Below are 115,343 nucleotides of genomic sequence, written 5' to 3'. Positions count from 1 at the left end.
TAAATATGCTAAACCACCCAGAAGTCTTGACGGGATGGGTTTGAATGCTTTTTTAGGCAGGTGTGGAGCTATCCGTGCAGCATACCAGCCGAATGTATGATAATCTTTCATTTTTACCGCTCCTTTTATTTGTTCCCTGTATTATATACTGTGATTTATTTATGCTCCTCTTATCCAGCATTAAATGTAATTTAGTGGAATTTGAATTTTCACAAACTTTCCGAAACTTAAACTTAACGCTAACAGGTTGATAGGGCAAATGTCAATGAAAATTATTACCAAGTCCTAATACGAGATAATATATCAAACAAACCGATCAACAAATAAAGGAACAGATGTCTACTGATTTTGTTCACCATAATGAATTTAGTTTGTCCTTTTTTATGGAATTAAATAATATTTCATAAACAGCGAAACGATGATCAGGAGCTTAAGTTACACCAAGTCCTTTTGAAATGAACAAGATGTACTCTTCTCTTTTTTTGGTCGATTATTCCTTTACATACATGAAAACAGTAAGTTAGGAAAAATTATGTAACAATGAAAAAAATGAGGAGGAATTCCCATGCCTAATAATCCTTTAATCCCTCAATTCCCCGAACCGATATGGAGAGCAGGAGTCGGGCTTCCGACTTTTGAAACAATGACTGAGGATCAAAATGTGGACGTAGCGATAATCGGTGGTGGTATAACAGGAATCACGACTGCCTATCTTCTAACCCAATCAGGTCAAAACGTCGCTTTGATAGATGCGGGAAGTATCATCAATGGAACGACCGGTCATACAACCGCTAAGATCACAGCTCAGCATGACCTCATCTATGATGAACTGATCCAGCATATCGGAGAAGTGAGAGCCAAGCAATACTATCAATCAAACACAGAAGCGATACAATTCATCCAAAAGATCATCAATGAAAACAACATCGATTGTAATTTTAAAAATGAGGATGCTTATCTCTATGCAACCACTAAGGCATCCAAGCAAAAGCTGCAGAAAGAATATGACGCCTATCGGAAATTAGGAATAGACGGGGATATGGTCGACCAAATACCGTTTGATATTCCCGTTGAAGCTGCTCTAGTCATGAAGAACCAAGCTCAATTCCACCCACTTCGCTATTTACTGCCCCTTATTGAAAAAGTCAAGACAAACGGAGCGAAAATGTTCGAGAACACGACTGCGGTCGATGTGGAAACTGGGTCAAAGCCAAAGGTGGTTACTAGAAACGGGTTTAAAATCAACTGTAATCATGTTGTCGTTGCCTCCCACTTCCCGTTTTTTGAAGGGCGAGGTTTTTATTTCGCAAGGATGTATGCTGACAGATCCTATGCGATTGCCATCAAATCCGAAAAGCAATATCCAGGCGGCATGTATTTAAGTGTCGATCAACCGAAACGCTCACTTCGTACAACCACCTTTAATGATGAGGAATATATTTTAGTGGGAGGAGAAAATCATAAGACCGGCCATGGAGTAAACACGATCAAGCATTATGAAGCGTTGGAAGATTGGGCACAGACGACGCTAGGAGTGCGTGAATATCCTTTCCGCTGGTCTACACAGGATCTCACGACCATAGACAAGATACCTTATATCGGGAAAATCAGTTCAAAATACGATAACATTTATGTGGCTACCGGTTTCAAAAAATGGGGTATGACCTCCAGTGCTGTCGCGGCACAACTGATTACCGATCTGATCACTAAAGGACTGAGCCCATACACAGACCTTTATACACCGTCCCGCTTTTACACAGATCCAGGCCTGAAGAACCTGGTGGTCCAAAATGCGGACGTGGCAGGTCATTTCGTTTCTGGAAAAGTGGGTCTTGCCCATAAAAAGCTTAAAGATTTGGCAAAAGACGAGGGTGCTGTCGTTAAGGTGAACGGAAAACGTGCAGGGGCTTATAGAGATGAGAATGACTGTTTACACCTGGTGGATACAACTTGTACACACATGGGCTGTGAAACTGAATGGAACAGCGGTGACCGCACTTGGGATTGTCCTTGCCACGGATCACGCTTTGCAATTGATGGGACTGTCGTTGAAGGACCTGCAGAAAAACCCTTGGGGAACGTTCAACTGGAAGACTGACACAGATACAGAACGTCAACTTAGGCTCCATCCATAGCAAAGAAGATCGGAGGTTTTATGATGAAGCAGGTTTCAAGCGTATTTTGGATATCGATTGTTATTGCGGTCATATTCGTCATTTGGGGAGCGTTTTTACCACAACTTCTTACTGATGTCATGAGTGATACTCAAGCTTTTTTTATGAAGAATTTCGGCTGGTTTTACCAGATGTCCGCTACCTTTTTCTTGGTCTTTGCCCTTTTTCTGATTTTTAGTAAATATGGAAGAATCAAACTTGGCAAAGACGAGGATCAACCTGAATTCAACCGGCCGACCTGGTTTGCGATGCTTTTCAGTGCGGGTATGGGTATCGGCTTATTATTCTTTGGGGTATCCGAACCTATTTCCCACTTTTCAAGTCCCCCATTTGGTGAAGGCGGGACAAGCCAAGCAGCGACAACCGCACTTCAATATACCTATCTTCATTGGGGATTCCATGCGTGGTCGATCTATGCCGTCGTTGCACTGACCCTTGCCTATTACAAGTTCAGGAAAGGGCTCCCTGGTCTGATAAGCGCTACCCTTTATCCGATTTTAGGCGAAAAGACAAATGGACCGATCGGTAAGCTTATCGATATTGTGGCTGTGATTGCAACTTTATTCGGTGTTGCAGCCTCTTTAGGGCTCGGTGCTGCACAAATCAATGGCGGATTGAATTATTTGACCGGCATTCCGAATAACTTTTTAATACAGTTCATCATCGTTGCAGTCGTCACCGTTATGTTTCTCATATCTGCAGCTACAGGAATCAAGCGTGGAATCAAATATTTAAGCAATGCAAACATGGGTCTCGCATTCATTTTGTTTGTCTTCTTTTTGTTCGTAGCTCCTACCGTTTTTGTTCTCGACTTATTCACGACTACTTTCGGTGGGTATATTCAAAATTTAGCAGCATTAGGTTTGAGACTGGCCCCGTTTAATGAAAAAAATGCAGCCTGGCTGCAATCTTGGACGATCTTCTATTGGGCATGGTGGATCGCTTGGGCACCATTTGTCGGAACATTCATCGCCCGTGTATCCAGAGGAAGAACAGTCCGTGAATTCATTACCGCTGTTTTGATCATCCCAACTCTGGTATGTGCCTTCTGGTTTGCAGTGTTCGGAGGGACAGGGATTTATATGGAGTATAATCTCGGACTGAATGTATCCGGTCAAGCGTTAGAAGCAGCGTTATTCTATGTATTCCAGCAACTTCCCTTTACAATTGTGCTTGTCGTAGTGACACTGTTATTGATTTTGACTTTCTTTATAACGTCAGCAGATTCTGCAACCTTTGTTTTAGGTATGCAAACGACATATGGAAGCATCAACCCGCCTAACATTGTAAAGATTGTCTTAGGCCTGTTGCTATCTGCTTCTGCGGTCGTCCTGATGGCTACAGGGGGGCTACAAGGATTCCAATCAGCCATCATCATCAGTGCGTTCCCTTTAGGGATCGTCCTTCTCTTCAGCTGTTATGCGTTATTGAAGGATTTTCGGGCGGAAATGAGGGGACTTAAGCAAACTAAAAGTAAAAAACCACCTGTCATCCTTAGAGGAAAGCTGCAACAAAGAAAGATGCGTAAAAATAAAAGTTGACTATTAGCCTTTCCGAAAGAAGTACTCCTCTTCAAGCTTACGGTAAGGGGGGATAAATTTCGGTTAGGCAGATAAAGTTGTATTTAAAATACTTTTAAAAAAGGATTTCCCAATACAAAAAAGAATATTGAATTAGAGAAATAACCGAAATTTCGACACGCTATTGAGATCACAGTGACCAGGATTCAAACATCAATACTGCAATTTAAGATTCTTGACCAAGATTCGTTAGTAGCAAGAACCTTTCAGTAAGAAAATCTCTAATTACGGAGTCGATCTATGTGGATTACTATTAAGGATATATTAGTAAACGTTTTATTCATCCTATTCCCTATGCTTTTCTATTTCGTTTTTCTTCGCGAAGATAGTCGTGTGCGGGAAAAAGTTATTTCGAAATTCTTTTTCATATTATTACTTTCAATTGTACTGATGATGATCTTACCGGCTGTCTATTCTGAAGAATTTAAATATGATCTTAGAATCATCCCCATCATCCTCGGTTTCATTTACGGGGGACTGATGCCTGGGCTTTGCTTGACTGCTTTGATGCTTGGGTTTACGTACGTCCTATACCCAGCGGAATTTTTCATAGCCCTGGGTAATTACATAATAGCTTCCGTCGTTTTAATCATTTTAAGAAAGTTTTATTATACACAATCCAATAAAGGGAAATTGCTTACTTTAACAGTGTTTTATTTTGTAATTGCTAGCTTACGAGCTGTTTATTTCATTGCTAATGGATACTTCAATCAAATTGAGATTACAATCTATCTGTCCATCATTACGCTGTTTACTTTAATATGTGTAATTGCACTGATCGAAGCCTTGAATAGGCAAATCATGCTTCAAAGGGAATTGGAACACATTGAAAAAATGAACGCAATCAGTCAGTTGGCAGCTTCAGTCGCACACGAAATCCGAAATCCGATGACGACAGTCCGAGGCTTTCTTCAGATTTTAAGCAAAAGTAAAGAAATTCCAGAAACGGACCGTTCTTTTATTACAATTTCCATATCAGAACTGGATCGTGCCCAAACAATCATCAATGAGTATCTCTCTTTATCTAAGCCTCAAAAAAACGCTTTAGAGATCATCGATTTCACCAAGCTGATCAATGACTCGATCAAGATCATTTCCACTTACGCCATCATCAATAATGTGGAAATCTCAAAGTCTGTGAAGGATTCCTTGAAGATTAAGTGTTTCAAGCATGAAATCCAACAAGTTTTGATCAATATCATGAAAAACGGAATCGAGGCAATGGATAATTCTGGTAAAATGCATGTGTCAGCTGTAAAAAAAGACCAATGGGTGGAAATCCTCATTCAAGATAATGGCTCAGGAATATCGAATGAACAAATCAAACGCTTAGGCACCCCTTATTTTTCTACTAAGGAAAAAGGTACCGGTCTTGGCCTCACAGTCAGTTTTGAGATCATCAAACGTATGAATGGGTTGATCGATGTGCAAAGCCAAATCGGTCAAGGAACGACCTTTAAAATTCGTTTGCCAGCTGTGCAAGAGAAAAATTAATCTAATTTATAAAAGTGGAATCGCCCTGTTCAGCCACGAAGGTCACTGGTAGCCTGACGAGGAGGCTCGAACCAAACAAAGCTCGTTCTGCCTGGGAAAACCCTTCGGTCTAAATCAATGTGTCGACCGCCGCAAAGTGATCCAAGTGGTTAGGCGATAGAACTGGACATTACTTCACTCCAAATAAATTTTCATAGTTCTTAGCTAAAAAAGGTTGGCATAATCGCCAACCTTTTTTAGCTCTTTTTTTCAGCTTCCAATTGATAAATCTGTTTTTTCAAGTCTGTTATTTGTTTTTGTAGCGCGAGCGTACCAATCTCATCACCTGGCTCGAGCTCCTGGGCTATCAAATTCGATAATTGTAACTCCAACCGCTCTATTTCATTATTGATACTTTGTTCGTCTTTTGATAAATGGACATGTTTTTTCCATTCCATATAAGTACCTTTGTATTCATAGAACCCATTGTCCAATGAAAAGACACGGTTTGCGACTTTCTCAAGCATATAAGGATCGTGGGAGACAGTAACGACAGATCCAGGATAAACAATCAATGCATCCTCGATTCTTTCTCTTGTCTCTATATCAAGATAGTTGGTGGGCTCGTCAAGCACAAGTAGATTCGCTTCTGAAAAATACAATTTCACAAAGGCTACTCTGCATTTCTCCCCCATACTTAGATCCTTCACTTTTTTAAATACTTGATCACCTTTAAATAAAAAGCATGCCAGGATGGTTCGTGCATCTTCTTGAGTCATTTGCGGCAACTCTAATATTTGTTCAAGAACCGACTGTTGCAGATCAAGCCCTTCCAACTCCTGCATAAAGTATCCTATTTTCAATTGAGGGTGATGGATGACATCGCCTGATACAGGCAGAAGATGTCCGGTGATCAGCTTGAGCAAGGTCGATTTCCCAGTTCCATTTTGACCGATCACGGCGATTCTGTCCCCCCGGTCGATCGTAAAGGATAACGAGCTGAAAAGCTTTTCATCTTGATCATATTGAAAAGCGGCATTTTCAAATCTAAGCAGTATTTTACTGTCGAACCTGCCACCTTCCAATTCAACATTGATTTTCGGCGCCTCCTTCGGTTTCTCTACCTGGTTATTTTCTAGTCTTTCCAATGCTGCTTCCTTTGCCTTGAACCGTGTCATATTCTTGTTTGCTTTTTTCTTTGCAAAAGGATCCCGTTCACTTGCAGCACTGTGTGATTTCTGAAACCACTGCTTGTATTGCGTAACAGCTTCCAAGAGCTTTCTTTTTTCTGCCTGTTGTTTGTGATATTGGGCCTCGAGCGTCTTCCGTTCATGTTCAACCTGCTTAAGGTATTGTGAATAGCCTCCATGATATTTTTTCGTTCCCTCGGGAGTAAGCTCATAGGTGATTGTCGCTACTTGATCAATGAAGGCACGTTCATGGGATATGAATAATATAGCTCCTTTAAACGATTGTAGCCATCCTGCAAGCCACTGCATCGTCACTGCATCCAGATGATTGGTCGGTTCATCCAGAACAAGAGCCTTTGGATTCCGTTGCATGGCCTTTGCAAGTTTTGCACGTGTTTTTTGACCACCACTCAAGCTCGCAATGGGCTGATTCCAGGTATCCTTTTTAAGACCCAGCTTGAGTAAAGACTTTTCGACCGAAACCTCCCACTCATATCCTCCTAATTCCATGAAAGTGTCGAGCGCTTTATTATACTTAGAGAGGACATCCATATCCTCATAATTATCTTGTATCAACCGTTCATACCTTTCCAATCGTCGTTTTACGTTGAACAGATCCAAAGTTTCACTTTCCACAAATTCTCTAGTCGTCAATAGATTATCCTGTAAAGATTCTTGAGTGACGATTCCCCATTCTCCAATTTTCATCGAGTAGTTGATCGTTCCACTGGTCACTTTTTCTTTCCCTAAAAGACAGTTAATGAGAGTCGTTTTCCCTACTCCATTCCGTCCAATTAACGCAATATGGTCACCATCATTGATTTCTATGGCTGCACCTTCGAATATTTGCTTTCCATCACGTTCAACCGCAATATTTTCAGCCTTCAAAACTAACATTCCGATCCCTCCAGCACTTTTTTCCATTGGCTTTGTTATAATACATTGTTGATCTTTGCAAAATTCACTCCCTTTCCGTGGGCTGAAGAAAAGCAGAAGCGACCCGCTGAGTTACGTAGGTCACTGGAAAACAGACGAGGAGGCTCGAACCAAACAAAGTTCGGTTCTGCGTGGGCTCACACATAAGATGTAAATCAATGTGTCGACCGCCTCAGGAAGTTTGAAGTGATCCAAGTGGCTGGTCGCTGAGCTGGACATCACTTCTACATCCAAGCTGCGGGGTCTCGCCTGGCTCGCTTTTCCCACAGAGTGTCGCGAATTTCCTGCAATTTTTTAAAAAGATCAATATTAACCTTTACCAAATAACAAAGTCTTTCCATAAAAAAACACAGGCCGCTGCCTGTGAACCAGATAAATGGGATCATGATGCTGAAAAAAGACCAGCAAAATCCGATCATGAAGAAAACGATATCTAAATGTAGGCACACTTATCCCTATACTCTGTTTACAGGCAGAGCCATTTTTCGTATTAAGCTACGCGAAAAATGTTAAGGGACTTCATGATTTTAGTATCGATACCTCCTCTTATTTGTATATTTATTATAAACCATCCCGCGGTGAAATCCAAAGGATTCCAAAAAATTGTTTCACATGGAACACTGACCTTGTTTCACCCTATGCGATTGAGGCTACAAATAAATTATCATTTCCCAATTTTTTGATGGTATGATAATGATAAAGGGTAGTGGTGAAAGGAGGAAAAGTAGTTTATTATGCAGCAGCCAACACCGATTTCGACTCATCAACGTATTGCAACAATTGATATTATTCGTGGATTTGCACTTCTAGGAATATTTCTTGTGAATATTCCCGCATTATCCGCTCCAGCTCTGATTTATGATCTATATTCGATTCAACCTGCATATGAAGGGATGGACCGATGGGTTCGCCTTATTTATGACTTGTTCGTCCAAGCTAAGTTTTACCCGATGTTCTCCTTTCTTTTTGGATTTGGTTTTTACATATTCCTTTCCAGAGCTGAACTCAAAACCGATCAACCTCGTAAACTTTTTATCCGCCGGTTGGTCATTCTGCTTACCTTTGGTCTATTGCACTTGGTTTTTGTCTGGTACGGGGACATCCTCCACACGTATGCATTGATTGGTTTTCTGTTATTATTCTTTTATCCTCTCAGACCAAAAACGTTATTGATATGGGCAGCGTCCTTACTCTTCCTCTTTTATGCATTATTAGCGTTGCCCCTACTAGCTCCCCCGTCCCATTATGATTCTTTAAACTATATTGGCGAGACGGTGGGTAATAATAAAGTGGAAGAGTCTGTGCGCATGTATCGGGAGGCAGGATACTTTGAGTTGACAGCCTACCGATTCCAAAATGAAGTGCTGCCTGTCCTAGAGTATTTTTTATTCAATATCCCCCAGATCCTAGCACTCTTTTTATTAGGGTTATACGTTGGTAAAAAAGGTATCATAGCAGAGCCAGGGTCTCATCGAATGTTAATCAGGAAGATTTGGGGGATAAGCATCATCATTGCGTTTCCGTTGATGATCTGGTTGACATCGATCGAATTGGGCTGGCTGGATTACGGGGTCCATGAAGAAAGTTTTTCTTACTTGCTTATGAATTTAAGCGGAATGTTCCTAGCTTCGTTTTACATCTTTTCCGCTGTTCTGTTTTTAGAGAAGATTAGAATGAATCGGATCTTGCAATCATTTCAAGCAGCTGGGAAAATGGCGCTGACCAATTACCTCGCCCAAACCTCCCTTTCCGTGATCTTTTTTGTGGGCCTAGGCTTTTACAATAAGGTCAGTTTGACTTTCGGGCTATTGATGGTTCTCGTTTTTTTCTCCATTCAGCTAGTCTACAGTCATTATTGGTTGAAATATTTTCACTTCGGGCCTTTTGAATGGCTATGGCGGTCCCTTACGTATAAACAACGACAGCCGATGAAAAGGAAGGATCCCCCGAACAAAAAAACGACTTTATAAGGTTAGAAAAGCGGAATCGCCCGGGGCAGCCACGAAGGTCACTGGAAGTCCGACGAGGAGGCTCGAACCAAACAAAGTTCGGTTCTGCGTGGGTTAACCCTTCGATCTAATTCAATGTGTCGACCGCCTCCAGGAGGTCTGAAGTGATCCAAGTGGGTGGGCGATGGAGCCTGGCATTCACCTCAAACCATAATATTAATACTTTCATATTTTCTTAAAAAAAGGGGTGACCTAAGCAGTCAGCCCTTCACTCCTTGTAACTCTCAATGGTTGATCCAATCGATGTCTTTTTTCAACATGGCCATCGTTTCAGCTTCTTTACTATTTGGTCTAGGTTGGAAGTTATATGTCCAGCTGACTTCAGGTGGCAAGCTCATGAAAATCGATTCGATACGACCCCCTGAGTCCAAACCGAATTTCGTGCCTCGATCATATACAAGATTAAACTCGACATACCGTCCCCTTCGGACGCGTTGCCATTTCAATTCGGCTTCTCCATAAGGAACGTGTCTATTCTGATTAATCAGTGTAGTATAAATACGGGGAAAAGCCTCACCTATTCCGTTGACAAAGGAAAAGCGATCTTCGAGACTGAATTCCTCTGTTATACCGAGACGGTCAAAAAAAATCCCGCCAACTCCACGTGTTTCATTACGATGTTTGATATAAAAATAGTCGTCGGCCCATTTCTTAAAAGCTGGATAATAAGAGGGATGATGTTGGTCACATAAAGATTTTAGCGTTTGGTGGAACATTTTTGCTTGACGGCCATCAATGTAAATCGGTGTAAGATCAATTCCACCTCCGAACCACTTCTCGCCATTAGATACTTCAAAATAACGGACGTTCATATGTATGATAGGAACCATTGGACTGCCCGGATGCATGATGACTGATACCCCAGTCGCATAGAAGGTTCCACCCCGATTGACTTGGAGGACATCCGCCATCTTATCTGAGAGAGGACCATAAACTTCCGAAAAATTGACGCCTCCCTTTTCAATGATCTTTCCGTTCTGGATGATCCTTGTACTGCCACCCCCGCCCTCGTCACGTGTCCAAATTTCTTCCTTGAAAATTTCCTTTCCATCACAAACTTCAATCTCACTGCAGATGTCATCCTGGAGACATTTGAACGTTCTGCTGATCAATACTTTGTCGATTATTCCTGTATTTGTTTTTTCTTTAATATCCATATCTCTAAGCTGGTACCTGAGTTTATGACTGAACCAGTTACCAGTTATTCCCCCTCACATGATTTACTTTTTTTAAAAGCAAATTTAGTTTGTTCAGGATCGTGGAAGTCTAAGAACTCTTTCATGAATCAAACATACAGCATTATCTGAATTTTGTAAAATATTAACTTATATTGTAGAAGGGTGTAAAAAGAGTGTTTCCATTATGGAAAACACTCTGAAGTTGCCATATATTTTTTTCAACCTTTGATTTTACTGATAAAAAGAACCTTCAAGTAATCTCCCTCCGGAAATTCCTTAATCGTCTTGAAATCATTTGGTAGTGAATGTTCTTCGATGATCTTATATTTTCCGCCCATTTCACTGAATGCCTTGTCTACGAATGATTTGAACTTTTTCATATCGATACCTGCAAAATTCGTCGAGGCTATAATCAGCCCGTTATCTTCGGTAATGGAAATCGCTTCTTTAATCAAGTCTTTATAATCTTTCGCTACGCTGAAGCGATGTTTCTTTGACCTTGCAAAGCTGGGCGGATCAAGGATAACCATGCCGAACTTCAAATTGTTCCGGACAGCGTAGTTGAAATAATTGAAAACATCCATGACACGGATATCGTGCGCTTCATAATCCACCCCGTTCAAGCTGAATTGTTCAACCGTCTTATTAAAGCTACGGTTGGCAAGATCGACACTTGTTGTTTTAGCCGCTCCTCCAAGCGCAGCAAAAACAGAGAATGCTCCTGTATAAGAAAACGTATTTAAGACTGTCTTCCCATCGGCATGATAGTCACGGATCGACTTACGTACATTCCTTTGATCAAGGAAAACACCAACCATTGCGCCATCGTTCAAATATACAGCAAAGTGAACCCCGTTTTCTTTGACGATGATTGGAAATTGAGCCCGTTCTCCAGTAAGGAAATCGTCGTCATCTATGTATTGACCTTTTAGATCAAAGCGTTTCTTTTCATAGATTCCTTTGTAATCCACTAAATTCTGGAACAACTCTACTATCAAGTTCTTGAACTGATAGATGCCTTCGCTGTACCAATTTAGTAAAAGATATCCATCAAAGTAATCGACAGTAAAACCGCCTACACCATCTCCTTCTCCATTTAAAATACGGAAGGCGTTCGTTTCCGAATCCGCGAAGAAAGATTTCCTATGCCTAATCGCCTCTTTAATCTTACGCTCGAAAAACTCGTAATCAATTTCCTCATGTTCTTTTCTCGTCAGAATCCAACCGTACCCTTTATTCTGTTTTCCATAATATCCTTTTCCGATGAAACGCTTTTGTTCATCGATGAGCATGAGAAGAGTACCTTCTTCCTTCAAATCGTTCAAATTGACGATCGCTTCCTTGAATAGAAGTGGATAACCGCTTTTAAACTTATTGAAGTACTTCGATTTTATCGTCAACACAATTTCTTTAGGCATGATTTGTCAATCCTTCATTTCATTATTTTTTCGCTGAAACCTTTTGAATCCATATTATCACTTTTTAAATCATGAACAAAACGGAAAAGCGGAATCGCCCTGAATAGCTACGAAGGTCACTGGAAGCCCAACGAGGAGGCTTACGGATCGCCGGCTGAAAGGGAGTGATTTAATAACTGAGCCTTATAAAAAAGGACCTATTGCCAAAACTACATTGCAATAAGCCCGATTTTCCTTCTTTTAAATCAGATTGAATCCTTAAGGAACATACCCACTTTTTTTATATATGCACTTTAACTAGTCAGATCAGATGGCTTGTCTTTTCCACCTAGCAATAGAACGCTTGTCATGAAGCGTGATGCCGCTCTTTGTAAAAGGATCGACCCTTTTTCCATTGCATCTGACAATGTCATCGGTTCATCGACGATCGGCAGGACTAAGGAAAGGCCTTGTCGTTTAGCAGCTTGTAAATCTCCTTCAATCTTACCGGCAAACGCAATCGCGGGCACGTGATGTTTGGCTGCAATCCGTGCAATACCGATAGGGACTTTCCCGTACAAGGACTGGCCATCGACTTTTCCTTCCCCTGTGATGACAAGGCGGGACTGGCTGATTTGGGATTCCAACCCGCTTAATTTCGAAATCAAGGTAAAACCGTTCTCGAACTTCGGTTGTAAAAAGGCAAGGAGGGAGAAACCAAACCCGCCAGCTGCACCACTACCCTCATCGGATCGATACTCTTTCCCTATATGAGAAGCGACAGTTTCTGCATACCGCCCCATCCCATTTTCAAAGAAAACGAGTTCATCTTCGGTAACCCCTTTTTGAGGCCCAAATACCGCTACAGCACCCTCTCTTCCAAGTAAAGGATTAGTCACATCAGAAGCAATCGTGAATTCAACATCGGCTAAACGGGAATCCAAATGGGTCGCATCAATGGATTTAATTTCTCCGAGTTTACCACCAGAGGCTTGGACCCTATTCCCAGCCTCATCTAAAAACCGGATGCCCAATGCCTCGAAAAAACCTGTTCCGGCATCGACTGTTGCACTCCCCCCAAGACCAAGGATCACTTTATCCGCCCCAAGATCCAGTGCCCGGGAGACTAACTGGCCCGTCCCATAGGTAGAGGCATGATAAGGATCGAGCTCTCCCTCTTTTAAGAGCGGAAGACCAGAAGCCGCTGCTGTTTCGATCACAGCCGTCTTCGTTTTCTCAATCCATCCGAAATCCGCACAAACCTGACGTCCAAGCGGGTCTTCCACTTCTTCTGATTGTTTTTCTCCACCTAAAATGGCTGTAAGAGCTTCGACTGTTCCCTCGCCTCCATCTGCCATCGGGATCAGTACAACGTCAAGATCTTCATCGACTTCCAACAAACCTTTCCGTATCGCTTCAGAAGCTTCCGTGCTCGTCATTGACCCTTTGAAAGAATCCGGGGCGACGATTATTTTCATTACAATCACCTGCTACTTGTATTTTACCGATTGTTTTTTATACAGCAGCCTCCTTTCCCATTAATGGATACTCCTGTATATTTTGACTTTCAATCTTTCTTCACAAAATAAGCTTAACACTTCTTCAGAATATACTGCTCGCTTGTCTGAGTATACTCAAGGTCCGCGATAGCTTCCTTGTTCGATAATGTCTCCCTCGCTAACAACCAGGATCTTATCAGCGCTCCGAATCGAATTCAATCGATGTGAGATGGCGAACCTAGTGATTTTCGCCATCAGCAGAGGCTGGACAAATTCGACGATCCGTTCAAGCACCATCAGAGATAGAGCAATGGAAACCGATAATTTATATAAACGCAAATAGGAAAATCCTTTTTCATTGATAGAAACCCTGGTGTTTCTTGATGTTGTAATAATTATACAGCATATAGAAAAGAGCGTACCGGAATGGCCGCTCCTTTAATTCTATTCGTTATAATTTTGAAGCAATCCTCTTTTTTATTCTGGCATACATTTACAATTGGTCTAAGTTCTTAAAATTATTGATATCGATGACAAAGCCGATTGGCATGTAGGCTCAATGGTCATCGTTTTTGCTTAAAACAACCTTTTTTATATAAGATGACGTTTGCACCCCTCTTGAAAGTTGCAAAATTATATGGCCTTATTGCTTTATAGAATGCTCTGCTGCAGCCAGGCTTCATTCTGTCATGAAGCTCGATGATCAAGATCTTGACCTTGCTCAACCAACTTTCGTACCCTTGTGAAAACAACTCTTTCTCAGCACCTTCAACATTCAGTTTCAAGATATCAATTTCTTCCATTCCGAAATTTGCAGCAATGGAGTCGATTGTAACTGCTTTAAATGACCCTTGTTCAGCCCGTTCGGTTTCCTCTACCATCATCCCCCATTCACCTAAACCAACATCCTTTACTTTTAAAAACGTATTCTTGTTCCATAAACCGGCATGTAGAAGTTTAATCTGATCATAGTTCCTGATGTTTTCTTTCATCACTTCTACATTAGAAGGTTCTGATTCTACCGCCATTATTTTCGCATTTGGAAATTGTTCTGCAAAATAGACACTCGTATACCCGACATTTGCTCCGCCATCGATAATCCATTTAGGTTGAAAAGTCAAAGTTGGTAAACGGTATTCCTTTTTATGAAACACGTATTTGAACGTATCGAAATCTGTAGAATCTTTACGGAAATACAACATCTCTTTAATTCCCGATGCCTTTATGCTATTTAGTTGAGGCTCCTCCAAGCCCATCACTCCCATCCCTATTTTTATATTCATATGAACTTTTTCGATATCTCACCACGGAAAAGACGGATGTTTATTAAAACTAAAAGACCGGACTGAGCCACAAAAAGAAATGACGGGTCTCCCCGTCATTTCTTTTTGTCCCTTATTCAAGATTTTTTACTGTTGTCATTACTGTTTTTCGATTCTGAAATCCTTCCTAGGAAAAATCCATCTATTTGATCTATTTTCCCTCTCCAAAGGATCTTACCTTTAGAGGGTGTTGGTTTATTGTCCCCGCAGTATACGCGGGTGTTTTTCATATGAATGAAGTTTGCTTCTCCACCATCATGTGAATCTGCTGCCTCACTTGCTTCCGAAAGGTCTTCACTTAACTTTTGAGCAATCTCGCTGCCATCTTCAAGTTTACCACTAAGCTCTTCGAAGTATTTTTTTGCTGAAATCATCGTACCGGAGATAACAGAACCGTTCACGTTCAATGTAATATCCAACGTGAAATCACCTGTATTCGCTGCTTTCGCGAAGTATTCAATTATACTATCTTTTGGCACAACTGAACTCATATTGATCGCTCCTTTACAATTCAGTTATGAGGAAGTATCATCCTCACTGGTTAGTGATGTATCTTCATCATCTTCTTTTTCATCTTTTTTTGATGCTGTTTTCTTTTTTCCATTTGTTTTGTTCGATTTCTTAGCATTGTTATTCTTTTTTTCTTCTTCGTCCTCTTCGTCCTCTTGGTCATCACTGTCGTCTTTGTTTTCTTCTGTTTTCGTGCTTTTTGATTGCTTTTTCTTTGTAGAAGCTGAGCTTGATTTTTTTTGCCGGTTCGTCGATTCTTCTTCCTCGTCTTCGGTCTCGTCTTCTTCCTCATCATCTTTGTCATCAAGCAATTTGTTCATTTTCTCTTCTAATGCATTCAATCGATCCTGTAGCTTTTGGTTTTCTTCCTGCAGATTTTCTATTTCTTCCGTATCCTTCTCATCTGCTGTTTCTGTCGTTGCGCTGACTTCTGTTCCAGCACTATCACTTTCTTCAGAATCTTTGTGCTTTCTGTTATTCAAGAAATTCGTAGTGGAGGTTTTAAGACCCTGAGCAGCCTGCTTGGATTTTTCCTTCGCAGATCGACTCAGATCCATGCTTTTGTTCTTTAACGCTTCTTTATCGACCCGTGCCCAAAGCTTCTTGCCATTTTCAGGTGTGGCGAGGTACCCAATTGTCGCACCTAGAATACCGCCTGCCACAGTACGTTTGATCGGTCCACCTGTCACCATGTTTTCAGCCTGCTTTTCCTTGTTTACCATAAATTTCTCCTCCAATCACTTTATATCTTTAATATTCATACGATTTGTTTGATTGGTGTGAGTTGAATTGTTTTCAAGTTGGTCAAGGCGTTCTTTCAATTGCTTATTTTCATCCTCTAATGCTTTGTTTTGCTCTTCTGATGCTTTTGAACTCAAGTAAGGATCATTTTCCCACCAATCCATTCCGATTTCCTTCGCTTTATCAACTGATGCGATGATCAGGCGAATCTTGATTGTCAACAGTTCGACATCCGCAAGTCCAACTCGGATATCCCCTGCAATAACGACACCTTTATCTAGAATCTTTTCTAAGACATCGACGACCGAATGTGATTCTACAGGATGTTGCACAGACATTGTATATCCCTCCTTGGTCCTTTTGGAGGACCGTTTAAAACGAGTTACGAATCAAATTCGCCGTTTAACAATAGATCTTAAATGTTTCATTAGATTCATACCGAGGTGATTTCCCAGGTCCACTTGCTGATGATGATACATAAGCCTTTGATTCTATAGAAATAAACTATCGAAGAAGGTTTCCTAAAGGACCCAAATCTATATTCAAATCCTCAGCTTCAAGGCCGAAGATGTTCTTTAGTTCTTCCATTTTTTCCTCTAAATTCATCAGGGCGACACCGAGATCTTCAATTTGTTCATCGGTAAGGTTCCCACCTTCTACTCGCCTGATTGCATGCCGTTCGACAATTTGCCGTAATAATTCGATCACAGTCATGACTAATTGAGCTAGTCCTTGCTCCGCATTTTCCGGGTCGATGTCTATCCGTACATTATTTGTTTGACTCTGCGATTGCATCAGTCAGTACACCCCTTTGTCTTTCAAAGTTCTCAGACGATACAGTTTTATTGCCGTGTGTTTGTACGAGGGTTTCAACAGAGGAGATCAATATTCGTAAGTCCAGATAGACTAGATCAACACCCGCGATTGAAATAATGATATCTCCCCTTATTGCCACTCCTTTATCGAGAATGACATCTAAAATATCTATAAGTGCAATTTCCTTGTTTTCAATCGATTCTCTTTGTGACATCGATCAGATCCCTCACTTCACGAAAAGCTGGAAAAATGGTAAGCCGGCCATGGTCCTGAAGCTTCAAACCTCCAACCATTTTGTCCTCGTTCCTTTTCTAGCCTTTTTACTTCATCCAAAAAAGAATCAACTTTAGCAACTGGCAAAAGAAACACGCTGTTCCAGGCCATATTTTCCTTCAGCCCTGTTATATCCCTGCTCCAATTTCTTTTGATTTCAGCTTTAACGGAAAACTCTTTCAGCTTTTCATGCAACTTTTCACATACTCGGTTTTTTTCCTTTTCAAGTTCCTCTTCAACCAATTCATCAATCTTTTTCATTTCAAAAAATCGTCGTCCAGGTGTCAGTGCACTGATTTCTTTTTTCTTCGCTTCGATTTCGTAATTATTTTTACTTACATCGTGTTTCAGCTTTTCATCATCGCAATAGATTTTAAGGTTCCATTCTTCATTGCCTTCAAGCGATTCAAAGGTCTGTTCAATTTTTTCTTCACTCGCTTGAATCTTGTCATACATGCTTTGTTCGTTTTTATAAATGGTACAGAACTTTAAAGGTATAACGGGATACTCCTTGTATAACTTCACCATTGTTTCGTGATGATGGAATGCTTTTCCCTGCAGCCATTCCATGTCATTGTCGATTTTCTCCTTGATGGTTTCTTCTGAATACTCATCTGGGTCAAGCCTGCAAACAACAGCCGTGACATTATTGATCGGAATCGTATAAAGCTCTGACTCACCGTCGAACCCTTGAAACGATGGAAATGATTTTTGTGCTGCAGCTGGTGTTGGAATTAAACCATATAAATAGATAAGTTGATCCATCTCCATTACCTCATTCCTTCTTCTTGGTTAATTCTTCCCATTGTTCGATTTCTTTCTGTTTTGCAATTTCATATCGATTTAATAACTCTTCCTCTTTCATCTTATATACATCCTCCGGTATTTCTTCTAGTTCATACATCATTTGCAGCTGGATGAGCTTCTGTTGGATTGTTGGAAGGTCATACAGTTCCTTGTCGACTTCCTCTTTTACCTTTTCGCCTACTTTAATGACCAAATTCATTGGTGCAGTGACGATTTTGTGTAACATCAGCTTTCCTCTACTGTCAAACGGATATTGATGAAATTGTAGGCTGGCCAAGGACCTGTGTATTTGAAATCAACTTTATCCTTCCATTTTTCATGCGCTTCATTTACCTTTTCATCGAACAGTTCCTCTTTATCGCGATCAACTAGGAAAGAGGCGTTCAAGAGCATGGTTTCACTGAGACTCTCATTCGCTTTCGCTGCTTCAGCCGTTTTCTCCAGAGGTGAAAAAATCTCCGTTTTTATATCATCTTGGATTTCTTGGACCATCTTCTGAGCCATTCCACCTAACTGGATACGTTCATAATAGCTTGCAGCCTCTGATTTACCTTTAACCGCCGCCGCTTTCTTGACCGCTTCAGGATTTTCGTTGACTTTGTTTTCTAGCCATGCCTTTTTGCCGATTACCTTTAAACCTACTTCAATTTTTCCTTTTATTTCAGGGAACAGTTTCTCGAATTGGGGATACAAGTTTTCCAATAAGACCTTTACATCATCCCGTGTCTTGAATACATTGCCAAAGCTGATCGGAATGACTGTATTGTTTTGTTCCATCACCTTTGATACGGTGTTCTGGTGAAACATCAAATTATCTCTATTCGGATGATAGATTTTCATCGGCACTTCAGCTACAACCATAGCAGCATCCTTGTATCCGATTGTGAAGATTTCCCGTTCAGTGCCTTCTATTTCGACTGTTCCAAAAGAATCCCCATCCTGTTCGGTCTGTATCCCACAAAATAGATAAATGCCCTTTTCTTCCTGATCGCCCATTCTATTACTCTCCTTTTTCATGGTTACATGTTTAAATATTGTTGCATTCTTTTCGTATCAGTTCTTCTACTGCTGTGCGAGGATCATCGGATTCTAGACAACGGCTCATCGGATAAGAAAGGATATCGAGACAGAGTTGCTGGAATCCTTCATCCTCACCATCGATTGGAATATCTTCTTCTAAAGCTATCGTTGCAATCATGATGGATGTTCGTATGCTTGGAACACTACCCGTCTCCTTCGGGCATCGGCTTCGTAAATTTGATACGAGGGTCGTGATCGCTCTTGCATCACTCTTATCAATTCCAACTTTTTCTGAAATGATTTCTGTTTCCCCATCTATATCTTTATAATCCACATAGATGGTGATCAGTCGATCCATCAAGGCATCCTGGGTTTTATAGACACCAGCATATTCTGCTGGGTTACTTGTGAAGATCAGTGAAAATTCAGGGTGTACCTGGTAGAAGGGTTCTGTAAGTTTTGATCCGTATAACGGGAGGACACCCTCTTCTAATATTGATAAAAAGAGATTGTTCGTCGTTGGTCGGGACCGTGTAAATTCATCATAAACAAGCGTATACCCATTTTTGACTGCTTCGAGCAAACGCCCATCTCTCCAAGTTTCTGTAACACTTTCATCTTTTTTATAGACCGACCGTACATACTGATCGATGACTTTTTTACTTGTATAACCTGTGAAATCACCAATCAAATCTTTATTGTTCAGTTCGTGGTTGCCATGCATCACCATGACAGGTCTCTTCCGTTTCTTTGCAACGGCTAGTGCAAGCGAAGTTTTGCCTGCCCCGGTAGGTCCTATGAAATGCAGCGGGTACCCGGCGTTCAGGTATTGCAAAGATCGGGAAAGCAACTGTTCGGTTTTCGGATCTTTTATGAATGCCCGCTCATCTTTCTTTGTCTGTTCCTTCAATACAGCCATTGAAGCCTCCCTCTGGTTACCTCCTTGACTCCATGTCCACTGCGCTTCTGAAGCGGACGTCCAGCCTCTTGAACGAGGTGACCTCTTTATCTTGATTGATTAAGACTTCATAGGTTCCAATCATTTCGTCTTTTGCGTACTTTTTCATATATTCTTTTTCCTCGATTACTTCGATTGTGACCTTCCAGCCTTCTTTTTCCTCCATTGCCTCCACCGATGTAATTTTATGCGGCGGGGCGATATGCTCCTTGAAAAAGTCAGTCACATTTCGCATGATTTCTTTGATTTCCATAGCCGCCTCCACTAACCATTTGAATTAGGAGAGAAGGGGGTGTCTGACTTTTAGGACACCCCCAGCCCCCTATATGCTGAATTGTGCATTTCCTCTTTCATTTGATTGGGCTGGTAATCCTTCCTCTTCTACTTCATCCCGTAACAAGCCGACTGCTTCGGCATAACGTAACCATGTGTCGACACTAGCGATGACTACCCGTGCTTCAACTGTTAAGATTTCTATGCCTACAACAGATACTCTGACGAATGCATCGATGACAATCCCCTTATCCAGAATCCGATCGATTACTTCTGCAAGACTAGAACTATCTGTACTTTTTTGAACAGCCATTCTATCATTCTCCTCTCAAAATGGTTTAATGATTTAAGATCCAAATGTCTTAATATCCTTTGAGGACTTGATATCCATAGAGCTTTTTATTTCCGTTGAACCTTTTACATCTTTATAGCCCTTGATATTGTTGACGCCTTTCAATTTCTTTTTATTTTTATAATCAGAGGAAGATAGTTTTTCTTGGAATTCTTCCCCAGCTTCTTTGATTTTTGCCAGCTTATCCCTGACAGACAATAGGACATCTTGTACTTTGTCTTGGGCTTCCTCTGCTTTTCCATGGACTTTATCCGCATTCCGCTCCTTAGCATCCTCTAACTTTTCGGAAGCTTTATTTACTTTTGATTGGAGCTCACTCGTCATCTTTTCTTTTACTTTTTCCTTCGCTTCCTCCCTCACCTTCTCTTTTAAAGAGTCCGGTGCCTTTTCAATTGCTTTTATGACTGCTTTACGAACAACCTTTTTCATAGGTTTATCACTCATGGGAACTCCCCCTTTAAGGTTGCCTTAACGTTACTTTTTCTCCTCAAGCAAAGCACTCAATTTATCCTCAATCCGTTGTAGTTGTTCGTTCAAATTTTTATTCTCTTCTTTCAGTTCATTGTACTTTTCATCAGCATCTGAGCCGGAATCTCCACTTTTCTGCCCTTCATTGCGTTGTTTTGGAAATGTTCCGCCTGGATTCAATAAACTTCCTTGGTATTTATTCCAATAACCTTCCGCGGTTTGCCGTAATGCCATCATAGCCTGTTCAGTGATCATCTGTTGAGCAGATCTTCTTAGTTCGGTTCCCGCAGCCCTTGCCACTTCTGATCGGCCAAGACTGTTGATAACCTTTTTTCCGGTACCAGGGCTTGATAGGAGACCTATGCTAGCCCCAACAAGTCCTCCAATTATGGCAAGATTCATAGAGTTTTGTCGGTCATTTGTTGGTTGATTGTCCCTTTGTTTATCTGTCATCCCAATTCGAATCCCTTCTCTAGTAATCTCCAGTATTTAGCGTTTGTCAGCTTCATATATTTTAAAAACTTAATTGTCCTTGTCTGCCTTCCACTAGCCCTTCTTCCTGTACATCGTCCCGAAGCAATCCAACAGCATTGGCATATCTTAACCAAGTATCTACGCTGGCGATGACCACTCTCGCTTCAACCGTTAAAATTTCAATGCCAACAAGTGAAACTCTGACGAATGCGTCAATGACAATTCCCTTATCTAAAATCCGATCAATCACTTCGGCCAGGCTTGAACTATCCGTACTTTTTTGGATGCTCATGGTCCACATTCTCCTTTCAGTCGTTAGTAGAGTGATAAAGGATCTAACCAAACTGAATATTTGAGTTTAGTGGGACTATACCCCCTTTGATTTGGCCTTAAAACCACTGTTGTATAAAGATGGATATTAGGTACCAGTTTTTTTATATAATATTGTCGAATTACATTTTTATGTAATATTAGAATCCTATATTAGTAGGATTTTTTACGGTCATGGTTTCTGAATAAAACAAACGTAACAATTAGGTTACAAAAAATATAAACCCAAAAACAAGATGATCTGGCTATAAGATTGTTCAAAATACGACAATTAGTAAGAATAACCAAGCATTAGTAAGAATATTCGAACTTATCCAACTTCTTATACTCCATTTAGAATAATATTCCAATATATAAGCGAATATGGACTTTGTCCCCTGTCTTAACCCCCCCTATACTAATAAGATAAGGTTATTTCCTGTCACCGATACTAAACCTTCTTTAGTAATAGCTCTGTTAAACTTGAATGTTGATTTTCATGAAATTTATTCCCTTTCGCGGACGATTCGTATGCCTCTTCGCTCATCCCTCACTTCAGGATCTCATCTGGCACGTTATCCGCAGAATGCCCTGAATTTCACTTAAAGCATTTTTATTAGAAATCAACATTAAATCTACCGAAAATCTTATATTTAAAACTTTTAAGGAGGTTCAAAAATTGAAACGACTATCTTTATTTATCGTGGTTACTACAATGATGTTCTTATTAGCAGCTTGTGGAGCTAATTCTGAGGCCGACAGTGATGGTTCAACTCTTCAACGGGCTAAGGAAGAAGGAAAAATCACCGTTGGATTTGCCGGGGAAAATCCTTATGCCTATGAGGATGAAAATGGAAAACTAACTGGGGAAGCTGTCGAAATTGCCAGGACAATTTTCAAAGAGTTGGGTATTGAAGAAATGGATGGTGAATTAGTAAAATTCAGTTCTTTGATTCCAGGATTGAAGGCTGGAAAGTTTGATGTCATCACCGCCGGAATGTACATAACACCAGACAGATGCAAAGAGGTTGCATTCGGTGAGCCGGAATACAGCATCGGAGAAGCACTCGCCGTACAGAAAGGAAACCCGTTGAACCTTCACAGTTATGAAGATATCGCGAATAATCCTGATGTAAAGGTGGCTGTGATGAATGGTGCCATCGAAATTGATTACTTAAAGGCAGCTGGTGTCAAAGACAGCCAAATGGAAATCGTTTCTGATATTCCAGCAAATATTTCCTCCCTTGAATCAGGAAGAGTTGATGCAATTACTATGACCGGCCCAACTCTTGAAGCTGCACTCAAAACGGCAAATGCGAAGAATATCGATCGTGTAGAAGATTTCAAACAACCGACAGTAGATGGAGAGAGTGTACGAGGTTACGGTGCTGCAGCATTCAATCCATCAGATGAAGAACTTATCAAAGCCTATAACGGAGAACTTGAAAAGTTAAAGGAATCCGGGGAACTATTAGAAATTATAAAACCATTCGGATTCACTGAAGAGGACCTGCCAGGAGATATGACAAAAGAATCTTTATGTTCTGAGTAGATCCACTCCTTTTTTATAGCACAACTAATGAATACTTAGGACAGGCGCTCTATAAAGAGGAGGGCCTGTCCTTTTCTTGAAGGCTTCATCCGTTCATTATCTGTGAAAGGTCTTTTCACACATCTTTCCACAGATCTTTTTTATAATCCAAAATTGAAGGGTGTGGGACAACATTAACGTTTATTTCGACATCTTACATAAATTATTGCCGGCAGGATGGATGACGATCAAAATCCTGATAACATCGGCATTATTAACCTATTTGATCGCTTTTATAGCCGGTTTAGGCAGAGTATCACAATTTTCAATCATTCGGACCTTGACCTTGATTTACGTAGAATTATTCCGTGGCACATCATTGCTCGTACAAATGTTCTGGATCTTCTTCGCCCTACCTGCATTTGGTGTAGAATTTTCAGCCTTTTGGGCAGGGGTATTGGCATTAAGTTTAAATTATGGGGCTTATGCCTCTGAAGTTGTAAGAGGATCAATCCTAGCGATTCCCAAAACACAGACTGAAGCTTCGATCGCTTTGAATATGACCCGATGGCAACGATTGAAATTGGTCATCTTGCCTCAAGCATTCCGGATCATGCTTCCGGGCCTGGGGAACAACTCGATTGAACTTCTCAAGGGGACTTCCCTCGTATCACTTATTACTTTAGGGGATTTGACGTACCGTGGATTGATCATCCAAAATACGAATCTTAGTTACACCGTCCCTGTATTTATATTGTTATTGATACTATACTTCATCATCGCCCTACCACTTATTATCCTTGTCCGTCGGTTAGAGGCTAGTGCATCGAAAGGAGTGGCAAAGGTATGAGTTGGAATTGGGAGTTTGCCTTAAAAGTTTTCCCGGAAATATTCAATGTCATTTGGCTTGTGATTGGAATAACATTCGGTGCCTACGCAGTTGCTCTGGTATTTGGCCTGATATTAACCTTCGCCAGACGATCAAGCTTCAAGCCTCTATCTTGGACTGTCTACGGTTTTATTGAATTTATTCGCAGTACACCGCCATTGGTCCAACTATTTTTTGTGTATTTTGCATTACCGTTGATCGGCATATCTCTTAATAAATATGTAGCTGGAATCCTTACCTTAGGGATTCATTACAGCACCTATGTATCAGAAGTGTATCGTTCTGGGATCGACTCAATCGAAAAAGGGCAATGGGAAGCTGCAAAAGCATTGAACTTTACCAAATCACAAACATGGTCTAAAGTCATTCTTCCTCAAGCGATCCCCCCTGTCATCCCAATGCTTGGAAATTATCTGATTGTTTTATTTAAGGAAACACCCCTCTTAATGGCAATTGGCGTAGTTGAATTTCTTCAAAAAGCATTCTTGATTGGAGCGGATCATTTTAAATATCTCGAGCCGTTGACCATCGTAGGCTTACTATTTCTTCTGCTCAGTTATCCATCTGCCCTGCTTATCAACAGACTTGAAAAATGGTCAAACCAAGCTTATGGAAAGGGCAGTCGTTAACTAATCAAAGCCAATAAAGATCATAGGAGAAAGGACGGAACAATGACAAAAAATCCGGTTCAAAACCAACCACTCGTTAAATATGAAAAGGTTTCAAAGAAATTTGATAATTTAGAGGTTTTAAAAGGATTAGATCTTGAGATCAACCAGGGGGAAAGAGTAGCTTTAATCGGTCCAAGCGGTTCAGGGAAAACCACTATTATTAGAATGTTGATGACATTAGAGGAGCCTACTTCCGGTGTCATAAAGGTCGACGGCAATCCATTATGGCATAAAGAAGTAAACGGTAAGTTGGTTCCAGCAGATGAAAACCATTTGCGTAAGATCCGCGGTGATATCGGCATGGTCTTTCAACAATTCAATCTATTCCCCCATATGACGATTCTAAGAAATGTAACTGAAGCTCAGGTTCATGTTAAAGGTACACCTAATGATGAAGCTGAAAAACGGGCAATAACTATGCTTGAAAAGGTCGGGCTGGGGGAAAAAATTGATGCTTATCCTCTTCAACTGTCTGGCGGCCAGCAACAACGGGTTGCCATAGCCAGAGCTGTTGTTATGCAGCCGAAAATCATGCTTTTCGATGAAGTGACCTCTGCATTAGATCCTGAACTCGTTGGGGAAGTCCTTGAAGTTATTAAAGAAATTGCAAAAGAATCTGATATGGCCATGATTCTCGTTACACATGAAATGGATTTTGCACGGGATGTAGCCGATCGCATCGTTTTCCTACATGGTGGGCTGATTGAAGAACAAGGAAGCCCTAAAGAAATATTGGAAAACCCACAAAGTCCCAGGCTTCAATCCTTCCTTAAACGTTTTTTGAGTACTACTTAATAATTAAGACTCTGCGTAAAAGCCCTGGTTAACCACGAGGGCACTGGCAGTCCGACGAGGAGGCTCGAACCAAACAAAGTTCGGTTCTGCGCAGGCAGCACTACGAACTAAATCAATGTGTCGGCCGCCGCAGGAGGACTGAAGTGATCCAAGTGGTTGGGCGGTGGAGCTAGACATTTCTTCACCGCAACCAAAATTTTTATACATTCATATCCTTCAGGAAAAAGAGCTCAGATTCGAGCTCTTTTTTCACTTTAATAGATGGGAAATATGCGAGACTCCGGTGGGAAAGCAGGCTAAGCTAGACCCCCGCAAGCACGAAAATAGCCTTAATAAGTATTTTTAGTCCCTCCCTTATTCAAAATCCCTAGAGCACGTTTACACATATTTCCCTATCAAGGTTTCAGGCAAAACAGTGGTGCCTTACCCCTAACTATCAATGTCCAAATTGTAAACGCTTCACTTTATGTAAGAACTTCTATTTACTAATTCTTCCTCCTTTTATGATGTTAGATAAGCTTACATGGTTAATGAATACAAATGTTGTTCATGTAAAAATAAACATTATCAAAGCATTAGAGGTGGTTAGAATATGGAAACGAACTATTACAAGGGAAACAAAAAGATTCTAATGTTAACAACACTAGCTTTTTTCATTACTTTTGTCGTTTGGTTTAACATGGCTCCATTAATGTCAACCTTGAAAAGCACTTTCGGTCTCACAAATGATGAGGTAGCTATTTTGGCTGTAGCAAACGTTGCTTTGACAATACCGGCTCGTGTATTAATTGGAATGCTTGTTGACAAATTTGGTCCAAGAAAAGTGTATTCAGGATTATTGATGATTTTAAGTATTCCGTGTTTTGCCTTTGCCTTATCAAATTCTTTTATCCAATTGATGATTTCAAGAATGTTTCTAGCTATTATAGGTGCCGGGTTCGTAGTTGGGATTCGTCTTGTATCGGAATGGTTCCCACCTAAACATGTTGGTTTCGCTGAAGGAATTTATGGAGGCTGGGGTAACTTCGGGTCTGCAGCTGCCGCGATGATCTTGCCGACTCTGGCAATCATATTTGGCGGTGAGAATGGCTGGAGATATGCAATTGGTTTAACGGGTCTTATCGCACTTGTATATGGGATTATCTTTAGCCGTATAGTAAGAGACACACCTGAAGGAATTGAATATAAGCGTCCTAAGAAAAGTGGAGCATTAGAGGTTACGAGCTATAAAGATATGATAGGTTTAATCATAATGACATTACCTGTTTACGGTATCCTCGGTTTTTTAACTTATAGATTAGGATGGCAATTGAATTTCATTAGTAATGGAGTTGCTTATACCGTTTTGGCGGCATTGCTCGGACTTTTCGTTCTAAATATTTACAAAATTCTTGATGTTAACAAAGAAACATTAAAAAATGGGATTCCTGAGAAAGAGAAGTATTCGTTTAAGCAGGTCGCCATTTTAGACTTCTCTTATTTTTGTACGTTTGGTTCTGAGCTGGCTGTTGTTTCAATGCTACCATTATTTTTCGAACAAACATTCACATTAAGCATTGCCCAAGCTGGTTTAATTGCAAGCAGTTTCGCATTTATGAACTTAATGTCACGCCCAGGTGGTGGATGGTTAAGTGATAAATTTGGTCGAAAGAAAACGTTAAGCATTTTAATGTTAGGTTTGGCACTAGGATATTTCGCCATGGCACAAATTGGCTCTAGCTGGCCTATATGGCTTGCAGTCCTAATTACAATGTGCTGCTCATTCTTCGTTCAAGCAGGTGAAGGTGCAGTTTATGCAATGGTGCCACTCGTTAAAAAGAGAATAACAGGACAGGTTTCTGGAATGGTAGGAGCATATGGAAATATTGGTGCAACGACATTTTTAACAATTTTTAGTTTTGTTAGTCCAAAGGCCTTCTTTATCACAATTGGATGTTCAGCGATTGTTTGCTTCTTGTGCACTTTATACTTGAAGGAGCCAGATATGGAGGCAATTGTAGAACAAACCTTAGAAAAGGATGAAGAAAAAAATGCAGAGCGAGTGGTATCTTAAAAAAACAATATATTTCATCTTGCAGAGGTAATTTTAAGACCTATAGCGGGTGTACAAAAGCCCTCTCTCCCATGACTACATGGAGAGAGGGCTTTTGTGAAATATGTGAATGAAGAAGTGTATACTACCCCGGGTAGACTGGCTTGCCTTATTTTATCTGTCCAATCTGCCGATCGACTATTGTTATTATTTGCTCAGTTTATAATAATCCATCTTAGAAGTCTCTACAAAACCACAGGATTTATAGAGGTCTAAGGCATTCTTGTTTTTCACAGCAACTTGCAGCATTATTTTATTTACTTGCCTTTCATTCAGGTAATCTATCGCTTTAATTAATATCTCTCTACCATAACCTTTTCTTCGATATTCCGGAAGGACTCCTAACCCGTAAATACCACCTATACCATCATTTACAGCTAAATGTACCTTTCCTATGATTGTATTGTCAATTTCAACAATAAAAATATCTACCCCGCGCTTTGCCTCTTCCTCCGGGAGGATCAGATCCTCTTCCACGGATTCAACTTGAAAATATATGGTATTTTGCCTTGCGATTTCTTTCGCGTCTTTATTGATTGCTTTCCTAAGTATCAAATTATTTAAAGCTGAACCTAGATTTGATTCACCTTTTAAATACATTTCATATTCAGAGTTATCATAAAGAGCACCTGTTCGTTTGATAAATTCAAGACCAGGTAAAGAGTTATTATCACTAAGTAAAAGCATATCCGTTAATTTTCTTTTGTACCACTCATCCTTCACCAATGAGAATAACCTGTTGAAGACTCCCATTCTCCTAAATTCAGGATGAACCATACCATTTACCTCTAACGTTTCTCTACCAAATTGACATACACCAATATATCCGATAAGTGTCCCTTCATCATAGAACATGAATTCATTGATCTTATTCATATCTACATTTTTATCTAGTGCTTTGCTCCATTTATAATCAAGTTCTAGCTTTAGTGTTACGTTATCTTCCATAACACAATACTTCTGGAGACCATTTATTTCTTCATAGTCCTGTTGGTCTAGTTGCCCTTTTAATTTTATACTGGGGTTTTTCATTTGCTCCATGATTTCGTATATCTCCTTTTTTTTGAAGAAAATAATAAGAACATGTATAAGTATATATTAAAACAACTGCATGAAGATTTCATGCCATAATCGATATAAATATTGATAGTAAACTTAACTACAAATATATATCATACTGGTTCTTTTTACTCCTAACCGGTAGTCTGTCTTTCCTAATTATATGATGTAAGCGCTTTCCAAAATAAAAATATTTTGTTATTATTTTATTTTTTAGTATTTTATATAAATACTAAAAAATTAGGAAAGGGAGATTTATAAAGTATGAGGAAAAAATTCGTATATTCATTTTTAGCTGTTTTTTTAATTTTTTCATTAGGGGCTTGCTCGGAAAAAACTAAAGAAGCACCTGATACAAATAAAAGTGAAAGTAAAGAGACTCACAGTAAACAGACTGCTCATTGGTCCTATGAAGGAGAAACAGGACCAGAACACTGGGGAGAATTGGATCAAGCGAACGCAACATGTGTTGACGGAAGTGAACAATCTCCAATTAATATTGAATTCTCACAGGTAATAACTGATAAAAAAACAGAAAACATTCAGATCCAATATGAGCCCACACCTTTTACACTAGTAAACAACGGTCATACCGTGCAGGCTAATGCTAAAACGGAAAGCAACAGTATATTAGTTGAAGGCAATAAGTACAAGCTCGCTCAATTTCATTTCCATACTCCGAGTGAACATCAATTTAATGGTCAACATTATGATATGGAGCTACACCTTGTACATAAAGACGCGAATGGAAAGATTGCCGTCCTTGGAGTAATGATACAAGAAGGGGAAAAAAGTGAAAAACTTGCATCTATTTGGGATGTATTACCCAAGGAAGAAACAAGAGAAGGTATTCCCGTAAAAGAACCAATCGATTTACAGGGTATACTTCCTCAAGATCAAAGGTCTTTTCATTATAATGGATCGTTAACAACTCCTCCTTGTACAGAAGAAGTGAAATGGGTCATATTTGAGGAGCCGATTGAAATGTCGAAAGAACAAATTCAGGCATTCCAACAAATCTTCCCCGACAACCATCGTCCTGTTCAATCTTCAAATGATCGTGAAATATATGAAACTAAATAAAGAATGAATCAAGTAGAATGGCCTACTTAGATTTTTAATATATATTTTAAATACGTCATACCGAACACTTCCCATTATAGTAATCTTTCAAAAGTAAACTATCCCATTAGGGTAGCCCTATTGGGATAGTTTTTATTTACCTATTTCTTATGACCTAAGAGTGTTGGAACGGTAACAAACTCATAGCCCTGTGCGCGCAATTCATCAATGATTTGAGGCAATGCCTTAACAGTTTCAAATTGCCCCGCTACATGGTAGTTATGTTGAAGGGCTATAACCCCAGGGCTAGCATCTTGCTTCAGTCTTGATACAATTTCTTCTGCAGGCGCTCCAGTCCAGTCCTTTGTATCGGCCGTCCACATGATCGAACGGTAGCCTTGTTTATTAAGCATTGCTATCTGTCGATCTTCAATTTCTCCAAATGGCGGTCGGAATAAATCTGGTTTAAACCCTATAATTTTCTCAATTTCTGCGCTAGTGGACTGTATGTTTTCGTTAAATTGTTGATCTGTGAGCTCAGGTAAATGCGGGTGATCCCAAGTATGGTTGCCTATAACATGTCCCTCTCTGTAAATTTGTCTTAGTTGTTCAGGATACTTCTTTGCCCTCTCTCCTACAACAAAAAAGGTAGCCTTCACACCTTTTTGCCTTAGAATTTCTAAAATTTGCGGGGTATAGATATTTTCTGGACCGTCGTCAAAAGTAAGGGCAATTCTTTTTTCACTTGAATTCCCCATAGAAATCATTTCATTTTTTTTTGGAACATTGATTATTTGTCCTGGATAAATCAAATTGGAATCTTTAACTGTGGGGGTGGATTCTAATAACTCAGATATAGAGACTCCGAATTTAATAGAAATTTTATAAAGTGTGTCCCCTTTCCTAATTATGTACGTTTTAGGAATTTCTAAGGATTGCCCCGGCTCAATTATAGTAGTATCCAAATTGTTCACGTTAACAACCCTTTCTACTGGTGTTTGATACTTGTCGGAAATTTTCGAAAGGGTATCCCCGGTTTAACGATGTATGACTCTGCCATTGCAGACTTATCAAACATAGGGAGACAAACTAAGATAAATGCAATTAAAATGGTAGCTTTTTTAAACATGGTTTCACCTCATCCTAAAGTTTTTGAAAATATTTGATACACATGAAATAAAAAACAATACAGATTAAGATAGCGATTAACCCTCTATTAATATTCGCAATGATAATCTTGTTTATTAGTTTTTTTTCGATTTCAACTACAATTAAGCTACCTCATCCTCAAAAGTTTAAGATCAACATCTTCAACTAAACTTACTCTATTGAATAAATTTACTTTCTATAAATCTCTTCTCTTATTCAAGAAAATGGTCCTTAAGTAGAATAACTACCAAAATCTGTTTGTTCCCCTTTTTCTATCCTTCATTGATCTTCGCAACAAGAATTGCAATCGGAATCACAAATTAAACCCTCTATTATACCCTTGGACAAGAAAAATCGCAGGTGGTTTGATATGGAAACCACCTGCGATTTTATACGTTTAATTTGCATTGGGCTTAAACAAAACCTGTTAGGTTATTATGCCACTACTTGTTTTATTACTTATTCATACTGGATAGAAAATCACCTAGTGGATCATCGTCCTCTTCAGTATTGTCCTCTTGTTGTCCGTGAAGTTCAGCCTGCAGATTATCCAGGTTGAACTCACTTAAATCATCGTCGTCATCTGCCCATTTTCGCTTTTTACTTACGGATTCGGCGCTGTCAACCTTTTCATGCTGCCATTCCGGTAGTGCGGCCGCTGCCTCATCCTCTTGTAAATAAAGCGCTTCATCAATATTAACCGCATTGCTATTCAAGGAAGCAAGCAGCGTAGTCGCTCGCATTGGGTCATTCAGCAAATGGAACATGATACTGCCAATAAGTGCTTCGGAATGTTCGTGCTTAAGCCAATTCCGCTGTTCTTTCGTCAGCTGCTTCGGAAGGGGGATTGTAATCGTTTCTCTTTCTTTCGCAAAGGATTCATTTACACCCTGCAAAACAAACTGAGCTATTTTACTGGAAAAGTTTCTTCTCTCAGTTTCTTTCAACCTTTGCAGTTGTTTTAAAAGATGATCCGGTGTATCAGATGGTACACGAAATGTTATCGTTTGACCTCGTTCTACACCTTTTTTTGAACCACTCATACAATCACCTACTTAGCAGATGCAGTCTCTTTCTTCTCTTCTTTCGTATCCTTCGCATTTTTACGGATGAAATCGGAAATCAGCTTGTAATAAGCATTTGCCATCATCCAGACGCTTTCATTTTCATCCTCAAAGAATTCAATGTTGAATCCGTCCAAGTTGTTATTCAATGTCTTCAGATAATCTTTCAAAACTGCTGAACCCCCACCTACAAAGTAGCAGATCTCTGTTTGGGAGTTCCTTTGCCATACATTTCTTAAATAACGGTATTGCTTCTTAGCAAGTTCTAAAAGGATCCGATCTGTTATGTCATGTACATTAGTGCGGCTTCCTTTTACCATGATGTGGTGACGATTGTTCTTTCTGGTGATGATGTCGACAACATCCCTTCGACTGTCCAGTTCGACACCATGTTTCGTCAAAATTTCATCACGGATCGCTTCAAGGGATTCAGCAACACCTAGGTTGAAACCTTGAGCTTTGTCATCGTCGACGTTACGGTTTCGAATAACCGCAATATCTGTCGAAAGACCCCCAATGTCTTGAATGAGGATTTGTTTATCGATCAATTCTTTGTTAATAATATTCAAGTCATTATCCATCACGAGATTTACAAACGCTGCAAACCCTTCCGGATATACTTTGACTTCCTCAAACTTGATATTTACCTTTATTCCTTGATAACGAGGTGTAACTAAAAATTCCACTTGGTGGACTGAACCCAAAAGTTGAGAACGATAACCAACATCTTTTCCTTCTTTTACTTCTCTTAATGGCAATCCTGTTCCAAGGGTATAATCCGCTTCAATCACTTTCTTAGTATCTTTGGATTGCTTTCTCCCATAACCGACTGCATCTAATGCTAGAGAAGCAAATAGCATGATCAGCGTCTGGTCCTCTTCTGATTTACTGCTTCCTGGATCCAATTCCGTAGAGTTACTCGTTTTCGTTGCTAGATTTCCGACACGGTAAACCGCATTATTTTCTTTTAACGCCGGGGAATGGACGCGTATATGTATGTTGTCGATTGGGTCTTTTTCATCCAATTCCTCAATCCCGATGACAGGACGATCTTCCATATCTCTCGCAATCACATTAGGAATGTACAATGAATTGTCTAGTTTTCCGAAATTGGCTTTTACAGCATCATTACCTACGTCAACCGCAGCGATTCTTGATTTGGACATAAAAACATTACCCCTCTCAAAGAAAGTATTTAATAGATTAAACTTAGTAGACAATGGAAGAATAGTCAATGCGTCTTTTTTCGTGTTCTTTTTGTACACTTGTACACAATTTGTAAACAGTTGATACACAGGCATGTGTGCAGATTTGTACACATGAACACATTTTTGTATACATATTGTTTGCAATATGTATACTTGTAAACGTTTTTGTGTACATTCCAGTATTTTGAATATTATCCCACTCCCCTACTCTCTTATCGGATAAAAACCGAGTCGCATTTGTCAATGATTGGGATCCGTGTTTTGTCATATATTGTCAGATTTACAATGGTTAAAAAGAAGTAGAAAAGTCGATCAAAATGAAAGAGTTGAAAAATAATAGGAAAATAAAATTAATTTGGAGAGGATGCAGGTACAGGATAAAGAGGGGGAAACTGACCTAATCGGAATCAGGATATTAGGTGATAGAGGAAGAAAAAACTTAGAGATTTCACAATTTATGAAGTAAGAAGAAGGGGGAGGAATGAACGAAACCGCTCTAAAAAACTAAAACCGATGTAGAAATAAAGGGTATCATGTTAAAAAAGCGTATCTTAGCTTGAAAGCAGGGTAATTTCTTATGAGTGACCAAAAGGAACCCCCCCCTGAATAATCAGAAGGGGGAGGAAAAAACTCGATTTTTGGAAGTATCGTCCACTAATGTGCTGATCGAAACTGTTCAGTTTCTGTCGAGCCTTTAAGAGCAGTGGTAGAGGAAGTCCCACCCGATATGACTTTTGCTACTTCATCAAAATAACCCGTTCCAACTTCACGTTGGTGCCTAGTGGCTGTATAACCGTATTTTTCACTGTTGAACTCGGCTTGTTGAAGCTCAGAATATGCAGCCATTCCTCGATCCTTGTATTGTCTTGCCAACTCAAACATACTATGGTTCAATGCATGGAATCCTGCCAGGGTGACAAATTGGAACTTATACCCCATTTTTCCGAGCTCCTTCTGGAATTTAGCAATCGTTAAATCGTCAAGTTTTGCTTTCCAGTTAAAGGATGGGGAACAGTTATATGCAAGGAGTTTACCAGGATATTTTTCATGGACGGCCTCCGCAAATTGCTGAGCTTCCTCAAGATTTGGTTGAGATGTTTCGCACCATACCAAGTCTGCATAAGGTGCATACGCTAACCCTCTCGCAATGGCCTGGTCGATTCCAGCATTCGTGCGGTAAAATCCTTCTGCTGTACGCTCACCTGTGATGAAATCAGCATCCACCGGATCGATATCACTTGTGATTAGATCGGCAGCGTTAGCATCCGTCCGGGCTACAATAATCGTCGGAACACCCATTACATCAGCCGCAAACCGGGCTGAAATCAAATTGCGGACAGAAGTTTGAGTTGGGAGCAATACTTTCCCGCCTAAATGTCCGCATTTTTTCTCAGAAGATAACTGATCCTCAAAGTGGACCCCAGCAGCCCCTGCTTCAATCATACTTTTCATAAGTTCAAAAACGTTCAGCTGTCCGCCAAACCCAGCTTCCGCATCAGCGACAATCGGAGCGAACCAATCAATATCATTCGTCCCTTCCATGCATTGAATCTGATCAGCCCGCTGGAGGGTTTGATTGATTCGTTTAACGACTTGTGGAACACTGTTAGCTGGGTACAGACTTTGATCTGGATACATATTTCCTGAAAGGTTAGCATCTGCAGCAACTTGCCATCCACTCAAATAGATCGCTTTCAAGCCAGCTTTTACTTGTTGCATCGCCTGGTTCCCTGTCAAAGCACCAAGTGCATTGACATATCCCTCTGCTTTAAGTAGTTTCCAAAGCTTCTCTGCACCATGTCTAGCCAAACTGTATTCAATCTCAACCGAGCCTCTCAACCGCATCACATCTTCTGGTGTATACGGCCTTGTAATGCCTTCCCAACGCTCATCATTGTTCCAATAATCCTGTAAATCCTCAATCTTTTTTTGGCTCAATGTCGAACCCTCCCTAAACACATCAGTTTATTTTTGGTAAGCCAGGCTTTCAAGAATTCATCAAAACCATCATTTCACTATCAACGCTTTGAACATTACAAGTGTAACCTGTCTGAGACTTTACTCTTCTAAGTAGTAAAGACAATAGAAAGGACGAGGGGCAACCCCATCCTTCTATTCTGCTTTTTTTGACAGGCAGTGTTCGCATTCCATGAAATACGACTCAGCCTGTTCCTGGATCGTCTGACCACACTCAGGACATTTTTTCTTTGGCAAGTTTTTAAAAAATTGAACCGGATTCTCGATCGCCATTTGTTGATTCCTCCTTAAAATCAGGTTTTGTTTTCTGTTATAGTACAGTATACATAAGTTGAATGGATTTGTGTACCCATTTTTTTATTTTTTTGAAAATTTAACACAAATATTGGCCTGAACCCTTCTAATTAAAGGGTTAGTGATGGTAGTTTTTTTATTGACAATTCAAACTCTGTTATACCACAGTGTGTTGGACATAGCAAAAAAGCTTCCATTTGAGAAGCTTTTTTAAGGAAAGGAGGTTCCTTTTTGAATGTAAATCACCTATATTAGGTTTCTTTGGTTATTGGAATCATGATCGTAAATTCCGGGTCCTGATCATAAGGGTTCTGAGCCATCTGATACTTTTCAAAATGGGTAAGATCGCCAACACGATTTTCCTTGTATCCCTCGGCCTTAATCCAATCATATATGTTGTTATAAGATTGTTTGATGCTTTGTCCTTTAGCGTGTTCACACTTAGCATAGGTTAATTCAGGGACGGATATCATTACCATACCGGAAGGGACATCTTCTACCTGTGATGCTTTTACGACAGAGTAGTGGGTAAAGCTTGAAGCGTTTTGGGTAGCATGGTAAGAGAGACCAAGTAAGACATCAGGGTTCTCAACAAATTGAATTTCGTTTAGACGATCATGCATTTTCTTTTGAACGTCTCTGATCTCCCCAGCAAATGCCACATCAAAAGTTCCTTCCCACTTCAATCCAACTGCTTGAAATGATTCCTCAGTGACTAATGTTACTGAATTCTTTTGTTCCACTGACATATGATAACCCCTCCTAAATCGCTTTTATTTTAAATGATTCGTTTGAAAAAATCTTCCAAATAGCACAAATTCTTGTCACCAACTGGCCAAGCTGATTTTTTGAAATTAAATAAAATGTTGATACACTAACACTAATAACAAGTAACTAAACAAACGAAAGAAGATGATAGTATGCCTTCACATAAAACACTAGAAGATATTCCTTTTTCAGTTCTTGATCTTGCCCCTATCCTTGCTGGAGGGACACCATCTGAGTCTTTTCAAAATACAGTAGATTTAGCCCAGCATGCAGAAAAATGGGGCTATAATCGCTACTGGCTGGCAGAACATCACAATATGCCGGCGATCGCCAGTTCTGCAACTTCGGTAGTCATTGGACATGTCGCAGCGAACACATCTAAGATACGTGTAGGATCAGGAGGGATTATGCTTCCGAATCATGCGCCACTCGTAATTGCTGAGCAGTTCGGTACCCTGGAGTCGATGTTTCCTGGTCGGATTGACCTCGGACTTGGACGGGCACCTGGCACTGACCAGACCACTTCATATGCCTTAAGAAAGAATCATAAGCAGAATGCTCAGGACTTCCCTGAACAGTTGGCAGAGTTAAGGACCTATTTCGATCCGTCAATAGCGGAGGGTAAAATACGGGTGCGCGCGTTTCCTGGAGAAGGATTGGATATTCCGATATGGTTATTGGGATCAAGCGGGTTCAGTGCTGAACTGGCTGCCAAAGAAGGCCTGCCATTCGCCTTTGCCAGCCACTTTTCACCTAACAATACTTTAGCAGCTCTACAAGTCTATCGCCGATTTTTCGAGCCTTCTGAGGTCCTTGAAAAACCTTATGCAATGGTTGGTGTGAATGTTATAGCAGCAGATACCGATGAAGAAGCACAGCGGTTGGCCACATCACTGCAGCAGCAATTTTTAAATCTGATCCGTAACCAGTTGGGGCCGCTGCAGCCGCCTGTGGAAAGTATGGAAGGAAGATGGACAGAATATGAAAAAGCCGTCTTAGAAAAACAATTAGGTGGCTCTATCATCGGAAGCCCTGAAACCGTAAGGGAAAAGCTTAATCGTTTTCTTAAAGAGACAGAGGCTGATGAAATGATTGTGGCTTCTCAAATCTACGACCACACAGCCCGCCTCCGATCTTATGAAATCCTTACTGGAATTATAAAAAGCTGATGAGAGGAAAAAGGAGCCGTGTCTTGTTCAAAGCTGGCTCCTTCTTTCTTTTTCGTAGATTTTATGAAAGTGACTTCAGATAGTGACAGACGGTTTCGATCCCTTGTGTGAAATTCTCTAAATGGAAATGCTCATTCGGTGCATGGAGATTTTCAGAGGGGAGGCCAAAGCCCATCAACACAACCGGAGCATCCAGCACTCTTGAAAATACCTCTACAATCGGGATGGAACCGCCTTCTTTAGGAAACAATGGCCGGACACCATATACAGCCTCATAAGCATCTGCCGCCTTTTGTATCATCAGACTTTGGGAATCCAGTAAAACAGGTTTAGCTTTGATGGTCTGCTTTACAGTAACTTTCGTCCCAACTGGTTTATTCGATTTCACATGCTTTTCAATCATTTCATAAACCGTCTGCGGATCTTGTTCCCCGACAAGACGACAGCTGATTTTAGCACTTGCTTCGCATGGAACGATCGTTTTAATGCCTTCTCCCTGAAAACCTGCTGTGATTCCATTGATCTCAAGGGTAGGCCTGACACCAGTTTGCTCTAAAAATGAAAATCCTTTTTCACCAGATAAGGCTTCCATTCCTAGCTCTTTCTTTGTTTTCTCTTCATCAAATGGAATTGCCGCCACTTCCTGCTTCAGTTCCTCTGTCAATACAGGGACCCCTTCATAAAACCCTTCCACTGCAACCTTTCCATTATGATCGTGAAAAGAATCCAATAGCCTTACTAGATTATGGGCAGCATTGGGAACGCCTCCCCCATATACCCCTGAATGGAGGTCGGAATCCGCTGTTTTCAAGCTAAGTTCCAGGGCAAGCGCTCCCCTAAGTGACGTGCATATTGCAGGCTGGCCTTTTTCAATGAATGAGGTATCCGAGATAAGCACAGCGTCACAAGATAATTTTTCAGGATTCTGCTGTATAAAAGAAGGAAGATTAGGGCTTGCCTGTTCCTCTTCACCCTCAATACAAAGTTTGATATTGACCGGAAGCTTTCCATCTTCATTCATCAAGGTTTCAAGCGCTTTTACATGTATGAAAAGCTGTCCTTTATCATCTGTAGCACCTCTGGCATAGAGCTTGTCCGCTCTTACTTCCGGCTCAAATGGCGGTGACTCCCATAGGTCGATGGGATCTGCAGGCTGGACATCATAGTGGCCATAGACAAGCACAGTCGGTTTACCTTCTGCGTGCAGCCAATCTGCATAGACGATCGGATGGCCTTCCGTTTCGATGATTTCAATGTTTTCCATGCCAATCTGTTCAAGTGAGGAAGCGAGCCATTTCGCCGCTTTTAGGACGTCTTCTTTATGTTCAGGTAAAGTCGAAATGCTTGGTATTCTCAAAAATTCCTTTAATTGCTCAACATATCGATCTTTATGTAATGAGATGGATTCCTTCAAAATTATAACCTCCTTATATCCCTTCTTTATTTCATTTAGTATAACATCAAGGCAATTCACCAGCCTGACAAGACCCTAAAAAGGCTTGTCGATCGCCTGCTGAATTGGAGTGAATATGGCATATCAGCAATGTACTTTAACAAAGCCTACTCGATAAATTCAATAAATGCATACAGGATTTTTGCAGTAAGCCCCCATATCACCCTTCCTTCGTACATATAGAAGTATTCTTCGATTTTCCGCATCTGCCATTGATAGTCCTTGCCGTTTGTAATCAGATCAAACGGGAATCCTTCTTCTGGCTTTATTTCAAAGTTAACATGATGGATTTTTGGTGGATTGTTTTTGAAAAAAGCAAGCGGAACAGTAAATACCTCTTCCACTTCAGAAGGATTCGGCACAATGCGATTTAAGGTGCAGTCCAAAAAGCCGACATACGTGTTCACCATCATGCCAAATGGGGAGAGCATATAGTCAAAAGGAAATACATCTGTGATCTCCTTGTCTGTTATCCCCAGCTCTTCCTTCGCTTCTCTGATTGCAGCATCCTGTGGAATCCGGTCTTGTTTATCTACTTTTCCTCCTGGAAAGCAGATTTCTCCTGGTTGACGTCTCATTTGGAATGAACGGACTTCAAATAAAATATGAAGACCATCTTCCTTTTCGATCAAGGGAAGAAGAACAGAATAATGGTTCAACCTATTATTTCCGATAATGGAGGGAGTATGGTCAATCATTTTCCTGATCATTATTTCTCGTTTCATAAGAACACTCCGAGTATCATTTCTCTTTACTATAACAGAACAAATCCATGTGAATGTGCTTAAGTCAATTTACTCTAATTATATTGATTTTTCTAGAATCAAGTATACCTTAATTCCATTGGAAAGTATGATTCCTGATTTCCGGGAAAATATAAAAGACAGGAGGGATACATATGAACGACCATTACTTGACGGTGGAACAATTCAATCAATTAATACAGCAATGGAGCGGAAAGACCATTAAGATCACAAAGCAGGAACTCGGTGATCAGGATAGCATCATTATGAAATTGGATGATATTTCTTATCATAAAGATACAAGAAGAATCGATGATTATGAGCCCATGCATTCGATCCATTTAATTGGTGAAGGAACAACTGAAACAGATGCACAAGGCGGAGAGTCTCTACCAGCTTCTTCTTACGAAATACCACTGGAGGATACAACTCAGTACCAGTTTGATGACATCCGTTTTTCCCTCGTAACTGAACGTGGGACTTATACGATTGAACTGTACGGATAAAAAGTCAGCAAGACATCAAGAAAAGCGAAAGCGCCCTGTTCAGCCATGAAGGTCACTGGAAGTCCGACGAGGAGGTCGAACCAAACAAAGTTCGGTTCAGCGTGGGCAAACACTTCGACCTAAATCAATGTGTCGACCGCCGCAAAGGGACTGAAGTGGTCCAAGTGGTTGGGCGTTGGAGCTAGACATTTCTTCACCACAACCAAAATTTTATACTTTCTTATCCTTTAAATAATTCCAATAAAGGCAACCGAAGAAATAGTTGCCTTCATTGGGGTTTAAATATTACTTTTGTATTTGATATTTTGATACATCGAAAGTGTGTAGGGTCCGCCATCAGTATGCTAACTTTTTAGTGAAACAGTGGGAACAGGTACCCACGTTCTATAAAAAGGTTAAAGTTGAACCTATCTCCTTCATATGCGGTTGATCTGTCCATAAGATGAAGTAATTGTAAGTTTCACCTTGGATATTAATCGGGGTTGGATACCTTACGATTAAAGCGGATTGATTCATCATTTCTGCTGGTTGATCCGCAGAAGGAAAAATGTAGCAAGCTTCTTGGTTTTGAATTCGTGCCTTCAAGATTCTTGGCATGGATCCATAGGGCATTAATTGCTGGAAAGCTTCCCCATGACACACCTCACTCAAATTTTCACCAGCTGAAATAGCTGATATTTGAAAGAAACCGTCAGCACCTTCGTATCTTTCTTCGTTCACTTTTCGCCAGTTCGATGGATATTGAAAACGAACCTTGTAGGTAGTGTTCGTATATGTGCTTTGGGATACATCCATGATAGGTGTTGGAGACCATTGAAGAGACTGAATGTTAACTCCTTCAATTAGTCGAATTGGAACGGGGCGAAGGAGGTCGATAGCCCACATTTCACGGGCAAATTCCTGTTCCCTGCACCCACTAAGATATGCTATTTTTGTTCCATCTGTAGACCATGTGACAGGTGATGCAAAACAATTAGATATAGCCCAAATTCGATCCTCTTCTCCTCGCCTCCCCACCGTCCGAACTTGCGAAAAATATCCTCTATCTTCCAAGGCGGTGGCACTATAAGCAATTTTTAAAGAATCAGGAGACCATTCCGGAAAGTAATTCTTTGCAAGGGGCCCGCCTTTTACTTCGACAACATTCCCTGTTGAAAGCTCAACGGTGTGAATAATGGAGATACTGACACCTGGTGTTGTATAAAGTACAAAACTTCCGTCGGGTGATAGCTGGGCATTATTAAGCCGTCCTTCTGTGTTGCTTGTGATTTGCTGTTTCCCTGTCCCATCGGTTTGAATTCGGTAAAGCTGACTAATTCCTGATTCATCCGGTGCCTGAAAAAGCAGTTCCATACCACTGGGAAACCATTGAACATCTGTTGACTCGGGTTGTTGGATGCTTTGTGCCTGATGAGACAGTACGTTGTACAAGATAATGTGACCTTGCTTTGTATATGCAATTTGGGTGCTGTCAGGCGACCAATCCAATTTGAACTCAACCTCTTCTCCTATCTGATCGATTTGAGCAATTGAACCTGTTGCAACCTCAATTACATAGATGATTCTGTTCTTTCCTACAAACGCAATTCTCCTGCTGTTTGGTGACCATTCAGGTCTTGAAAAGGAGTCACCTAATCCACTGGTGAGCTGCACGTTCTCTCCTGTCCGGGGGTTATATAACCAAACATCATAATTCCCACCCCGATCAGAGATATAGGCAATCCTTCCTTGGCCACCAGGAGGGGCGTATGGAATCATTAACTTCATACCAGGAAATAGTTGAGAGGATGGAAGTTGGTTTACTATCCGGATAAGCTCATGATTTGGCTCCCCGTTCGTTATTACATTAAAGCGCCCTGCAAGCTGATACAGTGTATCCCCTGGTTGGACGATATAATAAGGAACACCTGCAGGAACCTTTAATAATTGACCGATCTGAATGGCATAAGGTGGTTGAAGTTGATTCGCCTCCACTATCACTGAAGGTGGAACTTTATATAATTGTGAAATTCGATACACTGAATCTCCTTGTCTAACCCTTACTATGTCAACCCCAGGCGGAATGGACAGCTGTTGACCAATAAAAATCGTGTAAGGAGCTCTCAAATTGTTTGCAGCAATAATGGAATCTGCTGGAATTCCCCATCTCCTGGAAATCTCGTACACCGTATCACCTGAACGTACTGTGTAAAAAGTCTGCATGGTATTCACTTCCCATAAGGTAAAATTTCCACTAATAAAGTTGAAGTATTAAATGGGTAAACTTCTCTGCCCATATACTATTCGATAAGAGGTGCAAGGTTCACCAAATATGAGGTTTTTTAAATTTTATCTGTAGGATTAGTCCCTTTTGCTTCTTTCATATATAAATGAGCTAGTAGGTACTTATTTTTTTGATATTCAATTTTTGTAAGGGCAATAATAGAATTGAACGGTCCATTTTAACTGGAACACTGACTAAACTGGGTCAGCCTAAACGAAATAACAGTCAGACAAGTGTGTCATATAACATTTTTGCTGAAGTAATAAACAAACTAGAATAACTCCTGGATGGTTTTAAATGAGGTAATTGCGGAATGGAAATAACATTAAAGTATAAAAACCTTTTTTTAATTCTTGGCAAATGGATTATTTTTGGAAGCATAATTGGGGTAATTGTGGGTTCCACAACAACTTTCCTTTTAGAGACAAATGATTATCTAGGTTCTGTACGAGAAAAAAGTGGTTGGCTTATCTTCCTTCTACCCTTTGGAGGACTTATCTTAGGATACATATATATGAACTATGGAAAGGTATTTTTGAATAACACCTTAAATGACACTGCTGAATTAAATAATCTAGTGATAGACGCAGTACATGGGAAAAAAGAGGTGCCACGGAGAATGGGGCCTATCGTCTATTTTGGAACCTTTATAACAGTTCTCTTTGGTGGATCAACCGGAAGAGAAGGTGCAGCTGTCCAAATGGGAGGAAGTGTAGCTACAGCAGTAAACAAATTCTTTAAAGTAAACAGATTCGACACTAAAATTTTTATTATGTGCGGTATAAGTGCTGGTTTTGGTGCTGCCTTTGGAGCTCCCATAACAGGTGCAGTTTTCGGGATGGAAATGGCTGCTTTAGGAAAACTGAAATTTGAAGCACTTGTCCCTTGTCTTGTGGCTAGCTTTGTTGGTCACTTTATAACGACAGCAGCTTGGGGGCATGAACACGCAGAATTTATTATACAAAGTGTACCAGAATTATCTGTTATTACGTTTCTAAAAGTTATTCTTGCTTCTGTTATTTTCAGTCTATTAAGTGTTTTATACTGTCAGTTGAGACATGGGATACAAAAATTATCAGAGAAGCTTTTCAAGAAAAACCATATGAAAAGAGCCTTTGTTGGAGGAATGATCATTGTGGCATTAACGCTAATAGTTGGTTCACAAGATTACAATGGTCGAGGCTTAGATATGTTAGAGCAATCTTTTAAAGAAGACGTTCCTCCCTTTGCTTTCCTGGCCAAGCTAATATTTACGTCGATCACTCTTGGAACTGGCTTTGTAGGTGGAGAGGCTATACCTTTATTTTTTATGGGGGCAACATTAGGGAATACCTTACATACATTCATGGATTTACCTATGTCATTTCTCGCTGCATTAGGATTAATCGCTGCTTTTTGTGGCGGTGCTAATACGCCTATAGCAGCTTTCCTATTAGCAATGGAGATGTTTGATGGTAAAGGACTAGAGTACTTTTTTGTTGCTTGTATCGTTAGTTATCTGTTTTCTGGACATCATGGGCTATGGCCATCTCAAAAAATATATGAACCTAAGAGTAGGTTATATAATATCCCCCGCGGAGAAACCATTGAAAAGGTTGAAAAAATGAAAAAGCTTTAAAAAATTAAAAATGAAAAACGGTAGTAGCGTGTCGTTTTAATTTCGTACTATTGCCATATATTTATATCCAGAAAAAATTCAGATTTATAGGATATCTCGATTTATTCCCTCTTCTATTTCAATAGATGTATGTTTTTTTGACGAATAGAGGATAAGGTAAAGGAAATAATACCAACAATAAAAAACAGTGGAATAGATATTAAACACTCTATAAGAATGCTTTTAATCAGTAAACGGAAAGAGTCTACCTTAAATTATATTTTTGGCAATATAGATATTGATTGTTTGAAAAGGGGGAATATTTTTGGATTTACACTTCATATGGAAAGCTGTTGTCATTGTCATTGGTGGAGTACTTATTTTGCGGTTAGCTGGAAGAAAATCAATCTCTCAGCTTACGGTTGCTCAAACTGTCATGATGATCGCTGTCGGGTCATTAATTATTCAACCTGTTGGCGACAGGAACGTTTGGATTACTATGTTGATTACATTTTTAATGGTTCTTACACTTCTTTTAATTGAGTATATCGTTTTAAAATCCGATGCTCTTGAGACAATTATTTATGGAAAATCACTTATAGTAGTCGAAAATGGCCAAATCAATGAAAGCAATTTAAAAAAGCTACGGTTAACGGTGGATATGCTTGAAGTACGAATGAGGCAACAAAACATTCAAAATTTTAGTGATTTACAATGGGCTACATTAGAATCGAACGGTCAGTTAGGATATATGTTAAAACCTAATAAACAATACGCTACTAAAGAAGATATCCAAATGCTAAAATCGCTGATTGAAGCAAATCAATCTAATCCCTCGACTGAAAATACAATAACTCAAACAAGTAAATCTGATAACATTTTTACTGAGGTTAAAAATAAAAAGCATATAGAAAAACCTCAAGAGAATTTAGATTAAGAGTAAATGCTAAATGATATCAAACTAATATTAATGACTTTTTTACTGCTGTTTCTCAAAAAGGGATCTTTCTTGACTGAAGTCAATGCTCAGCCATATGCCCCCATTAAACTTAAACCTAAAAAATGGAGGTTAATAAATGGCTGCCATTGAGAATAATATAGCGTTTCAGAGATAATCTGCTCTGATTGCTGGCGTTTCACTTATCATCATGGCACTTTCCACAGCTTTTTCTTATGGCCATGTGCAAGGAAGCCTTGTTGTACAAGGTGATGCTGAAACCACATTTAACAACATCAGATCTTCCATCCTCCTTTTCAGTGCTGGAATTTTTGGTTGGCTCATCATCCTGATCTGTGACATAGTCGGTGGCTAGGGCCCTCTATATCTTCCTGCGACCTATTAATAAAAGTCTTTCGTTACTCGGGGCATGGCTTCGGCTTACCTATGCGGCTATATTAGGGATTGCCATTCTAAATTTGGTATTTGTATTTCTCCTTGCAAGAAGTACAGAATATTTTTCCTTACTTAATTACTGAAGGTCAAATTCAAGGTCTTTTAATGTTTTATTTAGAAGCATTTCATTTTATCTGGTCTATTGGTTTGATCATTTTTGGTGTACATCTACTGGTTGTGAGTTATGTCGCTTTCAATTCGGACGATATACCTAAAGCCCTAAGTATCTTATTATTTCTGGCTTCTGTCGGTTATATAATTACACACCTATTCAGCGTGTTCATTCCCCAATACGATGGCATCGCTAAAGTTCTTGAAATTGTTTTTACAGTACCGATAATTGTTGGAGAATTAGGCTTAGGATTATGGTTGCTATTCAGAGGAGGGAAAAATTTCATTAAATAGAGAAGACTTATTCTAATTGGTTTTCTTCATACACCCGCTTTTTAATTCTGCTTAAAGACTCTGGGGTAATTCCGAGATAACTTGCCAATTGATGTTGGGGTAAACGTGCGATCAAGTGAGGTCGCTTCATTAAGAGTGATTTGAAACGCTCTTTTGGTGTTAAAGCGACAAAAGCAGCAAACTCTTCTTATACTTGACCAAAGTTTTCTTCAATCATCTTGCGTGTCATTGACTCCAATTGATCATACTTCTTATACATATCTTTTTCTTTATTTAAGTCGCCCACGACCAATACGGAGTCTTCTGGACAAGTAAAGTAAACTCAGAAGACTTATCTAGTTTATGATGATTGAAAATTACAACGGTTTGCTCTTCGGTATAGAAATTAGATGTAACCTCTTTTCCTTTTTCATCAATCGAGTACTTCCTAATGCAACCATTCAACACAAAATAAATCATTTAGTGGGGACATCTCCTTGTCTATGGAGCACGGTTCCTTTTTTATATTCCTTTACAGATTTCATTCGCGATAGCCAGTTGTTCTTCCTCATTGAGAGAAGTGAATTTATTCATATACTTGAATAGTATGTTTTTCATTTCCATTCCCCCTCACAGGTTAATGTACTTTTTACCCTATAAATCTACAATAATAGATATGATTAAGAAAGGAATCAGTTTCCAAATACACAAGTGAATCTTCAAACTTGAAATGCATTATACAACTGTTGTATAATACACATAAAGGAGATGTTAATAAATGGAACCCCAAGACATATTAAACCTACGTTTAAACGTCCAACGCTTTGTTAGGTTATTTGGTTTACTTGAGCGAAACGTGACACCCTGTGGCTTTCCTCTTTCTATTTCGCAAGTGATAACCCTTCAAGAACTTGAACACAAGAAATTAACTCTAATGGAGTTAACTGAAAGGTTATTTTTGGAGCGTTCATCTGTAAGCCGCTTAGTGGATCAATTAGTGAAAGAAGGCTTTATCAATAGGGAAACAAATATGGAGAACAGAAGGGAAGTTCTTCTTTCGTTAACCCCAATAGGAATTAATACGCTCCATAGGGTAAGAGAACAATCCTTATCATTTTATGACAGTTTATTAAAACATATTTCAGAACCAGACCACCAAAAGATTATCGAGGTTTTTCAACTACTCAATGATGCTTTATCGAAAGAAAGAAGTGAAACTAATGGGTAAAGTTAAAAATCCTGTGATTTCCCCAATCATTTCGATTCTCCTTTCGTTTTTTGCCTCATCTCATCATTGGCTCCACATGACGATCTTATTAATTCTCGGTAGCTCAACCAATAATATGTCTACCATGCAAAACTTGTTTTGGCTACGCAGGTCCATGATCATAATGACGCTAATAATCGTTTTTTTCACAGTATATCGTCTTATAAAACATCATTGTACCAATAAGATGGTTATTACTTTTAACGTTATATCTATCCTTATTTCTATGGGTTTTATTTTGTACACACTACTCACATTCGGATGGTAGGTGATTGGGATGAATTTCAGAAAAGATTTAAGCAACACCACATTGGATGAAATAAAAAAGCGACAATTGGTTAGATTTCCTTTAGTTAAGGAATGGATTGAATTCGTGGGAATCAAAAATGGGGATACAGTTTTGGATATTGGTCCAGGACCAGGAACTTTTACATTACAATATTCAAATATTGTCGGTGAAAAAGGTAAAATTATTGCTTTTGAAAAATCAGAAGAAGTAACAGAGTATCTTAAAGCAGAACTTCAAAAAGAATCGATATATAACGTAGAGGTCCAAATAGGTGATGCTGAAAAACATATAGGCGTTGACAAGGACAAAATTAATATCGTAATGCTTACCGATATACTTCATCATGCAGAAAGCCCTTATCAAATCATGAAAAACATTCATAGTTTAACTATCTCAAAGAAAGTAAAGATTTTAATCTCGGAATTTGACCCCAATGCAGAAGGAGTTATCGGCCCTCCACTCATAAACCGAATTGATATGGAAGTGATGAAAAACTGGGCTGCAGAATTGGATTTCGGAATTCTTAAAGAGGGAAAACAAAATTTCGAGCATTATTTTATTCTGTTAGAGTCACAATCTCCAGTTCTTCATTGATAAGAATCCAAAGATAAGTTCCTACACTAAGTTCTTCAAAACTTTTGCGATTGTTCAAAGAAGCAGACATCGAACTAAAAAGAGACTTTTACACTTTATTATTGGTAGTAGTTAGAGATGGGGACACAGCGAAACAAAGAACAATACAAAAAATCACATAATATTCGAGCCTCAATAAGTTGAGGCTCTTATCAACAATTCGTTTGCGAAAATTCCCCAATATTTCCATTGAGCAACACACTCACCAACTTTACTATTACACCAGAAGTCCGTTTTCATTTCATATCACGGAATATGGAACGTAAACAGTATGATGTGAATCTGGATCGGTTATTATGTTGGCTTTAATCTGAAAAACTTCAAGAAGCATCTCTGGAGTAATGATTTTAAGTGGCGGTCCACTATTATAAATACGACCATCTTTTAATACAATGGCCCGATCCGCATAAGCCAATGCCTGATTGATATCATGAAGTACCATCACAATCGTTTTTCCTTCCTCTCTATTGAGTGAAGTTATCAGGTTCAATATATTAATTTGATGATGCACATCCATAAAGGTAGTCGGTTCATCTAATAGAAGTACTTCCGTTTCTTGGGCAAGTGCCAGAGCTAACCAGGCTCTTTGACGTTCTCCACCTGACAGCTCATTCAGGTAATGATGCTGAAGGTGCAGAAGGCTCGTTCGTTCTAAAGCATTGTGTATCGCTTGATGGTCCTGCTTACGAAGCATCTTTAGCGCCCCTGCATGTGGAAATCTACCTTGCTCAACTAGCTCATAAACCGTCATGTCAAGCGTTTCATTAATTTGCGACAGCATAGCCATTTTCTTAGCGATGTTTCGATTCGATTCGTTAGTGATATCTTGACCATCAAGATAAATAGATCCTTTCTTTGCAGGTAGTAATCTACTTATTGTTTTTAAAAGGGTTGATTTGCCGCTTCCATTGACCCCAAGCAAAACCGTTATTTCCCCTTCTTTAATCACGGCATTAATATCCGTTAAGATATCCCTGTTTCCATATGAAAAAGAAAGCTCCTTTGTTAAAATCTTTTCTAAACCCATATCATATCCCTCTTTTCACAACATGTTTGTGAAGAACGTAAAGAAAAAACGGTGCACCTAGTAAAGCTGTTATGGCACCAGCAGGCAATTGAGGTTCTTGATTAAATGACGGGATTGGAAGAGCCACGATCAGATTTTGAGCAACAAAGTCAGAACCTGAGAGTATCAAAGCAGAAATCAAAATACTCAATGGAAAACTTTTACGAGCATCCTCTCCAACAAAGCGTTTGGCAAGATGCGGTCCAATTAAGCCAATAAACCCGATAGCACCCACTACCGATACGGCACCTGCAGTCAGGACAGCTGAGAGACCTAGTAATAATAGGCGTGTTTTCGTAACAGACAAACCCAAAAGTGAAGCTTGTGTATCACCTAATCTTAATCCGTTCGTTAAACTTGCTGATAATAACCCAAGCGTAATGCCGATAAATGCAAATGGGAGAATAATATAAACATGAATCCAAACTCTTCCATTTAAAGAGCCAATAATCCAAAGTAGAACACTCCCCATTGCCTCTTGTCTCGTTAAGAGGATAAAAGATGTAGCGGCTTGGAGGATTGAGGATATCAAAACACCAATTAATGCAATATGTACGCCTCCATTCCCCGCTTTGTTACTCATATAAAACACCAAAAGCGTGACAATTAAACCACCTACGCAAGCAAATACAGGTAATACGCTTGATGTTGTTAAAAATGAGGGTGCAATTGTAATAGCTAGTATTGCAGCAAGTACACAGCCACTGGTCACCCCAATAATACTTGGCTCAACAAGAGGATTTTTAGTAATACTTTGCAAAATAACACCAGCCAAACCTAGCATTGAGCCTGCAAGCACAGCAATAATATAGCGCGGTAGACGGAGCTGCATGACAATTTGCTCGACGATTGGACTAGCTTCATCTCCCTTAAAAATTAACAAAAGCTCAGATAACGAAATAGATGTTTTCCCAAAAAGCATCGTCGCTATCCCAATAGCCAAAATGCTTATAACTAATATAACGTACAGACGCCACTCTTTAGAAAGGAATAGATGCCTCAAGTCCTCACACTCCTTCTGTAGAGTAGTGTAAGAAAGAGGCTGCCACCAATAATAGTCGTCAACAAACCAACAGGCAACTCAATTGGATATAATAATGTACGCATTAACAAATCCCCTGTTAGAAGAAGAAATCCACCTAATAGCGCTGTTATTGGTAATCCTAGTGCTGAATTTGTCGTACGAAGCAATCGCTTTGTTAAATGTGGTGTGATAAGTGATATAAACCCGATTGGTCCACAATTAGCTACTACAACCGCTGTTAATCCTGCACTTATCACAAGCAATAGGATTTTCATTTTTATCACGGATGCCCCTCTACCTACCGCCGCTTCATCCCCTAAACGAAGGACATTAAGGCTTCTTGCACTCCCTAATGCTAGTGGCACAAAAATGATAAACCAAGGAAGCAAATTAAATACATGGCTCCAATTTCGAGCAGACAAACTGCCAGCCAAGTAAAAAAACAATAATCCTATTTGGTTTTCTTTCCCTAAGGCAATAATAATGATAATAAGTGCATTTAAAAATGCAGAAACTGCTGTACCAAGTAGAATGATACTTCCTCTCTTAAAAGAATTTTTGGCACTTCCTATAACGAATCCACCTGCAATAAGGCCACCCGTGAGTGCCAGAAAAGGTTGTACTATAAATAGGACTGGCAAACCAAAAACGGTGATAAAAGCCATCACAAAAGATGACCCAGCAGTCACGCTAATTAATTCAGGGGTGGCAAGGTCATTTTGGAAGGTTTCTTGTAAGACATGTCCGGCTAAGGCAAGCATCACCCCAGCCATAATTGCCATAATAGACCGAGGCATCCGAATTTCCCAAACGGATATCCGGTGAATCTCCAATTCAAATTGATTTGTTAGAACCTGACCTAAGGTAACCAAATCTAGTCTTGGTTCGCCTAATTGCAATGACAAGATGAATATGTAAATTATTAATAAAAACAAGGGTGTCCCTACATAAATCGATTTGTATATTCTCTTGTTTACCATTTTTTACGATTCCAAATCAGGATACAGAAGTTCCATTGCCTCATCCAATATAATGGTTAACGATCCTATTCCCCGACCATTTGCCCAAATATTTGTTCGAACTTCATGGACGTCATCTGTTTTTACAGCTTTTAGTTCCCCCCATACAGGATTGCTCGCCAATTGCTCAGAAAGAGATGGTGAATCATCCCCGAAACGAAAGGTTTCCACAAACAAAATGTCGGGGTCTTGCTTCAAGATTTCTTCTAAAGATAATTGTGCACTCCCACTACTATGACCACCGTCACCATTATCGGTCTTCCAAGGATAGTTAGCAATTTTCTTTATCATAGAACCAACAACAGATGTTTGCGTATCTATACCAAAATTAGTGTCAGATCCATACATAATAAGGGCTGTTCGTTTTTCAGTTACACGATTAATTTGTGTTTCAAAATGCGTTTTAAATGATTGAACTGCCTGTTCGGCTTCAGCCTCTTTATCAAGGGCCTGTCCTAAGGCCATTACAAATTGGATCGAATCCTCATACGTCTCTGGTGATACAATATACAATGGAATCTTATCTCCTAGTGCCTCTCTGATGTTCTCGTGAACCCCACCTAAGCCGATTACGAGATCAAGCTCTTGCAGAAAGATATCTTCCACATTCGGTTCAAAAAAAGAACCTCCTATTGTTGGAATTGAAGTTGCTTCATTACCGAAAAATTCGGGTTCACTTGTAATACCATCACCTGCTACAGCAGCAGGAGTGAGTCCCAATTGCTTTAACGTGTCTACACATATTTCTGTCAAACAACCGATTCGTTCTGGTGTTGAGTTGAACACTAGCTCTGTTCCCATATCATCTATTAATTTTACTGTTTCATCTTCTCCATCAGCTCTATCAAATTCAGCATTATTCGTGGTGGAATTTGAACATGCAGAAAGAACGATTGCTATACATAAGCAGAAAAATAAGTTTCGGTTCATCATTTAAATCTCCCCTAACCCTAAATCGTAACGATTACTATTTACATATTAATTCATTTCTATTAATACGTAAAGTTAATTGTTGATTGGATAGGGGGCATATACACCTGAATCAGGTGATCTGTCTATTCTAGATTATCAGAGACCCTTTCTATATTTTTTACGCAAAAAATATAGATCTATAACAAACACACCAATTGGTTCCTGCTTTTACTAAATGACAATACTGATCCGGTTACACTTTAGGAGGATTCATACATTTTTGATATTTAGCTACTTACCTTATCAGGGTTCAATCAAAAACCTCATTTACCTATGGTACGGTTCACCGTGGTTATTTAAGAGGCAAAAAAGGCATTGGTAAACTGATCTTACCGGTGCCTTTTTATAGTTTGATCTACATTAATTCGTTTTACTTATACATACTTTTTTTATGCTTATTTAGAGGATTTCTGCCACTTCTCTTGTTTCATTACGATGTTTCCGTACTCTAAATGGCTTGATTGGTGATGGCAGATAGTATGATTTAGTGGTGTTTACCTTAACTCCAAAATAGCATTAAGCCACTTAAAACTCATTTATTATTGTGATACCTTTTTCCAGTCTGCTGCAAATTTATCAATCCCTTGATCTGTTAATGGATGCCTTGAAATTTGTTCAATTACATTGAATGGAATAGTCGCAATATTAGCACCAGCTAATGCTACACGTGTAACGTGATCAGGATGACGAACGGAAGCCGCAATAATTTGTGAATCGATCTTTTGCAAGTGGAATAACTCAGCAATTTTCGTGACTAATTGAACTCCATCTTCAGAAATATCATCTAATCTACCTAAAAATGGGGAAACATAGGTTGCCCCAGCTCGTGCAGCTAAAAGAGCTTGATTTACCGTAAAGATAAGGGTTACATTAGTTTTAACACCCTTTTTCGTGAGATATCTACAAGCTTCTAATCCTTGTAAAGTCATTGGAAGCTTAATTGTTATTTTCTTATCACCATTGTTAATTTTAATCAATTCCTCAGCTTCTGCAATCATTTCATCAGCCATTACAGCATTAGGAGTTACTTCTGCAGAAACAGACTCAATATCTGGAACTAATTGGCAAATTTCCGCGATTCGATTTTCAAATTTTATTCTTTCTTTAGCTACTAAGGAAGGATTTGTAGTGACACCTGATAATACACCAATTTTATATGCTTTTTGAATATCTTCAAGATTTGCAGTATCAACAAAAAATTTCATCTTCTTACTCCTCCAATTTTTATTTTTTTAATCGATAGATGTTGTGATCAATTCAACTTTTCCTAAGGCATTCATTCATGTAGGATCCAAACGAGCAAACTAAAGCCAAGCAAAATATCTGCTTCCCTTCTAGTTATAAGTCCACAGCTTTTGCAGCCATTCGGCTTCCATTCGGTCGTATACACTTGGGGAACCCCGCGTTGGAGATGTCCACCAATCGTTACTTTTGTCTCTAAATTTGTTTTCTGCTGAATACTTTACTAACTCTTTTCGTTCTGCTTTTCCCACACCTTCAGAAACTAATAAAGTACTGTGAATTTTTCCCCTCATTCATTCCCTTGCAGAATTCGTCATTAAAAACGTCAACATCTTGCTTCAGTTTCTGGAATATTTTTTTCTGCTACTAGATACACACCTGACCAAATCGCGATATACCTTGAACACCGTCCGACTACCTCAATAACATAGGTCTGTACAATAGAGGGACCATACCGCCAAGGACAATAAACCCATCACTTCCTGTTTCCTTCAGTTGAACTTTATCCTTTTTCTGAAAATATAATGTTTTGAAAACCTCGTCCCTACACAAATATGAAAAATATGTTACCTCCGAAAAACTTGTTGAGAAGACCTGTAGCGAGGTACGAATGAGGAGGTTCGCAGATATTCGCGAAATAGAAATGGATTCCCTTTCTCTAAAAACTTCAACCAAAAGATTAACAAAATTCACTTCTCAATCATTGTTGCGCTTTGTTGTTTTCGACGATATGTAACTAAGTCTTTTATCGTAATCATCTTTAATTGAAATTTATTTGATATCTTTATTAAATCTGGTACACGTGCCATCATTCCGTCTTCTTTCATAATTTCACAAATCACACCAGCTGGCTTTTCACCAGCCAATCTTGCTAAATCAACGGCTGCTTCTGTATGACCGGGTCGACTTAGAACTCCTCCTTCTTTCGCAATTAATGGAAAGACATGGCCAGGACGGCGAAAATCAGATGGGGTTACATCCTCTCGTAACAATGCTCGGATCGTATCAGAACGTTCTAGAGAACTAATACCTGTTGTTGTTGTCTTATAATCAATACTAATTGTAAAAGCGGTACGATGCACATCTGTATTGTTATCCTGTCTAACCATGAGGTCTAGCTCAAAATTTTCAGCTAGTTGTTTTGATATAGGTGTACAGATTAACCCTCGTCCATGAGTAGCCATGAAATTGATTACTTCAGGTGTTGAGTATTCTGCCAATGACATAATATCACCTTCGTTCTCACGATCTTCATCATCACAAATAATAATAACTTTCCCGTTTTTCAAATCTTGTAATGCTTCTTCAATTGTATGAAACATGTTGTCACCTAGCCTTTTCCCTTATGAGAGTTATGTTGATTAAAACAGTAGCAGAATTCCTATTGGGTAATTCTGCTACAAAAAAAGAGTTATCTTGCTGGTTTTTTCACTTTTTGATTCACTTACTCACAATACGTTAGACATTATTTAAGAAGGCTTTTAAATTGAGAAATGACATTCACTACTGTAAAGCCATATTCATCGATAAGTTTTTCACCAGGTGCTGATGCTCCAAATTGGTCTATGGTTAATACAGCTCCATGATCGCCAATATATTTGCTCCAACCAAGGGATGCACCCATTTCAATTCCTAGACGTGCTCTAACATGTTTTGGAACCACACTTTCTTGATATGGTTTCGGTTGTTTTTCAAAACGATCCCAACTCGGCATACTAATTACTGATACATAAATACCTTCTTTCTCCAGTGCCTTTTGGGCTTCAACCGCTAGAGACACTTCAGATCCAGAAGCTAATAGAAGGCCGCTTCTTTCTCCATTTGCTTCCGAAATAACATATGCACCTTTCTTCACGCCTTCATATGCCTTTTCAGAATCAACAAGGGTCGGTAAATCTTGTCTAGTTAAAACAAGAACTGTCGGTTCATTGGTACTCTCTATTGCAAGCTTCCAAGCAGCAGCTGTCTCATTCCCATCAGCTGGTCTAATTGTAGATAAGCCCGGCATGCAGCGTAACGATGCTAATTGTTCTATCGGTTCATGTGTTGGTCCATCCTCACCGACCGCAATACTATCATGTGTAAAGACATATGTAACAGGTAGCTTCATTAAAGCTGATAGGCGGATAGCGGGACGTAAGTAGTCTGAGAAAACAAAGAATGTGGCACCAAAGACTTTTACGCCACCATGCAATGCCATTCCATTTACGGCTGCACCCATTCCAAATTCACGAACCCCAAACCATATATTACGGCCGCTATAACTTGCACTACTAAAGTTTTCCTCTCCTTTTAATAGAGTTTTATTTGATGATGCTAGATCTGCTGATCCCCCCAAGAGTTGAGGTGTATGTTTTGAAATTGCATTTAAAACTTCTCCACTTGACGCACGAGTCGCTAACTTATCTTCTCCAACCTTATAAGAAGGAATAGCAGCATCCCACCCATCTGGAAGCTCTCCATAAATGGCTATTTTTAATTCCTTCGCAAGACTTGGATATAATTTTTCGTATATTGAAAATAGTTCATTCCAAGTCTGTTCTTTTAATTCCGAGGATTTCTTTATTTCAGCAAAATATAATTTCACTTCTTCTGGCACATAAAAATTTTCACTATAATTCCATTTATAATGTTCTTTAACTAGTTTAATTTCTTCTTTTCCAAGAGGAGAACCGTGTGAAGTAGATCTTCCAGCTTTGTTTGGAGACCCGTATCCAATCACTGTTTTCACTTCAATCAACGTCGGCTGTTCTGTGTTTGCTTTTGCCTCTGTAATTGCTCTTGCGATCGCCTCTAAATCATTGCCATCTTCAACTCGAATGACTTGCCAGTTATAAGCTTTAAAACGGTCTTCAACATTTTCACTAAACGACAAATTAAGATCACCATCAAGTGAAATATCGTTTGAGTCATATAAAACAATTAATTTTCCTAGTTTAAGATGACCAGCTAATGAAGCAGCTTCTGCTGACACACCTTCCATTAAATCTCCGTCTCCACAAATGCTGTATGTAAAGTGATCAATCACATTTAAGCTTTTTCGGTTATAAGTTGAAGCTAAGTGTCTCTCAGCCATAGCCATTCCTACTGCCATTGCAATACCTTGCCCTAACGGACCTGTTGTTGCATCGATACCTGGTGTATGACCAAACTCAGGATGCCCTGGAGTTTTACTTCCCCATTGACGGAAATTTTTCAGATCATCTAATGAAACGTCATATCCAGTTAAATGAAGTAAGCTATACAATAACATCGAACCATGACCAGCTGATAAAACAAAGCGATCACGATTAAACCAATTCGGATTGCTCGGATTATAATTCATAAACTTTGTCCAAAGCGTATACGCCATCGGCGCTGCACCCATTGGCATACCAGGATGACCAGATCCTACATTTTCAATTGCATCAATAGAGAGCGTTCTAATTGTTTGAATAGATAACTGATCAATATCCAACTTTTCTCTAATCATATTGATTCCTCCTTGCAAAAGCATATATTATCTCTTTCTTTTAGAAAATTTAAATTTTCCTACTCAACCTAGATAAATAAAACTTAACTATTTATAAGATGTACCGTTTCCGTACACCGTAAATTTTTATCTAATCCACTTATCACCATTGAATGAGTAATGTATTTTTTTTGATCACTTCGAATCCCTTTTAGCAACATATTACTTGTAATACCGGTTGCTATAAAAGCACAATTATCCGTACCTACTAATTGTTCAAGTCTTAATGCTTGATTCGGATCCTCAATCCCCATACTTTTACATCTGTCATATTCCTCTTCTGTACTAGGTAAAAGCCTTGCTTGCATATCTCCACCTAAGCTTTTGATCCCAACTGCTGCTAAAACACCTTCGGGAGCACCTCCAATACCAACAAACAAATCAATATTCAATGAATCAATACATGTAGATATCGCAGGAATAACATCACCATCTTCAAACAAGTATGTCTTTGCACCCATGCTTCGAATGATTTCTATCCACTTCTGATGTCTTTCTCGATCCTGGATAATGACTGTCAACTCATTTAGTTGCTTTTCACTTGCTTTTGCAACCGCATACAAATTGTCTTCAATTGTTGCATTTATATCAATTTTGCCCGCTGCCTTTGGTCCAGTCGCTATTTTTTCCATATACATATCTGGTGCGTGAAGTAATGTTCCTTTTGGTGCAGCGGCAATTACTGTAATAGCATCATTTTGCCCCTTCGAAGTAGACGTGGTTCCGTCAATTGGATCTACTGCTAAATCAACTTTTAGACCTGTCCCTGCTCCTACTCTTTCACCAATGTAGAGCATGGGAGATTCATCAATTTCACCTTCACCAATTACGACGACACCATCCATTTGTATCTTATTCAATAGGTTTCTCATGGAGTTTGTTGCGGCTCTATCAGCTTCAAATTTATTTCCAGTTCCAACCCATGGCAATGATGCAAGAGCTGCTGATTCTGTAACATGTAAAAAATCATATATTAATTGATTCATTGGAGCATCCTCCCTTTTAAACTACTTATAAGTAATGTTATAAGTTTCGTTATTATAAAAAACTTAACTGCAAGTGCTAGAGGAATCTTCCTTACCCGTATAAAACTCTTTTTCTATTCCAACAATTCTATCTACTTTACGTTGAGAACCACCAGCCCAATGGGAATTTAAATAAGCTGAAACAATCTTTTTTGCAAGTTCTTCCCCAACAACTTGGGAGCCTATCGTAATAATTTGAGCATCATTACTTAATTGTGCTCTTTCAGCGGAATAAACATCATGGGTTTGAGCTGCTCTGATACCTGGATACTTGTTGGCAACTATACACATACCAATTCCTGTACCACAAAGTAAAATCCCTCTTTCTACAACCTTATTACTTACTCCTTCAGCTACTTTCAACGCTACATCAGGGTAATCAATTGCACTTTTTGAATAGCAACCATAATCCTCGACTTCGTTACCTGACTTCTCAATAAATCTTTTTAATACCTCTTTTAAATCAAATGCATTGTGATCGCATCCAATTCCAATTTTCATTTTCGCATCCCCTTTCATTTGTTTGCAAAAAAGCTTTGTATTATATTTTTTAACTACCATCATTCTATTACATTTATTTTTATTTTTCAATATTTATTTTCATTTACTTTTGTTTTTAAGGTGAATATAAATACATTCTATAAAATTAAATATAGTATACGCTTGCTATCTCGAGATCTATTGATTAAAATTGAATTATAATTATAAATAAGGATATATAACTTACCTTGTTTTTAATTATTTTTATTTTCATTTACATTCAATTGGCTAATAAAAGAGGGATTAAAATGGATAAATTATTTGCTAGCGAAAGAAGACAATTAATTTTAAATTTACTCGAAGAAAAAAAACGAGTTACGGTTAAAGATTTAGCAAAAGGTGTTAATGTTTCCGAAGCTACATTAAGAACGGATTTAAACGTTCTAGAAGAAGAAGGCCTATTAACCCGGACGCATGGTGGAGCTGTTTTAAATGAAGATTTTTCATCATCAAAGAAAAGTTTTTCTGAACGTGAAAAGAAAAACCGTGATTCAAAAATAATTATTGCCCAAAAAGCTGTCCAGCTTATTGAGCAAAAAGATTGTATATTACTAGATGCGAGTACAACCGCCCTCGAATTGGCAAGGTTATTAAGAGAATCCAACTTACATATCACCGTTGTAACAAACGGAATATCAACTGCTATCGAGTTGAAAGAGAATCCTGGAATTAATGTCATCTTAATAGGTGGGATGGCAAGAATGGGGTCGATGGCACTTGAAGGATCACTAGGAACAAGTATTTTAAATAAAATCAATATAGACACCATGTTTACATCAGCAAGTGGATTCTCTATTGAAGAAGGACTAACAGACTTTAATGTCTATGAAGTAGAGTTAAAAAGGATAATGGTTGAAAAGGCTAATAAAGTTGTTGGAATGGTAGATTATACAAAAATAGGAACAAGCTCAATAGCTACTTTTGCTACATGCGAAAAAATTGACACAATTATTACTGACAAAAAATTTGATGATTCACTTCTTAAAGAATTGTCTAATCATAATATAAAAGTATTTTAAGACCCGCTATACTAACAAAAGAACAAGGATGCTCCTTAGGAGTATCTTTGTTTTATTATCAACTATAAAGATGCTTCTCAAGCTCATGTAACAGAACTGTAAAGGTTTCCAAATCCCAAGCAGTTCTTCCGACAAAAAGACCATTTACATCTTGGTGATTAATATATTTTAAGAAATTATCTAAATTAACACTTCCGCCGTATAATAATGGTATTTCATACCCACTTTCCAGGAACATTTCAACTAATGTGTGACGTAAAAAGGTATGAACCTCCCCCACATAATTAGAATCAGCAGGAATTCCTTTTTCACCAATTGCCCAAACAGGTTCATAAGCGACTAGAACCTGTTTAGCATCTTCTTCAGATAACCCTTTTAGGCATACTTTTAACTGTGCAGCAAGTATTTCAAAAGAAATGAAGTTATTTTTTTGTTCAATCTCTTCACCAATACAAACCAGCGGCTTCATCCCATGCTTTAATGCAGAAACTACTTTTTTATTAATATCTGAATCGTTTTCATTGTAATATTGTCTTCGCTCTGAGTGACCTAATTCAACCAGGTCTATCCCTATTTCATTCAACATTCTTGGTGAAATTTCACCTGTATATGCTCCTTTATCTTCCCAATGCATATTTTGCGCACCAAGTTTTATCCTTGTTTCCGCAACTTCTTTCTTTATATCAACTAAAGCTGTAAAGGAAGGAATAATAAATAACTCAATATTCGAAGTTAATTCATTTGCTACTTGTTTAAGTTCCTTTGTGTATGAAATTCCTTCTCCAATTGTTTTTGTCATTTTCCAGTTAGTTCCAACCCAAATCTTACTCATTGCCTTGTCCTTCTAACCATTCCTTCATTGATTTAATGATGATCGAAACAGTTGTAGCACCAGCATCCTGATGCCCAATCGCTCTTTCGCCTAATGATTTTGCCCTTCCAAACTTTGCAACATAATCCTTTGTATTTTCAACGCCTTGGAGAGCTGCAATTTCTGCTTGTTTAAGCCCTTCTACTAAACTCTCATTTTTATTAGCACAAACTTTCAAAGTTTCAACCACAGGTTGAAATGCGTCAATCATTGTTTTGTCTCCCAAATCCGCCTTACCACGGAGCTTTATTGCTTCTAGAGCCTTATCGTAAATACTAGCCAATAATTGTAAATCTAAAGAAGTCTTTGGCTCTAAACCTTTTATCCCTCCAACAAACATTGTCCCAAATATTACCCCTGATGCTCCACCCATTGATGAAATCATTGACATACCCACTGTTTTAAAAACATCATTTACCGTTGTGAATTCATTTGCCTTCAGATTTTCTGCTGCCTTCGTAAATCCAACAGACATACCAATACCATGATCTCCGTCACCGATAGCGCTATCAATTTTTGTTAGGAGAGGTTTACTTTCAATTACCTTTTCACCTACATATAAAAACATATCTTTTACTTGACTCGCTGTAATACTGTTTGCAGTTTCAATTGACATTATTTAACACCCTCTCTGATCTTTTGTGTTTTTTTATAATAGGGTGCGCTTGCAGGAGCATCATATAACTCTTTTAACTCGACATCTAATTTTAATAACGTAATTGAAAACCCACCCATTTCTTGCGTTGTACAGTAACTGTTTACGTCCATATCATAAATATCAATCTTTTTTTTGTTTAATAATTGGGCAACTCTACGATTAACAATAAGCAACTCTAATAATGTAGTAGAACCTAAACCGTTTACATAAACAGCCACTTCATCACCTGGTTGTATATTGCTTTCTTCTAATAATTTTTCTGCTAGCTCATCTGTAAGTTCATCCGCACTCATTAATTTCGTACGTTTCAGTCCTGGTTCTCCATGGATCCCCATTCCAAATTCAATCTCATCATCACCTAACACAAATGGAGGTTCTGTTTCTCCAGGAATTGTACCTGGTGCTGTGGCTACACCAATGGAAAATGTTTGATCTGCCGCCTTTTGAGTTACACGTGTTACTTCATCTAATGACCAACCTTTCTCAGAAGCTGCGCCTGCAATCTTGAGAACAAATACATCTCCTGCAATCCCTCTACGGTCACCTTTTCGTTCCGCTGGAGCAGAAGCCACATCATCTGTCACTAAAACGGTTTTAGTTTGGATATCATCAAACTCTAACAACTCGGATGCCATATCAAAATTAAGAACATCACCCGCATAGTTCCCATATACGAATAAAACACCTTTTCCTCGATTCACTGCTTTTGCTACATGCTGAACAGTATTGGGTGTTGGTGCTGCAAATACATTTCCAATGGCCACCCCATCAGCAAGACCCTCACCTACAAACCCCAAAAATAATGGCTCATGTCCACTTCCGCCACCTGATACGATCGCAACTTTTTCTTTAAGGTCTTTACGTATAATTCCGTTTACATTTTCAACTTTTGTTATTGAGTCTTTAAAAGCGCACATATATCCTTCAATTGCTTCTTGAACAACATGACCGGGATTGTTTATAATCTTCTTCACTTGCCAATCCTCCTTATACCCACTCGAATTTTTGATATATTTTATTTATTTTTATTTACTTTCATTTTTTATTTTAATCTTTTATATATTTTCTGTCAATTTACAATTCATAATTTCTATTAACATCATTAGTCTCTATAAAAATATCATTTTTCCAATTTAATAGAAAAAAAGTGCCTAATAGTCACTATAATACTGACTAGACACTCCCCCATTATTAAAAAATATTATTTATATCCATTATTAATTAATTGCACACCAAGCTTTAACGCTTGTTCAAATGCACCTGGATCTGCTATGCCTTTTCCAGCTATATCAAAAGCCGTACCATGAGCAGCAGTTGTTATAACGATTGGAAGTCCTCCACTAATTGTAACGCCTTTATTGAATCCCATTGTTTTCATACCGATTTGAGCTTGGTCATGGTACATAGCCAATAAACAATTATAGTCTTCTTTGTCCAATCTCAAGAATATCGTATCAGCAGGAAATGGTCCGAAAGCATCAACGCCATTCTTTTTAGCCTCTTCAATAGCTGGAGATATAACTTCATTTTCTTCATCTCCCAATAACCCATCATCCCCAGCATGTGGGTTTAGTCCTGCAATAGCTATTTTAGGAGTAATCCCCGCTTTGGATACTATTTTATTAGTAAAATAAATACTATCTAGAACACTTTGTTTTGTAATATTTTCTGCAACTTCCTTCAAAGGAATGTGGGAAGTAACACGTGTAAACCAAACATCATTCATTACATTTACTTCACTAAAACCGGCTTCAAGACCAAAAACTGAAGCTACTAAATGAATATCATCCTTAAATTCGTAACCTCCTTTAAATAGAGCACTTTTATTCATCGGAGCATACGATAGACCATCAAGTTTCTTTTCTTTTGCAAGATTCAATGCAAACATAAGGTTATCACCAGCTGCCTTTCCTGATTCAACTAAAAGTACACCCATTTCAATTTCATCAGGATTAGTACTTTTTGTATCTATTAGCCATAAAGAAGAATCTTCTGGCTTTACATCGTCAATATTCTCCACTTTTTGATAGTTGAATTCCTTTCCTACTGTATTTGCACCGCGTTTAAAAACTCTTTCATCACCAATTAAGATCCAAGTAGCTGAATCTAATATTTCTTTGTTTGATAAAGCTTTTGCCACGATCTCTGGTCCAACACCTGCTGCATCACCATATAACAATCCAATTGTAGGTTTACTCACAATAATTCCTCCTTCAATCTACTACGCTGAAATATTTATTTTTTGTAATTTTCGCTTTTTAATATAGTCGTTAATCATTGGATAAAATAACATTAATACAGAAATAATGATTAATATTAAACTAATAGGACGGGTAAAAAAGATTGAAAAGTCGCCATTTGCCATTTGGATTGAGCGGCGAAATTCACTTTCTGTAAGTGGGCCTAATACAACCCCTAATATAATTGTCGCTAATGGAAATTTATATTTTTCAAGGATATATCCTATAATTCCAAATAAGATCATTATTAAAATATCAAAATAGTTATTCCTTACTGTATAGGTTCCGATTACACAAAATACTACAACTAGTGGCCCCAAAACATGATAAGGAACATTCACTATTCTTTGAAATAGTTTGATAAAAGGTTTAGAGACTACTAACATCGCAATATTTGCCAATAACAAACCTGCAAAAATCGTATACATTAGTTCTGGTTCTGTTTTAAATAGCATTGGACCAGGCTGCATGCCATGTAAAATAAAAGCTCCTAACAAGACAGCAGCTGTAGCGCCACCAGGAATACCTAATGAAAGTAATGGTACTAAAGTTCCCATAGCTGCAGCATTATTCGAAGTTTCCGATGCGGCAATCCCCTTTGGATTCCCTTTCCCATAACTTGCCTTCTCCTCATCTTTTGCCCACCTTACTGCTTCACTATAACTAAGCATAGAAGCTGTGGTAGCGCCTACTCCAGGTAATATACCAATAAATACTCCGATAATGCTTGATCTTGCCATTGTTCCTTTTATTTTTTTGAAAATCTCTATTTCAAAGATTTTTGTCTTTACATTTGAAATAGTTTCTTGTACAACATGACTGTCCTTTGTTTTCTTAAGAAATTCTGATAATGCAAACAGTCCAATAATAACTGGTATTAAATCAATTCCTGAAGTTAAGACTGTTGCATCGAATGTATAACGTAAAGTTCCAGTTAAAGGATCCATACCAATTACTGATATCATTAATCCAAATAATACCCCAATCAACCCCTTAGCTAATTCTTTTCCGCTAAGGGAAGCAACTACAGTTAGACCCAAAACCGTTAAAGCAAAGTATTCAGGAGAGGAAAAGGATAAGGCCACGTTTGCAAGAGCAGGAGTGATTGTAATTAAGCATAATGTTCCAATAACTCCTCCTGTGACTGAACAAAAGATTGCAATCCCTAGTGCACGCCCCGGATTTCCTTGCTGCGCCATTGGATATCCATCAAAGGTTGTTACAACCGCTTCAGGTGTGCCCGGTGTTCTAAGTAATATTGCACTAATTGCTCCAGAAAATGCTGTAATTGCGTATATACCTGTAAGTAATATAAAAGCAGCTGTTGGTTCAAGTGCATATGTTACTGGTAACATAATGACCACTAACATCGTTCCACTTACCCCAGGAATAGCACCTCCAATGTATCCAATTACAATCGCAATAAGTAGCATTGTTATATTCATTGGATCAGTGACTATATTCAGTATGCCAGTAATTAAATAATCAAACATGGAATCCACCCTCCTAATCTCTAATAGAATAGCAAGCTTAACTGTCTAAATATACCTAGTCCTCGTGGTAAAGGAATGGATAATAAGACAGAAAACAATCCGATAAATACTACTGTAGTTAGAACTGCGAAGATAATAGAATATAGTTGTTTCTTTTGTCCAAGTAGAAGTGAAATTCCATATAAAAATAGGAGTGTAGAAATAATAAACCCAATAGCATTAAGTAAAAGCACATATAAAATCACCAATACTAAGGAAATCATAGGTATTGATAATTTAAAAAACGTTCTTTCTGGTTCAATTTTATCTTCATGATCCTTAGATTCTATTGATTTTGATTTTTTAGCTAAAATGTAACTTTTAACAATTCCAAATATGGCCAAAATCAACATTAATGTTAGTAATATATAAGGCCAATGCCTAGGACCAATAATAAAAGTTCCATTTGTTATTTTAATTTGCGGAGTCATAACTAAAAAAAACAAAGCAAATAGAATGACAATGCTATAAAATATATAGTCTTTCATTACATTGCTCACTCTTATCCCTCCTACTTTTAAGAAGAAAGTAGGAGAGATTGAATGATCCTCCTACTTTTCAATATTTATTTTTGAAGTTCTTCCATAACAGCTTTATATTTTTCAATTAATTCTTCTGTTCTTGTTGTAAATTCTTTAGAATTTAACCAACCTTCTCTTAGATGTAAATAGCTTTCTTCTTCCAATTTTTGATATTCTTCTGAGTCATAAGCTTTTTTCATCGCACCTTCTAGAATTTTAATAATCTCTGGATCTGTCCCTTTTTTAATATAGAAACCACGCTCATTTCCATCTGTTATATCCCAACCCTTCTCCACAGTCGTTGGCAGATCTGGAAATTGTTCTAATCTTTCCTCAGCAAACACTACTAGTGGTTTTATCGAACCATCCTCATACAATGCTTTTGTTGGACCAAACTCGTCTACCATTGCATCTAAATGACCTCCAATAACACCCGAGTGCATTTCACCTGAACCTTCCATCGGAACAAAGCTTAATTCAACTCCTGCCACTTGACCAAGTTGGAATACTGTTATCTCATCCATCCCCATAGATCCAGTTCCACCAACAGTGATTTTTCCAGGATTATCTTTCGCTGCTTGAATAAAATCGTCAATACTATCAAATTTTGCAGGGTTTACCCATAAACCATAAGTATCACTTTGGAAACGAGCGATTGGAACAAAGTCATCTAAGCCATGTTTATTAGTTCCAGCTGCAGTTGTAATAGGAAATGCCGCGTCTCCTACTAAGGTATAACCATCAGCAGGTGCGTTAAAAGCATTTTGTGCAGCAATAACTCCAGCTCCACCTTCTTGGTTTACAACGTTAATGTTAACGTCTAAGATTTCTTCTAATTCTTTTACTACTGCTCTTGCGAATAAGTCAGTACCACCACCAGCTCCGTGACCTACAAGTACTTCTATCTTTCTTTCTGGATAATTAGTGGATGCCTCTCCTCCAGATTGCTCAGATCCTCCACCGCATGCAGCCAAGATTAAAACCAGTCCAAGAAATAGAATACTGATGTTCATTTTTACTCTCATCTTAATCCCCCTTTATAAAGTTTATAAAATATTTTTTCACGTAATCATAATCTACTATTAAGCCCTATTCCTAATTCTTACTATAATTAAGATTACGCAATTCCAAATTGCTTAAAACTGATTTCTGGATACTTCTCACAATCTTTTCGACTAAACTACATTCTTCACTAACTCTACTTCGAACTTCAATGGCAACATTAACTTCATTTTCAATAACTTATCTCCATACAATTCACTATTTCTATCCAAAACTGCATTAGATAAATGAATTCCTTAAAATAAATTTATGGTATAAGTAAGGAGGGAATCAATTTATTTGGCACTGTTCCTTACCCCTGTTGTAATCGGTACCAAATGACTTTGAACATATTCACCCACATCGTGAATTACTTTGTCAGGTTCTTGGGCAGCTTCATCTGTTTCCTCTTCCACCATGATCCAACCCTTATAATTATAGTTTTGAAGTGTTTCAACAATAGTCGGGAAATCGATATCACCCGTACCCATTTTTCTCCATTTAAATGTAACTGAGCAATCTTTAAAATGAACATGTTTTATAATTGATAAATTATCTCTTATAATCTCGACAGGATTCATTCCGCCAGCCATAATATGACCTGCATCTGGTGTGTATCCAACATATCTTCGGTCTATTTCCTCAAAAAGTACATCGTAATCTTCTTTTATTCTAAAATAAGAGGTTTTGGGTGATGCTGGATGGAAAGATGCGACCACACCATTTTCAAATGCACGTTTTCCAAGGGAATTAACACAATTAATAATTTCTTTTTGCCTTTTTAACAAATGATCTCTATTTGGTCCTACTCTGGACGGCACATTCATCACAGCACCAGAGAAGTGTTTCAAAAAATTTATGTAATAATCTGCGTGTTCTTTTTCTTCAGCAGATTCATTTTCCCCTTCCCATGTAAACGGAACAGTTAAAGCAGCCAGCTCGATTTTTCTCTTAGCAAGTTCCTCTTTAAGTCTTTCAGGTTGATTTTTATATCTTCCTAACAGCGCTACTTGCACATCAATGCCTTTAAAGCCAGCAATCTTAACGGTATTCATTATTCGGTCTAGATAATCACATTCCTTATCATAATCTAGTTCCCAAGTAGATCCATGACATCCGAATTTAATTTGCACACATTTCCCTCCTTATTTGATAGTTTTAATATTTTCTTGAATTAAACATAATCGCAAACGCTTTCATTATCTTTCTTTTCTTAATTTTATCAATTATTATTATTTTGTCAACATAAAATAATAATAAATAAAACATTTCGATAAAAATAATTTATTTTCAATAAATATTAAATAAAAACGAAAATGAAACGAAAATTAAATGCAAAAAAATAATATTAATAATCTGAAACAGTTGACTGACTACATCTAATAAAACTCAACAGGACGATGCACTGGCACACATTTAACACGGTTTTGCCTATCTGTTACAAAAAATAAGAAGACAACTCCCCATTAGGATTAGTTGTCTTCTTCTAAATGAGTTTCAAGACGTACTCGATATGATCTGAATAGTGGTCTCATGGAGAATAGTTTACCTATACTAGAAAATAAATCTATAAATCAGTAGATTCAAACCTAAATCAACTCAGTGACAACATTTTAGACAAGCCTTAATCCCTTTGTATCGTAAAAGTACACAAGAATGTTCCTTATGAATTCCAGGAATTTTACATACTCCAAATGCACAAAAAGAACCTATTTTTTTAAAAGCCAAGTACTCTTTCTTCTATTATAATCCCGGAAGAACTCCAGAGAATAAGCTTAAAATTAAGACCGTTGTGATAGCTGTTAGACCTGCGATGAATCCACCAAGTGTCCATGCTTATGGAAGCAAACGAAAACATCGCTATTATGTATGTGGTGTATTTCACAACAAAGGATCATCTGTCTGTAAAGCGAATTCAATTAAAGCCTACGATTCAGAAGATGCTGTCATTAATCGTATAACAGAGTTCTTGAACGATTCAGCTGGCTTAAGTCAAAGCATAGAAAATATTAATAAAGACACAGTTCAATCTAATGTGAAACTAAAAGAGCAGTTAGAGAGTATTGAAACAGAGCTAAAGAAGCCAATACTATACAGGAAAAATATATGGAAGCATTTGAACAAAATTTCTTCCTTGTTTCCATATTACAGGAACGGTTACAGAAGTTGGCTAAGTCGAAAGGTGACTTAGAACAAAAGAAAAATGAACTCAGTATTCAATTAAGTTCATCAGACTCGAAAGTTATTCCACCCGACGTGGTTAGGCATTTATTAGAAAAGTATGTTCAAGTATTCCCACAGTGTTCGAGAGAGAAGAAAAAGCAACTCTTTTTACTAAATAAGATAATCATCAAACTGTCCGATGGTCGTTCTCGAACTGTTGATAAAATTGAACTTGTGTTTGATTTTTCTGAAGTCAATCTTTCTAAGTCATTTACACTTATCCATACACTGTACCTTGAATCAGATAATACAAAGGAAAAATCCTCCTCTACTCTCGATTCAAAGGAGAAAATGCCACCTTATCTTCAACTTTTTTTGCCTCTATTTGTGGTACGGTTCACCGCGATTGATTTTGAATGCTCTGTAGATCTGTTCCACCAGAATCAAGCGCATGAGTTGATGGGGGAAGGTCATTTTGGAAAAGGATAGCTGTTCATTCGATCGTTTTAAGACTGCTTCACTCAACCCTAAAGAACCTCCGATCACGAAGGCTATTTTTGATTTTCCATAAGTAGCGAGCTGATCTAAATTCCTGGCAAGCTCCTCAGATGTCTTTTGTTTCCCTTCAATCGCAAGTGCTATGACATGGACATCTTGACCGATTTTTGCAAGGAGACGTGAGCCTTCTGCATTCTTTACCTGCTCCATCTCACTCCCACTTAGTTGCTCTGGCGCCTTCTCATCAGAAACCTCGATTACTTCTATTTTGGCATAGGGGCCAATCCGTTTTACATACTCTGAAATCCCTTGTTTCAAATACTTCTCTTTCAACTTACCTACAGTGACGATTTGTATATTCACAGGTTGTCCACCTCTGTAAACACGTTATCCACAAATTTTATCCACATATACACATTTTCTATCCACATTCTGTATAGGAACATTAGTTTGATACCATATATATGGCGTTATTTTTGCAATATTCACAGATTGTGGATAACTTCTCTGCCTCTGTGAGTTCTTTCATTTCAGGAGCTGTTTCATATTCATCAACGATGACTTCCAAAGCCAGTTCTACATGTTCTTTACAGCAAACGATCACTTTTGGTCCACTTCCTTTTCCATTGTTCACCTATTCATAGTGTAGCATATCTGTTATTTCGACATGAAAAAGGGAGAGTGATGATTACTCTCCCGAACCTTTTGATTCTCCTAATTTCATTGTTGCCGTCTTCTTTTCCCCTTCATGATAATACGTTATTTCCAATTCATCTCCGATTTCTTTATTTGTATAAAGATGTTTTCTTAATTCAGCTGGTGAATTGACCTTCTTGCCATCAAGCTCGACAATGACATCGAATTCCTTCAAGCCGGCACTAGCTGCTGGCGATGTCGATTCAACTCCCATTATGACAACTCCCTGAGTTACATCATTCGGAATTTTCAAGGTTTGTTGCCTGTGATAGTTCGATACTTGGGAAAGCGGTACAATTTCAACTCCCATATATGGCCGCATGACTTTTCCCTGCTTCTCAAGATCTTCAATGATCGGCCGGGCAATATCAGATGGAATGGCAAATCCGATTCCTTCTACGGCCTGTTCTGCTATTTTCATTGAGTTGATGCCAATGACCTGGCCCTTAATGTTGATAAGAGCACCCCCGCTGTTACCAGGGTTGATCGCTGCATCTGTTTGGATCACTTCAGCCTGCCAATCTGGTTGACCATCTTTGTTAGGGTCAACTCCAATCGTCCGATCAGCGGCACTGACGATTCCTTGTGTGACTGTACCAGGAAAGTTTCCTAGAGGGTTTCCGATAGCAATAGCGGGTTCTCCAGGTTTTAAATTGCTGGAACTGCCAAACTCAGCAACTTCATCGATTTTACTTCCGTCAACTTGTAATACAGCCAGATCCATGATTTGGTCAGAACCGAGCAGTTTTGCCTCTAATTTCGTACCATCAACAAGGGCAACCTCCAATTGTGCGGCGTTTGCAACAACATGATGGTTTGTGACGATGAAAGCCTTCCCGCCCTCTTTTTTATAAATGACCCCAGAGCCGACACCAGCTTGACCGTCCTGTGAAAACATACTTGATTTTTGTATATTTTCGACTTCGACGACAGAGCCTTGTGCCTTTTCGACAGCTTCTGTGATAGCTGTATTGACATCTACGTTTACCGTTTCATTTGTTACATTTTGTTCGGTATCCCCTGCAGCGTTCTTGTTCGGGTTTAATTCCATATCTGAAAATAACCCGAAATCAGTGGCGAAAATAACGAGAAGAGCTCCCAGTAAGACACCTGTCAAACCCATTAAAAAACCTTTTGATTTGTTCCCCTTTGGTCTTTGAGGATTACGAGGATCTTGATCATAGTAACCCATTTATCTCATCATCCCTTTCAGTTATCTTTGTTATGCCCATTATAGACAAAAAAAACCGTCAGACTTCGGAATATGGGTGATTTTTGACATTTATAAACCACATACTATATTACCGTAACTGACAGTTTTGAAACCTGTTTCTCTAAACCGTTATGAGTTCTGTCGGAACTTCTGCATCCGTATCATATAGAGCTACCTTTTCACCGATTTCAAATCCGCGATTCTCTAAGGTTTGCTGAACCGACATTCTTGCCAGATCTTTCATATTGTTATCCTTGCTCAGATGGGCCAGATAAATACGACGTGTTTTGTCACCAATGATTTCAGCCAGGGCTTCACCAGCGTCTTCATTAGAAACATGGCCATGATCACCCAGTATACGACGCTTGATGTTCCATGGGTATCTCCCCATCATCAACATATCGATATCATGATTCGATTCAAAGATAATCATATCCGAATCTTTAACTGTCCCTTTGATCCGATCACTGACATAACCCATATCAGTGGCAAGGGTCAGCTTCTTATCCCCTTGGTGAAACACATAAAATTGAGGCGAGGCTGCATCATGGGATACACCAAAGGACTCAACATCCAAATCGCCGAAGGATTGTACTCGATCGCATTCAAAATGGAACTTCAGATCAGTCGGTATTTTGCCGATTTGGTTTTCCATAGCAATCCATGTTTTTTCATTGGCATAGATCGGCAGCTTGTAACGTCGTGATAATATCCCCAATCCTTTAATATGATCACTATGCTCATGGGTTACGAGGATACCATCGAGAAACTGTGGATCTCGGTTTATTTTTTTGAACAAAGCCTCCATTTTCTTTCCGCTTAAACCGACATCAACAAGCAGACGGCTTTTTTCCGTTTCAACATAACATGCGTTCCCAGTACTTCCACTAGCCAAAACACTAAACTTCACGTTATTCCTCACTTTCTTCAACTTCATCTTTATAACTATCAAGGGTAATGACAGAGGAATCAGTCGCATCTACCATCAGCTCTTGGTCTTCAGTAACGATATGCCAGCTTGGTACAAACACCTTCCACCCTTCATTCATAATCAATGTAAAGTAGACTAGATCAATGTCTAGCAAAGTAGTTCCAGGAGGTATGTTCTGAACTAACAGCGCATCCTCAGCTGTAATCAATTTATCGTCAGTATCCAGTTCAGTTATATCCATTGATGTCAACTTATAACTAGTGATCTTATCTTCTTTGTTCGTAGATATCTCAATCAATCCAGTTAGATTCTTTTCAGTAACATAGTCACTGAAATAGAAGGGAACTTCCCCTTTATGCTGTCTGAATAAATATAGATTTCGCTTCTCATCATGCTTCCAATATTCATATTTTTCATGATTTGGAACATATTCTTCAACAAAGGTTTCAAGTTCGGCTTGATTATCACTGTCCGTTGAAAGAGGGACCGGTTCCTTCAATATTGAATAAATGATCTGGTTGGCCAGGACATTGACTTCCTGGTTGTCGTTCTTTTTCGTAAATTCTTCTGCCGCTTTGTCTGTGAACTTTGTAGATGTCCCACTGACAAGGGGGAGGTCCGGGTCTATCGTTGGTAATTTTTCGTTATATTCGATATCCAACTTTTTTAAAGTTTCTTCTTTAAGGGTAGCAAAATCCGGATACTCCTTTTCATATAGTTCCGAACCAAGATAGAAATTCAGAATAAGAAAACTAAATATGAAGATGGTTTTGATATTCTTCCAGTCCATTCTTACCCTCCCTTATTCTTGATCGGCTCTATCGATTCAAAATCTACTTTTCTCCAGGTTGTCCATGATCGGTTCTTGTAGTACCAAGCTGGTTCTAAAAATAACGTATTGCCTATACCTGGATTATCACTTTCAAGATCAAGCTTGAGTGTATAACCGATTGTGATATCTGATACACTGTTGGCATCGGAAAGCTCCGATAAAGCTTGGATGACATCTGCACCTTTTGCCAAAGTTGTGGAAGAGTCCTGTGTATAAATTTTTTCTCTCAAATAGACTAGTGAACGGTTATATTCGCTGGCTTGATTCGTCATCCATTTTAATGAAATCTGCCCAATGCTATCGTCCATGATCGGAAGCCCGTTCATGATCATTCGATAAGAAATTTCCTTCTGATGGCTGTCTGTATCGGTGTTTAAAGAGGAATCATCGTAATGATAAAGGTGGTATGTATTTGTCCACCCAGCATGATTATTGATCCAATCCAGACTTTGAATGATGGCATTTTGCCTTGGCAATTCATCATGGCTGTTCCGATTGATATAAGTAAGTTCTTTGGAGTCTTGAAGATAAGTGATTTGACTCTTTGGTTCAGCATAAAAAACTTTGTTGTCCGTCTTCCTTTTAGCCCAACCAGGAGGCAGGAGAGCTTTTACAAATAAGCTGATGTCAACCTCACTTGTCGAGTAATAGTAGGTATCGACATTCATTTTTTCAATTGGTAAGTAAAAGGTATTACCTTCAAACTCATACTCATCGACTTCCACCGTATTTTTTGACGTTACCATCATTTCAATCAATGCATTGGTGGATTTATCCGAGATCTCATATTGAAAGACGACCGGATCCCTATGTTCATCTGTCCCTTCACCAATTTCTTCAGCTTCGAAAATGAACTGTATTTTCCATTGACCATCATCATTATGAACCCTCAACCGTTCTACATTCCCCTCATAATTCTTAAAAGGGGTGTCATTACTGAATTTGAACGTTTCTTTAAGTACACTGACCGGTATGCCGGTAGGATAGGTGATATCAATCCCTTCTGTTTGAATCCTTTCATTATAATCGATTTGGTCGTTCCCGATCAGCAAAGCACTTTGCAACTTATTATAAACTGTATCTTGATCCGTTGAATAGGACCAGTAGTGCTTTGAATCATGATGTATGATTACTTGCCAAGGCTGGATGATGTTCGAAAGCTTTTCCTTTTTTCCATCAGGGATTTTCGTCTCGATCGTCGTCTCATCCTCCAGGACATTGTTATTCGGGGTAAATGTCCATAGGCTGTAAGTCAGGAAAATACTAAGTGCGATAAGAAGAGTCAACAATACTGACTTCAGTTTTTCAATATTGTCCCAAATGGTCGTATAGAATTTTTTCAATGGACGGATGAATCGCTTCCATAACATTACACTCTTTCCTCCCTGGTTTGATGAGTCGGAAGCTTCACATGAATCGTCGTGCCTTTTCCAAACTCACTTTCTGCCCAGATTTCCCCGTTATGCGCCTTGACGACCTCACTCGCGATCGCAAGTCCAAGACCTGTACCGCCAATTTCTCGTGACCTCGCCTTATCGACACGATAGAATCGTTCAAAGATTTTTGTAAGGTTTTGCTTCGGAATTCCAACGCCCTCATCTTTTATGCTGATATGGACATTGGTCGCTTCTTTTATAAGGTTGAAGGTGACTTTACCGCCGTCTGGAGAATATTTCAATGCGTTTGAGATGATATTATCCAACACTTGAATGATTTTATCTGGATCTATCCTTACAGGCAGTGGTTTATTGTATAAATGCTTTTCAAATGAGATTTTTTCACTTTTTGACATCTCAAACCGATCGATGACTTGTTGCATCATCTCCGTCAAATTAACCTTCCGGAAGTTTAACTGATAGTCTTTATTATCCATTTTTGATAATTGGAGTAAATCTGTTACTAGACGGATCATCCGTTCTGTCTCTGTCTGTGTGACGTTCAAGAACTTCGGTGCGAGATTTTCATCCTGCCAGGCACCTTCTGCCAAGGCTTCCAAGTAACTTCTCATTGTCGTCAATGGGGTCCTAAGTTCATGAGATACGTTAGATACGAACTCCCTGCGTTCTTTCTCAATTTGTTCTTGTTCTGTTACGTCGTGCAAAACGGTAATCATCCCATTCACCGGACCATCATCCTTCTGGATCACAGAGAAACTTGCCCGGATAATAAAAGGCACTTCTTTTGAGCTATAGTCTAAAATCAATGAACTCGGTGATTCTTCAAGCTGGTCAATAGAAAAATCTTGTTCTAAACCTAAAATTTCTGGTAAAAACAAGCCCATCGCTTCATGGCGTGATAAAGACAACATTTCCTCTGCACGGTCATTCATTAGAATGATATAACCCTCACGGTCAGTTGCAATGACGCCATCTGTCATATAAGAAAGGACCGAACGAAGCTTCGTACGTTCACTTTCGGTAATTTCATTCGCTTCCTGCAGCTTGTTTGTCAGATCATTAAAAGATGCAGCCAACTGGCCAATTTCGTCCCTATCATAGACACGCACTTTACGGGTGAAGTCTCCCCTCGCCATGACTTGTGCCTGCTTCTGCATATCAGCTAACGGGCGGGTGATTGTTCTTGCGAGAATTATGCCTAGTAATGCGGTTATTGCCAGGGCAATAATTGTCGCATTTGCAAGAATTTCGTTGAGTGTCCGCGACAATTCATATATTTCCTCAATGGATGCTTCAATATATAAGGCACCTAAGACTTGACCACTAGGGGTCTGGATTGGTTTTGCAACGACATAAGTACGGACAAGTTGATCCCCGACTTTTTTCTGAAAAATATCGTTCGTCGGTGAACCTAATAGAGCCTGGGAAATCGAAATCATATTATCAGAAGTTTTCCTGCCGACCAAACTCTCATCACTGGCTGCTATAATCTGTTGATCGAGGTTAACAACTAACAAACGGTCCATATCGGAATAGGACAAGTCTCTTATTAAAGAGGTCAAATTTTGATAAGATTCTTCTTTCTCTGTATCTTTAATGATCTTTTCTAGTTCTCCTTCTAAATTAACTTCTATCATGTCAGCATTTTCATCAACATTCTTTGTGAAGTTACCCTTCAATTTATCTTCTTGCCGCTCCATAAAAAGAACGCCAATGACTTGCATGGCGATTATGATAAGAAGTATATAAACCACAACAAACTTAAAATGTATTGATTTAAAGAAGCCAACCTTTTCCATTGAATTACTCCTGGTCTGGATTTCTTAGATAATACCCTACTCCCCGTCTTGTAATGATCCACATTGGGTGACTAGGGTTGTCCTCCACTTTTTCTCTTAAACGACGTACTGTTACGTCTACTGTACGTACATCACCAAAATAGTCATATCCCCATACAGTTTGAAGCAAATGTTCACGGGTCATGACCTGCCCGATATGCTTGGCCATATAATGAAGCAATTCAAACTCACGATGAGTCAACTCAATGGTTTCTCCCCGCTTTGTCACAAGATAAGCCTCGGGATGTATTGTCAAAGCGCCGATCTTGATTTCGCTTGTGCCATCAAGACCTTCCCGCTCACCCTCTTGTTGATGACGGCGCATATTCGCTTTCACACGAGCAATAAGTTCTCGAGTACTGAATGGTTTTGTCACATAATCATCTGCACCAAGCTCTAAGCCTAGAACTTTGTCAATTTCTGAATCTTTAGCTGTCAACATGATGATCGGCATGTCATATTTCTTACGGATTTCACGGCATACTTCCATACCATCCTTTTGTGGCAGCATGATATCGAGCAAAATCATGTCCGGCATTTCCTCTTCTGCTTTTTCAAGCGCAGTTGCACCGTCGTAAGCACAAATGACGGTGAATCCTTCTTTTTCAAGATTAAATTGCAAAATATCGGCGATCGGTTTCTCATCATCAACGACTAAAATTTTCTTATCCATATCCTGGTCTCCTTTTCATATAAAGAAAAACTTGGGTTTTACCAAGCCTTGTGAAGGCTTAGCCTTACATGGTTGCACTTATACTGAAGAAGAAATTTATACCTTCTTTAAGTGCGCGTTAAAACCAATTCAATAGGATGTATATTTTTAAACTTCGTTTTCATAGTTTTCACTTATTTTACCACACTATGTCGATATGAGGAAATCTGCAGGTGTAATACCCCATTATAGAAAAACCTCCAGCAGGAATGACCTGCCAGAGGTATCTGATTATTGGCTTACATAATTCAAAGGATTTTGCAGCGCACCGTTCTTATAAAGTTCAAAGTGCAGGTGCACACCCGTTGAATTTCCTGTAGAACCCATGACACCGATCTTTTGTCCTTTTTTGACAGTTTGTCCAGGTGAGACACTGATCGAAGCAAGATGCGCATATACCGTTTTAAATCCGTTATTATGGTTTATTTCAATTTTATTCCCATATCCGCTTGTTGTATAGCCTGCGGATATAACTTTTCCATTATCTGCTGCCAGGATTGAGCGCTCGCTTGGGCGTGCGATATCGATTCCTTTATGGGCCCTGCCCCAGCGTTGGCCTTTATAGCTGGACACATAACCACCAACTGCAGGCCATTGGAAGGAGCCGGTCCCGCGTGATGGGATGACCTTCGTCCCTTTATGCTTGATTTCCTTGACTGGTTTAGAAAGGATTTCCTCATTCAAAACTTCTTCTTTAGTCACTTTTCCATTTGTTTTGGTAATGGTATATTGGACAGCTTTCTTACCATCTTTACCTTTTTGGTCTATTTTTGTTTTACCTTTTAGCATTGAATCGTCATTTTTGACTTCTGTTTTATGATCGATCGTATATTCCTTGGTCAATCTTTCTTTGACAATCACTTGTGCATAGGGCTCATATGCCAATACAACCAGTTCTTGCCCTTCCTTCAATTTATCGTCTTTATTGAGCTTAGGATTCAATTCATATAACTTTTCCTGGTTCAGGTCATACTTCTTTACGATCGATTTGATTGTTTCACCTTTTTTCACTTCATGTTTTTGTGTTTCCAAGGTACCCTTTTTGAATTTGGATAAAGCATCTTTAAGTTCTGTAAGATCTTCAGCTTGCACTTTCGATGGTTCAATATCTACCTTTTCATCAAAAGATATACTTAAAACTTTATCTTCTTTCTTACCATCCTCTTCTTCAATTTCTTCAGTCTCTTTTTTATTCGATCCGCTTTCTTCTAATTGATCAAGTGTTTGTCCGTCTGTATATATTAGCTTTAACTCGCGGAGTACTTCCTCAGCTGCTTCTTCGTTCTTGAAATAGCCGAGTGTTTTTCCACCGAATGACAGTTTTACACCTTGTATACCGATCGTAAGACGGTCCTCAAGCTTTTGCTTGACTGATGGATGATTGATCTCCGGATTGAAGATTCTTTCAGGAACGTACTCCACAGTTTCATTAATAACCAGCTCTACATTCTTGAAACGATCTTCAGCTTTCACCTGGATATCTTTTTTAATGTCTTCCACAAAACTCTTCTCATTCACTAGACCGATATTTTCCCCGCCCACATACACATGATAAACTGTTTTGATCAGTTCAAAGCGATCATCTGAAGCTTGTGTAGTGGCCGTGAAGCCTAACGATCCCAGTATAATTACTAGAACGGTCAATACTGTTATTTTTTGTATTCTCCAGAGCCTGGCCGTTTTTACCCTGCTTTTTCCCATGGCTCTATTTAACCTACTCTTCCCCATACCCAAAACTTTTGTCCCCTCCTACTATGTATTCTGCAACATAATTGGTTAGATATCATTGTGACTTTTAGTCTATTTATAGAGATGACACCGATATAAACGGTATCATAAGTCCAAATTATCCGACAATATATTACATCGTTTTGTAATGAAACTGTATTGTTGTTGTAAAAGGTTTTCCATTTATTTGGGTATATAGGGATTTAATCCTAAAAAACGGCATAAAAAAAGCATGATTTCTAAGTCATGCATGATGGTGGCTCGAGACGGAATCGAACCGCCGACACGAGGATTTTCAGTCCTCTGCTCTACCGACTGAGCTATCGAGCCATGTGGATGTATTAAATTTGTTCTCATTCCCTATCCCTTATGCGAGGAGGTTAATGTATCGGATAGCTCGCTGATGATCCAGCGTTGAACTGAACATATAGATGGCGGACCCGACCGGATTTGAACCGGCGATCTCCTGCGTGACAGGCAGGCATGTTAACCCCTACACCACGGGTCCAAGCTAGTTTCTCGTAGTAAATGGTGAACCATGGTGGACTCTACCACAGGTCCTATGAATATTCCCTCTGTTTATCTTTTGACCGACAAAGTAAATAGTATCATGTAATCTATTAAATTTCAATGAGAATCGTTGTAATGATATTATCGGCTTACGCTGAATTATAATACAAGAAAAGCGGGAACGCCCTGGTTAGCCACGAAGGTCACTAGAAGTCCAACGAGGAGGCTTTCTTATCCTTTTAAAAAAAAGACCCAGATATCGCCTTCGATACCTGGGTTAATCAATTTATGCAAATACGCCTCTTACCATATTCGTCTGCTTACGGTCTGGTCCTACAGAAAAGATTGATAATGGAATGCCTGTCAGCTGGGATATCCGTTCAACATAATGGCGGGCGTTTTCTGGAAGATCGTCTAATGAACGTACACCCGTAATGTCTTCTGTCCAACCCGGCATTTCTTCGTAAACGGGTTCGCATTGAGCAAGCACTTTAAGGCTTGCTGGGAACTCTTCAATGACTTTTCCGTTGTATCGATAGGCTGTACAGATCTTTAATGTCTCGATTCCAGTCAGTACGTCGATTGAATTTAGCGATAAATCGGTAATCCCGCTTACACGTCTTGCATGCCGGACTACGACACTGTCAAACCAACCTACACGACGAGGTCGTCCTGTTGTCGTCCCGTACTCATTTCCGACTTCACGGATCAGGTCTCCGGTTTCATCATTCAATTCGGTAGGGAATGGTCCATCTCCCACGCGTGTTGTATACGCTTTGGAGACACCTACCACATGATGGATCTTCGATGGCCCGACACCTGAGCCAATTGTGACTCCGCCAGCAATCGGGTTAGAGGAGGTGACAAATGGATATGTCCCTTGGTCGATATCAAGCATGACCCCTTGGGCTCCTTCAAACAATACGCGACGGCCGTTATCAAGCGCGTCATTCAACGTGACTGATGTATCCGTTACGTATTTGGCAACTTGCTGGCCATAATCGTAGTATTCATCAAGAATATCTTCTAACTTAAGGCCATCCACTTCATAAACCTTTTCAAATAAACGGTTCTTTTCACGTAGATTACGCTCAAGTTTTTCAGCGAATTCTTCCTTATCAAGCAGGTCTGCTATCCGGATTCCTGTACGAGCTGCCTTATCCATGTATGCAGGACCAATTCCTTTTTTCGTTGTGCCAATTTTGTTTTCGCCTTTGCTTTCTTCTTCCAAGATATCAAGCTTCAAATGATAAGGAAGAATGACATGCGCACGGTTACTGATTTTTAAGTTATCAGTGTTTACACCATGATTATGGAGGTACTCCAATTCTTGAACTAATGCCTTCGGATCGATGACCATTCCATTTCCGATGACACATGTCTTGTTATCATAAAAGATCCCTGATGGAATCAAGTGTAGTTTATATTTCTTATTATTGAAAACAATTGTATGACCGGCGTTATTTCCACCCTGATAACGTGCGATAACTTCAGCATCATGTGATAAATAATCTGTAATTTTCCCTTTTCCTTCGTCACCCCACTGGGTACCAACGACAACAACAGAACTCATATAGACACCTCCAAGGTTATGTAACAGTTCGTCTATTGCTTTAAAAACAATGCTAATTTTATCAATATAACATATAAATGTCAATAAATCCGAACATTTATATTGTGATTTTTTCAATACGTTCGTGATTAAGACCCTTCACTCAACCAAAATTTTCAAACCCTGCTATATTGTATAAGAAAAGCGGAAACGCCTGGTTAACCACGAAGGTCACTGGAAGTCCGACGAGGAGGCTGGTGCTGCCGCAGGAGGTCTGAAGTGATCCAAGTGGTTGGTGGTGGAGCTAGATATTCTTCACCGCAACCAAAATTTTTATACTTTTTATCCTTTGCGCCTTAAGCGCAGGCTGAGCCTTAGTTGCCCTTGTACTTGGTTCGTAAAGCTTTTCCTCTACGTCGAACTTACTTCATGTAGAAAGGTTATACTTTCCTAACGTGAAAAAAGAGGCTGTCCCTAAAGTGTCTGACACTATTGGGACAGCCCCCTATGCGCCAGGCGGCATTTCATTCTCATTAAACCGTCGTTCTAAATTGACAAACTTGTTATATTCTTTAACGAAAGCAAGCTCGACGGTTCCGACTGGGCCATTACGTTGCTTTGCTATGATAATCTCAATGATATCTTTATTTTCACTTTCTTTATCATAATAATCATCCCGATATAGGAAGGCGATGATATCTGCGTCCTGCTCGATACTTCCTGATTCACGGATATCAGACATCATCGGTCGTTTATCCTGTCGTGATTCTACTCCTCGGGATAGCTGTGAAAGTGAAATGACCGGCACTTCCAGTTCACGTGCGAGCCCTTTCAATGAACGGGAAATTTCAGATACTTCCTGCTGACGGTTCTCCCCTGGCTTTCCATTTCCCAGAATCAGTTGCATATAGTCGATCAAGATCATACCAAGTCCTTTTTCTTGCTTTAAACGACGACATTTCGCCCGAATATCACTGACACGCACACCTGGCGTGTCATCAATATAGATACCGGCGTTCGAAAGGCTGCCCATTGCCATCGTCAGCTTTTGCCAGTCTTCAGGCTGCAGATCTCCTGTTCGGAGGCGCTGTGCATCGATATTGCCTTCTGCACAAAGCATACGCATGACAAGCTGCTCTGCTCCCATCTCCAAACTGAAAATCGCTACATTCTCATCTGTTTTGGTAGCTACATTTTGTGCAATATTCAATGCAAAGGCTGTTTTACCGACTGATGGACGGGCTGCAACGATGATCAAGTCATTTCGCTGGAAGCCAGCCGTTATCCGATCCAGTTCAACAAAGCCAGTCGGGATCCCGGTGATGTCTCCTTTTTTATTTTGGAGAATTTCAATATTATCGTAGGCTTGAACGAGAACATCTTTAATCGATTTGAAAACACCGGTATTTTTTCTTTGTGCAACTGCTAGAATATTCTTTTCAGCTTCATTTAGAATTTGTTCTACTTCATCTTCACGAGAATAACCGTTTGCTGCAATATCTGTTGCCGTGCGGATCAATCTTCTGAGCAACGACTTTTCTTCCACGATTTGCCCATAATATTCGATATTCGCAGCTGTTGGTACTGAATTGGCAAGGTCACTTAAATAAGATACCCCGCCTACTTCCTCTAGAAGCTTACGATCCTGTAATTCCGATGTGACCGTTACTAGGTCAATAGGCTCCCCTTTATCTGTCAAATCGACCATAACAGAAAAAATGCGTTGATGAGCTGCACGGTAAAAATCTTCAGGCATCAGGAGTTCTGTTGCTGTCGTCAACGATTCAGGCTCTAGAAAGACAGCCCCTAGGACTGCCTGCTCTGCTTCAATATTATGAGGAGGGATCCGATCTGAAAAAAGATCACTCATAGCCTTTCCTCCTTTTCATTCTATTATTTCTCTTCTGACACATGGACTTTCAATGTTGCGGTTACATCTGGGTGTAGTTTAATAGGTACATTCGTATAACCTAACGAACGGATCGGGTCGGAAAGCTCGATCTTTCGCTTATCAACCTTATAGCCTTTTCCCTTCAGTTCAGCAGCAATTTGCTTGCTTGTAATCGAGCCGAATAAGCGCCCACCCTCACCTGCTTTAGTCGAAAGTTCAATGGTGAGTTTTTCAAGCTCATCCTTGAGTTTAACAGCTTCGAGACGTTCTTCTTCTGCCTGCTTCTTTTCGCTTTCTTTCTTTTTCTCAAGTGTTTTAAGGTTGCCTTTATTCGCTTCCTTTGCGAGATTATTCGGAAATAGATAATTGCGTGCGTATCCTTCCGAAACGTTCTTCACTTCACCTTGTTTTCCTTTACCTTTTACATCTTTAATAAAGATAACTTTCAATTCTCGTCTCCCCCTTCAAAATATTGATCTATAATTTCCTTCAATTGTCGTTCTGCTTCTTCAATCGTAACATCTTCCAATTGAGCCGCTGCATTCGTCAAGTGACCGCCACCATTCAATCTTTCCATAATCAACTGGACATTCACATCACCGAGCGATCGGGCACTTATACTGATTTTATCATCAATCCGCTTCGAAATCACAAACGATGCAAGAACTCCAGACATCGATAAAAGCGTATCAGCTGCTTGAGCGATGAGCACTTGGCCGAACTCTTCATCTTCATCTCCTTTAGCGATCGCAATACCGCCTTTGTAGATATGGGAATTCTCAATCAACCTTGAACGTTTTACATAACGATCGATATCTTCTTTAAGGAACTTCTGTACAAGAATCGTATCCGCTCCATGAGATCGTAAATAAGAAGCTGCATCGAATGTCCTGGATCCTGTACGTAAAGTGAAACTCTTCGTATCTACGATAATGCCGGCTAATAAAGCCGTTGCCTCAAGAATTTCCATTTTTCTGAGTTTGGGTTGATATTCTAGTAATTCGGTAACAAGTTCTGCGGTTGATGAGGCATAAGGCTCCATATATACAAGTACCGGATCATCGATGAACTCTTCACCACGGCGGTGGTGATCGATGACGATCACTTTTTCCAACTTATTGACTAATCGTTCTTCAATCACAAGCGATGGCTTATGTGTATCCACCACAACCAGCAGTGTATTTGGAGTTGCGCGTTCCAGTGCTTCCTCAGGCGTAACGAAATGCTCCCAAAGCTCTTCCTTCTCTTTGATTTCATCAAGCAATCGTTGTATACCGATATCAATGTCATTCTGATCGAGCACAACACTGCATGGCTTATCGTTTATGCTGGCCACTTTCAATATACCGATACAGGCTCCTAGGGCATCCATATCAGGGTTTTTATGGCCCATGACAATCACCTGGTCACTATCCAACACAAGCTCTGTAAGGGCATGTGAAATCACTCGTGCACGGACACGGGTCCGTTTCTCCATCGGATTCGTTTTCCCACCATAGAAACGTACTTTCCCGTTCGTCTGCTTGATGGCGACCTGATCACCGCCACGGCCTAAAGCAAGATCCAGGCTGGATTGAGCCAGGTGTCCAAGTTCAGGCAGCATAGCCGAGCCGCTTCCAAGTCCGATACTTAAGGTCAACGGGATGTTCTGTTTAGATGTGAGATCACGTACTTCATCCAACAGAGCAAATTTAGTCTTTTCCAGTTCTGCTAAGATCCGTTGATTCAATACAGCAATAAACCGGTCTGAGGACGTCCGTTTTAAGAAAATACCATAATCGGTCGCCCATTGGTTCAATATGGAGGTCACTTTGCTATTGATGTTACTTCGAACTTGATCATCCATTCCTTGTGTCACTTCATCATAATTATCCAGAAAGATGAGCCCGATGACTGTCTGTTCTTCATCATAAAGCCTTTCCACTTCAACTTGTTCGGTGACATCCGAAAAATATAGCAATCGTTCTTCCCTTTTTAAATAAACACGGTATTTCCGTTTATTCACCTTGATGATTTCTTCTTTTTCTTCTCCTCTGATGAAAGGGATAAGCTCTTCAGAAATCAAATTGAGGGAGTTGCCGATAAAGGATTCTTGCTCTATGATTGTGGTCAAATAAGGATTTGTCCATTCAATTCTATATTGGTCATCATAGAGGATGATCCCGATCGGCATTTCCATCAGGGCTTCTTCCCCTACTTTTTTCACCCGGTGTGAAAGCGTAGAAATATAATCCTCTATATTCGACCGGAATTCGATTTCCTTTATCAATGCAAAATATACCGTCACTCCAAGTATGAAAAAAGCGACGATCCCCATTATCCAATTATAGTAGGCGATGATTCCTATGAATATAGCTAAAATTACAAGTAATAAGAGAATATGTAATTCCTGCCATCTCTTTTCAAAGAACTTCGGCATGATGGTCAGCTCCTACGCTTCAGGCTTAATCCGCTTCCTTAAATCAAATCCTAAATCAATTATACCTAAGATACGTACAACATGTAATCCCACTGGTATGATAAACAGACTGATCGTAATGAGTACCGGTATCGTCTTCCCTTTTTTCTTCACCCAGAAATAGAAATAGATGAACGCCAACCCTTGGATGGCAAGGATCATTTCCAAGACAATATATAAGTTCATCGTAATGATATAAAGAGCTGTTCCTTGTTCCGGATTCGTCAATTGAAGTAAAATCACAGCAAGGTAATACCAGATGATGCTCTTAGGGAATGACCAATTACGGAAAGGTTCCCAATGTGGAACATCAACCTTAAAGCGCTTCATCAATAGGTTTGTTACAAAAATGGATGCGAATGAAAAAAGCACTGAGAGGATGACCAATAATCCAGGAATAAGGTATGGAACAACTTCAATCAGATCCCTCAATTGCTGTATGGTAGTCTCAGCATCTCCACCCATAGCACCGCTGATATTTTCTGTAAGTGCAATGGTTTTTTCAATCGATTGGTTCATTGCATCAATTAGATTGATATCTAAAAAAAGGATACTAATCACATAGATCAGTATGAAATTTGCTAAATATGTTAATGCCGTTCCTGCTAAAAGGCCGAATGAAGATATTTTTTTCCGGTAAAGATGTCCCATGACTACTCCAACGGAGCCGAACAAAATTGGAATATTGAGTGCTGCCACGGTCCCTAAAATAACGGATAATACAATTGTAGTCATTATAAAAATGAGACTCTTCTTCACACCATGCCGTACCGTATAAATCGCAAAAGGCAAGGATAGTAAAAAAATCGTAAATAAGGATAATACCGGTACGAAAAGTGTTATAAGAAATAATACAGCATACAGGGATGCGAGTATAGCCCCCTCTGTTAAAGCTCTAGTTTGATTCACGATGTCACCTCATCTGCAACTTTAAATCCTTTTCTATTGTATGGGTTTCTATGTTTTGGTTCAAACATAATTATTCACTCGTTAAAACTCCTGAAAAGGAATTTTTCCTCCCATTCCATATGATCCCTTATTTCCATATTAGCCGAGAAAAAGTGGATTTATCCTTTCTTCATGAACACGGCCGTCCTTCAGTTTCAAGCAATAAGCTGAAGCGTCCTTTCTTGATGATACGATTCTTTCCAGTCTTCCATTCATATAATGAAGTGCTACGCCATCATCAGCAGCCATCCCTTCTTTAATACTACGGTCCATTAAATAACGATGGTAGGCAGGGCGGCGGGCTTCTTCTCCATCATAATGGGGGCAGTTGCTTCCATTCAAGAAACCTAAGCATGTAATCGGTGAAATTTTTCCCGGATAGGAATCCGTAAGTCCTTGTTCGAACCAACAAATAGAACCAGCGCTCAATCCTGCTAATATGACACCTTTCTTCCAAGCACGGTACAGAATCGCATCCAATCCCCATTCTTTCCAGAGTGCAAGCAGATTCTTCGTGTTCCCTCCACCGACATAAATGATATCTTGGTCCAGCACAAATGACTCAAGCGAATGTGGAGGTCTGTAAAGCGATAAATAGGTAGGCTGGCATGGAAGATTTTCAAACGCCCGGAGGAATCTCTCGATATACCCGTCTGCATCACCGCTTGCTGTCGGAAGAAAGCACACTTTAGGTTTTTCTGAACGTGCTTGATCCAAAATGTAACGGTCGAGCAGTAAATGATCAGGCTCCATCGAAAAACCGCCGCCGCCCATGGCAATGATTTGTGTGTCCATTTCTATCATCAATCCTTTTTTAAAAGAAATCTATAACAAGATACTTTCCATACCTACCCGTTATATCCTTTAAATTAATTTTAATCATGTATCGGAGCCGATAAATGTAAAAAGGACTTGCCCAAAATTGGACGCAGTCCTTCGGATATGCTTGAATAATTCATGATTACCATGGAGCAGCTAATAGAATCATGTTCCTGGAAGCCGAGTAAAATGATCATCGTGTGTCAAGCGATGGAGGACCTCTACACTGGAGTGTTCGGATGAGGGTTCATTAAAGGAGAATGAGGGCATCCATTCCACGAACGATTAGCTGACTCACACTACATAGTATGTAATACGGACAAGTCTGTTTGGACAAGTGTTGAGGACTTAAGCACATTTTTTGATCTGTTCGGCCTGTCTGATAGTATTCATCATACAGGGGTTCCCGAAGGCTCCTTGCTCGTCTGCTCGCTTTTTCTACAGGTGTATCTCGAATATCGCTTTAAGATAAAACCATCTAGAAACACCAGGACTGAGAATGTCAATCGGCGAATTTATTTCCAATATAAAAAAGCAATAGGATATTGAACCCTACTGCTTTTTTCTTTTTACTCAGCTGAGTATGGAAGCAATGCCATTTGACGGGCACGCTTGATTGCTCTAGTCAATTGACGTTGGTACTTCGCAGAAGTTCCAGTTACACGACGTGGAAGAATTTTTCCACGCTCGGAAACGAAACGCTTAAGAAGATCAACATCTTTGTAGTCGATATAAGTGATTTGGTTTACTGTGAAAAAACAAACCTTTTTACGCTTTCTACGTCCTGGACGAGGCATGCATAACCCTCCTTTTCATATGTTGTCAGTCGTTCATATATTATCGTTGATGTCCATCAGAACGGTAAATCGTCATCTGAGATGTCGATAGGTTTACCATCATTTGCAAAAGGATCATCATTAGAGTCGTTTTTACGGTTCTGATTGCCACCGCCGAAATTCTGATTCCCAGAATTTCCGTAGCCTCCTCCTTGGCTTCCTTGACCAGCGAAAGGATTATCTTGATCCCGGTATCCCCCCTGGTTAGAAGAACCTGATCCAGATCCGGATCCCTTAGGTTCAAGGAATTGAACACTTTCTGCCATTACTTCGGTTACGTACACTCGACGACCTTCATTATTATCGTAAGATCTTGTTTGCAAACGGCCATCAACGCCTGCCAAACTTCCTTTCTTCAGGAAATTAGCTGCGTTTTCTGCTTGCCTGCGCCATACGACGATATTGATAAAATCCGCTTCACGATCCCCTTGTTGGTTCGTGAAAGGACGGTTAACCGCCAATGTGAAATTCGCTACGGCCACGCCATTCGGTGTGTAACGCAGCTCCGGATCTTTCGTTAGCCGGCCGACAAGAATAATGCGGTTGATCAACAGAACCACTCCTTAAATTACTGCTGTTCGTTTACAATTGTCATAAAACGAAGAACGTTATCGTCGATCTTCATTAGACGGTCGAATTCATTGATAGCATCACTTTCAGCCTTTACATAAAGAACTGTATAGTAGCCATCACGGAAATCATTAATTTCATAAGCAAGACGACGCTTACCCATTGCATCAACTTTTTCGATTTCAGCACCGTTATCAGTGAGGATGTTTTGAGCTTTTTCAGCTGTTGCCTTTTGAGCTTCCTCTTCTAGATTCGGGCGCAGAATATACATGATTTCATATCTACGCATTCCGGTCACCTCCTTTTGGTCTTAGCGGCTTTTACTCTTGTAAAAGCAAGGAGAGTCAATTATCTAAACAATAATAACTCACACCGACTCATTATAGCAAAAAGTCCAAGCTATAACAAGGGAAGATTAGTGATTTCATGACGTTACACATTTTTATTCATTTCTAACTGGAAAACGATTGTGAACTTTTTAGAGGACGGCAGAAATCTTATTTTCTAAAAATTATTCCCGGTTTGCTGGATTAGCGGAACTGGCAAGGCCAAGCCTTTAGCGCAGGCTGAGCCTTAGTTGCACTTATATTGAAGAAAGTATTTTATACTTTCTTTAAATGTAAAAAATGAGCAAACCACTCCGACGCGACATTCAGGCGTAAGTTCGGAGTTGGTCTGCCCTATATTGACCAGTCAATAACAGATGGATTTACACGTTAAACCGGAAGTGAATGACGTCTCCATCCTTGACTACATATTCTTTACCCTCTAATCTTACTTTTCCATTTTCACGTGCAACAGCCATCGAACCAGCATTTACTAGATCATCATAAGACACCACTTCTGCACGGATGAATCCGCGTTCGAAATCGGTATGGATGATGCCTGCTGCTTGAGGAGCTTTCGTCCCTTGACGGAATGTCCAAGCCCTTACTTCCTGTTCTCCGGCTGTAAAGTAGGTGGCCAGACCTAATAAATTGTACGCTGCACGGATTAACTGATCCAATCCGCTCTCTTCAATTCCGAGCTCTTCTAAGAAAGCTTGTTTCTCTTCGCCATCAAGTTCAGCAATTTCAGATTCAACCTTCGCACTGATCACGATCACTTCTGCTTTTTCGTTTACCGCGTATTCTTTTACACGTTCAACGAGTTCATTTCCACCCTCCAATAAATCGTCTTCTCCGACATTTGCCACATAGAGGACTGGTTTCATAGTGAGGAGATGAAGACCATGAACGAGTTTTCTCTCCTCTTTTGTCAATTCTACGCTTCGTGCAGGCTTCTCAGCTTCAAACGCTTCCTTCAATTTTGAAAGGACTTCAAATTCATAGGAAGCTTCCTTATCTTTTTGACGCGCAAGCTTTTCAACACGTGTGATCCGCTTATCTACGGTTTCCATATCTGCAAAGATCAACTCAAGGTTGATTGTTTCGATATCATCAATCGGATCTACTTTCCCGGAAACATGGGTGATATTATCATCTTCAAAACAACGGACGACATGAGAAATCGCATCGACTTGACGAATATGGGACAAGAATTGATTCCCAAGTCCCTCTCCCTTACTTGCACCTTTTACGATTCCAGCAATATCCGTGAATTCAAAATGTGTTGGTATTGTTTTCTTCGGGTTCACCAGTTCAGTGAGTTTTTGCAACCGATGATCAGGAACATCTACAATACCCACGTTCGGATCGATTGTACAAAACGGGTAGTTTGCACTTTCTGCTCCAGCTTGTGTGATCGCATTGAATAAAGTGGATTTTCCTACGTTCGGCAATCCGACGATCCCAGTTGTTAAAGCCATCTATATACACTCCTTTAATTGTCCACCTGTTATACATCCTTTCCAATTATAGAGAGAAGTGCAGAAAAAGACAAGCGTGGACACGCCGTTTCTATTACATTACTAATCTAAAAAAAGAACTCATTCATCCTTATGTTCCACGTGAAACATCCACAAGAAAAGCGCAAACGCCCTGACCAGCCACGAAGGTCACTGGAAGTCCGACGAAGAGTCTCGAACTAAACAAAGTTCGGTTCTGCGCGGGCAAACACTTCGACCTAAATCAATGTGTTGACCGCCACAGGAGGCCTGAAGTGATCCAAGTGGCTGGGCGTTGGAGCTAGACATTGCTTCACCGCAACAAAACTTAATACTTTCTTATCTTAAAATAAAGAGCAAGCCTCCTGGGCTTACTCTTTATGATCTGTAAGGACTTTTTTCAACTTTCGAACGAATTCCCTTCTCGGAAGCAAGACACTATGTTCGCATCCCATACATTTAATTCGTATGTCAGCACCTAACCGGATCACTTTCCAGCGATTTTCCCCGCATGGGTGAGGTTTTTTCATTTCGACAATATCATGAAGCTCAAACTCTTTTGTCTGGCTCATAGCATCTGCCCTCCATTCATTATCCGTATCTCTATATTACAAAGGATACGACCTGTACGCAAGGTGCTTTGAAGGTGATCGCCTTACGTTTTTTCTGCTCGGCTCATGAACGGTTGGAGAAGGATCGCTGCTAAAATGTAGAGGTTAAGGATTCCATAAATCGGGTATAAGACCGCTATAAGAGTCGAAAATCCAAAAATCGTCAATGGCATCATAATAAGCAACAAAACCGCACTCATCAGCCAGAACGGCATCGAAGTTTTATCCCGGAATCTCGAAATGATTCCGAAGACACCTGAAGCTGCTGTCGTATAGATTGCAATCCATAGCAGGATAGACATGATCAATACCCAGAAATACGGGTAATGCTTTAATATCGCAAACAATGGGATTTCATAAAGCATGATTTCATTCGCAATGGAAATCAATGATTGGTTATACAAAAGCGAGATTCCGCCTAGTACAACCCCGCTTCCTATGCTTGCAATGAGTATTTCTCCCTTATAACGGATCTGGTCCCCTACCGCAGATAACACTGCAACGAGAGGTAAAATGTTGAGGGCGGTAAACGTAAAGGCTGAGGGCCAATTGGATTGGTGACGCAGATCAATCGGGAACTGAGCCATATGGTTCTTAGTGAATAGAAACAAGACGAATAATAACAGGATGACCAGAATCGGAATGACGAACGCGTTCATGGAGATCATTCCTTCCACATCCCAAAAGAATAATAAGACAAGCAAGGTTACGATGAATAAAACACCGATCCAATAGGGAACCCGAAATGTATGCAAGGTCGCTCCACCACCAGCCAGCATGACAACAGTGGTGGAAAACAAATACAGTATGATCAAAAGATCAAATACACCACTTGCTCGAGTCCCAATCAATTTTTCCAATACTGGACGGTAGTGAATCGTCTTTTCCTTAAAACCGATGGACATGATTACGTAACAACAAAAACTGAACAATAGGGAAAACAACACGATAGCAAGTACACTTTCTTGGCCAAAAAATTGCCACAGTTCTCTTCCTGAGGCATATCCTGCTCCTATGACGGTTCCCAAGATTAGGAACATCCATTGTAATCCTGATCGCACCAATTCTTTATCCTCCCTAACGTTTAGTATTTATCGGATTTATGTATAGAGTCCAAATTTTATCCGTATACTGATACTACTATTACAAAGGAGAGGGTCCTATGAATCTAAAACGGAGATTACTTTCAAAAAAACCGTTTCAATATAAAATCCATCATGAAGACCAGGATGCGATTCAAGAAGTCACCCGTAATCTAACCAAGCTTCTTCCTCCATCTAGACCGATTGTAATTGTATGTATTGGAACCGATCGTTCAACTGGAGATTCATTAGGACCCCTTGTCGGTACAAAACTGAAAGCGAAACACTCCCCTCAATATGAAGTGTATGGAACCCTCGAAGAGCCGGTGCACGCAGTCAATCTTGAAGAACGATTAGAGGAAATCAGGAATAGCCATATTAATCCTTTCATTATCGGAATCGATGCCTGTCTTGGCAAATTAAGCAGTGTTGGAATGGTGTCATTAGGTGAAGGGCCCGTCAAACCTGGGGCAGCAGTCAAGAAGCAATTACCACCTGTTGGGGAAATCCATCTTACGGGAATTGTAAATGTCAGTGGATTCATGGAGTATTTTGTCCTCCAAAACACCCGGTTGAATTTAGTGATGAAAATGGCAGATCTGATTGCAGAGGGGATCTATTTAGCAAGTGTAAGGAACAGCTTCCAAAAACGGCCTGCCGCTGAAGCAACCTTCACGAAAGATCTTGCTGAATTACAATGAGCATAAAAAAGGGTGCTGACTCGGAATCAGCACCCTTTCTTGTTCTATTTACATAAACGGGTGTTTTTTTTAAAAAATCGCTTGTTCTTCTTTTAAGGTCTTACCTTGTCCACTTTTCCCGCAATAGTATCGTGAATTTCGCAAAAGCAATTTTCTGCTGTCAACACCTACCTTTAGCAGCATTAAAAAATAGAAGAAAAAAGATTCAAAAAGGATTGTTTGTATTGGAGGAGATACACTAGGATTGCAGCCACAAGCAAGCTTGGTAAGAGATTCAGAACCTTGATGTGCATCACCTTCAACAAATTGAGACCGATTGCACAAATCAAAATCCCCCCAGTTGCCGTTAATTCAGTAATCAAGGTTTGAAGCTGATCTGGATCAAACAGATTCTGGATTTGCGTAGCAAGAAGTGCGATCACTCCCTGGTACAAAACGACAGGGATCGCAGAAAATATGACACCGAATCCCATGGTAGTCGTGAAAATCATTGAAATAAAAGCATCAAGCAAGGATTTTGTATAGAGCACTTCATGATCGAGCCGTAGTCCACTGTCTAAAGCTCCTACGACTGAAAGTGCCCCAATTACGAAAACCATTGTCGCTGTCACGAAAGCCTTCGCTACACTTCCCTCTTTTTTAGCTCCAGCTTTCTTTTCAATCCACGAACCTAACCGATTCAAATGATCATCCATGCGCAAACTTTCGCCAATCACCCCTCCAATGGCCAGACTAAGGATGACAAGAAGAATATGATTGCTTTCAAACCCCATTTTCACCCCTAAAAGAACAACTGCAAGGCCCATCGCCTGTAAAACAGTTGTTTTTGTACTTTCTGGAATTTTAGTGAAAATGAGTCCGAGTGCTGTTCCAACTACAATTGCTAAACCATTTACGATGGTTCCGAGTAAAACCATGGTGCCCCCCACTTCCCTCTTTATCTACATTTCAACTATCTAACCCTAAAGAAAAAAACTTTTGTGTCCTTCCTTTTTCCTTCGGTAGTTGCGAAATTCAGTCCCTTTTCGCGTACGATCCGCAACAATGGCTCCTGTAAAAGAAAAAACCATCTCTAAGATGGCCCGTTTCTACTCTTTCCCTTCCAGCATTTCTAAGATTCGGTTTAGATCGTCTTGTGAGAAGAAATCGATTTCAATCTTCCCTTTTCGTTTGTTTTGTCTGATGGATACGGTGGTGCCGAAACGCTCTCGTAACGTTTCCTCTTTCTCTTTTACAAATACATTTTTTTCAGGCTTTCGTTTCTTTGTTTCACGTGAAACATTTTTATTCATTTGCTGTATGATCGTTTCCACTTGCCGGACACTTAAGTTTTCTTTTATGATCCTTTGTACAAGTGGGCTGATTTTGGCTTTGTTTTTTACTGCAAGTAACGCCCTGCCATGCCCCATCGATAATTTTTTCTCCGCTAATAATTGTTGAACCAATGAAGGCAGCTGCAACAATCTTAAATGGTTGGCGATATGAGGACGGCTTTTCCCCAACCGATGGGCTAATTGTTCTTGAGTGAGTTCGAGTTCCTGCATCAAGCTTGCATAGGCTTGTCCTTCTTCAATCGGGTTTAAATCCTCCCTTTGCAGGTTCTCAATCATGGCCAATTCCATCATCTTCTGCTCGTTCAACTCTTTGACAATGACTGGGATCTTCTTAAGCCCTGTTTCCTTTGCTGCACGATACCTGCGTTCACCTACAACGATTTCATAGCCCTTTATCGTTTTCCGGACGATGATTGGCTGGAGAATACCATGTGTTTCTATGGATTCTTTTAATTCATCTATCGCTTTTTGATCAAATGTTTTCCTTGGTTGATAAGGATTCGGACGGATTTCTCCTAATTCGATTTCTTGGATCTCTTGTTCCGTTTCTAATTCGTTAGCGGGAAATAATGCATTGAAGCCTTTCCCTAATCCTCTAGCCATTCTTCATCACTTCCTTTGCGAGGTCTAAATAAACTTCAGCTCCCCGGGACTTTGGATCATAGATGATGATCGGTTTCCCGTGGCTAGGTGCTTCACTTAAACGAATATTTCGAGGAATGACAGTCCTATAAACTTTTTCTTGAAAATATTTCTTCACTTCATCGATCACTTGCATCCCCAGATTTGTCCTGGCATCAAACATCGTAAGCAGTACTCCTTCAATCATCAGTTGCTTATTCAAATGTTTTTGGACCAGCCTCACTGTATTAAGTAATTGGCTCAACCCTTCCAATGCATAGTACTCACATTGCACAGGAATCAGGACAGCGTCAGCTGCTGTCAATGAATTGATCGTCAAAAGCCCTAATGACGGCGGACAATCAATGATTATGTAGTCAAACTGATCCGTAATTAGTTCAATTGCTCGTTTCAAACGCACTTCCCGTGAAATCGTTGGGACCAGTTCGATTTCTGCTCCAGCAAGCTGTATAGAAGATGGAATGACATACAACCCTTCTACATTGGTTTGTTGCACGACGTTACTTGCCTCGACATCATCTACAAGAACATCATAAATACACTGTTCAATATCCCCTTTATCTATACCTACTCCACTTGTGGCGTTCCCCTGGGGGTCAATATCAATGAGTAAAACTTTCTTTCCTAGATATGCCAAACATGCACCTAGGTTCACAGATGTGGTTGTTTTCCCAACTCCGCCTTTTTGATTTGCAATCGCTACGACTTTCGCCACAATGTCACCTACCTTACCTACACTACTTTGTTTTTTATTTTATCATGAAAAAATGAGGAGGAATGGACTTTTTGTTTGAAATTGTCGAAATCCTCTATGAAAAGAACAACATAGTTCTCTCAAAGTGCCATAAAAAAAGAAACTCTTATAAGTTTCGATAATTGACTGAATTTTGTTACGCTTTCACTTTGAAATGAAGCGAAAAACAACTGTCTCCCTTAAATTACAAAGAAGAGTACAGAGCTGTTTGTGAATCTAATGCTGTTGATCAGGTACCATCCTGGCTCCCCTTGTTCAAAAAAAGAGCTGTCCGTCGTTGTTTGTTCATCGCCCTGAAATTATTGTCTGGGAGAGGTTTATCGCAACGAAAGACAAGCTCTTTCCGTCAATCCTTATTATTTTTTAGGGATTTTGATTGTGATCTGGTAATAATCAGTATGATCCTCTTCAGCGGTATCAATGGCCAAACCTGTCTGGTGAACCATATCGATCGATTGCCGGATCGTATTCAAAGCCAGGCGTGTATCCTTACTTACAGACTTTCGCTTTGGCTTCATTCTCCGCTTCTTTTCCGTATCTCCTGATTCCAAAAGTTGTTTGATACGTTCTTCTGTTTGCTTCACATTCAGATTGCGTTCTTTGATTTCAACCAGGATCTTTTCTTGTTTTTCCGGTATTTTCAACGATATGAGTGCCCTGGCGTGGCGCTCTGTTATTTCTTTATTTAAAAGGGCATGTTGAACTGCATCAGGCAACTTTAATAAACGGAGCTTATTTGCAATTGTAGACTGTCCCTTTCCTAGACGTTGTGCAAGACTCTCCTGGGTCAGCCCATGGATTTCAATCAGCTTCGCATAAGCCGTTGCTTCCTCAATCGCTGACAATTCTTCACGCTGAAGATTCTCAATCAACGCTATGGATGCCGTTTGTGATTCGTTGAATTCTTTGACAATTGCAGGGATTGAATGCCAGCCAAGCTTCTGAACCGCACGATAACGCCGCTCACCAGCGATGATCTCATATTGGCCGTTACTTCTTCTTACAACGATCGGCTGGATAATACCGTGTGTTTTGATCGTTTGCGATAATTCCTCAATTCGTTCGTCTATAAAGACCGTACGTGGTTGATATCGGTTTGGCACAATCTCTCCGATAGGTATTTGAAGTACTTCTTCGTTTCCACTGAACTCTTCTTGTTCTGCTGCCAAGCTCTCTTCCACTTCAGCTTCTGAAGTTTTTTCTCCTAAACCAAACAATCGTGAAAACGGATGTTTCATCTCTCACACCACCTTTATCAAACTCCATATAGAACATTCTACAGATTGAATCCCATTTCCTTTAGTAACCATCATCTTTATTCCGACAAAATTTGTTTGTTCCACGTGAAACTAAAGTGGATTTCGATTCGGCGTGCCTGGTTTCCTAGGGAATTTTTTCGGTGTCGATTTTTGTTTACGGACAAAAATTAGATTGCGTTCACTGTTTTCAATCGGCAGCGAGAATTTTTCAACCTTATCCAATTCGCCTCCTAATTGTCCGATTGCCCGCTTCGCATCTTCCAGTTCATCCTTCGCGCTCGCAGCTTTCATTGCTAAAAAAGTACCGTCTTGTCTGACAAGCGGCATGCATAGTTCTGTAAGGACGGACATACGTGCCACAGCACGCGCAGTCACAAGTGCATACTGTTCTCGATGCTCTTTCTTTCTTGAAAAGGTTTCTGCACGATCATGATAAAAGTGGGCATCCTTCAAACCTATTTCCTGAGAAAGATGCTCTAAGAAAGTAATCCGTTTTTTCAAAGAATCAACAATCGCCAAATCAAGATGAGGAAAACAAATTTTCAGCGGAATGCTTGGAAACCCTGCACCCGCACCGACATCACAAATGTTGTTGATACGAGTGAAATCAAAGTAAAATGCTGCAGAAATCGAATCATAGAAATGTTTCAAATAAACATCTTCTTCATTGGTAATTGCAGTGAGATTCATTTTTCCATTCCACTCTACTAATGTCTTGAAGTATGTATCAAATTGGTGAAGCTGTTGAGGAGAAAGGCTGATTCCTTTCTCCTCCAGCATTTTTTGAAACCTTTCACTGTTCATGCGAGTCCCCCGTTAATTTGCAAGTTTAGCGATTTTCCCTTGTTCAAGATAAACGAGAAGGATCGAAATATCCGAAGGATTGACACCAGATACTCTAGATGCCTGCCCTACTGATAAAGGACGAACCTCCGCCAGCTTTTGCTTTGCTTCTTTTGCAAGGCCATTGATCGCAAAATAATCGATATCTTCCGGGATTTTCTTTTCATCCATCTTCTTCACCTTTTCAACCTGTTGCAGTTGTTTATCGATATAACCAGCATATTTCGTCTGGATTTCAACTTGCTCTCCAACGATCTCTGGAATTTCAACTTCCGTAGGTGCAAGCTCTGCAATAACATCATAAGTGATCTCAGGTCTTTTTAAAAGTGAAGCTGCACTCATTGGCTCTTTCAGTGGACTGCTTCCGGCTTTCTCAAGGATGATTTGGGTATTTTCATCCGTCTTGATGGAAGTGTGTTCCAATCGATCGATTTCCTTGGCAATCTGCTCCTTTTTATAAAGAAAACGATGATAGCGCTCTTCAGGGATCAATCCGATTTCATACCCTTTTTCCGTTAAGCGAAGGTCTGCATTATCGTGACGGAGTAACAAACGGTATTCCGCTCTTGAAGTCAGCAGACGATAAGGTTCATTCGTCCCTTTTGTGACAAGGTCATCAATAAGTACACCAATATAGGCTTCAGAACGGTCTAAAATGACAGGATCTTCCCCTTTCGCCTTTAGGGCAGCATTGATTCCAGCCATGATTCCCTGTCCAGCGGCTTCTTCATATCCACTCGTTCCGTTCAATTGCCCTGCAGTAAACAAGTTTTCCACGAGTTTTGTTTCAAGTGATGGCCAAAGTTGCGTCGGAACGATTGCATCATATTCGATCGCATATCCTGCCCGCATCATCTCCGCTTTCTCAAGTCCTGGAATGGATTTCAACATATTCCGTTGGACATCTTCAGGCAGGCTTGTCGATAAGCCTTGGACATAAACCTCTTCAGTATTCCTGCCTTCTGGCTCAAGGAAGATCTGGTGACGTGGTTTATCATTGAAACGGACGATTTTATCTTCAATAGACGGACAATAACGAGGTCCCGTCCCTTCAATCATACCTGAATACATAGGTGAACGCTCAAGGTTGTTATTGATGAGCTCATGTGTGACTTCCCCTGTATAGGTCAACCAGCATGGAATCTGATCCGTGATGAATTCTGTCGTTTCATACGAAAATGCGCGAGGTACATCATCACCTGGCTGGATTTCCGTTTTACTGTAATCGATCGTATGGGAATTGACCCTTGGCGGTGTACCAGTTTTGAACCGTACCATATTGAATCCTAGTTCTTTCAAATTATGAGAAAGATTGATAGAAGGCTGCATGTTGTTCGGACCGCTTTCATACGTAAGTTCCCCGATGATGATTTTTCCTCTTAAATAGGTTCCCGTCGTCACGACGACAGTTTTTGCGGAATAAGCGGAACCTGTTTTGGTCACTACTCCCTTACAAACGCCGTCTTCTATAATCAACTCTTCAACCATACCCTGGCGGAGAGTGAGATTTTCTTCTTGTTCCATCGTCTTTTTCATTTCATTTTGATACAAAAATTTATCAGCTTGTGCACGCAACGCTCGTACAGCTGGGCCTTTTCCAGTATTCAACATTTTCATCTGTATATGCGTCTTATCAATGTTTCTTGCCATTTCCCCACCGAGCGCATCAATTTCACGAACGACAATACCTTTTGCAGGCCCACCGACAGAAGGATTACATGGCATATACGCAATCGTATCCAGATTTAATGTAAGAACGAGTGTTTTCGCCCCCATCCTTGCAGAGGCTAACGCTGCTTCTACACCTGCATGGCCTGCACCTACGACAATGACATCAAACGTGCCCGCATCATATCGTTTCATAGTTGGAACCTCCTACTGTTCCTAAATTATTTCCCGAGACAGAATTGGGAGAACAACTGATCAATCAAGCTTTCTGATACAGCATCCCCAATAATTTCTCCTAGTATTTCCCAAGTCCGAGTAATATCAATTTGAACCATATCGACTGGGAGTCCAGCTTCGATCCCAGTAAATGCATCCTGGAGCGAACGTTTCGCCTGCTTCAAGAGTGAAATGTGACGTGAATTCGAAACGTATGTCATATCTCCAGCTTCCACACTCCCAGTGAAGAAGAGCTCTTTGATTGATTCTTCAAGCTCATCGATTCCTTCTTCCTCTTTTATTGAAGTAGAAACAACCGGATGACCTTTCGCCAATTCCTGTACTTCGTCCATATTAATCTCCTGGTTCAAGTCAGTCTTATTGACAATGACGATAACATCCATGCCACGGACCGCTTCAAAGAGCTTCCTGTCCTCTTCTGTCAAGGCTTCACCATAGTTAAGGAGCAAAAGGATAAGATCTGCCTCTTTCAAAACCTGACGTGAACGTTCTACTCCAATCCGCTCAACGATATCTTCGGTTTCCCGAATCCCTGCCGTATCGACTAGTTTTAACGGTACACCTCGCACGTTGACATACTCTTCAATCACGTCCCTCGTAGTACCCGGAATATCCGTGACAATCGCCTTGTTCTCATGTACCAAACTATTCAGCAACGAAGATTTTCCGACGTTCGGTCTTCCGATTATGACTGTAGAGAGTCCTTCTCTCAAGATTTTTCCTTGCTCTGCAGTTTGGAGCAGCGATTCGATTTCATTTTTTACATAGCTTAATTTTTCGGTTAACAGCTGATTGGTCATTTCTTCTGCATCGTACTCCGGGTAATCGATATTTACTTCGACGTGTGCTACCGTTTCAAGCAAAGTTTGCCGAAGTTTCTTGATAAGTTTTGATAATCGGCCTTCCATCTGGTTCAGGGCGACATTCATGGCTCTATCCGTTTTCGCTCGAATCAAGTCCATCACCGCTTCTGCTTGTGATAAGTCGATCCGTCCGTTTAGGAATGCACGTTTAGTAAACTCGCCAGGTTCAGCCAGGCGGGCACCGCTATTCAATGCGATTTCCAATACGCGATTGACTGAGACAAGCCCTCCATGACAGTTGATTTCGACCACGTCTTCACGAGTGAATGTCTTAGGCCCCCTCATAACTGTCACCATTACTTCCTCTGCTTTTTCATTGGTATCCGGGTCAATGATATAACCATAATGGATCGTATGGCTTTCTACCTCTTTCAGCAATTGTTTACCGCGGAACATTTTGTCTGCGATTTCAAGGGCTTGATCACCGCTCAATCGGACGATCGCAATTGCCGCTTCTCCCATCGGTGTCGAAATCGCCGTTATCGTGTCTCCTTCCATAGGTTTCACCTCTTTTCTTTATCGTTTCCCGATTCATGCTTCCTAACACAATAGAATAGCATACTTTCGTGTATCTATAAATCATCTTAAGACGTTTATCCACATCCGTTGCATTTTATGGTCTTGTATCAGTATTTATCCACAGTGGATATTTCCAAACTGTTTCTTCGTGATTTTCTTGAATTATCCACAACTAACTAGTTTAGTTCTTTCTCGTTCAAGAATCAATCTTTATCTTTTAACACGTATCATTTTAAACAATCTTTTATCCATCTTTGACCTTATCAAATTAAAGGTTCTTCAATACAACAACCTTCTAAAAGAAAACAATCCTTAAAGAAAAGCGAAAACGTCCTAGTTAACCACGAAGGTCACTGGAAGTCCGACGTGCTGGCTGTCGACCGCTGCAGGAGGACTGAAATGATCCAAGTGGTTGGGCGGTTGAGCTAGACATTTCTTCATTGAAACAAATTTTTACACTTTCTTATCCTTTAAAAAAAGTGCCCGGCTCCCTTTAGTAGAGAATGCCGGACACTTTTGAAATCCATCCATACTTTTATTCGTTTGTAGGGGTGATGATGACCCTTCGATGAGGTTCACTGCCTTCGGATGAAGTCTGAACTTTACTGTTCGACTTCAATGTCATGTGGATGACTTTCCGTTCCATGGAAGGCATTGGCTCAAGGGAAACCTTTTTATTGATTTTAAGCGCTTTGGAAGCTAAACGATAAGCAAGTTTTTCGAGAGTTTCTTTCCTTCTCTCCCGGTAGTTTTCAGCATCTAAGATCATACGTTTGAATTCATCTGAAGATTTATTTGCAACTAAGTTTGTGAGATATTGCAGAGCGTTCAATGTCTGGCCACGTTTACCAATCAGGATCGCAATCTTCTCACTCGCCATTTCAAGAATCGTACCCTCTTCATCTTCTTTTACGGTGACGTCTACTTCGACTCCCATTTTAGAAGCTACCTCCTTTAGGAATTGGACAGCCTCCTCCAATGGGTCTGCATTCAATGTAACTTTCACTGTTGCTGGTTTAGCACCTAGTCCAAGAAACCCTTTCTTAGACTCTTCGATGATTTCAATTTCAACTTTATCCTTGGATGCTCGTAATTGAGCCAATGCTTCTTCTACTGCTTCTTCTACTGACTTGCTCGTTATCGTGACTTGCTTCACTTTTTCGCGCCCCCCGTACCATTACTATCCTTATTTTTCATAGGAAGTGTAATAAAATAGGTTTGTGCAATCATGAATATGTTACCGACTACCCAATATAGGGAAAGTGCAGCTGGAAATGTAATCGCAAATACGACGATCATGATCGGCATGATGTAAAGCAGCATTTTCATCTGCGGGTTGGCTTCCATGCTATTTGTTCCACCCATCATGATTCGCTGTTGCAAGTATGTTGTTAAACCGGCAATCAACGGCAATAAATAGATTGGATCAGGGCTTCCAAGGTCAAACCATAGGAAGTTATGATGTTTTATTTCTTCTGTACGCATAATCGCATGGTAAAAGCCTAACAAAATCGGCATTTGGATGATCAATGGCATACAGCCAGCCAATGGATTGACCCCGTGTTTCTGGAATAGCTGCATCGTTTCTTGTTGCAGCTTTTGTTGGGTCTTTTGATCTTTAGAACTGTATTTTTCTCGCAAAGCTTTGATCTCAGGTTGAACCTGCTGCATTGCAATCGAGCTTTTCGTCTGTTTGATCATGAGTGGCAATAAGACCGTTCTGATCAACAACGTTACGATGACAATTCCAAGTCCATAGTTTTCATTAAAGAAATCTGATACTTCTGTGATCAACCATGATAATGGATAAACGAAATACTCGTCCCAGAAACCTGTACTTTCTTTCGTGATCGGTTCATTCAGGGAACACCCTGCTAGAAATATTACCATTAAAATGGATGGAATTAATATGCCTATTCTCTTTCTCACTTGCTAAATCCTCCTTACAACGATACCTTTCTATGAAAAAGGTTCTTCCTGTTCCTTCTTCTCCTTTTCAGGTACAGGATCGTATCCCCCTGGATGAAATGGATGACATTTCAAAATCCGCTTCATAGCCAGCCATCCCCCTATAATTGCACCATGTTTTTGGACTGCTTCCAAACCATAAGATGAACAAGTCGGGTAAAATCGACATGAAGGCGGTGTAAATGGTGAAATGCATTTCCGATAAAATTGTATCAATACGATGAATATATATTTCATACCATCATCCTCTAAATCCTTCCATCAGTCTAGAACGTTTCATCACATGGATCAAACTGTTCTTTACCTCATGAAAATCCATTGAGGAAGCAGGTTTTCTTGCAATGACCACATAATCATATGAATCCTTGATATTTTCTTCCAGTTCGTGGAAAGCTTCACGGATATAACGCTTGATCCTATTTCGAGTTACAGCGTTTCCAACTTTTTTACTGACCGATAAACCTAATCTGAAATACTCCTGATCAGGCTTCCTTAAGTAATATATCACAAACTGTCGATTTGCGAACGATTCTCCCTTACGGAAAACAGCTTGGAACTCTTCATTTTTTTTGATCCTATATTTTTTCTTCATCCGGATTCACTCCGACACTACTCATCATTTTAAATAATAGGCTATGTTATTTTTCATTATTTATTTTTTGCAAAGCCAAATCATAAAATCCATGTGAAAAAAGACCACTGTTTATCCAGTGGCCTAGGCTGATAATACTTTTCTTCCTTTTTGACGGCGACGAGCAAGAATTTTACGTCCATTTTTCGTGCTCATGCGCGCACGGAATCCGTGTACTTTCTTACGCTTACGATTATTTGGTTGAAATGTAGGTTTCATTTATTACACCTCCTCTGAGGATTTCAATTACATTTAGACAGTCCTAGTAATTATAAGAACATCTCACCTTTCTGTCAAGTTCAGGGACAATCTTTCTATTACTATAGACATTTTTATGAGTCAGCACTCTGTTAACCTTTGTTTGGATCTGCTCCAAATATTCATTTTTTTCATCCCCTCCCAGGAAAAATAACATCCCTAGACAAAAAAGCGAATGCATTTCTCAGATCCGCTATAAGTCGATCAATAACGACTTATACAGCGGCTGAAAAATCCTGTTGAAACTTCTGTGGATAATTTTTCGACACATTTTTCACTGTCCACACCTATTATCGACAAATTACACACAAAATCTAGTGCTGTGGACAACTATCTTCCACAAGGTGTTGTAATTGTGGATAACCGTAAAAAACCCATTGCAACTACTGGCTCCTTTTGATATGATTATTGTGTTTTAACTCGTTCAAAACTTCCTCGAATAAATAGTTTATCCACACCTTGTGGATAAAAATGTGGACATCCCTACACCTCTGTGTATAAGCTTGTCCACAAATTTGTGTATACAGAAAATAACCCCTTTTTCTACTATAATAAATGTTATTCACAATAGCTGTGTACGGAAATCGACACAATGAGGCTGACACAAAACATGGGTCAACCTCTTCACTTGATCGTAAAATTCTTCGACAAAAAGGAGGGTGAGGATGGAAAATATCACTGATTTATGGAACAAAGCGCTTGCTGAAATCGAAACGAAGTTGAGCAAGCCTAGTTTCGAAACGTGGCTGAAATCAACAACCGCCCATTCATTACAGAATGATACGCTTGTTATTACAGCCCCAAACGAATTTGCTCGCGATTGGTTAGAATCCAGATATTCGAATTTAATTTCAGAAACCTTGGATACAATTACAGGGACGAAACTGGCAGTAAAGTTCATCATTCCTCAAAACCAGACACAAGAAGAGCTTGATCTTGACCTGGCTGCAAAGAAAAAAACAAAGGCTGAAGCAGATGCTTCTGATGAACAGTTGACCCAAAGCATGTTGAACCCGAAATATACGTTTGATACGTTTGTCATCGGTTCTGGAAACCGGTTTGCCCATGCTGCCTCACTTGCGGTAGCCGAAGCTCCGGCAAAAGCTTATAACCCCTTATTCATTTATGGGGGGGTTGGACTTGGTAAAACACACTTGATGCACGCGATCGGCCATTATGTCATTGATCATAAACCTAGTGCAAAAGTGGTTTATCTTTCTTCTGAAAAGTTTACGAATGAATTCATCAATTCCATTCGGGATAATAAAACTGTCGATTTTCGCAATAAGTTTAGGAATGTTGACGTTTTATTAATTGATGATATTCAATTTTTGGCCGGAAAAGAACAAACTCAGGAGGAATTTTTCCATACATTCAATGCATTGCATGAAGAAAGCAAACAAATTGTCATATCCAGTGATCGGCCACCTAAAGAAATACCAACTCTTGAAGATCGGTTACGTTCACGTTTTGAATGGGGTTTGATCACGGATATCACGCCGCCTGATCTGGAAACTCGGATCGCGATCCTCCGCAAGAAAGCAAAAGCTGAGGGATTGGATATCCCAAATGAAGTGATGCTCTATATCGCTAATCAAATCGATACCAACATTCGTGAACTTGAAGGAGCACTTATCCGTGTCGTCGCGTATTCTTCCCTTATCAATCAAGATATGAATGCCGACCTCGCAGCAGAAGCATTGAAGGATATCATTCCGTCTTCAAAACCACGAACTTTGACGATTCATGATATTCAAGAGATGGTTGGAGAGCAATTCAATATCCGTTTGGAGGATTTCAAGGCGAAAAAACGAACAAAGTCTGTCGCATTTCCTAGACAAATCGCAATGTACCTTTCAAGGGAAATGACGGATTTTTCATTGCCTAAAATCGGGGAAGAATTCGGTGGACGTGATCATACGACGGTGATTCATGCCCATGAGAAGATCTCTAAATTATTAGCAACCGATCAACATCTTCAAAACAAAGTTAAAGAAATTCAAGACTTATTGAAAAATTAGCAACTGTGAACGAATGTGCATAACTTTAACACAACAATCGCTTTTATCAACATTCTATCCACATGTGGACAACCTCCGGTGAAAAAACAAATCGGGACTTATCCACAAACTCACAGCCCCTACTATTATTACTGCTAGTTTTTTATTATTACTAAAGAATAATATGCTGCAGAATATTGGTAGATTCAGATGAATGTTAAAATAGCGATTTATTGTGCGTGAGAGAAGTATGACTTTTAGCAAGAAACCGAATCGACACAACGAAAAGTCGAGGAATCGAATAAATGGGAAATGAAGGCTCAGCCTGCAAGAAAGGCTAGACAAAGCCCGCGTTTTCATTAAAAGATAAGAAAGTGTGAAAATTTTTTGTTACGATGAAGAAATATCCAGATCCAACACCTAACCACTTGGATCACTACAGTCCTCCTGCGGCGGCGGTACCACCCTCGTCGAACTTCCAGTGGACATCGTGGCTGATCAAGGCGTTTTCGCTTTTCTTATCAGGAACTGAGGAGGAAAAGAATTCATGAAATTCATAATGAACCGAGATCAGCTTGTAGATAGTGTGCAAGATGTAATGAAAGCTGTTTCTACTCGTACAACTATTCCTATTCTTACTGGGATTAAAATTGAAACTCATGAAGATGGTGTCACACTGACAGGCAGTGACTCTGATATCTCTATTGAAAGATTCATACCAGTTGAAGAAGATGGCTATGAGCATGTTGAAGTTGAAAAATCAGGGAGCATTGTCTTACAAGCACGTTTTTTCTCTGAAATCGTAAAAAAGTTACCAGGTTCAAAGGTTGAAGTAGAGGTCTTTGAGCGTTTCGGAACGAGAATCCGTTCTGGATCTTCAGAATTCAATCTTAATGGCCTGGATCCGCAAGAATACCCTCGATTACCTGAAGTTCAGGAAAATGACAAGTTCAGTATCCAAGCTGACTTATTGAAGACATTGATTCGTCAGACTGTTTTTGCAGTGTCCACCTCAGAAACACGCCCGATATTGACAGGTGTAAACTGGCATATCCTAGAGGGGGAATTGAACTGTGTGGCTACAGACAGCCATAGATTGGCTTCAAGGGTTGCAGCTGTTGAATCGACAACCGATGAACTTGAACATCCAAATGTCGTCATCCCTGGTAAAAGTTTGACGGAGTTATCCAAAATCCTGGATGATTCGAGTGCATTGGTTGATATTGTGATTACAGAAAGCCAAGTATTATTCAAAGCTAAAAACATCCTGTTCTTCTCAAGATTACTGGATGGGAATTATCCAGATACATCTAAACTGATTCCGAGTGACAGCAAAACCGAAATGGTCATTTCGACAAAAGAGTTTTTACAGGCGATCGATCGGGCATCCCTACTTGCAAAAGAGGGAAGGAACAATGTGGTTAAGCTGTCGACAATGGAGAACGGTCAGGTTGAAATTTCATCCAATTCACCTGAAGTCGGAAAAGTTTTTGAACATGTTTCGACAGAATCGTTTGAAGGCGATGAATTAAAGATCTCTTTCAGTGCAAAATATATGATGGATGCCCTGAAAGTAATGGATTGTTCTGAAGTACTGATCCGATTTACAGGGGCTATGCGTCCATTCGTACTAACCCCACTTGATGGGAACACAATCAAGCAACTGATTTTACCGGTTCGTACTTATTAATCCAAAGAGCTACTAGAGACAATATTGTCCTAGTAGCTTTTCTTGCAAGATAAGAAAGAATAAAAATTTTGTTTCCGATGAAGTGACGTCTAGCTCCTCCGCCTAACCACTTGGATCACTTCAGTCCTCCTGCGGCGGTCGACACATTGATTTAGGTCGAAGTGTTTGCCCACGCAGAACCGAACTTTGTTTGGTTCGAGCCTCCTCGTCGGGCTTCCAGTGACCTTCGTGGTTAACAAGGGCGTTTGCGCTTTTCTTTACACTTCTAGTGAATTGGAGGAAGATGAGATGGAAATCAAAATCACTACTGAATTCATTACACTTGGCCAATTATTGAAACAAGCGGATGTGATTCAATCTGGCGGCATGGTAAAATGGTATTTGGCAGAACATGACGTATTTGTAAACGATGTACTTGAACAACGAAGAGGACGGAAGCTCTATGAAGGAGATACCGTTTCGATACCAGATACAGGAACATTTGTCGTAACACGTTGAATGGGGGTTTCCCTTTGCATTTAAAAGAACTGCAGCTGAATAATTATCGAAACTATAAAAGTGAAGAAGTAAGCTTTCAGGATCAAGTTAATGTCTTCATTGGCGAAAATGCCCAAGGAAAGACGAATATTATGGAAGCGATCTATGTACTGGGGTTCGCGAAATCCCATCGGACACCAAGGGATAAAGAATTGATACGTTGGGACTGTGAATATGGTAAAATAGAAGGTAGGATCCAAAAAAGGAACGGTCCACTATCTTTACAGATTGTCATTAGCCAAAAAGGTAAGAAGGCTAAATACAACCATATTGAACAGAGGAGATTAACGGACTATATCGGCGCTTTGAACATCGTCATGTTTGCACCTGAGGATTTAAACTTAGTTAAAGGGAGCCCTCAGGTGCGACGTCGTTTTATCGATATGGAAATCGGCCAGATCAGTCCAGTCTATCTTCATCATTTAAGCCAGTACCAGAAGATCCTGCAACAAAGGAATCACCTTTTACGCGATTTAGGACGCCGCAGAAAAAGTGAACAGGAAATGATGCTGGATATATTGACAGAGCAGCTTGTGGAATATGCAGTAAAAATTGTTTCGAAGCGTCATCAATTCCTCAAAATGCTTCAAGAATGGGCATCACCGATTCATTCAGGAATCACAAAAGGGAAAGAATCACTTGAAATACAATACAAATCCTCTGTACAGGTATCAGATTCGGCGGATATGACGAAAATGATAGAAGAGTATAATGATAAATTCACGAAAATCAAAGAGAAAGAGATGGAACGTGGAACGACGATGGCAGGTCCCCATCGTGATGACCTCATGCTGTATGTGAACGAAAAGGATGTTCAGATATACGGTTCCCAAGGCCAACAGCGAACAACGGCACTCTCTTTGAAACTAGCTGAAATAGATCTGATCAAATCTGAAGTTGGTGAATACCCTCTTTTGTTATTGGATGATGTATTATCAGAACTTGATGACAGTCGGCAATCCCATCTATTGAACACGATCCAAGGGAAAGTACAAACCTTCGTCACGACTACGAGCGTGGATGGAATTGAACACGAAACGTTGAAGAGTGCAAGCCTTTTTAACGTAGAACATGGGACAGCGACGTTAATAAAGTGAGGTGAGCAATCCTGTTTATTCATCTGGGAGAGAATGTCGTCGTACAAGCTAGGGACGTTGTGGCAATATTCGATTATGAGATTGCAAAAGGATCGGAAGAAACGAAAGAATTTCTAGATTATCACCAACGCAAAGATAAGTTGGAAATAATCAATTCAGAACTGATTAAATCCATTGTCCTGACAACAGAAGAAGTATATTTATCACCATTGTCGTCTGTTACGCTTAAAAGAAGGGCTAGAATCAATCAAAACTTCGAAAAACTGTTGAATCGCTAAACTTCAAGGATTCATATCGATTATTTGATTTATAGATGTTCGAAAAAAGAAGCAGGTGAAAAAAATGAGTATTGACCAAGGTACAGAAAAACAAACATATGATGAGAGTCAGATACAGGTACTCGAAGGATTAGAAGCTGTCCGTAAACGTCCGGGTATGTATATCGGCTCAACAAGCAAACGGGGACTACACCATCTCGTCTGGGAAATCGTCGATAACAGTATTGATGAAGCATTGGCAGGATATTGCACAGAGATTCGTGTGACAGTAGAGAAAGACAACAGTATCACTGTCCAAGACAATGGACGTGGAATTCCGGTCGGGACTCATGAAAAAACGGGACGTCCAGCAGTAGAGGTCATCATGACAGTACTGCATGCCGGCGGTAAATTCGGCGGGGGTGGTTATAAGGTTTCCGGAGGACTGCACGGTGTGGGTGCATCGGTCGTTAACGCGTTATCCACTGAGCTGGATGTAAAGGTACACCGAGATGGCAAAGTCCATTACCTACAGTTCCACCGTGGTATCCCTGCAGCAGACCTGAAAGTCATAGGGGAAACGGATTTTACAGGAACGATCACACACTTCGTCCCTGATCCGGAGATTTTCACTGAAACACGGGAGTACGACTTCGAGGTATTGGCAAACCGTTTAAGAGAACTTGCATTCTTGAATCGTGGATTGAAAATCATTGCAGAGGATATGCGTGTAGAAGAACCAGTCGAACATGTATACCATTATGAAGGCGGAATCAGATCATACGTGGAGCACATCAACCGGACGAAAGAAACGCTTCATGAGCCGATCTTCGTAGAAGGTATGCGCGACGATATTTCTGTGGAAATTGCTGTTCAATACAATGACAGCTTTGCAAGCAACCTTTATTCATTTGCAAATAATATCAATACCCATGAGGGCGGGACCCATGAATATGGATTCAAGACCTCTTTAACCCGTGTCATCAATGACTATGCACGGAAGAACAACCTCTTGAAAGAAGATGGGAACTTATCTGGAGATGATGTTCGTGAGGGTCTTACAGCAATCATTTCCATCAAGCATCCTGATCCACAATTTGAAGGTCAGACGAAAACGAAGCTTGGAAATGCTGAAGCACGGACTGTAACGGAGTCTGTTTTCGGGGAAAAGTTCTCCCAATTCCTTTATGAAAACCCGACTGTGGCGAAACAGATTGTAGAAAAAGGAAGCATGGCACTGCGTGCACGTCTTGCAGCAAAGAAAGCCCGTGAATTGACTCGCCGCAAAAGTGCACTTGAAGTTTCTTCATTACCAGGAAAATTAGCGGATTGTTCATCGAAAGACGCTTCCATTTCCGAATTATATATCGTTGAGGGTGACTCAGCAGGTGGTTCCGCAAAACAAGGGCGCGATCGTCATTTCCAAGCGATCCTTCCTTTGCGTGGGAAGATCATCAACGTAGAGAAAGCAAGATTGGATAAGATTTTATCAAATAACGAAATCCGTGCGATCATTACGGCTCTTGGAACAGGGATCGGAGAAGATTTTGATCTAACCAGAGCACGTTATCACAAGATCATTATTATGACGGATGCAGACACGGATGGTGCACATATCCGGACGCTGTTACTTACGTTCTTCTATCGTTATATGCGTCCATTGATCGAACAAGGGTATGTCTATATCGCACAGCCGCCGTTATATAAGATCCAACAGGGCAAAAAAGTGGTCTATGCCTATAACGATAAGGAAAAAGATCGCGTATTGAATGAAATCTCCAAATCGCCGAAACCTTCCTTGCAGCGTTATAAAGGTCTTGGAGAAATGAACCCGACCCAGCTATGGGAAACGACCATGAATCCTGAGGAGCGGACAACCCTTCAAGTCGAGCTGCAAGATGCCATTGAAGCTGACGAGATCTTTGAGATCTTGATGGGTGATAAGGTTGAGCCACGTCGTGATTTCATACAAGAGAATGCACAATACGTGAAAAACCTTGATGTATAGACGCAACAGGTGATCAAAGAAACCATGTTAGAAATGAAGTGTAATTGGAGGTAATCGGGAATGGCCGATATCGAACAATCTCGAAAGAAAGAAATCAATATAAGCGATGAAATAAGAACATCGTTCATGGATTACGCGATGAGCGTTATTGTCAGCCGTGCACTTCCTGATGTAAGGGACGGACTTAAGCCAGTGCATCGACGTATCCTATATGCAATGAATGACCTCGGTATGACAGCCGACAAGGCATATAAAAAATCTGCACGTATCGTCGGTGAAGTAATCGGTAAGTATCATCCACATGGTGATTCAGCGGTTTATGATGCGATGGTACGTATGGCACAAGACTTCAACTACCGTAATATGCTGATCGATGGGCACGGTAACTTCGGTTCTGTTGATGGTGATGCAGCAGCTGCGATGCGTTATACAGAAGCGAGAATGTCTAAAATTTCAATGGAAATGGTCCGTGACATCCAAAAGGATACGATTGACTACAAGGAAAACTATGATGGAAGTGAACATGAACCGGTTGTCCTTCCTGGACGTTTTCCGAACCTTCTTGTAAACGGTGCAGCAGGAATTGCTGTCGGAATGGCGACAAATATCCCACCTCACCAGCTTGGAGAAATCATTGACGGAGTTCTTGCTTTAAGTAAAAATCCGGATATCGACATTCCTGGATTGATGGAATATATCCCGGGGCCTGATTTCCCTACGGGGGGAGAAATTTTAGGTCGCGAAGGTATCCGACGTGCATATATGACAGGTCGGGGTTCGATCATGACACGTGCCAAGGCTTACATCGAAGAAAAAGAAAATGGCAGAAAAACGATCATCGTCAACGAAATTCCCTATCAGGTCAACAAAGCGAAGCTCATTGAAAAAATTGCAGAGCTTGTACGGGATAAACGTATTGATGGGATTTCAGATCTCCGGGACGAATCTGACCGTAATGGTATGCGAATCGTCATCGAAGTTCGAAAAGATGCCAATGCTAATGTACTTTTAAATAATTTGTATAAACAAACAGCCCTTCAAACAAGCTTCGGAATCAATCTGTTAGCACTTGTTGACGGTCAACCGAAGGTCCTTAATTTGAAGGAATGTCTTTATTATTATTTGAAACACCAGCAGGAAGTTATTCGTCGGCGTACGATTTTCGAATTGAAAAAAGCCGAGGCTCGTGCTCACATACTTGAAGGGTTACGTATCGCACTCGATCATATCGATGAAATCATCGCTCTCATTAGAGGATCACGTACGACAGACATCGCTCGTGAAGGGTTGATGGAACAATTTTCACTATCCTATGAGCAGGCACAAGCGATCCTCGATATGCGTCTACAACGCCTCACGGGATTAGAACGCGATAAAATTGAAGATGAATACAATGAGCTTATAAAGCTGATCGGTGAACTGAAAGCGATTTTGGCGGATGAAGAGAAGGTCCTGGAAATCATCCGGGCTGAGCTTATCGAGATTAAAGAAAAGTTCAATGATGAACGAAGAACAGAAATCACAATCGGTGAAAATGCAATAGAAGATGAAGACCTCATCCCTCGCCAGCAAATTGCGATCACTGTGACCCATAACGGCTATGTCAAACGGCTGCCTTTATCCACTTATCGTGCACAACGTCGTGGAGGACGCGGCATCCAAGGGATGGGAACGAATGATGATGACTTTGTCGAACATTTATTATCGACCAATACTCATAATACGATCCTGTTCTTTACGAATCTTGGGAAAGTGTACCGTCTTAAAGGGTATGAAATTCCTGAACTCGGAAGAACCGCGAAAGGAATTCCGATCATCAATCTTCTTCAAATTGAAAAGGGAGAATCAATTTCAGCGATCATCCCTGTTGAAGAGTTTGTCGATGATTGGTACTTGTTCTTTGGTACGAAGGACGGGATTTGTAAACGCTCGCCTCTTTCAGCCTTTGCCAACATTCGACGCGGCGGTCTTTTCGCCATCAATTTACGTGAAGAAGATGAACTGATCGGTGTCAGGCTGACAGACGGGAACAAGGATATCATCATCGGTACGAACAGTGGTATGGCTGTCAGATTCCATGAAACGGACGTTCGTTCCATGGGTAGGACAGCGACTGGTGTGAAAGGAATCTCCTTACGTGATGAGGATTATGTGATCGGTATGGAACTTCTTAATGAGGATGAAAACCGTGATATCATGATCGTTACGGAAAAAGGTTTCGGTAAGCGGACGCCAATGGAAGAGTACCGTGTACAGTCTCGTGGTGGAGTTGGTTTGCGTACGAGCAACACCACCGATCGAAACGGTAAGGTGATTGCACTTAAAACTGTCACTGAAGACCAGGAAATCATGATTATCACGACGACAGGAATCGTGATCAGGATGGCAGTAGCTGATATTTCCCAGTATGGGCGTAACACACAAGGTGTCCGACTGATCCGATTGAATGAAGGTGTCGATGTTGCTACGATTGCCGTTGTAGACAAAGTCGATGGTGAAGACATCGAAGGTGAAGAAGAAGTAACGGATGATCAAGAAACATCTGAAGAACTGCTTCAAGATGAACAAGAATCATCCGATACAAATAATGAAGATGATTCCTTACCAGATGAAGAAGATTCAACCGAAGAGTAATAAATGACGGAGGAAATTCAATTTTCCTCCGTTTTTTGAACTCTGATTTTCAATACATAGAAAAGGTTAGAGAGAAATTTTGACAAAGTGGCGCTTGACCGCCAAAAAGGGGGGTTCCATTGAAGGTTCTGGTACATAATCTAAATCCAGGTGAAGTATTAAGTCACGATGTGTTTTCCTTAACGAGTCGACCAATCATGACCCGTGATACGGAATTGACTGAGGAGCATATTGCAGTTCTTAAAGCTTTTTTTATAAGTGAAGTTGAAGTGAAAGCAATCAAATCATCCAGTAAAAAACAGAATGAGGAAAAGGATCCAACAAGTCTTTTGAACAACTCCAAACTTACAGATTTCCACTCTTTCTATATGAAAGCCGTCAACCAATATAAAAAACAATTTGCAAACTGGCAGGCGGGGACTGCCGTCGATCTTTATCCGATCCGCCTTGAAATCGTTCCATTGCTTGAAATTGCTTTGGAAAAGCCAAAAACCATCCTTTCATTGCATCACTTTTTAAATATACAGGATTATATCTATCATCATGCGATATCTGTCGGTCTGATTTCCTCATTCTTAGCAAAAAAGCTTTCTTATTCCAAAGGGGATATCATCCAGCTTGCATTAGCCGGTGCCCTTATAGACTGCGGAATGTCAAAAATTCAACCTAAGATCATGAATAAGAAGGAGACCCTTAGTCAAGCAGAATATGAAGAAGTAAAACAACATCCGATTCTCGGTTATAAAATGTTAAAAGGCATCACGGGCATTAAGGAAAGTGTGCTTCTAAGCGTATTACAGCACCATGAACGCGAGGATGGGAGCGGATATCCGTTAGGGACTAGAGGCGGTCAATTGAACAAATACAGCCGGATCGCCGCAATTGCTGACGTATTCCATGCAATGACTTCTGAACGACTTTATCGCTCCAAGCAATCCCCTTTCAAAGTACTTGAGCAAATGCAATTGGATCAATTCGGAAAATTTGATCCGAAGATTTTGAACATCTTAGTAAACGAATTATCTGCTTTTTCCGTAGGAACCAAAGTGGAACTTACGAATGGCCAGGTTGGGGAAATTGTCTTCATTGATCCTCATTCACTTACACGCCCAATGGTGAAGATGGATGAAAGCGATGAAATCATCGCATTAACAAAACGGACAGATCTTTTTATAGAAAACATTTTGACCTAAAAAGAAGAGAGGATACCTTTATAAGGGGCCATATTGAATTTAAACCAACTATTCCTTAACTCTTTAATAAAAAACACGAGGCTTATCCTATTCCGGATAAGCCCTTTTTTACAGGATAAGAAAGTAAAAAAATTTTGTTTGCGGTGAAGTGATGTCTAGCTCCAATGCCTAACCACTTGGATCACTTCAGTCCCCCTGCGGCGGCGACACATTGATTTAGGTCGAAGTGTTTACCCACACAGAACCGTACTTTGTTAGGTTCGAGCCTCCTCGGCAGACTTGCAGTGACTTTCGTGGTTGATCAGGGCGTTTGCGCTTTTCTTGGGAATAGTAAAAGTTATGTTTGATTTTTAGAAGTATAGGGAATTAAAAATAAAATAACGGTGAGGTGTAATTGAACATTGGAAAATACATTTGTGAACCCATCCATCTGCGTTTCACTCTGTGAATTGTACTGTAAACTTCAAAATGGACCTGGTTAAGAATATCTTTCCTTTTTATACTCTTGTGCTCTGTATAAACAGTATTGAGGTCCTGATTTATTTTATTTAAAATATTAGTTGATGAAGATGTTGAATCATGTTATAGTTATCACCGTTGCTCTTTTGGCAATTCGAAAAAACATTTCAAAAAGTTATTGACGGTTATTTCACGACATGTTATATTATTTAAGTCGCCTCAAAAACGACATAATGATTTTCGGCAAAAAAGTCACGTTCTGTGACGAACCGAAGCCAGCCCATCTATGGGCAATACAGCTCTTTGAAAACTGAACAAAAGCCAAGCGTGAAACGGGTCTTTTTTAAAAAGAACCCAAAATCAATTTCGATTTACATTTAATGAG

The 115,343-nt window shown here is 39.8% G+C and carries 106 protein-coding genes, 2 tRNA genes and 3 pseudogenes (1 of these 111 running past the window's edge); 27 read left to right on the top strand and 84 right to left on the bottom strand.

From position 1 onward, the window contains the following. On the bottom strand, positions 1-111 hold the 5' end (the start) of the coding sequence (desB, locus tag L1611_RS13875; RefSeq protein WP_322972556.1) for a Delta(10) desaturase DesB. Its footprint begins 954 nt before the window's first position; 111 of the gene's 1,065 nt are visible here — the first part of the coding sequence; the start codon lies at positions 109-111; the stop codon falls past the left edge of the window. Between the two features lie 454 nt (positions 112-565). On the opposite strand from desB, the gene L1611_RS13870 reads away from it, so the two are divergent. The 3 genes from L1611_RS13870 to L1611_RS13860 all read left to right on the top strand — a co-directional run bounded on the left by L1611_RS13870 (position 566) and on the right by L1611_RS13860 (position 5,248). Next, positions 566-2,098 carry an FAD-dependent oxidoreductase gene (locus L1611_RS13870; RefSeq protein ID WP_236314143.1) on the top strand — a complete coding sequence of 511 codons (1,533 nt, stop codon included), beginning with the start codon at positions 566-568 and terminating at the stop codon, positions 2,096-2,098. A 60-nt stretch (positions 2,099-2,158) separates the two neighbouring features. Next, entirely contained in the window at positions 2,159-3,715 is a 1,557-nt protein-coding gene (locus tag L1611_RS13865; RefSeq protein ID WP_236314141.1) for a glycine betaine uptake BCCT transporter, read from the top strand. 279 nt (positions 3,716-3,994) lie between these two features. Further along, positions 3,995-5,248, top strand: a complete 1,254-nt coding sequence (locus tag L1611_RS13860; RefSeq protein WP_236314140.1) for an ATP-binding protein — start codon at positions 3,995-3,997, stop codon at positions 5,246-5,248. 236 nt (positions 5,249-5,484) lie between these two features. Here L1611_RS13860 and abc-f read toward each other — a convergent pair whose 3' ends face one another. Then, positions 5,485-7,314 (bottom strand): ribosomal protection-like ABC-F family protein, encoded by a 1,830-nt coding sequence (gene abc-f / locus L1611_RS13855; protein ID WP_236314138.1) that lies wholly within the window; start codon positions 7,312-7,314, stop codon positions 5,485-5,487. A gap of 773 nt (positions 7,315-8,087) precedes the next feature. On the opposite strand from abc-f, the gene L1611_RS13850 reads away from it, so the two are divergent. Beyond that, positions 8,088-9,323 (top strand): DUF418 domain-containing protein, encoded by a 1,236-nt coding sequence (locus L1611_RS13850; protein WP_236314136.1) that lies wholly within the window; start codon positions 8,088-8,090, stop codon positions 9,321-9,323. Positions 9,324-9,586: 263 nt separating this feature from the next. On the opposite strand, the gene hemF is transcribed toward L1611_RS13850, so the two are convergent. From hemF to gvpA, 19 genes are all read right to left on the bottom strand, one after another. Next, entirely contained in the window at positions 9,587-10,519 is a 933-nt protein-coding gene (gene hemF / locus L1611_RS13845) for an oxygen-dependent coproporphyrinogen oxidase (RefSeq protein ID WP_236314135.1), read from the bottom strand. 239 nt (positions 10,520-10,758) lie between these two features. Next, positions 10,759-11,958 carry a class I SAM-dependent rRNA methyltransferase gene (locus L1611_RS13840; RefSeq protein ID WP_236314133.1) on the bottom strand — a complete coding sequence of 400 codons (1,200 nt, stop codon included), beginning with the start codon at positions 11,956-11,958 and terminating at the stop codon, positions 10,759-10,761. 293 nt (positions 11,959-12,251) lie between these two features. Next, entirely contained in the window at positions 12,252-13,415 is a 1,164-nt protein-coding gene (locus L1611_RS13835) for a glycerate kinase (RefSeq protein ID WP_236314132.1), read from the bottom strand. A gap of 156 nt (positions 13,416-13,571) precedes the next feature. Continuing rightward, the gene (locus L1611_RS13830) at positions 13,572-13,775 is read right to left on the bottom strand and encodes a hypothetical protein (protein ID WP_236314131.1); all 204 of its coding nucleotides are present in this window, start codon (positions 13,773-13,775) and stop codon (positions 13,572-13,574) included. Positions 13,776-13,999: 224 nt separating this feature from the next. After that, entirely contained in the window at positions 14,000-14,686 is a 687-nt protein-coding gene (locus L1611_RS13825) for an FkbM family methyltransferase (RefSeq protein ID WP_236314130.1), read from the bottom strand. 149 nt (positions 14,687-14,835) lie between these two features. Continuing rightward, positions 14,836-15,249, bottom strand: a complete 414-nt coding sequence (gvpU, locus tag L1611_RS13820; protein ID WP_236314129.1) for a gas vesicle accessory protein GvpU — start codon at positions 15,247-15,249, stop codon at positions 14,836-14,838. 24 nt (positions 15,250-15,273) lie between these two features. Then, positions 15,274-15,990 carry a YtxH domain-containing protein gene (gvpT, locus tag L1611_RS13815; protein ID WP_236314126.1) on the bottom strand — a complete coding sequence of 239 codons (717 nt, stop codon included), beginning with the start codon at positions 15,988-15,990 and terminating at the stop codon, positions 15,274-15,276. Positions 15,991-16,005: 15 nt separating this feature from the next. After that, positions 16,006-16,347 carry a gas vesicle protein gene (locus L1611_RS13810; protein ID WP_236314125.1) on the bottom strand — a complete coding sequence of 114 codons (342 nt, stop codon included), beginning with the start codon at positions 16,345-16,347 and terminating at the stop codon, positions 16,006-16,008. A 166-nt stretch (positions 16,348-16,513) separates the two neighbouring features. Next, positions 16,514-16,804: a gas vesicle protein K gene (locus tag L1611_RS13805; RefSeq protein WP_236314124.1), complete on the bottom strand. Its 291-nt coding sequence runs from the start codon at positions 16,802-16,804 to the stop codon at positions 16,514-16,516. Then, entirely contained in the window at positions 16,779-17,039 is a 261-nt protein-coding gene (locus L1611_RS13800) for a gas vesicle protein (protein WP_236314123.1), read from the bottom strand. The genes L1611_RS13805 and L1611_RS13800 overlap by 26 nt, the downstream gene beginning before the upstream one ends. A 17-nt stretch (positions 17,040-17,056) precedes the next feature. Beyond that, entirely contained in the window at positions 17,057-17,863 is an 807-nt protein-coding gene (locus L1611_RS13795) for a GvpL/GvpF family gas vesicle protein (RefSeq protein ID WP_236314122.1), read from the bottom strand. A gap of 10 nt (positions 17,864-17,873) precedes the next feature. Next, complete coding sequence (locus L1611_RS13790) at positions 17,874-18,131, bottom strand: gas vesicle protein GvpG (protein WP_225064975.1); 258 nt, start codon at positions 18,129-18,131, stop codon at positions 17,874-17,876. Further along, positions 18,131-18,901: a GvpL/GvpF family gas vesicle protein gene (locus tag L1611_RS13785; RefSeq protein WP_236314121.1), complete on the bottom strand. Its 771-nt coding sequence runs from the start codon at positions 18,899-18,901 to the stop codon at positions 18,131-18,133. The genes L1611_RS13790 and L1611_RS13785 overlap by 1 nt, the downstream gene beginning before the upstream one ends. 31 nt (positions 18,902-18,932) lie before the next feature. Continuing rightward, positions 18,933-19,844 (bottom strand): gas vesicle protein GvpN, encoded by a 912-nt coding sequence (gene gvpN / locus L1611_RS13780; protein WP_236314120.1) that lies wholly within the window; start codon positions 19,842-19,844, stop codon positions 18,933-18,935. Between the two features lie 16 nt (positions 19,845-19,860). Beyond that, positions 19,861-20,136 (bottom strand): gas vesicle protein GvpO, encoded by a 276-nt coding sequence (gvpO, locus tag L1611_RS13775; RefSeq protein ID WP_236314119.1) that lies wholly within the window; start codon positions 20,134-20,136, stop codon positions 19,861-19,863. A gap of 69 nt (positions 20,137-20,205) precedes the next feature. Beyond that, positions 20,206-20,469 (bottom strand): gas vesicle protein GvpJ, encoded by a 264-nt coding sequence (gene gvpJ, locus L1611_RS13770; protein WP_225064979.1) that lies wholly within the window; start codon positions 20,467-20,469, stop codon positions 20,206-20,208. A gap of 33 nt (positions 20,470-20,502) precedes the next feature. Further along, a complete protein-coding gene (gene gvpQ, locus L1611_RS13765) occupies positions 20,503-20,952 on the bottom strand; it encodes a gas vesicle protein GvpQ (protein ID WP_236314117.1) in 450 nt (149 codons plus the stop codon). 30 nt (positions 20,953-20,982) lie between these two features. Beyond that, the gene (gene gvpT, locus L1611_RS13760; protein WP_236314115.1) at positions 20,983-21,429 is read right to left on the bottom strand and encodes a YtxH domain-containing protein; all 447 of its coding nucleotides are present in this window, start codon (positions 21,427-21,429) and stop codon (positions 20,983-20,985) included. Positions 21,430-21,490: 61 nt separating this feature from the next. Then, a complete protein-coding gene (gene gvpA / locus L1611_RS13755) occupies positions 21,491-21,742 on the bottom strand; it encodes a gas vesicle structural protein GvpA (RefSeq protein WP_225064982.1) in 252 nt (83 codons plus the stop codon). Positions 21,743-22,474: 732 nt separating this feature from the next. Between gvpA and ehuB the strand changes: the two genes are divergently transcribed. The 5 genes from ehuB (at position 22,475) to L1611_RS13730 (ending at position 27,698) form a co-directional block, all read left to right on the top strand. Further along, positions 22,475-23,311, top strand: a complete 837-nt coding sequence (gene ehuB, locus L1611_RS13750) for an ectoine/hydroxyectoine ABC transporter substrate-binding protein EhuB (RefSeq protein ID WP_236314376.1) — start codon at positions 22,475-22,477, stop codon at positions 23,309-23,311. 172 nt (positions 23,312-23,483) lie between these two features. Next, entirely contained in the window at positions 23,484-24,140 is a 657-nt protein-coding gene (gene ehuC, locus L1611_RS13745; RefSeq protein WP_322972560.1) for an ectoine/hydroxyectoine ABC transporter permease subunit EhuC, read from the top strand. Next, positions 24,137-24,808 (top strand): ectoine/hydroxyectoine ABC transporter permease subunit EhuD, encoded by a 672-nt coding sequence (gene ehuD / locus L1611_RS13740; protein WP_236314111.1) that lies wholly within the window; start codon positions 24,137-24,139, stop codon positions 24,806-24,808. Before ehuC ends, ehuD begins: the two co-directional genes overlap by 4 nt. A gap of 42 nt (positions 24,809-24,850) precedes the next feature. Beyond that, a complete protein-coding gene (gene ehuA, locus L1611_RS13735) occupies positions 24,851-25,645 on the top strand; it encodes an ectoine/hydroxyectoine ABC transporter ATP-binding protein EhuA (protein ID WP_236314109.1) in 795 nt (264 codons plus the stop codon). 592 nt (positions 25,646-26,237) lie between these two features. Further along, on the top strand, positions 26,238-27,698 hold the full coding sequence (locus L1611_RS13730) for a NarK family nitrate/nitrite MFS transporter (protein WP_236314108.1): 1,461 nt from the start codon (positions 26,238-26,240) through the stop codon (positions 27,696-27,698). 186 nt (positions 27,699-27,884) lie between these two features. On the opposite strand, the gene L1611_RS13725 is transcribed toward L1611_RS13730, so the two are convergent. Beyond that, complete coding sequence (locus L1611_RS13725; RefSeq protein ID WP_236314106.1) at positions 27,885-28,778, bottom strand: GNAT family N-acetyltransferase; 894 nt, start codon at positions 28,776-28,778, stop codon at positions 27,885-27,887. A gap of 282 nt (positions 28,779-29,060) precedes the next feature. On the opposite strand from L1611_RS13725, the gene L1611_RS13720 reads away from it, so the two are divergent. Further along, the gene (locus tag L1611_RS13720) at positions 29,061-29,879 is read left to right on the top strand and encodes a carbonic anhydrase (protein ID WP_236314104.1); all 819 of its coding nucleotides are present in this window, start codon (positions 29,061-29,063) and stop codon (positions 29,877-29,879) included. Between the two features lie 140 nt (positions 29,880-30,019). Here the strand turns inward: L1611_RS13720 and L1611_RS13715 are convergent, their stop codons facing one another. From L1611_RS13715 to L1611_RS13690, 6 genes are all read right to left on the bottom strand, one after another. Then, entirely contained in the window at positions 30,020-30,832 is an 813-nt protein-coding gene (locus L1611_RS13715; protein WP_236314102.1) for a polysaccharide deacetylase family protein, read from the bottom strand. Between the two features lie 630 nt (positions 30,833-31,462). Further along, positions 31,463-32,050, bottom strand: a complete 588-nt coding sequence (locus L1611_RS13710) for a hypothetical protein (RefSeq protein WP_236314100.1) — start codon at positions 32,048-32,050, stop codon at positions 31,463-31,465. An 8-nt stretch (positions 32,051-32,058) separates the two neighbouring features. After that, on the bottom strand, positions 32,059-33,237 hold the full coding sequence (locus tag L1611_RS13705) for a ParM/StbA family protein (RefSeq protein ID WP_236314099.1): 1,179 nt from the start codon (positions 33,235-33,237) through the stop codon (positions 32,059-32,061). 696 nt (positions 33,238-33,933) lie between these two features. Further along, positions 33,934-35,217 (bottom strand): isocitrate lyase, encoded by a 1,284-nt coding sequence (aceA, locus tag L1611_RS13700; protein WP_236314097.1) that lies wholly within the window; start codon positions 35,215-35,217, stop codon positions 33,934-33,936. Between the two features lie 174 nt (positions 35,218-35,391). Then, a complete protein-coding gene (gene yhfH, locus L1611_RS13695) occupies positions 35,392-35,529 on the bottom strand; it encodes a protein YhfH (RefSeq protein ID WP_236314093.1) in 138 nt (45 codons plus the stop codon). A gap of 272 nt (positions 35,530-35,801) precedes the next feature. Next, on the bottom strand, positions 35,802-36,299 hold the full coding sequence (locus L1611_RS13690) for a GyrI-like domain-containing protein (RefSeq protein WP_236314092.1): 498 nt from the start codon (positions 36,297-36,299) through the stop codon (positions 35,802-35,804). Between the two features lie 171 nt (positions 36,300-36,470). Between L1611_RS13690 and L1611_RS13685 the strand changes: the two genes are divergently transcribed. Then, on the top strand, positions 36,471-37,487 hold the full coding sequence (locus L1611_RS13685) for an LLM class flavin-dependent oxidoreductase (protein ID WP_236314089.1): 1,017 nt from the start codon (positions 36,471-36,473) through the stop codon (positions 37,485-37,487). 61 nt (positions 37,488-37,548) lie between these two features. Here L1611_RS13685 and L1611_RS13680 read toward each other — a convergent pair whose 3' ends face one another. Both L1611_RS13680 and L1611_RS13675 read right to left on the bottom strand, forming a co-directional pair. Next, positions 37,549-38,901, bottom strand: coding sequence for a dipeptidase (locus L1611_RS13680; protein ID WP_236314088.1), 1,353 nt, complete (start codon positions 38,899-38,901; stop codon positions 37,549-37,551). 146 nt (positions 38,902-39,047) lie between these two features. Continuing rightward, positions 39,048-39,665, bottom strand: a complete 618-nt coding sequence (locus L1611_RS13675; protein ID WP_236314084.1) for an NUDIX hydrolase — start codon at positions 39,663-39,665, stop codon at positions 39,048-39,050. A gap of 173 nt (positions 39,666-39,838) precedes the next feature. Between L1611_RS13675 and ymzB the strand changes: the two genes are divergently transcribed. Then, positions 39,839-40,189: a protein YmzB gene (ymzB, locus tag L1611_RS13670; protein ID WP_236314081.1), complete on the top strand. Its 351-nt coding sequence runs from the start codon at positions 39,839-39,841 to the stop codon at positions 40,187-40,189. A gap of 384 nt (positions 40,190-40,573) precedes the next feature. Here ymzB and L1611_RS13665 read toward each other — a convergent pair whose 3' ends face one another. After that, a complete protein-coding gene (locus L1611_RS13665) occupies positions 40,574-42,391 on the bottom strand; it encodes a LysM peptidoglycan-binding domain-containing protein (RefSeq protein ID WP_236314080.1) in 1,818 nt (605 codons plus the stop codon). Between the two features lie 374 nt (positions 42,392-42,765). Here L1611_RS13665 and L1611_RS13660 point away from each other — a divergent pair, with 374 nt between their 5' ends. The 3 genes and pseudogenes from L1611_RS13660 to L1611_RS13650 all read left to right on the top strand — a co-directional run bounded on the left by L1611_RS13660 (position 42,766) and on the right by L1611_RS13650 (position 45,847). Beyond that, complete coding sequence (locus tag L1611_RS13660; RefSeq protein WP_236314079.1) at positions 42,766-44,070, top strand: voltage-gated chloride channel family protein; 1,305 nt, start codon at positions 42,766-42,768, stop codon at positions 44,068-44,070. Positions 44,071-44,374: 304 nt separating this feature from the next. Next, positions 44,375-44,986, top strand: coding sequence for a DUF421 domain-containing protein (locus L1611_RS13655; protein WP_236314078.1), 612 nt, complete (start codon positions 44,375-44,377; stop codon positions 44,984-44,986). A 211-nt stretch (positions 44,987-45,197) separates the two neighbouring features. Continuing rightward, positions 45,198-45,847: pseudogene (locus tag L1611_RS13650) on the top strand (DUF4386 domain-containing protein). 7 nt (positions 45,848-45,854) lie between these two features. On the opposite strand, the pseudogene L1611_RS13645 reads toward L1611_RS13650, so the two are convergent. Beyond that, positions 45,855-46,444: pseudogene (locus tag L1611_RS13645) on the bottom strand (Crp/Fnr family transcriptional regulator). 160 nt (positions 46,445-46,604) lie between these two features. Between L1611_RS13645 and L1611_RS13640 the strand changes: the two are divergent. Together L1611_RS13640 and L1611_RS13635 are read left to right on the top strand one after the other, a co-directional pair. Further along, on the top strand, positions 46,605-47,054 hold the full coding sequence (locus L1611_RS13640) for a MarR family winged helix-turn-helix transcriptional regulator (protein ID WP_236314077.1): 450 nt from the start codon (positions 46,605-46,607) through the stop codon (positions 47,052-47,054). A 316-nt stretch (positions 47,055-47,370) separates the two neighbouring features. Continuing rightward, on the top strand, positions 47,371-47,976 hold the full coding sequence (locus tag L1611_RS13635; protein ID WP_236314075.1) for a methyltransferase domain-containing protein: 606 nt from the start codon (positions 47,371-47,373) through the stop codon (positions 47,974-47,976). Between the two features lie 280 nt (positions 47,977-48,256). Here the strand turns inward: L1611_RS13635 and L1611_RS13630 are convergent, their stop codons facing one another. The 9 genes and pseudogenes from L1611_RS13630 to rpiB all read right to left on the bottom strand — a co-directional run bounded on the left by L1611_RS13630 (position 48,257) and on the right by rpiB (position 58,375). Beyond that, positions 48,257-49,042, bottom strand: a complete 786-nt coding sequence (locus L1611_RS13630) for an ABC transporter ATP-binding protein (RefSeq protein ID WP_236314073.1) — start codon at positions 49,040-49,042, stop codon at positions 48,257-48,259. A 1-nt stretch (position 49,043) separates the two neighbouring features. Continuing rightward, entirely contained in the window at positions 49,044-50,084 is a 1,041-nt protein-coding gene (locus L1611_RS13625) for a FecCD family ABC transporter permease (RefSeq protein ID WP_236314071.1), read from the bottom strand. Continuing rightward, complete coding sequence (locus L1611_RS13620; RefSeq protein WP_236314069.1) at positions 50,081-51,085, bottom strand: FecCD family ABC transporter permease; 1,005 nt, start codon at positions 51,083-51,085, stop codon at positions 50,081-50,083. The genes L1611_RS13625 and L1611_RS13620 overlap by 4 nt, the downstream gene beginning before the upstream one ends. Positions 51,086-51,088: 3 nt before the next feature. Next, positions 51,089-52,057: an ABC transporter substrate-binding protein gene (locus L1611_RS13615; protein WP_236314067.1), complete on the bottom strand. Its 969-nt coding sequence runs from the start codon at positions 52,055-52,057 to the stop codon at positions 51,089-51,091. A gap of 578 nt (positions 52,058-52,635) precedes the next feature. Further along, on the bottom strand, positions 52,636-53,301 hold the full coding sequence (fsa, locus tag L1611_RS13610; RefSeq protein ID WP_236314065.1) for a fructose-6-phosphate aldolase: 666 nt from the start codon (positions 53,299-53,301) through the stop codon (positions 52,636-52,638). 750 nt (positions 53,302-54,051) lie between these two features. After that, positions 54,052-54,660: pseudogene (gene ribB, locus L1611_RS13605) on the bottom strand (3,4-dihydroxy-2-butanone-4-phosphate synthase); the annotation flags it as partial. 143 nt (positions 54,661-54,803) lie between these two features. Then, positions 54,804-56,810 carry a transketolase gene (gene tkt, locus L1611_RS13600; RefSeq protein ID WP_236314063.1) on the bottom strand — a complete coding sequence of 669 codons (2,007 nt, stop codon included), beginning with the start codon at positions 56,808-56,810 and terminating at the stop codon, positions 54,804-54,806. Positions 56,811-56,893: 83 nt separating this feature from the next. Beyond that, positions 56,894-57,835: a class II fructose-bisphosphatase gene (glpX, locus tag L1611_RS13595; RefSeq protein ID WP_236314061.1), complete on the bottom strand. Its 942-nt coding sequence runs from the start codon at positions 57,833-57,835 to the stop codon at positions 56,894-56,896. 63 nt (positions 57,836-57,898) lie between these two features. Continuing rightward, positions 57,899-58,375: a ribose 5-phosphate isomerase B gene (gene rpiB / locus L1611_RS13590; protein ID WP_236314059.1), complete on the bottom strand. Its 477-nt coding sequence runs from the start codon at positions 58,373-58,375 to the stop codon at positions 57,899-57,901. 287 nt (positions 58,376-58,662) lie between these two features. On the opposite strand from rpiB, the gene L1611_RS13585 reads away from it, so the two are divergent. Then, entirely contained in the window at positions 58,663-59,433 is a 771-nt protein-coding gene (locus L1611_RS13585) for a DeoR/GlpR family DNA-binding transcription regulator (protein ID WP_236314058.1), read from the top strand. A gap of 58 nt (positions 59,434-59,491) precedes the next feature. Here L1611_RS13585 and L1611_RS13580 read toward each other — a convergent pair whose 3' ends face one another. The 31 genes from L1611_RS13580 to L1611_RS13425 form a co-directional block, all read right to left on the bottom strand. After that, on the bottom strand, positions 59,492-60,265 hold the full coding sequence (locus tag L1611_RS13580) for a triose-phosphate isomerase (RefSeq protein ID WP_236314057.1): 774 nt from the start codon (positions 60,263-60,265) through the stop codon (positions 59,492-59,494). Then, entirely contained in the window at positions 60,258-60,920 is a 663-nt protein-coding gene (gene dhaL / locus L1611_RS13575) for a dihydroxyacetone kinase subunit DhaL (RefSeq protein WP_236314056.1), read from the bottom strand. The genes L1611_RS13580 and dhaL overlap by 8 nt, the downstream gene beginning before the upstream one ends. Continuing rightward, positions 60,920-61,936 carry a dihydroxyacetone kinase subunit DhaK gene (locus tag L1611_RS13570; protein WP_236314055.1) on the bottom strand — a complete coding sequence of 339 codons (1,017 nt, stop codon included), beginning with the start codon at positions 61,934-61,936 and terminating at the stop codon, positions 60,920-60,922. Before L1611_RS13570 ends, dhaL begins: the two co-directional genes overlap by 1 nt. Positions 61,937-62,163: 227 nt before the next feature. Then, positions 62,164-63,162 carry a PdxA family dehydrogenase gene (locus tag L1611_RS13565; protein WP_236314054.1) on the bottom strand — a complete coding sequence of 333 codons (999 nt, stop codon included), beginning with the start codon at positions 63,160-63,162 and terminating at the stop codon, positions 62,164-62,166. 21 nt (positions 63,163-63,183) lie between these two features. Then, the gene (locus tag L1611_RS13560) at positions 63,184-64,695 is read right to left on the bottom strand and encodes a tripartite tricarboxylate transporter permease (RefSeq protein ID WP_236314053.1); all 1,512 of its coding nucleotides are present in this window, start codon (positions 64,693-64,695) and stop codon (positions 63,184-63,186) included. A gap of 20 nt (positions 64,696-64,715) precedes the next feature. After that, complete coding sequence (locus L1611_RS13555; RefSeq protein ID WP_236314050.1) at positions 64,716-65,234, bottom strand: tripartite tricarboxylate transporter TctB family protein; 519 nt, start codon at positions 65,232-65,234, stop codon at positions 64,716-64,718. A gap of 65 nt (positions 65,235-65,299) precedes the next feature. Next, positions 65,300-66,280: a tripartite tricarboxylate transporter substrate binding protein gene (locus L1611_RS13550; protein ID WP_236314048.1), complete on the bottom strand. Its 981-nt coding sequence runs from the start codon at positions 66,278-66,280 to the stop codon at positions 65,300-65,302. 312 nt (positions 66,281-66,592) lie between these two features. Continuing rightward, complete coding sequence (locus L1611_RS13545) at positions 66,593-67,429, bottom strand: sugar phosphate isomerase/epimerase family protein (RefSeq protein WP_236314046.1); 837 nt, start codon at positions 67,427-67,429, stop codon at positions 66,593-66,595. Positions 67,430-68,840: 1,411 nt separating this feature from the next. Continuing rightward, positions 68,841-69,320: a 23S rRNA (pseudouridine(1915)-N(3))-methyltransferase RlmH gene (rlmH, locus tag L1611_RS13540; protein ID WP_236314044.1), complete on the bottom strand. Its 480-nt coding sequence runs from the start codon at positions 69,318-69,320 to the stop codon at positions 68,841-68,843. A gap of 82 nt (positions 69,321-69,402) precedes the next feature. Next, positions 69,403-69,561, bottom strand: a complete 159-nt coding sequence (locus L1611_RS13535) for a CxxH/CxxC protein (protein ID WP_236314039.1) — start codon at positions 69,559-69,561, stop codon at positions 69,403-69,405. A gap of 84 nt (positions 69,562-69,645) precedes the next feature. After that, positions 69,646-70,845: a S1C family serine protease gene (locus L1611_RS13530; RefSeq protein WP_236314037.1), complete on the bottom strand. Its 1,200-nt coding sequence runs from the start codon at positions 70,843-70,845 to the stop codon at positions 69,646-69,648. 142 nt (positions 70,846-70,987) lie between these two features. Beyond that, the gene (locus L1611_RS13525) at positions 70,988-71,803 is read right to left on the bottom strand and encodes an MBL fold metallo-hydrolase (protein ID WP_236314035.1); all 816 of its coding nucleotides are present in this window, start codon (positions 71,801-71,803) and stop codon (positions 70,988-70,990) included. After that, a complete protein-coding gene (locus L1611_RS13520) occupies positions 71,778-72,587 on the bottom strand; it encodes a two-component system regulatory protein YycI (RefSeq protein WP_236314033.1) in 810 nt (269 codons plus the stop codon). The genes L1611_RS13525 and L1611_RS13520 overlap by 26 nt, the downstream gene beginning before the upstream one ends. A 2-nt stretch (positions 72,588-72,589) precedes the next feature. Then, a complete protein-coding gene (locus L1611_RS13515; protein WP_236314026.1) occupies positions 72,590-73,999 on the bottom strand; it encodes a YycH family regulatory protein in 1,410 nt (469 codons plus the stop codon). After that, positions 73,999-75,825, bottom strand: a complete 1,827-nt coding sequence (gene walK, locus L1611_RS13510) for a cell wall metabolism sensor histidine kinase WalK (RefSeq protein WP_236314024.1) — start codon at positions 75,823-75,825, stop codon at positions 73,999-74,001. The genes L1611_RS13515 and walK overlap by 1 nt, the downstream gene beginning before the upstream one ends. Positions 75,826-75,829: 4 nt before the next feature. Next, positions 75,830-76,537 (bottom strand): response regulator YycF, encoded by a 708-nt coding sequence (gene yycF / locus L1611_RS13505; RefSeq protein ID WP_236314022.1) that lies wholly within the window; start codon positions 76,535-76,537, stop codon positions 75,830-75,832. Between the two features lie 270 nt (positions 76,538-76,807). Beyond that, positions 76,808-78,304 carry a M23 family metallopeptidase gene (locus L1611_RS13495; protein WP_322972559.1) on the bottom strand — a complete coding sequence of 499 codons (1,497 nt, stop codon included), beginning with the start codon at positions 78,302-78,304 and terminating at the stop codon, positions 76,808-76,810. 254 nt (positions 78,305-78,558) lie between these two features. Continuing rightward, positions 78,559-78,634, bottom strand: a tRNA-Phe gene (locus L1611_RS13490). A gap of 102 nt (positions 78,635-78,736) precedes the next feature. Next, positions 78,737-78,812, bottom strand: a tRNA-Asp gene (locus L1611_RS13485). A gap of 288 nt (positions 78,813-79,100) precedes the next feature. After that, a complete protein-coding gene (locus L1611_RS13480) occupies positions 79,101-80,387 on the bottom strand; it encodes an adenylosuccinate synthase (RefSeq protein WP_236314017.1) in 1,287 nt (428 codons plus the stop codon). Positions 80,388-80,871: 484 nt separating this feature from the next. Next, a complete protein-coding gene (dnaB, locus tag L1611_RS13475) occupies positions 80,872-82,236 on the bottom strand; it encodes a replicative DNA helicase (RefSeq protein ID WP_236314016.1) in 1,365 nt (454 codons plus the stop codon). 23 nt (positions 82,237-82,259) lie between these two features. Beyond that, complete coding sequence (rplI, locus tag L1611_RS13470) at positions 82,260-82,706, bottom strand: 50S ribosomal protein L9 (RefSeq protein ID WP_236314015.1); 447 nt, start codon at positions 82,704-82,706, stop codon at positions 82,260-82,262. Then, positions 82,703-84,676, bottom strand: a complete 1,974-nt coding sequence (locus tag L1611_RS13465) for a DHH family phosphoesterase (RefSeq protein ID WP_236314014.1) — start codon at positions 84,674-84,676, stop codon at positions 82,703-82,705. The genes rplI and L1611_RS13465 overlap by 4 nt, the downstream gene beginning before the upstream one ends. A gap of 12 nt (positions 84,677-84,688) precedes the next feature. Continuing rightward, a complete protein-coding gene (locus L1611_RS13460) occupies positions 84,689-85,624 on the bottom strand; it encodes a YybS family protein (RefSeq protein WP_236314013.1) in 936 nt (311 codons plus the stop codon). A 138-nt stretch (positions 85,625-85,762) separates the two neighbouring features. Continuing rightward, the gene (locus L1611_RS13455; RefSeq protein WP_236314012.1) at positions 85,763-86,458 is read right to left on the bottom strand and encodes a Type 1 glutamine amidotransferase-like domain-containing protein; all 696 of its coding nucleotides are present in this window, start codon (positions 86,456-86,458) and stop codon (positions 85,763-85,765) included. A 593-nt stretch (positions 86,459-87,051) separates the two neighbouring features. Next, on the bottom strand, positions 87,052-87,279 hold the full coding sequence (gene rpsR / locus L1611_RS13450; protein WP_221567495.1) for a 30S ribosomal protein S18: 228 nt from the start codon (positions 87,277-87,279) through the stop codon (positions 87,052-87,054). A 56-nt stretch (positions 87,280-87,335) separates the two neighbouring features. After that, positions 87,336-87,869 (bottom strand): single-stranded DNA-binding protein, encoded by a 534-nt coding sequence (ssb, locus tag L1611_RS13445; protein WP_221567496.1) that lies wholly within the window; start codon positions 87,867-87,869, stop codon positions 87,336-87,338. Between the two features lie 17 nt (positions 87,870-87,886). Continuing rightward, positions 87,887-88,177, bottom strand: coding sequence for a 30S ribosomal protein S6 (gene rpsF / locus L1611_RS13440; protein WP_236314010.1), 291 nt, complete (start codon positions 88,175-88,177; stop codon positions 87,887-87,889). Between the two features lie 420 nt (positions 88,178-88,597). Beyond that, positions 88,598-89,695 carry a redox-regulated ATPase YchF gene (ychF, locus tag L1611_RS13435; protein WP_236314008.1) on the bottom strand — a complete coding sequence of 366 codons (1,098 nt, stop codon included), beginning with the start codon at positions 89,693-89,695 and terminating at the stop codon, positions 88,598-88,600. Between the two features lie 389 nt (positions 89,696-90,084). Continuing rightward, positions 90,085-90,285, bottom strand: coding sequence for a DUF951 domain-containing protein (locus L1611_RS13430; RefSeq protein ID WP_225067218.1), 201 nt, complete (start codon positions 90,283-90,285; stop codon positions 90,085-90,087). 83 nt (positions 90,286-90,368) lie between these two features. After that, complete coding sequence (locus L1611_RS13425; protein WP_407681734.1) at positions 90,369-91,364, bottom strand: YkvI family membrane protein; 996 nt, start codon at positions 91,362-91,364, stop codon at positions 90,369-90,371. A gap of 122 nt (positions 91,365-91,486) precedes the next feature. On the opposite strand from L1611_RS13425, the gene yyaC reads away from it, so the two are divergent. Further along, entirely contained in the window at positions 91,487-92,107 is a 621-nt protein-coding gene (yyaC, locus tag L1611_RS13420) for a spore protease YyaC (RefSeq protein WP_236314003.1), read from the top strand. 182 nt (positions 92,108-92,289) lie between these two features. Here the strand turns inward: yyaC and L1611_RS13415 are convergent, their stop codons facing one another. From L1611_RS13415 to rpmH, 12 genes are all read right to left on the bottom strand, one after another. After that, positions 92,290-93,024: a DUF554 domain-containing protein gene (locus tag L1611_RS13415; RefSeq protein ID WP_236314000.1), complete on the bottom strand. Its 735-nt coding sequence runs from the start codon at positions 93,022-93,024 to the stop codon at positions 92,290-92,292. 171 nt (positions 93,025-93,195) lie between these two features. Beyond that, positions 93,196-94,044 carry a ParB/RepB/Spo0J family partition protein gene (locus L1611_RS13410; RefSeq protein ID WP_236313999.1) on the bottom strand — a complete coding sequence of 283 codons (849 nt, stop codon included), beginning with the start codon at positions 94,042-94,044 and terminating at the stop codon, positions 93,196-93,198. Beyond that, positions 94,037-94,798 (bottom strand): ParA family protein, encoded by a 762-nt coding sequence (locus L1611_RS13405; protein WP_236313997.1) that lies wholly within the window; start codon positions 94,796-94,798, stop codon positions 94,037-94,039. Before L1611_RS13405 ends, L1611_RS13410 begins: the two co-directional genes overlap by 8 nt. A 395-nt stretch (positions 94,799-95,193) precedes the next feature. Beyond that, positions 95,194-96,075, bottom strand: coding sequence for a nucleoid occlusion protein (gene noc, locus L1611_RS13400; RefSeq protein WP_236313996.1), 882 nt, complete (start codon positions 96,073-96,075; stop codon positions 95,194-95,196). Positions 96,076-96,186: 111 nt separating this feature from the next. Continuing rightward, complete coding sequence (gene rsmG, locus L1611_RS13395) at positions 96,187-96,900, bottom strand: 16S rRNA (guanine(527)-N(7))-methyltransferase RsmG (protein WP_236313994.1); 714 nt, start codon at positions 96,898-96,900, stop codon at positions 96,187-96,189. A gap of 12 nt (positions 96,901-96,912) precedes the next feature. Beyond that, positions 96,913-98,802, bottom strand: coding sequence for a tRNA uridine-5-carboxymethylaminomethyl(34) synthesis enzyme MnmG (gene mnmG, locus L1611_RS13390; protein ID WP_236313992.1), 1,890 nt, complete (start codon positions 98,800-98,802; stop codon positions 96,913-96,915). 26 nt (positions 98,803-98,828) lie between these two features. Then, a complete protein-coding gene (mnmE, locus tag L1611_RS13385; RefSeq protein WP_236313990.1) occupies positions 98,829-100,205 on the bottom strand; it encodes a tRNA uridine-5-carboxymethylaminomethyl(34) synthesis GTPase MnmE in 1,377 nt (458 codons plus the stop codon). Positions 100,206-100,761: 556 nt separating this feature from the next. Continuing rightward, positions 100,762-101,382, bottom strand: coding sequence for an RNA-binding cell elongation regulator Jag/EloR (gene jag, locus L1611_RS13380; protein ID WP_236313988.1), 621 nt, complete (start codon positions 101,380-101,382; stop codon positions 100,762-100,764). After that, positions 101,379-102,155, bottom strand: a complete 777-nt coding sequence (spoIIIJ, locus tag L1611_RS13375; protein ID WP_236313987.1) for a YidC family membrane integrase SpoIIIJ — start codon at positions 102,153-102,155, stop codon at positions 101,379-101,381. Before spoIIIJ ends, jag begins: the two co-directional genes overlap by 4 nt. Before the next feature lie 30 nt (positions 102,156-102,185). Further along, the gene (gene yidD, locus L1611_RS13370; protein WP_236313985.1) at positions 102,186-102,431 is read right to left on the bottom strand and encodes a membrane protein insertion efficiency factor YidD; all 246 of its coding nucleotides are present in this window, start codon (positions 102,429-102,431) and stop codon (positions 102,186-102,188) included. A gap of 4 nt (positions 102,432-102,435) precedes the next feature. Continuing rightward, a complete protein-coding gene (rnpA, locus tag L1611_RS13365) occupies positions 102,436-102,786 on the bottom strand; it encodes a ribonuclease P protein component (RefSeq protein WP_236313982.1) in 351 nt (116 codons plus the stop codon). A gap of 123 nt (positions 102,787-102,909) precedes the next feature. After that, positions 102,910-103,044: a 50S ribosomal protein L34 gene (gene rpmH, locus L1611_RS13360; RefSeq protein WP_236313980.1), complete on the bottom strand. Its 135-nt coding sequence runs from the start codon at positions 103,042-103,044 to the stop codon at positions 102,910-102,912. Positions 103,045-103,748: 704 nt separating this feature from the next. Between rpmH and dnaA the strand changes: the two genes are divergently transcribed. From dnaA to L1611_RS13320, 8 genes are all read left to right on the top strand, one after another. Further along, entirely contained in the window at positions 103,749-105,104 is a 1,356-nt protein-coding gene (gene dnaA, locus L1611_RS13355) for a chromosomal replication initiator protein DnaA (protein WP_236313978.1), read from the top strand. Positions 105,105-105,630: 526 nt separating this feature from the next. Further along, positions 105,631-106,773 (top strand): DNA polymerase III subunit beta, encoded by a 1,143-nt coding sequence (gene dnaN, locus L1611_RS13350; protein ID WP_236313968.1) that lies wholly within the window; start codon positions 105,631-105,633, stop codon positions 106,771-106,773. 288 nt (positions 106,774-107,061) lie between these two features. Then, positions 107,062-107,271, top strand: a complete 210-nt coding sequence (gene yaaA, locus L1611_RS13345) for a S4 domain-containing protein YaaA (protein ID WP_236313964.1) — start codon at positions 107,062-107,064, stop codon at positions 107,269-107,271. Positions 107,272-107,285: 14 nt separating this feature from the next. Beyond that, complete coding sequence (gene recF, locus L1611_RS13340; RefSeq protein WP_236313961.1) at positions 107,286-108,407, top strand: DNA replication/repair protein RecF; 1,122 nt, start codon at positions 107,286-107,288, stop codon at positions 108,405-108,407. An 8-nt stretch (positions 108,408-108,415) separates the two neighbouring features. Beyond that, positions 108,416-108,685, top strand: a complete 270-nt coding sequence (gene remB, locus L1611_RS13335) for an extracellular matrix regulator RemB (RefSeq protein WP_322972558.1) — start codon at positions 108,416-108,418, stop codon at positions 108,683-108,685. Between the two features lie 64 nt (positions 108,686-108,749). After that, positions 108,750-110,672, top strand: a complete 1,923-nt coding sequence (gyrB, locus tag L1611_RS13330) for a DNA topoisomerase (ATP-hydrolyzing) subunit B (protein ID WP_236313957.1) — start codon at positions 108,750-108,752, stop codon at positions 110,670-110,672. 60 nt (positions 110,673-110,732) lie between these two features. Then, positions 110,733-113,306, top strand: a complete 2,574-nt coding sequence (gyrA, locus tag L1611_RS13325; RefSeq protein ID WP_236313956.1) for a DNA gyrase subunit A — start codon at positions 110,733-110,735, stop codon at positions 113,304-113,306. A 119-nt stretch (positions 113,307-113,425) separates the two neighbouring features. Beyond that, entirely contained in the window at positions 113,426-114,499 is a 1,074-nt protein-coding gene (locus L1611_RS13320) for an HD-GYP domain-containing protein (protein WP_236313953.1), read from the top strand. Positions 114,500-115,343 lie beyond the last annotated feature (844 nt).

Source organism: Pseudalkalibacillus salsuginis (assembly GCF_021646685.1).
GTDB classification, from domain to species: Bacteria; Bacillota; Bacilli; order Bacillales; family Fictibacillaceae; genus Pseudalkalibacillus; species Pseudalkalibacillus salsuginis.
Note: the sequence above shows the minus strand (reverse complement) of the source record. Positions and strands in the feature narration are given on the sequence as shown.

Excerpts from the sequence above, each read along its gene's own strand:
- L1611_RS13870 (WP_236314143.1), top strand. The coding sequence starts at position 566 with ATGCCTAATAATCCTTTAATCCCTCAATTCCCCGAACCGATATGGAGA.
- L1611_RS13865 (WP_236314141.1), top strand. The coding sequence starts at position 2,159 with ATGAAGCAGGTTTCAAGCGTATTTTGGATATCGATTGTTATTGCGGTC.
- L1611_RS13860 (WP_236314140.1), top strand. The coding sequence starts at position 3,995 with ATGTGGATTACTATTAAGGATATATTAGTAAACGTTTTATTCATCCTA.
- abc-f (WP_236314138.1), bottom strand. The coding sequence starts at position 7,314 with ATGTTAGTTTTGAAGGCTGAAAATATTGCGGTTGAACGTGATGGAAAG.
- L1611_RS13850 (WP_236314136.1), top strand. The coding sequence starts at position 8,088 with ATGCAGCAGCCAACACCGATTTCGACTCATCAACGTATTGCAACAATT.
- hemF (WP_236314135.1), bottom strand. The coding sequence starts at position 10,519 with ATGGATATTAAAGAAAAAACAAATACAGGAATAATCGACAAAGTATTG.
- L1611_RS13840 (WP_236314133.1), bottom strand. The coding sequence starts at position 11,958 with ATGCCTAAAGAAATTGTGTTGACGATAAAATCGAAGTACTTCAATAAG.
- L1611_RS13835 (WP_236314132.1), bottom strand. The coding sequence starts at position 13,415 with ATGAAAATAATCGTCGCCCCGGATTCTTTCAAAGGGTCAATGACGAGC.
- gvpU (WP_236314129.1), bottom strand. The coding sequence starts at position 15,249 with ATGAGTTCAGTTGTGCCAAAAGATAGTATAATTGAATACTTCGCGAAA.
- gvpT (WP_236314126.1), bottom strand. The coding sequence starts at position 15,990 with ATGGTAAACAAGGAAAAGCAGGCTGAAAACATGGTGACAGGTGGACCG.
- L1611_RS13810 (WP_236314125.1), bottom strand. The coding sequence starts at position 16,347 with ATGTCTGTGCAACATCCTGTAGAATCACATTCGGTCGTCGATGTCTTA.
- L1611_RS13805 (WP_236314124.1), bottom strand. The coding sequence starts at position 16,804 with ATGCAATCGCAGAGTCAAACAAATAATGTACGGATAGACATCGACCCG.
- L1611_RS13800 (WP_236314123.1), bottom strand. The coding sequence starts at position 17,039 with ATGTCACAAAGAGAATCGATTGAAAACAAGGAAATTGCACTTATAGAT.
- L1611_RS13795 (WP_236314122.1), bottom strand. The coding sequence starts at position 17,863 with ATGGATCAACTTATCTATTTATATGGTTTAATTCCAACACCAGCTGCA.
- L1611_RS13790 (WP_225064975.1), bottom strand. The coding sequence starts at position 18,131 with ATGTTACACAAAATCGTCACTGCACCAATGAATTTGGTCATTAAAGTA.
- L1611_RS13785 (WP_236314121.1), bottom strand. The coding sequence starts at position 18,901 with ATGGGCGATCAGGAAGAAAAGGGCATTTATCTATTTTGTGGGATACAG.
- gvpN (WP_236314120.1), bottom strand. The coding sequence starts at position 19,844 with ATGGCTGTATTGAAGGAACAGACAAAGAAAGATGAGCGGGCATTCATA.
- gvpO (WP_236314119.1), bottom strand. The coding sequence starts at position 20,136 with ATGGAAATCAAAGAAATCATGCGAAATGTGACTGACTTTTTCAAGGAG.
- gvpJ (WP_225064979.1), bottom strand. The coding sequence starts at position 20,469 with ATGGCTGTTCAAAAAAGTACAGATAGTTCTAGTCTTGCAGAAGTAATC.
- gvpQ (WP_236314117.1), bottom strand. The coding sequence starts at position 20,952 with ATGAGTGATAAACCTATGAAAAAGGTTGTTCGTAAAGCAGTCATAAAA.
- gvpT (WP_236314115.1), bottom strand. The coding sequence starts at position 21,429 with ATGACAGATAAACAAAGGGACAATCAACCAACAAATGACCGACAAAAC.
- gvpA (WP_225064982.1), bottom strand. The coding sequence starts at position 21,742 with ATGAGCATCCAAAAAAGTACGGATAGTTCAAGCCTGGCCGAAGTGATT.
- ehuB (WP_236314376.1), top strand. The coding sequence starts at position 22,475 with ATGATGTTCTTATTAGCAGCTTGTGGAGCTAATTCTGAGGCCGACAGT.
- ehuD (WP_236314111.1), top strand. The coding sequence starts at position 24,137 with ATGAGTTGGAATTGGGAGTTTGCCTTAAAAGTTTTCCCGGAAATATTC.
- ehuA (WP_236314109.1), top strand. The coding sequence starts at position 24,851 with ATGACAAAAAATCCGGTTCAAAACCAACCACTCGTTAAATATGAAAAG.
- L1611_RS13730 (WP_236314108.1), top strand. The coding sequence starts at position 26,238 with ATGGAAACGAACTATTACAAGGGAAACAAAAAGATTCTAATGTTAACA.
- L1611_RS13725 (WP_236314106.1), bottom strand. The coding sequence starts at position 28,778 with ATGGAGCAAATGAAAAACCCCAGTATAAAATTAAAAGGGCAACTAGAC.
- L1611_RS13720 (WP_236314104.1), top strand. The coding sequence starts at position 29,061 with ATGAGGAAAAAATTCGTATATTCATTTTTAGCTGTTTTTTTAATTTTT.
- L1611_RS13710 (WP_236314100.1), bottom strand. The coding sequence starts at position 32,050 with ATGAGTGGTTCAAAAAAAGGTGTAGAACGAGGTCAAACGATAACATTT.
- L1611_RS13705 (WP_236314099.1), bottom strand. The coding sequence starts at position 33,237 with ATGTCCAAATCAAGAATCGCTGCGGTTGACGTAGGTAATGATGCTGTA.
- yhfH (WP_236314093.1), bottom strand. The coding sequence starts at position 35,529 with ATGGCGATCGAGAATCCGGTTCAATTTTTTAAAAACTTGCCAAAGAAA.
- L1611_RS13690 (WP_236314092.1), bottom strand. The coding sequence starts at position 36,299 with ATGTCAGTGGAACAAAAGAATTCAGTAACATTAGTCACTGAGGAATCA.
- L1611_RS13685 (WP_236314089.1), top strand. The coding sequence starts at position 36,471 with ATGCCTTCACATAAAACACTAGAAGATATTCCTTTTTCAGTTCTTGAT.
- L1611_RS13675 (WP_236314084.1), bottom strand. The coding sequence starts at position 39,665 with ATGAAACGAGAAATAATGATCAGGAAAATGATTGACCATACTCCCTCC.
- ymzB (WP_236314081.1), top strand. The coding sequence starts at position 39,839 with ATGAACGACCATTACTTGACGGTGGAACAATTCAATCAATTAATACAG.
- L1611_RS13665 (WP_236314080.1), bottom strand. The coding sequence starts at position 42,391 with ATGCAGACTTTTTACACAGTACGTTCAGGTGATACGGTGTACGAGATT.
- L1611_RS13660 (WP_236314079.1), top strand. The coding sequence starts at position 42,766 with ATGGAAATAACATTAAAGTATAAAAACCTTTTTTTAATTCTTGGCAAA.
- L1611_RS13640 (WP_236314077.1), top strand. The coding sequence starts at position 46,605 with ATGGAACCCCAAGACATATTAAACCTACGTTTAAACGTCCAACGCTTT.
- L1611_RS13635 (WP_236314075.1), top strand. The coding sequence starts at position 47,371 with ATGAATTTCAGAAAAGATTTAAGCAACACCACATTGGATGAAATAAAA.
- L1611_RS13630 (WP_236314073.1), bottom strand. The coding sequence starts at position 49,042 with ATGGGTTTAGAAAAGATTTTAACAAAGGAGCTTTCTTTTTCATATGGA.
- L1611_RS13620 (WP_236314069.1), bottom strand. The coding sequence starts at position 51,085 with ATGGTAAACAAGAGAATATACAAATCGATTTATGTAGGGACACCCTTG.
- L1611_RS13615 (WP_236314067.1), bottom strand. The coding sequence starts at position 52,057 with ATGATGAACCGAAACTTATTTTTCTGCTTATGTATAGCAATCGTTCTT.
- fsa (WP_236314065.1), bottom strand. The coding sequence starts at position 53,301 with ATGAAATTTTTTGTTGATACTGCAAATCTTGAAGATATTCAAAAAGCA.
- tkt (WP_236314063.1), bottom strand. The coding sequence starts at position 56,810 with ATGATTAGAGAAAAGTTGGATATTGATCAGTTATCTATTCAAACAATT.
- glpX (WP_236314061.1), bottom strand. The coding sequence starts at position 57,835 with ATGAATCAATTAATATATGATTTTTTACATGTTACAGAATCAGCAGCT.
- rpiB (WP_236314059.1), bottom strand. The coding sequence starts at position 58,375 with ATGAAAATTGGAATTGGATGCGATCACAATGCATTTGATTTAAAAGAG.
- L1611_RS13585 (WP_236314058.1), top strand. The coding sequence starts at position 58,663 with ATGGATAAATTATTTGCTAGCGAAAGAAGACAATTAATTTTAAATTTA.
- L1611_RS13580 (WP_236314057.1), bottom strand. The coding sequence starts at position 60,265 with ATGAGTAAGATTTGGGTTGGAACTAACTGGAAAATGACAAAAACAATT.
- dhaL (WP_236314056.1), bottom strand. The coding sequence starts at position 60,920 with ATGTCAATTGAAACTGCAAACAGTATTACAGCGAGTCAAGTAAAAGAT.
- L1611_RS13560 (WP_236314053.1), bottom strand. The coding sequence starts at position 64,695 with ATGTTTGATTATTTAATTACTGGCATACTGAATATAGTCACTGATCCA.
- L1611_RS13550 (WP_236314048.1), bottom strand. The coding sequence starts at position 66,280 with ATGAGAGTAAAAATGAACATCAGTATTCTATTTCTTGGACTGGTTTTA.
- L1611_RS13530 (WP_236314037.1), bottom strand. The coding sequence starts at position 70,845 with ATGGGTTACTATGATCAAGATCCTCGTAATCCTCAAAGACCAAAGGGG.
- L1611_RS13525 (WP_236314035.1), bottom strand. The coding sequence starts at position 71,803 with ATGAAGTTGAAGAAAGTGAGGAATAACGTGAAGTTTAGTGTTTTGGCT.
- L1611_RS13520 (WP_236314033.1), bottom strand. The coding sequence starts at position 72,587 with ATGGACTGGAAGAATATCAAAACCATCTTCATATTTAGTTTTCTTATT.
- L1611_RS13515 (WP_236314026.1), bottom strand. The coding sequence starts at position 73,999 with ATGTTATGGAAGCGATTCATCCGTCCATTGAAAAAATTCTATACGACC.
- walK (WP_236314024.1), bottom strand. The coding sequence starts at position 75,825 with ATGGAAAAGGTTGGCTTCTTTAAATCAATACATTTTAAGTTTGTTGTG.
- yycF (WP_236314022.1), bottom strand. The coding sequence starts at position 76,537 with ATGGATAAGAAAATTTTAGTCGTTGATGATGAGAAACCGATCGCCGAT.
- L1611_RS13495 (WP_322972559.1), bottom strand. The coding sequence starts at position 78,304 with ATGGGGAAGAGTAGGTTAAATAGAGCCATGGGAAAAAGCAGGGTAAAA.
- L1611_RS13480 (WP_236314017.1), bottom strand. The coding sequence starts at position 80,387 with ATGAGTTCTGTTGTTGTCGTTGGTACCCAGTGGGGTGACGAAGGAAAA.
- dnaB (WP_236314016.1), bottom strand. The coding sequence starts at position 82,236 with ATGAGTGATCTTTTTTCAGATCGGATCCCTCCTCATAATATTGAAGCA.
- L1611_RS13465 (WP_236314014.1), bottom strand. The coding sequence starts at position 84,676 with ATGCCGAAGTTCTTTGAAAAGAGATGGCAGGAATTACATATTCTCTTA.
- L1611_RS13455 (WP_236314012.1), bottom strand. The coding sequence starts at position 86,458 with ATGGACACACAAATCATTGCCATGGGCGGCGGCGGTTTTTCGATGGAG.
- rpsR (WP_221567495.1), bottom strand. The coding sequence starts at position 87,279 with ATGCCTCGTCCAGGACGTAGAAAGCGTAAAAAGGTTTGTTTTTTCACA.
- rpsF (WP_236314010.1), bottom strand. The coding sequence starts at position 88,177 with ATGCGTAGATATGAAATCATGTATATTCTGCGCCCGAATCTAGAAGAG.
- ychF (WP_236314008.1), bottom strand. The coding sequence starts at position 89,695 with ATGGCTTTAACAACTGGGATCGTCGGATTGCCGAACGTAGGAAAATCC.
- L1611_RS13430 (WP_225067218.1), bottom strand. The coding sequence starts at position 90,285 with ATGAGCCAGACAAAAGAGTTTGAGCTTCATGATATTGTCGAAATGAAA.
- L1611_RS13425 (WP_407681734.1), bottom strand. The coding sequence starts at position 91,364 with ATGTTCCTAATCTTGGGAACCGTCATAGGAGCAGGATATGCCTCAGGA.
- yyaC (WP_236314003.1), top strand. The coding sequence starts at position 91,487 with ATGAATCTAAAACGGAGATTACTTTCAAAAAAACCGTTTCAATATAAA.
- L1611_RS13415 (WP_236314000.1), bottom strand. The coding sequence starts at position 93,024 with ATGGTTTTACTCGGAACCATCGTAAATGGTTTAGCAATTGTAGTTGGA.
- L1611_RS13410 (WP_236313999.1), bottom strand. The coding sequence starts at position 94,044 with ATGGCTAGAGGATTAGGGAAAGGCTTCAATGCATTATTTCCCGCTAAC.
- noc (WP_236313996.1), bottom strand. The coding sequence starts at position 96,075 with ATGAAACATCCGTTTTCACGATTGTTTGGTTTAGGAGAAAAAACTTCA.
- rsmG (WP_236313994.1), bottom strand. The coding sequence starts at position 96,900 with ATGAACAGTGAAAGGTTTCAAAAAATGCTGGAGGAGAAAGGAATCAGC.
- mnmG (WP_236313992.1), bottom strand. The coding sequence starts at position 98,802 with ATGAAACGATATGATGCGGGCACGTTTGATGTCATTGTCGTAGGTGCA.
- mnmE (WP_236313990.1), bottom strand. The coding sequence starts at position 100,205 with ATGGAAGGAGACACGATAACGGCGATTTCGACACCGATGGGAGAAGCG.
- yidD (WP_236313985.1), bottom strand. The coding sequence starts at position 102,431 with ATGAAATATATATTCATCGTATTGATACAATTTTATCGGAAATGCATT.
- rnpA (WP_236313982.1), bottom strand. The coding sequence starts at position 102,786 with ATGAAGAAAAAATATAGGATCAAAAAAAATGAAGAGTTCCAAGCTGTT.
- rpmH (WP_236313980.1), bottom strand. The coding sequence starts at position 103,044 with ATGAAACCTACATTTCAACCAAATAATCGTAAGCGTAAGAAAGTACAC.
- dnaA (WP_236313978.1), top strand. The coding sequence starts at position 103,749 with ATGGAAAATATCACTGATTTATGGAACAAAGCGCTTGCTGAAATCGAA.
- dnaN (WP_236313968.1), top strand. The coding sequence starts at position 105,631 with ATGAAATTCATAATGAACCGAGATCAGCTTGTAGATAGTGTGCAAGAT.
- yaaA (WP_236313964.1), top strand. The coding sequence starts at position 107,062 with ATGGAAATCAAAATCACTACTGAATTCATTACACTTGGCCAATTATTG.
- gyrB (WP_236313957.1), top strand. The coding sequence starts at position 108,750 with ATGAGTATTGACCAAGGTACAGAAAAACAAACATATGATGAGAGTCAG.
- gyrA (WP_236313956.1), top strand. The coding sequence starts at position 110,733 with ATGGCCGATATCGAACAATCTCGAAAGAAAGAAATCAATATAAGCGAT.